Here is a 113,320-nt window from a genome sequence, read left to right on the forward strand (position 1 = left end):
GTGCGCGGAATCGTCTCGGTCTCTTTGGGTTTGGTCGCCAAGTCGATCAACCACTACGGCACCGAGGAGCAGAAACGCACCTGGCTGCCGCGCCTGACCTCGGGTGGCGCGCTCGGTTGCTTCGGCCTCACCGAACCCGGGACCGGTTCCGATGCGGCGCAATTGCGCACCCGTGCGGTCCGCGACGGCGACGACTGGGTGTTGTCCGGGACCAAGATGTTCATCACCAACGGCACCTGGGCCGATGTCGCCCTCATTTTTGCCCGCACCGGCGGCGAAGGGCGTCGCGGCATCACCGCATTCCTGGTCCCGACCGACTCCCCCGGCTTCACCGCCCGCACCATCCACGGCAAGCTGGGATTGCGCGGTCAGGCCACCGCCGAACTCGTACTCGACGGTGTCCGGGTCCCCGACAGCGCCCGATTGCACGATGAGGGCAAGGGTTTCACCGTCGCTATGGCGGCGCTCGCCAAGGGCAGGATGTCGGTGGCCGCCGGTTGTGTCGGCATCGCGCAGGCCTGCTTGGACGCCGCCGTCGGATATGCCACCGAGCGCGAACAATTCGGCAAACCGATCGCCGGGCATCAGCTGGTTCAGGAACTGCTCGCCGATATCGCCCTCGATGTCGACGCGGCCCGGCTGCTGGTGTGGCGAGTCGCCGATCTGATCGACCGGGGTGCCGAATTCGCCGTCGAGTCGTCGAAGGCCAAATTGTTCGCGAGCGAGGCCGCGGTGCGGGCCGCCGATCGGGCGCTGCAGGTCTTCGGCGGTTATGGCTATATCGACGAATTCCCGGTCGGCAAATATCTGCGCGACGCCAAGGTGATGACCCTGTACGAAGGCACGAGCCAGATCCAGAAGCTACTGATCGGTCGTGCGCTGACCGGAGTCAGCGCATTCGGATGACCGCCGAATCAAGCTACCGAGCCAGTTCCACGGTCGGACGCGCAGCGAAGGGCTGGCTGTGCACCTCGGCCTTCGAGTTCAGCGTCGTGGTACCACCCCGCTCGATCACCGTCTTGGCAAGATAGCGGGCATGGAACGAGTACTTGGAATCGGTGGATACTTCGTTCGGGCAGCCGACCCGACGGCTCTGAGCGCATGGTATCGCGATTGCCTGGGCTTGGGCGTCGACGAGAATGGCCTGTGGCATCAGGGGGCCGGGCCGACGGTGTTCGCGACGTTCGAGTCCGAGACCGACTACTTCGGGTCCCGCGCTCAGCAAACCATGCTCAACTTCCGGGTCCGCGATCTGGATGCGATGCTCACGCAATTGCGCGCCAAGGGAGCGAATGTGGCCGACGAGACGCAGGACATGGCGGGTGTCGGTCGATTCGGCTGGGTCACCGATCCGGAGGGCAATCGGATCGAACTATGGCAGCCCGCCTGATCCGATCGCTGTGCTATCCGGAGAACTCGTCGGCGAGGGTGTTCCAGAACATGAGTTCGTAGTTCTGGAAGAGTCTGGCGTACAAGTGGGCGTCGTTCGGACTCGAGCGCCCGCCGTCGATTCCGGCCTGGATTGCGGCGTGGGCCCGCTGCTCGGCTTCGGGGGTGTCGGCGGCGAAGAAGTCGAAGAATGCGCAGGCGGGGTCGTCGAACTCGTAGTGCGCGCGCATGCCTTCGGCGACGGCCCGGCAGTAGCGGCCGAATGCGGCGACATTCGCGTAGATACCGGCCGCGGCCGCGGAAGGCTCGGCGTTCAGCGCCAACCAGGCGACATAGGCCGGGTAGGCCTGGCAACCCGCTCTGGGTAGCTCCATGCCCTGGTCGGGCCCTGCCGCCGCGACGAGGGCGTCCAACAGCGCGAGTGCCTGCCGCTCGCCGGGAGGGAGGCCGTCGAGAAACGCTCTGACATGTGGTTCGTCCGTCTTCGCAGCCAGGGTGTGGAAGCTGCGCCAGTCGCTGCTGACGATGCGCTGTTCCTCGGCGGCGATCGCGGCGAAGACCGCGCGTGGTGCTTTGCCCACCGAGATGAGCGGAACCATGCGGTTGTCGTCGTCGTGCGGGGCCAGTTCGGCTTGGATCCCGTCGAGCAGGTCACGAGCGGTAAGGGTCATCGGAACCTCCCTGTGGGAATGCTTCCATTCAAGCGCTGTTCGCCCGCGCGCGACAGAGGTTCAGTCGCCGTGCTCGGCATCCCAGTGTCGGCGAGCGTCGGCGATGCGGCGCCAACACCGCCCTGCGCGACGCCGACCTCCTCCGCCGCACCCTCACCCAGACCTCCGCTCTCCTCGACGCAGTCGACAACTACGAACGCCAAATGCTCGATTACGGCACCGAAGCCGTGCGCTTCAGTTTCGCCGCCCTCCCCGCCTACACCTCTCAGACGAAACAGCCCTGACCGGCTCGTTGTCCTACCCGGCGGCCTTGTACTTGCGCAGGTATTCGCCGGTGAGGGAGGTGGGGTGGGTCAGTAATTCGGCGGGGGTTCCGGTGAAGACGATTTCGCCGCCGTCCTTGCCGCCATCGGGGCCGAGATCGATCACCCAGTCGGAGTGTGCCACCACGTCCAGGTTGTGTTCGATCACCACCACCGTGTTGCCGCGGTCGACCAAGCCGTCCATCAGGGCGAGCAGGGTGTCCACGTCCGACATGTGCAAACCGGTGGTGGGTTCGTCGAGGACGTAGACGGTGCCGGTGTTCTGGAGTTGGGTCGCCAGTTTGATGCGTTGGCGTTCGCCACCGGACAGGGTGCTCATGGCTTGGCCGAGGCTGAGATAGTCCAGGCCCACTTCGTTCATCGTGCGCAGCTTTGTGGACAGTGCCTTTTCGGTGAAGAAACCGAGGGCTTCTTCGGCCGACATCGCCAGCACATCGGCAATCGACTTGTCGCGCAAGGTCAATTCCAGCACCTCGTCGGAGAACCGCCGTCCGTCACAGGCATCGCAGTGGGTAGTCACCGGGTCCATGTATGCGACTTCGGTGATGATCACGCCGCGACCCTCGCACTGCTTACAGGCTCCGGTCGAGTTGAAACTGAACAGGCCCGGCGACTCCCCCGTCGCCTTGGCGAACAGCTTCCTGATCGGATCCATCAGCCCCAGGTACGTTGCGGGCGTTGACCGCGACGATGCCCCGATCGCCGACTGGTCGACGAAGATCGCGTCCGGATGCTCCCGGACGAACACGTCGCGGATGAGGCTGCTCTTACCGGAACCGGCGACGCCGGTGATCGAGGTGAGAATGCCGGTCGGCACCGCGACGGTCACATCTTTGAGGTTGTGCACATTCGCATGCTCGATCAGCAACGCTCCGTTCGGCTGACGGAAGGTTTCCTGCACCGTGAACGGCCTGCGTAGTCCCGCACCCGTCGGCGTATCCGCGGTCCGCAGTTCGGCGAAGCTGCCCTCGAATACCACCTGCCCGCCGTGCAGACCGGCGCGCGGCCCGACATCGACGATATGGTCGGCGATCTGGATGACGTCCGGATCGTGCTCGACCACCAGCACGGTATTGCCTTTGTCTCGCAATGCCTTCAGCAGGTTGTTCAACCGGCCGACATCACGCGGATGCAATCCGACGCTCGGTTCGTCGAAAACATAGGTCATCCCGATCAGCGTGCTCGACAGATGTTTGATCATCTTGAGCCGCTGCCCCTCACCGCCGGACAGCGTCGAGGTCGGCCGATCCAGGCTCAGATAACCCAGTCCGATATCGATCACCCGCTGCAGCGCGGTCCGGATCGCGGCGGCCAGTCCGAGCGCGGCCGGATCGCTGATCTCATCGAGCACCGCTATCAGATCGGTGATTTGCAGTCCGGACCAGTCGGCGATATTGCGGCCACCGATCTTCGTGGCCAATGCCGCTTCGTTCAGCCGAGCACCACGACAGGTAGCGCAGACACCCTCGGTGAGGAATTTCTGCATCAGTTCGCGCGTCTTCTCGCTGAGCGTGGAGGTGTCGCGTTGCAACCGGGTGCGAGTGAATTTCGCCGCCAGCCCTTCGTAATTCGCCTTCCAGGTGCCCTTGGCGAAGGTCAGTTCCACCTTGCCGCCGGTGCCGTAGAGCAGGTCGGTGAACTCGTCCTCGGTGTAGTCGGCCAGTTTCTTGTCCGGATCGAAGCGCCCGGATTTGCCGTACATCTGCCACTCGCCGCTGTCCACCGCGTAACCGGGCAACAGAATCGCGCCTTCGTTCAGCGATTTGCTCCGGTCGACCAACCGATCCGGATCGGCCCGCACCGTGACTCCGAGTCCATCGCAGTCCGGGCACATACCCTGCGGCACGTTGAACGAGTAGTTGTAGACGAATCCGGCTGAGGGCGAACCGAATCGGGCGAACATCGCCCGCACCATCGAGTAGATATCGGTCATCGTCCCGACGGTCGAGCGCGGCCCGCCGCCGACAGGCTGCTGGTCGATGATGACCGGAGCCGTCAGGTTCTCGATCGCCTCGGCGTGCGGCCGCTCGTAACGCGGCAGGAAGTTGAGAATGAACGCGGGGAATGTCGCATACAGCTGACGCTGCGACTCGACGGCGATCGTGTCGAAGACGATCGACGATTTGCCCGACCCGGAGACGCCGGTAAAGACGGTGATCTTGTTCTTGGGGATTTCCAACGACACATTGCGCAGATTGTGCTCACGGGCACCGAGCACACGGATGACATCCGTGGCGACGACGGAATCGGCAAAAGGCATGTCGCCCACCATGCCATGCACCACCGACAAAATGCCCGGCAGAATGTGATGCAGATCACATTAATGTGAATTGCACATAGCGTGCCGTATGTGCCGTGACCAGCGCTTTCTTCGGTTTCCGCCGTGAAGGTCCAATATCTCGGCGGATTCCGTTGACGCTCTTGAATTTCGCCCTTCGTCTCATCTCATGAGCCGAGGAAAAGGCGTTCGCACGGGAGACACGGATAGCGACCTGTGTCGCCGAGGTCGATGGTGACAGCGTCGGCGTAGTGCCGCCTATGGTGCTCACGCGTGAATATCAGCGCGGCGGTAAGGCACGCGGCGTAGTCGAGGCGCATACCGTGCAGGAACACGCTGAGATGTACATCCGGTTCATCGGGACGAGGCGAAACATCCTTGGGTTCATGGTGTTTCGGACTCACGACTCCTCGATGTCGCGAACATCTGTGGGCTGAATGGTGATTGCGTCGGCGTGGTCGAGATCGGCATCCGAGACTCCAAGAACCCGACCGGTCCCGCACTGGTGTTCACTCCGCCCGAAGTGGGACGCCTTCACCGCAGGCGTGAACAACGGCGAGTTCGATCGGGCAAAGGTTGCGGCAGTGGAGCGGCTCCCAGAATTCAAGCTTTAGCTGGGGGCCGCTTTGCGTATCCGACGGGCCATTCGTTCCCAACCGGTCGATGCCCGCCTGCCGCCTACTTGTTGAGGAAAATGCCTGCGATATCGGCTTTTTTGATCGGGGTGTCCTGATTGACCTGTGCACCGCAGAGCAGGTCCACCTGAAGCATCGTGGCATCGACCGCCGTGCCCGCGGGCTCGTGATCATCGTTGGTCTGCTGCTTGATGAATTTGGTGATCGTCGTGCGCTTGGTGTCCTGATCCTGTTTGACGTAATCGCGGCAGGTGGTGTCACCGCCCTGATTCAGCGCCCGCTCGATTTCGGTGCAGCCGGCCAGCAGTGCCGCGATCGCCGCGACCCCGAGTCCGGTCCGTAAGAGCGTGGCGTTCATAGAGAATCCTCCTGGGCGATTCGACGGGCGACCATGCCCGCCACGACGCGTACAGCCTAGTACCCCAGCCGGACTGAGTGATCAGGTGAGTTGGTGGGATCGTCGCTGATAGTGGCTGGTGCGTGCGCGGGGTTAGTGTCGGCGTCGCCAGGTCGGCCAGTGTCCAGCAGTTCTTGGTCGGCAGCCTCGGACACCATCGCACCCAGTATCAGAGCCGCGGTAGAAATACGACATGATCACGCGGTGCTGTTTCGCGTCCACCATGTCGACCAGCGGCATCACCGATCACGAAGTCCGGCTGACGTACTGATCAACGCATCAGCGCGGGTCAACCCGGCGGCCGGCCTCTCCCGGGCGGATCGGTTGTGGCGTTTCAGGATTGGTCGACGCTTCGAGCATGGGAACGAGGAATTGGCGCGCGATCATGGCGAGTTGCTCGTCGTCGTCGAGGTCGACAACCTGGCTCGGGATCGCAAGGAACGAGGCGCAGATGCGGACCATCAACTCTGCGACAAGGTCGGTGCGTAGGTTCGCCGAGATGGTGCCGGCACGCTGCTCCTGGCGGAGTTGGTTGGCGACGAATTCTCGGACCATGGCCACCGCTCGTCCGTCGTCGCCGATCAGTGAGCTGACGAAGTGGTCGGGTTCGGTGGTGATCAGCGCGCCGATGAGGGGGTTGCCGCGCAGGGCGCGCAGGGAACTCACGAAACCGAGCACGACGCGATCGGCTGGGTTGGTGGCGGCGGCGATGTCGACCAGGAACGTGTCGAAGTAGCGACGGAATTCGTGCAGGATGACGTGTTCGACCAGAACTTCCTTGGTGGCGAACCGGCGGTAGACGGTGATGCGTGACACCCCCGCCTCCCGGGCGATGTCCTCCATGGTCGACCGCTGGGTACCCCACCGCCGGAACTGCTCGTTTGCCGCGTCGAGAATGCGGGCGCGGATGCGGTCGGTGTCGTCATCCTGTGCGATGGCCTGCAGGTAGGCCCGTTCGATCAGTGATTTCCCGGCCTCGGATGGGTTCGCGGGCAGCGCGGATTCCACAGCATCCTCCTGAAGTATCTCATTCCGCGTCATTCGGCCGACTGCGCCGCCATCGCGCTCCTGCCTGGTGATTGCGTGGCATGTCCCTCCATCGTCGATGGTACGCAGGTATGTTAGCTGTTTCATTGCATCGAATTCGGCCAGACGGGTACGGGCCGGCTGCTCCGCGGCAGCTCACCAGTGTCGATGCAGACCACTGCCGCAGTGGCGCTGATCGCCTCGAACGTCACGGAGGAGGTCGCCTCGCCGCTCGCGGTGATCACGACCCTTCCGTATGCGCGTGGCTGGGCGTCGAAGTGGCGGTCGACGCCCAGGGTCCTGGACCACATCTCGGACCCCTTATGTCTGCTGGCGTTCGTATCGAAGAGTTCGAATCCCGCATGGGCGCAACGCCATTCGATCCGCCTTCCGGGGCAGGTGCTGCGCCGAGCCGGTCGTGGCTCGCTGGGCGGCGTCGACCGCCGGTTGTGCGGCGGTCCCGGCGACGACGAGTCCGGCCGAGATACGACGGATCCGTACGAGGTTCGGGTTGTTCTTCATCGGTTCGCTCGTTCGCGGGTGTCCCCGCGGCAGGCGGGGTACCCGTTCTCAGCGGTTGGTCAGGGGGATTTCGATGCTCAGCGGCATCCGCAGTTCGGCCACGTACCACATGGTGAACTGACGCAGGAACTCGTCGAACATCCAGTACGGGGCGTCGACCACGGGGGCCACCGACAGCACACCTTCTCGGACGGCGACGAAGGGCCCCCACGCGACTTCCAGCAGCGGGCTCCAGACCGGTTCCCTGGGGATGGCGAGCCAGTCGGCAATCTTGTCGCCCAAGATGAATCGGGTGAACGCGCCCAGGATGCCCCGGCTGAGCAGGGTCAAATCCAGATCGGCGCCGAGATTGAGCAGCTCGTTCGCCAGGGCGTTGCCCTCGGCGGTGGGCGCGAGGATAGGGTCGAGCTGCTGTCCGGCCTGTGCGTTGGCCTGTTCCCAAGTCGAGGGGATGTATTCGTCGCGGATGCCGAGCAGGTGCGCGGCCAGCTGCCAACTGTGCAGGTAGCCTTCGGATTCGGCGGCCGGGATGGCCAATTTCCATGCGGTGAGGGTCCGCATGATGGTGGTGGCCAGGCTGTGCCAGGTGACCATCAGGTCGTCCTGGCTGATCGGGGTGACACCGGTGGGCCAGTATGGTGACCGCGGCAGCAGGTGCCGCACGGACGCGTGGATGATCCTGGTCTTCACGCAGGTCACGACCATCTCGCCGCCGTCTCCGTAGGCGTTGACCGCGCCGATGTCGTACCCGAATTTCGCGGTCTTGGCGATGCGTTCCTTCAAATGCGACCCGCCGCGTGAGTAGTACACCGCGAGCGCCTCGTGCGGGATGACCGTGGACATCATGCCGCTGGCGAAGGCGTAGAGCACACCTAGATACGTTCCACGCTTCTTGTAGAACTGGAAGGAACTGGCCAGCTTGCCCTGGTCGGTCCACGAAGGCAGCTGCCGAGCGTATTCGATGAAGTCGGCCAGTCCTGGCGGCAGACCCGCCGGCAGGGGCTGGTCGTTGTAGATCCAGGTCGCCAGCAGCCTGTTGACCTCGGGGACATCGGCGTGGTCGATGACATCCGCCAGCACCGAATCCGCTTCGGGGTCCCACACTTTCATCGGATCGTCGCCGCCGCCGCTGCCGACCACCGAATCGGCGGGCGACCACTTCCATGGCTCCGCCCTCGCGGTACGGGCGGTCAGCGCCATCGCGCCGACCACGCCCAACAACCCGCCACCTGTTCGCATCGCGTCGCGTCGGCTGAGACGGTGTGCATCCATGCTAGGTCCTCTTCATTGAGCCTGATATAAAGATACACCGGATGTTCCCGTGTATCTTCGATGACACCACACCGTGATCGCCATCACAACCAATTCGCAAGGATTTCCGATGACCAGTTCGCCACCGACGCGCGAGTGCGCTAGCAACCGTTGCGGCGCAACATGTTTCGCTCCCTCTCGATCCTTGGTCGCCAAATCCCTAGAAAGGCCCTGACTATGAATCTCTATGTCGTGATCCAGAACCTCCTCAACCGCCTGGACCTAGGATCTGCCGGAAGCAGCGCGCCCGTCGCCCTCTCTGCCCTTGCGAGTTTCATCGGCGCCCAGGCAGTCCTTTGAAAGACGGTTCTCTGCCCGCGCACACCGCCCTCCGATCCGGGCGATCAACTCCTCGAACTCCCACCGCCGGCGATCAGGCGCTGCACTGTGACCCGCAGCCATCACCAATTCGGTTGTGTTCCAACCAAATACCGGATGATCACGCAGTGGCTGAACTTGCGTCCCCCGGCTGACCAGCAGCTGCACCGATCAGAAATTCCGGCTGGAGCACCAGGGCAACGGGACGGTTACGGTCGGAACGTGCACAGCGGCACATTCATCTCCGCGGGCGTGAGTGAACCGTGGTGGCCGATCAGCGTGGATTCCAGCGGTTCGGCGCCGGTGCGCACGATGCCGCGCAGACCACGGGCCGCGACCACGAGATCGCCGATGCGCTCGACGATATGCGGTGCCACCGTGGGGCCGAACCAGGCGCGGTCGATCGCCTCGGCACGGGAGATGACATCGAAGTCGGCGCCGAGGTATTCCTGCCAGGTCGCCGTCACATCGGCGGTCGCGCCGTCGACGGTGAAGACATGGCGGGCGCGGGGCTCGCCGCCGAGTAGGCGTACACCCTCGCGCAGTATCTCGGTCTTGTCGAAGTCGACGCGGTCGGCGAGTTCCACCATGCCGTGGTCGGCGGTCACGACGAGCGCGGCATCGGGTGGCAGATGTTCGGCGATGGTGACGGCCAGCCGGTCGACGTGCGCGAGCTCCAAAAGCCAAGCGTCCGAGGATGGTCCGCGCACGTGACCGGTCGTGTCGAGGTTGCCGTGGTAGGCGTAGACCAGCGAGCGCGGGCCCGCGCGCAATGCGGTCGCGACGCCGTCGACGAAATCGCCGACGGAAACATAGGGGCGGAATTCGCAGCCGCGCAGCACCGCCCTGGTCAGCCCGGAACCCGCCTGCAGTCGCGGCGCGACCTGGGCCACCGCGATCCCGTCGGCCGCCGCGCGCTCGAAAACCGTGGCGGTGGGCTGGAATTGCTCCGGCACCAGATCCCGCAGCAGGTCGACCTTCGGTCCCGCGCCGTGCAGCCGCCAGGTCAGCGCATTCACCAGCCGGTCGTAGCCGGGCACGTGTATCAGGTATCCGGTGAACCCGTGTTCGCCGGGTGGGACACCGACGCCGAGTGAGCTCAGACTGACCGTCGTCGTGCTCGGGAAGCCGGCCGTCAGCGTGCGCTGCGCCAGCGCCGACAGGAACGGCGCCGCATCGGAATTCGCGGCGAGCGCATCCGCGCCCAGACCGTCGATCAGCAGCACACAGATCCGGTCGGCGGCGAGATCGAGGCCGAGCCGGTCGCCCTCGCCGGGCACGCCGAACCCGGCGAGGAGGGAGGGGAACAGATCAGCCAGGGACCCCGTGCCGTAATGGGGCGTGATGAACACGAACTCAGGCTACTCAGGCTTGGCCGGTCTCGAATCGACTGATCTTGCCGTCGCGGACGATGAAGCGCCACGCGGTGCGCATCGAACCCCAGCGGGAATTCGTGTAGTCGGCAACCAGTTCGGTGCCATTGTCGCCGACCGATTCGACATTCATGCGCCCATTGCTGCCGAAGATCTCGGAGTCGGTCCACTGGACGAGATTGCGCTCCACACCGTCATCGGACATGGTCGCGTCGTCGGTGAGAATGGCGTAGAAGCGGTCCTGATCGCTGTCGTTGAGCGCGGTGACGAATTCCTGGACCGTTGGATCGAGCTGCTGTGTCATCGGAACATCCCTCTCGAAGTGCGGGCGCATCGAACAGCAAATGTTTCGGCTTCACTCTAGTGTCGGGTGCGCTCGCGCGGGTGTCACGCGCGGGGGCCGACCAGCGCGGTGAGGGTGCGCATGATGTCCTCGACCAGTGTGGGTGCGGTGGTGCCGAGTTGGATGCTGCGCTTTTCGAGCTGACCGTCCAACCACAGCGAGGCCATGCCATGCGCCAGGCTCCACCACATGACGGCCAGGGTGTCGGCCTTGTCGGCGGGCAGCAATCCGGCGGCGACGGCTTCGGTAATGGTGTCGGCGAGGACATCGAAGGCCGCGTCGCCCGCCGCTCCCGCGTCCGGATGCTTTTCGGGTTGCGAGAGTTCCGGGCGGAACATGAGACGGAAGTAGCCGGGATTTTCCTGGGAGAACCGCACATAGGTTTCGGCCAGCGCGGTCAACGCTTGTAGCGGTGTCTCGGCGGCGGCGCGCGCGGCGGCCAAGTCGCTGCCGAGCTGCCGGAATCCCTGGGTCGACAGCGCGGCGAGCAGGGCCGAGCGATCAGCGAAATGGTGGTACGGCGCGCCGGTGCTCACGCCCGCCTCGCGGGCCACCCGCCGCAGGCTGACCGCGGCGAGGCCCTCGGTCTCGATCAGCCGCAGGCAGGCGGCGAGGAGCGTGTCGCGCAGCGCGCCGTGGTGGTAACTGGTCCGCGTCACCAATCGAGCGTATTCGACGCCTGCTGGACAGCCTAACTATGCAGTGCTTAGATGATCTGAGCGGCGCTCAGATGGGCTGGCCGCATTCCCTCCTTCGAAGCGGGTAAGCATATGAACTCACGGGTACTCGTCACCGGCGCAACAGGATTCGTCGCCGGACACGTCATCGCCGAACTGATCGAGCACGGATATGCCGTGCGCGGCACGGTTCGCGACCTCGGAAAAGCGGATAAACGCGCACATCTGGTGGCACTTGCGGATCGTCTCGGCGGCGAGTTGGAGTTCGTCGCGGCCGATCTCGACGACGATGCGGGGTGGGCGGCGGCCGTTTCGGGCTGCACCTCCGTCCTACACGTGGCATCACCGTTTCCGGCGACCCCACCGGACGACGAACGGGAACTGATCGATACCGCGGTCGACGGGACATTGCGAGTCTTGCGGGCGTGTGCCGACGGCGGCATTCAGCGGGTCGTGCTCACCTCCTCGGTCGCCGCGATCACCTATGGTCACGAAACCGATGCGGTGCGCACCGAGGCCGATTGGTCGGTGGTCGAACGCAGTGCGGCCTATCAGAAGAGCAAGACCCTGGCCGAACGGGCGGCATGGGATTTCGCCGCGAAGTCGGATCTCGAGCTGGTGGTGGTGAATCCAGGAATGGTGTTGGGGCCGTTGCAATCCGCGGCGACGAGCACATCGCACGAACCGGTGCGCCGCCTGCTCGCTCGTGATGCGCCCGGTTCACCGCGCGTGGGATGGGCAGTGGTGGATGTGCGGGATCTCGCGGTGGCGCATCGACTGGCGCTGGAGGCTCCCGGAGCGGTCGGAAATCGGTATATCTGCGCGGGTGAACATGTCTGGATGGCGGATATGGGGCGAACGTTGGCCGAGGAGTTCGGGCCGCGTGGATACCGGGTACCGACACGGGTGATCCCGAATATTCTCGTGCGGACGATTGCCTTGTTCGACAAGGGGATTCGATTGACGGTGCCGACGTTGGGCCGTACCGAGCAGATCAGCTCCGAGAAGGCGCGGCGTGAGCTCGGATGGTCGATGCGGCCGGTGCGGGAAACGGTTCTGGATACCGCGGAGAGTTTGATCGAATTCGGCGTCGTGCCTCGGGCCGACGGTGCGTCGTCGCGTCGGGCAGCGTCGAATGCGTAGGGCGGGGCCATGCTGATCGCGACACTCATCATCGGCACCATCGGGTTGGTGCGACGCTGGTTGGGCAGGCGGACACCGGAGACGAAATCCGATGCGCCGCCGCAATGGCGAAATGTGGTGCGACGGATCATCGGGTCGGCCAGGTTGCGGCGACCGGGTCCGATTATGGCGGCGGTGGTGACCTTGGCCGGGATGATTTGGGTGGGATGATTTGGGTGGGACTGGCGCTCGCGCCGTGCTGATCGGTTCGGCCTGGTAGACAGGGCACGTCAGTCCGCGACATTGTGCGCGGCCAGCCAGTCGGCCGCCCGTTTCCGGGAAGCCCGGCTCAGCCACGCGTCCTGGATGACCTCGGCCAACTCTTGCTTACCGAGTTCACCGATGCGGCTGCCGCGCACCAGGACCGAAAGATGCCCGTCGAAATGCGGGGTGGTGAAGAACGGTGAATCCGGATCCTGTACCAGCGCGAGTTTGTCCGACTCCGAGGGCACCCAGATGACGATCACATCGGCATAGCGCTCACCGGTGTCCGGGTCGAAAGCGTCGGGGCGCGGATTGCGGAAGAAGACGAAGGATTTGCCGCCGACCTGGTACACAGCATTGCCGTGCGGACCGTCCACCCGATTGACAAACGGCATGCCGGTGGCCAGTTCGTGCACGTCGGCCACCTTGGCTCGACGCGGAACTCTCGCCATATCAGCAGCGTAGACCGCGATCGCACATCGGAGTCGAGTCGTCAATGGAGGACGGTCGGTTTGCCGTCGAACCCTCGACTCGAGCTAATGCGTACGCCATCATGAGGTAGCGAATGTGAGCTCACACTGACGATGGGGTTGACGAGGTGGCACAATTCCGCACCCTCACCCAACAACGGGCCGCGCTGGAAAAAGAATGGGCGCGTTGGGCGACGGCTCCGAGTAGCACTCTCGGCATACCCGCGGGGTCGACCTCGCTACGCAATGAGGTCTTCCAATCCTGGCAGCGGTCGCTGACGACCGTCGACCCGAGTTGTACCGAGGCGCCCGGCCTGGACAACATCCGCGATCGCTGGACCGAATCGCCACTGCGCCAACCGATTACCGAGCTGGCCGGTGATCTGCGCGACCTCTCCGAGGACGCCGGCTATCTCGCGGTCGTCACCGATGCCGCGGGCACCATCCTGTGGTCGTGCGGCGATCGCGCGCTGCGCCGCCAAGCCGAGGCGGTCAACTTCGCGCCGGGCGGCTGCTGGGACGAAAGCCATATGGGCACCAACGGTTTGTCGCTCGCCCTGCACAGCGACCGCCCGACCACCGTGTTCTCCGCCGAACATCTGGTCGCCGCGCTGCACAGCTGGGTCTGCTATTCCGCGCCGATCCACGCACCCGACGGCCGCAAGATCGGTGTGCTCGATCTGTCCAGTTCCTGGGAGCGTTCGCATCCGATGGTGCTGACCTCGGTCCGCGCGCTGGTCACCGCGGTCGAAACGGTGTTGCGGGCGGCCGCACCGACACCGGCGCGCGGTGTGCGGCTCGAATGTCTGGGCGGCGCACGGCTGGTCCGCGACGGCAGGCCGGTGCCATTGCCGCCGCGCCACTTGGAAATCCTGGCGCTGCTCGCGCTGGAGCCCGACGGGTTCACCCCCGAACAACTACAGGCCGCCGTCTACGGCGACCGTCCGGTGTCCTCGAGCACGCTCAAGGCCGATGTCTCACATCTGCGACGTACCACCGGCGGTGAGATCAGCAACCGCCGGTACATGCTCACCGGCCCGGTCTCCTGCGATGCGGTCGATCTGCTCGCCGCCATCCAGGCCGGCGACACCACCTCGGCGGTCTGGCTCTACCGCGGACCGCTGCTGCCCGGTTCGGACACCCCAGGTGTGCTGCAGTGGCGTAACCATCTCGATGTCGGGGTGCGCACCGCGGTACTGGCCAGCGACCGCGCCGATCACGCCGTGGCCTTCGGTGAGCGCGCCCCCGACGATATCGAGGTCCACGAACACGCGCTGCGGTTACTGCCCGCCGACGATGTGCGCCGGTCCGTAGTCGTCGCTCGGTTGTATACCGCGCTGCGCTCCTGAGTCACCCCTGTCACAACGGCACCAACCTCGCACCAACCTTCTCCGGACATAGTGGCCCGGCAGGCAAGATTCGCGAGGAGCGCCCACAGATGATCTACGCCGAACCGGGGTCCGCCACCGGCATCGTGACCAGGCTGGAGTTGGGCGGTGAGAGCCCCAATATCTTTCTGCCCGATGTCATTGCCGCCGACGACGGATTCCTGGACAAGACCGTCGAGGGCTTCGTGATGTTCGCGCTCGACCAGGGTGAGGTGCGCACCTGTCCCTCGCCCGCACTGATCCCTTCATCGATCTACGACGAATTCCTGGCCCGCAGCATCGAGCGGACCCGAGCCATCAGGGGCGGCAATCCGCTCGACGACACCACCATGATCGGAGCCCAAGCCAGTAACGACCAATTCGAAGAGGCGACCATGATCGCCGACGACACCCTCTACGGCCCCGGCGCCGGGGTATGGACCAGCGATATCACCACGGCGTACCGGATGGGCCGAGCAATCAAGGCAGGGCGAGTATGGACCAACTGTTTCCACGCGTACCCCGCACCCGCCGCCTTCGGCCGGTACAAGAAGTCCGGCATCGGCCGGGACAACCACAAAATGATGCTCGAGCACTACCAGCAGGCCAAGAATCTGCTGGTCAGCTATTCACCGACAAAACTCGGATTTTCTGATGCACGGCAGAGTAGCCCGCGTCGCGATCACCGAGCGGGCGCGAGAAGTGTTGCGCCGGTTGATAGAACAGCACGGACCGGTGCAGTTCCACCAATCCGGCGGCTGCTGCGACGGCAGTTCACCGATGTGTTTCGGGGTGCGCGAATTCCGGGTCGGCGGCGCGGATGTGCTGCTCGGCCGGCTGCCGTGGCATACCGAATTCTGGATCAGCGGCGACCAATTCGAACGGTGGAAGCACACCCACCTCACCGTGGATGTGGTGACCGGGCGCGGCAGCGGATTCTCCCTGGAGGCGCCCGAGGGCGTGCGGTTCGTCATCAGATCGCGTCTGCTGACCGATGAGGAGACGGCAGCGTTGGCGGCGGGACCGCCGCCGCGGACGGGAGCCGATCGGATGAGTTGACTGCCGAAAAAGCAGTCGCCGGTGCCTGATTCACGCCCGCGGGTGCGTCCGCGGGCGGCCAACGGGTGATCGGCCAGGGGGTCCGCAGCCCTGGGCCGACACCACGAAGCCCCGCCGTCCCGCTGCAGACCGGGACGGCGGGGTCGGTGTCTTACCGGCCGGGCAGGAAACGGAAACCGCGGGTGAGCGTCATCAGCAGGCGCTGCCATTTGTCCTTCGAAATCACCGGCGGTGCATCGAGATTCATGAAGCGCGTGACCACTACGGTCTGCGGTTCGGTGAACTTCAGCAGCCCGTCCGGGCCGTGCCTGCGCCCGACACCGGAGATGCCCATACCGCCCATCGGTGCGGCGGTGGTGCCCCAGGCCGGGGCGTAACCCTCGTCGACGCAGACGGTGCCCGCGTGCAGCCGCTCGGCGATCCGCTCCCCCGCGTCCTTGCTCGCCGCCCAGACGCTCGCGTTCAGGCCGTATTCGGTGTCGTTGGCCAGCCCGATCGCCTCCTCGACGCTGTCGACCGGGTAGATCGAGACCAGCGGGCCGAAGGTTTCGTTGCGACCGCATTCCATCTCGTCGGTGACATCGGCGAGCACGGTGGGTTCGAAGAACAGTGGTCCCAGATCCGGGCGCGCCTTGCCGCCCACGAGCACCTGAGCGCCCTTGGAGGTCGCGTCGGCGACATGCTTGGAGACGGTCTCCAATTGCGCCTCGGAGATCAAGCTGCCGATATCGGCCGAATAGTCATAGGCCGCACCCAGTTTCGCGGCCCGCACGGCGGCGACGAACTTTTCGGTGAACTCCGCGGCGACCGCCTTCTCCACATACAGCCGTTCGATCGAAATACACAGCTGACCCGCATTGGAGAAGCAGGCGCGCACCGCGGCCTTGGCCGCCTTGTCGAGTTTCGCGCCGCGGGTGACGATCATCGGATTCTTGCCGCCGAGTTCGGCGGAGAAGCCGATGAGTCTGCGCCCGCACTGTTCGGCCAGGGTGCGCCCGGTCGCGGAGGAGCCGGTGAACATCAGGTAGTCGCAGTTGTCCACGATCGCGGTACCGACCACAGTGCCCGGTCCGGGAACGACGGCGAGCAGGTCGCGGGGCAGTCCGGCCTGGTAGAGCAGCTCGGCGCTGGCCAACGCGGAGAACGGGGTCTGGCTGTCGGGTTTGACGATCACCGCATTGCCCGCGAGCAGCGCAGGGATCGAATCGCCGATGGACAGCAGCATCGGATAGTTCCACGGCGCGACCACACCGACGACGCCCTTGGGGTGGTGGCGCACGGTCGCCCGGTTGAGTACCGGGAAGGCGCCCGGTACGCGGCGCGCGTCGAGCAGATCGGGTGCGACCCTGGCGAAATAGCGGGCCGCGAACATCAGGCCCATGATCTCTTCTTGGGCGGCCCAGCGCGCTTTGCCGGTTTCGGCCTGGATCACGTCCATCAGGAATTCGCGCTGTTCGACGACCAATTCGCGGTATCGCTCGAGTACCGCGGCACGGTCCTCGGCCGAGCGCGCGGCCCATCGGACCTGCGCGGCCTTGGCCTTGTCGAGTGCGGCGGCCACATCATCGGCGGTGCCCACGGGTACGCTGCCGAGTGCGGTGCCGGTGAAGGTTTCGGCGATGGTTTTGCGCGCACGGGGCTGACCCTTTCGAGCGACCCGCAAGCGATCGCTAGCGGCCGGATCAGCGATCGCGGCGAGCGCACTCAGGCGGTCGAAGACTTCGGCATTCGGCGCGGGCATCGGTGCCTCCTACTTGTGAGTAACCCCGGGATACACACAACATACGCCGCCTGCGGTAGCCATAGCAGCCACTACCTGGGCTCGGCGGATGACAATGCCTTTTCGGCCGAAACTGTCACGTTCGCGAGAGCTGATTTGTCTCATGGGCACCTGAACCCAATCGAGGAGGAATCATGAATATCGCGCTGTGGATCGGACAGATCGTGCTGGCCGTCGTGTTCACCGCATCCGGGATCGCGAAGGCCACGCAATCCAAGGACAAGTTGGTCGAGATGGGCCAGACGGGCGTCGCGGTGTTCCCGAAGCCGGTCGTGCGCCTGACCGCCTACGCCGAATTGCTCGGTGTCATCGGCATTATCGTGCCGTGGTTGACCGGGATCGCACCGGTGCTCACCCCATTGGCGGCGGTCGGTTTCGCCGTGGTGATGATCGGTGCGATCAGCTCGCACATCCGGCTGCGCGAACCGCGCAATATCGCGATCACCACGACGATCCTGATCATTGCCGTACTGGTCGCGATCGGCCGCTTCGCGGGGCTGTGACCGCGGTTCGGTACACCAGCAACCCGGCTGACGCTGGTTCAGCATCTCATCTGACGTGCCGGCGCAAGTGCCACGGTTCTGTCAACTCGAGTCCCGTTCAGCGGGACATGAGCAACGAAATGGTCACAACTGGTTTAGGTTATGGCGATGTTCAGAGCGAGGCTCGGGGTCCGAACGCGGATTCTGGCGATCGCGCTCGTGCCGAGCCTGACTCTGCTCGTGGTCGGCGTGGGCGCGGCGGGATATCTGGTTACCGAGGGAAATAAAGCCGAGGACTGGGCGTCGCAGAATCAGCAGGCGATACCCTCGACCCGCGAATTGCTCGAGGCGGTCCAGGGCGAACGTCAGCTTGCGGTGGCCGCGCTGACCGGCGACGATACGGCCGCCCCCGCGCTCGGTGTGGCGCGGATGCGCCTCGACGGCGCACTGAAGGGCCTCATCGATGCCTCCGCCGGACTACGGGCGGTGGACGATTCGAAGATCGGCGACAATGCCGCGAACTTCATAACACTGTCGACATCGATGAGCCAGGTCCGCGCGCTCACCGATGCCAGGACGCTGCCCGTCGCCGACGCCTACAACTTCTACAACCGACTGCTCGACGTCATCACCTTCGGTACCGAGCTCGCCGAAGAGTCCGCGCCGGATGCCGCGATCGGTGTGCATATCGCCGACGGTATGCGGATCTTCCTGGTGGCCGAAGCGATGTCGCGCAGCACCGCACTCGCGGGCATGATCGCCAATGCGAACGGGCCGACCCCCATTCCGGTGGAGGAGTTCCTGCGCCAGATCGGCTTCTACCACGCCGAGGCCGCCAATCTGGCCGGCGAACTGGATCCCAAGCAGCAGGAGAGCCTGCACACGCTGATGGCGAGCCAGGCCTGGCAGCAGCTCAGCGCCATGGAAAACGCGCTGGCCCAACGCACTACGACGACGAGCACCACCTCCAGCTCGTCGAGTTCATCCAGCTCGTCGAGCAGCAGCACCAAACAGGCGACGCCGCCCGCACTGCCCTTGAGCACGCAGGAGTGGCACAGCGCGGCCGCCGAGGTGAACCGCGGGCTGATCGATGTGTGGATCACGCAGAACAAGCACTCACAGAAGTTGGCCGAGGACAAGGCCGCCGATGCCACCGCGCGATCCGCGTGGGCCGGTGGCGGTGTCGTCGCGGTCAGCCTGCTGGCGTTCTTGATCGCGATCGTGCTGGCCAACCGAGTCATCAACCGGCTCGAGCGGCTTCGCGGTGAGACCCTCGCGCTGGCCGACGAGCGGCTGCCCGAGCTGATGCGCCGGCTCGGCGAGGGTGAGCTCATCGATCCGGAGGCCGAATCCGCGGAACTGGATTACGGTGACGATGAGATCGGCCAGGTGGCCAAGGCATTCCAGCACGCGCATGCCGCGGCCGTGGCGGGCGCGGTGACCGAGGCCCGCACCCGTGAGGGTGTGAAGGCGGTCTTCTTGAATATCGCGCACCGCAGCCAGATCGTGGTGCACCGGCAACTGGAAATCCTCGACCAGGCCGAGGACCGCCAGGAAGATCCAGTCCTGCTGGAGACCCTGTTCCGGCTCGACCACCTCGCCACCCGCGAGCGCCGCAATGCCGAGAATCTGATCATTCTCGGCGGCGGTCAGCCGGGGCGGCAGTGGCGCAATCCGGTGCCGCTGATCGATCTGGTGCGCAGTGCGGTCGGCGAAACCCTGGACTATGCCAGGGTGCGCGTGTCGCGACTGCCCGAGACCCATGTGCTCGGCGCGGTCGTGGCCGACCTGACCCACCTGCTCGCCGAACTGGTGGACAATGCGACCTCCTTCTCGCCGCCGCAGTCGCGAGTGGAAGTAGGCGGCAATGTGGTCGGCAAGGGCGTGGTCGCCGAGATCAGCGATCAGGGCATGGGCATGACCGAGTCCGAGATCGCCCGGGTCAACGAGATGTTGCGCAATCCACCGGATTTCGGTGTCGCGGCATTGTCCTCGGACTCCCGACTGGGACTGTTCGTGGTCGCGCAGCTGGCCGCACGGCACGGGGTTTCGGTTCGGCTCTCGGAGTCCGATTACGGCGGCATCCGCGCTATCGTGCTCATCCCGTCGGCTCTGCTGGCCAATGAAGCACACACTCTGACAACGGATTCCGAACCGCTGGCGTCGGCGCGCCGGCGACGGCACCCGGTTCCGTTCGTCGATTCCTCCCACCATGGTGGCGCGGAAAACGAATCCGCGGTGCTCACCGCGCCGCCGGTGGCACCACCTGCCATCGAGGCACCGGCGCCGCGGCCCTCGTTCGAGGCGGCGCAGCCGACGACCGCGGATACCAGGCCCGTGCTGCCGCGCCGGAACCGACAGGCCAGCATCGCACCGCAATTGGCCCAGCCGACCACGGCCGAGCCCGAAGCGGAGCAGCCGCTGGAGCGGGAGCGCTCGGCGGAGCAGGCCCGAAACCTCATGTCCGCCATCGAAAACGGGACCAGGCAAGGCCGCCGAGCCGTCCTCGATGCCGTGCTGCCCGAGGTGGCGGCCGCCGAGCAATTCGGCACCTATCAGGGACCGAGCGGTAAACACTCCGATGAACAGGAAGGCAACGGTGACTTCTTCCATCCCCGGTGATCTCAACTGGCTCCTCGACGATCTCGTCGATCGACTGGCCGGCGTGCGGTATGCGGTGGTGCTGTCCACCGACGGCCTGCTCCTCGGCCGCTCGACGACGATGAGCCGCGAGGACGCCGAACATTTCGCCGCGATGTCCTCCACCCTCTACGGCTTGGCCCGCAGCGCAGGCAGCCGCTTCGACGGCGGTGGGGTCCGCCAGGCCGTAATCGAACTCGACCGAGCGGTGTTGTTCGTCACCTCCGCGGGCGCCAACGCCTGCCTGGCGCTACAGGCGGCCGAATCAGCCAATCTCGGGATGGTGGCCTACGAAATGAACGTCACCGTCCAACGTGTCGGGACCTACCTATCCACCCCAGCGCGTTTGCCATGACACACGGCGGTGGGCAATGGTTCGACGACGAGGCCGGTCCGCTGGTTCGGCCTTATGCGGTCACCCGCGGGCGGGTGATGGGGGCAGGCCATGACCTGGACATGCTCACTGTGGTCGTCATGGCCGATCCACCGCCCACCCTGCGGCGGACAGATCCGGAATACGCGGATATCGTACGTCTGTGCCGCGCACCGCAGTCGGTCGCCGAGGTGGCGGCGTATCTGAAACTTCCCTTGGCGGTGACCAAGATTCTCGTCGGCGATCTGATCGGCGAGGGCCACTTGATCTTCCGGGCGCCGGTGCAGCCGGACGTGGGTCCCGGCGATCTCAACATATTGCGAGCGGTACTGGATGGCATCCGAAAGCTTTGATCCGACCCGGTCGGCTGCGACACCGCAGCTGGCGTCTTCGGTCAAAATTCTCATCGCCGGTGGATTCGGCGTGGGCAAAACAACCCTGGTGTCCTCGATCAGCGAGGTCGCACCACTGCGCACCGAAGAGCTGATCACCGAAGTCAGCACCGGTGTCGACGACCTATCCGGCGTCGAACGAAAAACCAGCACGACAGTCGCGCTGGACTTCGGGCGGATCACTATCGACCCCAACCTGGTGCTCTACCTATTCGGCACACCCGGCCAAGACCGATTCTGGTTCCTCTGGGACGAACTCTCACGCGGCGCACTCGGCGCCGTCGTCATCGCCGACACCCGACGACTCGGCAATTCCTTCGCCGCCGTGGACTTCTTCGAACGACGCGGACTCGCATTCCTGGTCGCGGTGAATTGCTTCGACGGGGCACCGGCCTACACCGTCGACGAAGTACGCGACGCGCTCGACCTCGACGACCACATCCCGGTCATGTTGTGCGACGCCCGCGACCGCACCTCCTGCAAAGGCATACTGCTCAACCTGGTACAGCACCTCATCGAACGAGCCGGGCGGGCTCCGGTCGCCACCTGATCGCCGCTACCGTTCCTGCCGGGTGCTGATGCGGTGCCCCCGGGTGATGCCGTCGACCTTCCAGTCGTCGAGGCAGCCGACGAGTCGGCGTTCGGTGTGTTCACCGAGCGCCGCTTCGCGGGGTGACGAGCCAAGTGCCCGCACGCTCCACCGGCCCCACCACGATCCGGACACCATTCACGGTGCTCGCGCATTCCTTCCAGGGGTCGGCGCCGGATCCTCATCGGGTCGATATCGCGGGTCTCGACGTCGAAACGGACTGCGGCACGGGTTTTCTCGGCATCGCGGTCGGTATGGAACTTCATGCTCGAAGCCAACGCCATGACTCGGCGACCGCGTCACAGTGAGCACGGTTGAGTGGACCCGGTTCGGGACCGGTGCGGGCTACCTTGGAAAGTTGGTGCCGCATTCAGGCTTGATGCAACCATGAGACGAAGAGCAGCGCGCCACCGATGGCCAGCAGCAGCGATACCGGAATCGGCCACCAGGGACCGCGCCGACCGAGCAACCGGCGAGTCAGGCGCACCTGCACCGCACCGAGCCCGGCCAGCGCCAGTCCCCATACGGGTAGGAGCCCGACCCCGAGCAGTGCGTGTACTGCCCAGGCCCCGGCCAGCGTCGGACCGCCCCACGAGTGCTCGAGATCGTTGTCCGCGATGAGCGGATAGAAGATTCCGCGCACCGCCGCGATTGTTGCCAGGAAGGCGAGAAACCAGGTCAGCAGGCCAACCACGCCGGCCAGCACCGAATGCGCGACCGCACGCACCGCCAGGGAATCTCGCGGCGCGATGAAAATGCCCAGCAACCGGCGCGGTACCCGAAACCGGCTCGCTATGGGGCCCAGACCGATCACCGGCGCAACCAACGCGTATGCGGCCCAACGCAGCAGTGAGCGAACCGTGGTCATGCCATCGACCGTATCCCGCGCGGCGGATGCGCGGGCACCTCAGGCCAATCGGCCCGCATCGACCAGGTCGTCGAACAGCAGTTGATCGACCGGCGGCACCAGCGCGCGATCCGCATAGGAGAACCAGGCAACCTCTTCGATCTCACTGCTTGCCGCGAGGATGCCGCGGTAGTCGGCGGTGTAGCAGCTCATCCGGACGACCACATCGCTGGCGGGTCCGTGCAGTGCGGCCTCGTAGGTGCCGACGTGGGCGACGGTTTCCGGAAGCAGCACGACGGTCAGTTCCTCTTCGATCTCACGCAGCAGCGTCTGCAGATCCGACTCCGCGCCTTCGCGTTTGCCGCCCGGAATATAGAAAATGTCCCTGCCCTTCGGACGCGCGCACAGGATGCGGCCGTCTTCGATGCGTACCCACGCGACCGTGTCGATCAGCTTCCGCACTCGCCCATCCGCCACCGCCGCAGCCTAATGGACGTATTGATCAGTGGGCGTGCAGGAGGTCGGCGGGCAGGATGGAGCGCCCGCCCACCGCGCCGGGCCCGTCGACGGGGCGCAGGTCCCGCCCGCATACCCGCTCGCCGCATTCGGCGCAGACCGTTCACAGCATGAGCTCATCTGTAGGCATATAGGCGGGCAGTCGCCAGGGTCTGCTGCTCGCCGAAGGCTTCGAAGGTGCTGATCGGTTGGAAACCAAGGCGGGCAGCGAGTTTCAGTGATTTCGGGGGTGGACAGTGTTGACGATGGGCTCATCCGGCCATTCTGGCTGAATCCTCGCCTCCCCCTGTGGTGACCATGACCAGAGTGGTCGCTCTACGCCACGCGGACGGTGAATCCGGTGTGGCCCATGGCTGCGGCGACGTGGTCTGCGGCGGCTTCGAGGTCGCGAGTCGGGGGCAATGTGCCGTCGAAGGTTGTGACCGACAGATCGTCGGCGATGCTCTCCCAGGTGCCCGCGATGCGGCCGTCGATGACCAGGACGGGAGAGATCCAGCCCGCTGCCCTACTCACCCGCGCGCGATGTTCGGTGCGGAGCAGTTCGGTGTCGCCGGTGCCCGGTCCGAGAACGTATTGGTCGAAGGCGCCCAGCAGGTGTACCGAAGTGCCGTTCGGTTGCGTGGCGGCAAGTTCGTCGGCGTGTTCGGTGAGTATGTAGGCGCGCCGGCCCGCGATATCGACCTCGGTGAGTGCGTCCCCGAGTTCGGAGAACCACCGGCGCACCGTCGTCTTCTTCAGGCTGTTGCGGCTGAGCCAGGCGTCGAACGTTTCCGGGGTCGCCGGGCCGTACGCGCCGAGGTAGCCGGTAATGGCCAAGGGCGCGGCGGCATCGGGTTCGGGTAGGCCGCGCCAACCGTTGATCAGATGGGCCGGGCTGGTGAAGGTGACCCGATTACCTTGTGCCGGACCATGACACAGTGCCCCCTGCCAGGCCAGCGGCTTGAGCAGCGCACCCCAGCCGGAGCGCAATTCCTCGCCGAGCCGATGGAATGCGGGTTCGGCGACCAGCGCTTCGACCAGTTCGTCCCGGCTGAGCACCACGCCGTCGAGCACCTGCGCCACCGCATCGGCCAGCGCCGCGACCTCCGCAGGCGACGCTCCGAAGGTGCGCTGCCAGGCGGGCTTTTCCCAGGTCCGGGCGGAGCCGATCATGGACAGGATTGCGGCCGCCATATCGGGGGCGAGCGCGTGCAATGTTCCACGCATGGCCCAGGTCTTCATCAGCGTGCCCGCCGCCAACTCCGGTAGTAGCGCACCAGGATCGGGATTACTGCGCCGCAGCGCCACCGCGAGATCCGCGGCCGCGGTCACCTGAGCCTGCACACCGCACAGCCGCTCGACGACCTGGGCGACCCCGACATCGTCGGGTGACGCGACGAATTGTCTGCGCAGCCGCCAAGTGAAAACCTGATCCCAGGTGACGTGCACCTATGCCCCTCCTCAGTTCAACCGACCGGACCCAACCCCTTACCGGGTCCGGTGCAGTACCGGATTCATCCCAGCACTGTGCTGCAGAACAGTACTCCGACCGCGATCTCGAGAAGACCCACTACGGTCGCCGCCATCACGGCCAGCAATGCGGTCCGGTTCGTCGCGCGACGCACCGCGCCGACCGGTGCGACCAAGCGCTCGGCCCGATCCAGTACGGCGGTGGCCGCGGCGCTCAACGCGCCGACCGGAAGCGGTTCGGTCGCGCCGACGATCGCGAGCAGGCCCCCGAGCAGCGGCTCCCGGCCGTGCGTGCGCGCCGCAGTATCGTCGGCGCACATCTCGAGTAGTCGGCCGATTTCGTGCACACCGTCGGTCACCAGACGCATCCCGGGCAGCGTGATCGCGATGCCGCGCAGGAATCGGAGCAGTCCGGCATGCCGCTCGCTCAGATGTGCGTGCTCATGGGCGAGCACCGCGGCGAGCTGCTTCTCGGTCAGCGCGTCGACGGCCGCGCTGGTGACGACGATGGTGTCGGGCCGTCCGGCCACGCAATAGGCTTGGCGCTCCGGCGAATCCAGCACGACCGCACCGACGCCGGGAACGCGACGACCGACCATGCGAACCGCGCGTCCGTGTGCGATGGTTTTGCGTCGCATATACAGCATCGCCCGTGCGGCGTGTGCCAGGATGCCGAGGAGCGCGACGGCGACCAGCGCCGCGCAGGTCAGGGTGCCCATTTGGACTAGCAGGCCACCGTGCAGGCGCAACGGTCGGGCCAGCGCGTTACAGCAGTCGCGCAGCATATCGGATGGATGCCGGTAGGTGGCGAATTCGACGACCAGTATGGCGGCCGTGATGACCCACGCACCCAGTGCGCCCGCGATGGCGACCAGCCAGGCGAGTACCCCGAGCCGGGGCGCGACGCCGCGCCGGGTCAGTCTGCGCAGCACGGTCGGGCCGAAGGTGGCCACCAAGCTGCCGTAGATCGTCAGGCTGACGGCTACGTTCACGGCGCCTCTGGGGTTTTGCGCGAGGTCAGCCGGCGCAGCGCGGCACGCAGTCCGGCCGACTCCTCCTCACTGATCCGATCAACGAAATGGCTGAGCACCAGATCCGAGCGCCCACCAGAGCCGAGCGCTTCGAGCATGAGCCGCGCGCTGTGTTCCTCGCGGGTCAGCGTCGGCCAATATCGATATGCCTTGCCCGCGCGTTCGCGCGCCAACCAGCCCTTGCGGTGCAGATTGTCCATGGTCGACATGACCGTGGTGTAGGCAATACCGCGCTCGGCGGCCAGTTCGTCGAAGATTTCGCGGACCGTTGTGGTCTCCGCGTCCCGATCCCAAATGCGGTCCATGATCACCGCCTCCAAATCCCCGAATCCGCGCACGATGTCGTCTCCTCATCGACTATTGGACATCTCTGACGTCTCAGGGTAGCTGGCTCGGCCGATTGCTACGTAGTCATACCGTAGATTCTCGCGATAGCGACAAGCTCTGCTCAAAGCTGAACACCTTGTGCGGGTCGTATCGGACCCTCACCCGACGTAGCCATTCGCAGTTGGCGCCGTAGTACTCGCGCCAATCCAAGGCGGCGGCATTGCACACATCGACGTGGGCGCCGTCGACGTCGGAGCCGATGTCACCGTGATCGAACTCGCGGCGAAACAGGCTTGACGCGCTACGGTGCTGCCACGCCCGCGCCGAGATCAGGCGAGGTCGAACCGATCGTTTTCGACCACCTTCACCCACGCGGCGACGAAGTCGTTCACGAACCTCTCCGCCGCGTCCTGCTGCGCATAAACCTCGGCTATCGCGCGCAACACCGAGTGCGAGCCGAAGATCAGGTCGTTCGCGGTAGCCGTCCACTTGGGCCGACCGGAGGACCGGTCGAGACCTTCGTAGACGTTCTCCGCGGACTCGGACGCCTTCCATTCCGTCCGCATGTCGAGCAGGTTGACGAAGAAGTCATTCGTCAACCGGCCCGGCCGCTCGGTGAGCACACCGTGCTTGCTGTCGCTGTAATTGGCGCCCAGGGCGCGCAGGCCGCCGACCAGTACTGTCATCTCCGGAGCGGTCACGTCGAGCATGTACGCGCGGTCGAGCAGCAGACGCTCCAGCCGGGCCTTCTCGCCGGACCGCACGTAGTTGCGGAACCCGTCCGCTCGCGGTTCGAGCACCGCGAACGATTCCACATCGGTGTTCTCCTGCGTGGCGTCGGTCCGGCCGGGGGTGAACGGCACCGCGATGTCGTGGCCGGCGTCCTTGGCCGCCTTCTCGACCGCCGCTGACCCGGCGAGGATGATCAGGTCGGCCAGCGAGACCTTCTTGCCGCCGGCGGCCGAACCGTTGAACTCCTGCTGGACCTGCTCGAGCACCGGAAGTACCTTCGCCAACTCGGCGGGTTCGTTGACCTCCCAATCCTTTTGGGGCTCGAGCCGAATCCGGGCGCCATTGGCGCCGCCGCGCTTGTCGGTGCTGCGGAAGTTCGCCGCCGCCGCCCACGCAGTCTTTACCAGCTGCGCGACCGAGAGGCCGGAATCGAGGATGTTGCGCTTCAGCGCCGCGATGTCCTGGTCATCGATCAGTTCATGGTCTACGGCCGGAACCGGATCCTGCCAGAGCTGTGGCTCGGGAACCCATGGCCCGAGGTAGCGGCTGACCGGCCCCATGTCACGGTGCAGCAGCTTGTACCACGCCTTGGCGAACGCCTCGGTCAGTTCCTCCGGGTGATCCAGCCAGCGGCGGGTGATCTCCCGATAGATCGGATCTTCCCGCAGCGACAGGTCCGTAGTCAGCATGGTCGGGGTTCGGGCGGGCCCGCCGAACGGATCCGGAATGGCACCCTCGCCCGCACCGCCCTTCGGCTTGTACTGCCACGCCCCGGCCGGGCTTTTTGTCAGCTCCCACTCGTAGCCGTACAGGTTCTGCAGGAAGCCGTTGCCCCACTTGGTCGGAGTTGCGGTCCAGACAACCTCGAGACCGCTGGTGATGGCGTCTTTACCTTTGCCGGAACCGTACGCACTCTTCCAGCCCAGGCCCTGCTGTTCGAGCGGGGCCGCTTCGGGTTCGGGGCCGACCAGGTCGGCATCGCCCGCACCATGGGTCTTGCCGAAACTGTGGCCGCCGACGATCAGCGCGGCGGTCTCCTCGTCGTTCATCGCCATCCGACCGAATGTTTCTCGGATGTCCCGCGCGGCGGCCACCGGATCCGGGCGGCCGTTGGGCCCTTCCGGATTCACATAGATCAGACCCATCTGGACAGCCCCGAAAGGTTTCGCCAGATCTCGGTCACCGCTGTAGCGCTCGTCGCCGAGCCAGGTGTCCTCCGGGCCCCAGTACACCTCTTCCGGCTCCCAGATATCAGGGCGGCCGAAGCCGAAGCCGAAGGTCTGGAATCCCATCGATTCGAGAGCGACATTCCCGGCGAACACCAACAGGTCGGCCCAGGAGATCTTGTTGCCGTACTTCTGCTTGACCGGCCACAGCAGCCGACGCGCCTTGTCCAGACTGGCGTTGTCCGGCCAGCTGTTCAGCGGCGCGAAGCGCTGTGCGCCCTGGCCGCCGCCGCCGCGCCCGTCGGCTATCCGGTACGTGCCCGCCGCGTGCCAGCTCATCCGGATGAACAGGCCACCGTAGTTGCCGTAGTCCGCGGGCCACCAGTCCTGCGAGTCGGTCATGACCGCGGCGACATCAGCCTTCAGCGCGTCGACATCGAGCTTCTCGAACTCTTCGGCGTAATCGAAATCCTCGCCCAGCGGGTTGGACTTGGACGAATGTGCGTGCAGCATCGAGACATCGATCTGCTCGGGCCACCAGTCCTTGTTGGTGCGAGGGCGATGGTCGGTCTTCGGAGTCGGGGACGGGATGGCCGGGTTTTCGCTCTCGCTTACGCTTCGAGTTCCGGTCTCAGGAGTGGCTGGGTGGCTGTCTGATGTCATGACATTCCTTCCTGAATAGGTAAGCGGCTGCGTGATCAATCGGCGTGGGATGCGGCGCAATCGGGACACATGCCCCAATAGATGACCTCGGCCTCGTCGATGGCGAAGCCGCGGTCGTCGGACGCGCTCAAGCACGGGGCCGCACCGACCGCGCAGTCGACATCGGCGATCGATCCGCACACCCGACATACGACGTGATGGTGATTGTCACCGACCCGTGTTTCGTACCGCGCGACCGAGCCGGACGGCTGAATGCATCGAAGCAGGCCCGCGGCGGTGAGCACGCGCAACGAGTCGTACACCGCCTGGTGCGACACCGCTGACAGGCGAGATCGCACGGCGCGGATGATCGAATCCGTGTCGGCGTGTGGATGGTCGTGCACCGCACTCAATACCGCGATACGCGGAGCGGTCACGCGAAGCGAAACTCCCCGCAGCATCTGCTGGAATTCCGTGGCCGTGGACACGCCCAGAGTCTCGTCCGCTTTCTGGAACGAGTCAAGCATCGCCGCGCCGTCGGGAGTGGCAGCAACCTTGACGCACTACCGGGCAATCTATGCGAACATATGTTCGTGTCCGACTCCGCCCACCCGACACTTGCGTCGCGTTCTCGACGGCCGCGGATCGAGGCGCGGGCCGAGGCGTCGATCCTGCACGCGGACCTCGACTCGTTCTATGCCTCGGTGGAACAGCGCGATAATCCGCGGCTGCGGGGGCGGCCGGTGATCGTCGGGGGCGGCGTTGTGCTGGCGGCGAGCTATGAGGCGAAGGCGTTCGGGGTGCGTACCCCGATGAATGGTGGTGCGGCGCTGCGGCTTTGCCCGCAGGCGATCGTGGTACCGCCGCGCATGTCGGCCTACGCCGAAGCGAGCAAGGCGGTCTTCGAGGTCTTCCACAACACGACGCCGGTAGTCGAGGGCATTTCGATCGATGAGGCGTTCCTCGATGTGGGTGGGCTGCGGCGGATCGCGGGCGAGCCGGTCGCGATCGGGCGGCGGTTGCGGGAAGCGGTGCGCGAGCAGGTCGGGCTGCCGATTTCGGTCGGTATCGCGCGGACGAAATTCCTGGCGAAGGTGGCCAGCGCGGTCGGCAAACCCGATGGTTTGCGCCTGGTGCCGCCGGAACTCGAACTCGATTTCCTGCATCCGCTGCCGATCGAACGACTATGGGGCGTCGGCGAGGTCACCTCCCGCACCCTGCGCGAACACGGCATCACCCGGATCGGACAGCTCGCCGAACTCGGTGAATCACCGTTGCGTGCCATCCTCGGACCCGCGGCGGCCCGGCACCTGTACGCACTGTCCTGGGCGCGCGACCCGCGTCGCGTCGAAACCGGCGTGCGCCGCCGCTCCATCGGCGCGCAACGCGCACTCGGTCGACGGCACCGAGCACCCGACGAGATCGAGGCCTACCTGCACGGCCTCACCGATCGCCTCGGCCGCCGATTGCGCGCAGCCGACCGGGTGACCCGAACCGTGGTGCTGCGCATGCGTTTCGACGATTTCACCCGCGCCACCCGCTCGCACACCCTGCCCGAGGCCACCGATCGCACCGAAACCATCCTCCACGCCGCGCGCGCCTTGCTCAGCACCGCGATGCCCATGATCCAGGAGCGCGGCCTCACCCTCATCGGTCTGGCACTGACCAACCTCGACAACGCCGATGCCGTCCAACTCACCCTGCCGTTGGAACCCCGCGCCACCAATACTCTCGATGCAACCCTCGACGATCTGCGCCGCCGCTTCGGTTCGGCCGCCGTCACCCGCGCCGCCCTCATCGGTCGCGGCGAGGGCCTCTCGGTTCCGCTGCTGCCGGACTGATGCGCTCGAACGCACCGTGCACCCTCCGTGCAGGCCGGTTCAGCGGGGGTGAATATCGAACTTTCGGAAACCACGGATGAGCAGGCCATAGCCGTTTTCCGTGCGCCCGAGGAGATTTCGATGCCATACGCAGTACTCGGCCTGATCACATCGGCCCTGTGGGTCTACTGCCTGGTCGACATCATCACCTGCACCGATGCGGGCATCCGGAAACTGCCGAAGCTGGCATGGCTCATCGTCATCCTGGTGCCGACCGTGGGCGCACTGTTGTCGCTATTCGCGGGCCGCCCACTGTATGAAGGCGGCCCGCGTTCCACCACCCGCTACGCCGAATACGATCGGCCCGGCCGCTACCTCCCGCAGAATCCGGACGATGACGAAGCTTTCCTGCGCGGCCTGCGTGAACGCGCCGAATCCCAGCGCCGTGAGGCCCGCCGCCAAGAGGAAGAGCGCCAGCGCGCCCTGGACCAGCGCTGCGAACAAGGCGATCTGTAGATGTTCTCTCAGCCGTCGAGTTCAGCAAACGGAATGCTCACGGCGAAGGGGCTTTCCAGGATGACGATCTCCTGATGGGTCTCGGCCAATCGGTACACACGCGCGGCCCAGTCGAGCCGGTATTCCTGAATCATCTTCACATAGAGGTTGGCGTCAAGATGGACGACGAGATAGACAGGAATGCCTTCGTAGGCATATTCGGCGAGCTTGTCGACAGTGTCGGTGTACACCGACCCAGGGGAAACGACTTCGACAACCAGGAGGGCGTCGCCGGTCGTCACCTTCGTCCCACGCTCGACGCAGCGGCACACAGTTACATAGGGACGACGAAATGAGAAGCCCTGCTGGCGATTTCGCCGCCTGGCGAAGTGCAGGTCGATGTCCGTCGACACTCTGGCGCACGGATCCGCGGGTTTGGCGCCTTCGAGTTTGTTCGCCAAACGACGCGCAACATCACTGTGCTCGGCCGAGCCGCTCTGACACCGGATTATATTGCCGTCGATCACCTCGATCAGCTTGCGCAGATCATCGGGCAGTTGGTCGTACTCCGCCTCCGAGATCTCTAATGCCCTGGGGTCGTCGGCCCACACCGGAAGTACGGTCACAGGTTGCCTCACTCGCGAACGGGTCATCAGGTCACCGGTCATGCTACGCGGCAGGACCGAGGCAACCATCGATGTAGCTCAGAGGCGTTCGATGATGGTGGCGTTGGCGAGGCCGCCTGCTTCGCACATGGTCATCAGACCGTAGTGACCTTCGGACTGCTCGAGGTGGTTGACCAGGGTGGCGAGGATGCGGGTGCCGGAGGCCCCAAGGGGGTGACCGAGGGCGATGGCCCCGCCGCGGGGGTTGAGTTTGCCGGGGTCGGCGTCGAGGTCGTGCTGCCAGACCAGGGGGACGGGGGCGAAGGCTTCGTTCACTTCGTAGGCATCGATGTCATCGATGGTCAGCCCGACGCGCGCGAGGACCTTGCGGGTCGCGGGGATGACGGCGGTGAGCATGAGCAGCGGGTCGTCGCCGGTGACCGCGAAGGAGTGGAAGCGGGCGCGCGGGCGCAGACCGAGAGCGTTCGCCCTTTCCTCGCTCATGATCAGGGCGGCCGATGCGCCATCGGTGAGCGGAGATGAATTGCCCGGGGTGATGGACCATTCGATTTCCGGGAAGCGCGCCTCGAGCTCCTTGTCGGCGAAGGCGGGGCGAAGTCCGGCCAGACCTTCGGCGGTGGTGCTCGGGCGGATGGTCTCATCGGCGGTGAGCGTGCCCGCGGCGACGAGTTCATTGTCGAACCCGCCTGCCGCGGCGGTTTCAGCGGCCAACCGGTGCGAGCGCGCAGCGAAGGCATCGAGCGTCTCGCGGTCCAGTTTCCAGCGCTGGGTGATGATTTCGGCCGAAACGCCCTGTCCGATAAGACCTTCCGGGAAGCGGCGGGCCAGCGGACCGCGGTTGGCGTCCTTACCCTGGGCGTTGGAGAACATCGGAACCCGGCTCATCGACTCCACACCGCAGGCGATCGCGACGTCGTAGGCCTTGGCGATCACTCCCTGCGCCGCGAAATGCGCGGCCTGCTGGCTGGATCCACACTGCCGGTCGACAGTGGTTGCGGGCACGGACTCCGGGAACCCGGCGGCCAGCACGGCGGTGCGCGAAATATTGAACGCCTGCTCACCACTCTGGGTGACGCAACCGCCGATCACATCATCGACCAGTGCCGGATCCAGGTCATTGCGCTCGATCAGCGTCCGCAGCACATCGGCCAGCAGTGTCGCCGGGTGCACATCCGACAGCCCACCACCGGCTTTCCCTTTCCCGGACGGTGTGCGAACAACGTCGACGATGACCGCGGATGTCATGACGGCTCCCTACTGTTTCTTCGATCGTTCGCGCGAACGACGATTAACTTATGACACTGTACGCCGCCCCGCTTCACCTCCGCGACCCCCGGTGGGCGCACCCGCGAACCGCTACACCGATCAGCGAGAACGCTTGGGGCGCTTGTCCATCAACCGCAGGATCAGCGGGGTGAAGATGAGTTGCATGGCCAGATCCATCTTCCCGCCGGGGACGACGATGCAGTTGGGGCGGGACATGAAGGAGTCGTGCAGCATGGACAGCAGGTAGGGGAAGTCGATGACCTTCGGGTCGGCGAAGCGGATGACGACGAAACTTTCGTCCGCGGTGGGGATGGTGCGGGCGATGAAGGGGTTCGAGGTGTCCACCGTAGGGACGCGCTGGAAGTTGACGTAGGTGTGGGAGAACTGGGGGCAGATGTATTTCACGTAGTCGGGCATGCGACGCAGGATCGTATCGATGACGGCCTCACTGGAATAGCCGCGTTCGGTCTTGTCCCGGATCACCTTCTGGATCCATTCGAGGTTGACGATCGGCACGACCCCGACCAGCAGATCGGCGTACTGCGCGACATTCACCGAATCGGTGACGGCGGCGCCGTGTAATCCCTCGTAGAACAGCAGATCGCTGCCCGGCGTCAGATCCTCCCATGGCGTGAAGGTACCTGCGGGTTGCCCATAGGGTTTGGCTTCCAGCTCGTCGTGCAGGTATTTCCGCACCGATCCGACGCCGGTCTCACCGTAGTCACGGAACAGCGTCTCCAGCTCTTTCAATAGATTCGCGTCCTCACCGAAATGGGAGAAGGTGCGATTGTGGCTCTGCTCCGCCTCGGCCATCGCGAGCTTCATCTCGTTGCGGTCGTAGCGATGGAACGAATCCCCCTCCACGATCGCCGCATTGATGCCTTCGCGGCGGAATACCTCCTGAAAGGTCCGCGTGACACTGGTCGTGCCCGCACCGGATGAGCCGGTAATGGCGACGACGGGATGTTTGACCGACATGACATCTCCTCGATTGTCAGCGCCCGGCCGGACGGAACAGCGACCGCGACCCGAACAGTGAACTGTCGAAGCTGGGCCCTTCCTCGGGCTCGCTGTGATAGCGCTCGATCCGCGCGACCTCATTGCGCGAACCGAAGATCAGCGGCACCTGCTGGTGCACCTGCTCGGGCATAGCCTCCAGCACTCGATCACCGCCGGTGGTCGCCCAGCCCCCTGCCTGTTCGACGATGTAGGCGATCGGATTCGCGCCGTACAGCAACGACACCCGCCCCGGCCGCCGGGTGTCGTATGGATAGAGGTAGACCCCGCCGCGAGTGAGGATGTGGAAGGTGTCGGCGACCAATGACGCGACCCAGCGCATATTGAAGTCCCGACCCCGTGGCCCGTCCACACCGTCGAGACATTCGTGGACATACCGCCGCACCGGCCGTTCCCAGAACCGCTCATTGGCGGCATTGATCGCGAATCCCGAAGTATCCTCCGGGATTCGCATCCGCGGGTGGGTCAATACGAAAGCACCGATCTCCCGATCCAGGGTGAATCCGTCGACGCCACTGCCGGTGGTGAGCACCAGCATGGTCGCCGGCCCGTACAGCGTGAATCCCGCGCAGACCTGACGCACCCCCGGCTGCAAGAAGTCCGCCGTAGTCGGCGCACTGTTCTCCGGTGCCCGCAGCACACTGAAAATCGTTCCGACGGGCAGATTTACATCGATATTCGAGGATCCGTCCAACGGATCGAAGGCGAGCAGATATTTGCCGCGCCGGTGCACGTCGGGCACCGGATGGATATCGGTCATCTGCTCCGACAACAGCGCCGACAGATGCCCCGTCCATTGGGTCTCGGCCACCATGATGTCATTGGCGATGGCGTCGAGTTTGCGGTGCACCGACGGCGGCAGGTTATCGGGTTCGGAGGCGCCCAGCGAGCCGACGATGGCACCCCTGGTCACCTGGTTGGCGATGATTTTGGTCGCGGTCGCGACGACATTCACCAGAGCGGAGAATTCACCGGACGATCCGGGATGCCGGTGCTCCTCCTCGATCGTGTATCGGGTGAGGGTCTTCAGTCCTTCTGGCATGAGTTCTCGATCTCGTCACGCGGGCGACCTCGCGGTCGGCCCATCCGGCTGCTGTCCTGTCCCGAAGACACTGCTGCCGTAGATATCTCGGTCGGTCAGTGTGATCAGGTCGGTCTTGGTGAGCGGTCGCCGCAGCTCGACCAGCCGTTCGGCCTGCCGTAACCGGCAGCGGTCCAGGGCATTGCGCACGCTGCGCGCGTTGGAGAATCGGGGACGGCTCATTCGCAGCGTGAGATATTCACCGAAGGCGGCGTATCCGGTGTCGTCGAGCCGGAAGTTGTCCCGTGCCACCATGAGTTCGGCGATGCGCACCAACTCGTCGTGGGTGTAGTCGCTGAATTCCAGGTGATGGGCCACCCGCGAGGACAGTCCCGGATTCGCCGAGAAGAACTTGTCCATCCGATCCGGATAGCCCGCGAAGATCACCACCAGGCTGGTGCGCTCGCTCTCCATCTCCTGCAGCAGGATTTCGATGACTTCCTGTCCGTAATCGCGTTCGTTCTCCGGGCGGAACAGGTAGTAGGCCTCGTCGATGAACAGCACTCCCCCGGCCGCCTTGGCCAGGGCCTCCTTGGTTTTGGGTGCGGTGTGTCCGATGAACTGGCCGACCAGATCGTCACGAGTTACCGTGTGCACCTTGGGTTTACGGACATAGCCCAGCGCATGCAGCATCTCGGCCATCCGCAGGGCGACGGTGGTTTTGCCGGTGCCGGGGCCGCCGGTGAAACTCATATGCATGGTCGGCCGAGACGCTTGCAGGCCGAAGCGCTGCCTGGCCCGATCGATCAGCAGCAGCGCCGCGATCTCACGCACCCGCCGCTTCACATTCGCCAAACCGACGAGTTCGGCATCGAGCCTGGTCAATACGTCCGCGACGTCATTGCCCGCGATATCGCTGGACAGATCCAGCACCGCATCCTCAGCCAGCAGCTCCGCCGGCGGTGCGTCCGCCGGCACCGCCCTACTGTCGTCCACACCGGGCCGGTGCAATCGGAAACCGTTTGCCGCGCTCGACCTTTCAGCCGCCATACCGGCTACCCGGCCTTTCGTCGGTGGCATACGAGCGCAGACCGTAGGTCTGGCGCCGGTCCGGTCCCTCGGTGCGGGTCAACACGAATCCGGGCTCGTCGACGGGACGCTGGACCAGAAAACTCAACGCGGTGGTCTGCCTGCCGTAGCGGGCGTCATAGGCGAGAACCCGAATGTAGTGTCGCGGGAAGGTATCGCGGCATGCGTCGATCTCGGCGAGCACACCGTCGGGTTCATCGAGATCGAACAGCGGCAGCCCCCACATCTCCCAGTAGGCGTTGCGGGGGTGCGGATCATCGGTGTATTCGATGGACACCGGCCAGTTGTTGAGCAGGGCGTAACGCACCTGAGCCGCGATCTCGGCGTCGGTGAGTTCGGGCAGATACGAGAAGGTTCCGTGGCGCAGATACATGTGCCGAAGTCCTGTCGTTCAGTGGCTGGCCGTCGGCACGGCATCCGGCGCGTCGGTGGAGGTGTAGTCGAAGGTGATATCGCCCCAGGTCGAGAGCGCGACATCGAGCGGGCGGCAGATCTCGGCGGCCTTGCGTAGCACATCCGGACCTTCCTTCAGCAAATCGCGACCCTCGTTGCGGGCCTTCACCACCGCCTCCAACGCCACCCGATTCGCCTCCGCCCCCGCGGCGATGCCGAGCGGATGGCCGATGGTGCCGCCGCCGAATTGCAAAACCACGTCATCGCCGAAAAGGTCGAGCAACTGGTGCATCTGGCCGGCGTGGATGCCGCCGGAGGCGACCGGCATGACACCCCCGAGGCTGGCCCAATACTGGTCGAAGAAGATGCCGTTGCCCGGGTTGGTGGGAATGTGGTTCTCCCGCAGCGTGTCGTAGAAGCCCCTGGTGGTCGCCGGATCGCCCTCGAGCTTGCCGACCACGGTGCCCGCGTGCAGGTGATCGACGCCGATCAGCCGGCACCATTTGGCCAATACCCGGAAGCTCACGCCGTGCGTCTTCTGCCGCGTATAGGTGGAGTGCCCGGCCCGATGCAGGTGCAGCAGCACGCCGTTACGCCGCGCCCAGTGCGACATCGACTGCATGGCGGTGAATCCCACCGTCAGGTCCATCATGATCACGACGCTGCCCAGCTGCTTGGCGAACTCGGCGCGCTCGTACATATCCTCCATGGTCGCCGCGGTGACATTGAGGTAGTGGCCTTTGATCTCACCGGTTTCGGCCGTGGCACGGTTGACACCCTCCATGGCGAACAGATACCTGTCGCGCCAACGCATGAACGGCTGGGAGTTGATGTTCTCGTCGTCCTTGGTGAAATCCAGGCCACCCTTGCACGCCTCGTAGATCACCCGACCGTAATTTCGCGCGGACAGGCCGAGTTTCGGCTTCACCGTCGCACCGAGCAGCGGCCTGCCGTATTTGTTCAGGTACTCGCGCTCCATCACGGTGCCGTGCGGCGGGCCCTGGAAGGTTTTGACATAGGCCACCGGAATCCGCATATCCTCCAGGCGCAGTGCCAGCAGCGGCTTGAAGCCGAAGACATTGCCGATGATCGAGGAGGTGAGGTTGGTGATCGACCCCTCTTCGAAGAGGTCGAGATCGTAGGCGATATAGGCGAAGTACTCGCCGGGGCGGCCGGGAACCTCATCGATGCGGTAGCACTTGGCCTGATAGCGGTCGTGCGCGGTGAGTCGGTCGGTCCATACGACAGTCCATGTGGCAGTGGATGATTCGCCCGCCACGGCGGCCGCGGCTTCGATCGGGTCCACGCCCTTCTGCGGGGTCACCCGGAAGACGGCGAGGACATCGGTATCCTTGGGTACATAATCCGGGGCGTAGTAACCCATCGAGGCGTAGGAGTGGACACCCGGATCCCAGCGGTTGGGTTCGGTTTCGTCGGTCATCATTGCTCCGCTCGGTTCTTGCGGGTGATCCGCGCTCGGGAACTGTTGCGCGAGGCACCCGCGCCCGGATATCGAGCAGGACACCTCGGCTCGGGTGGTGTGCGGGATGCTGCGCCTGAGACGTGGGGTGGACGCCTACTGAGTTCAAGGATGACGGCGTTGCCGATGACAAACAATTTGATTGTTCCTCGGAATACTCAACGGATTCATTGAGTTTGATACCGTCGAATTGTGGGCATGGTGAGTGCGGCAAGGATGGAAACATTCCTGGCCGTGGCTCGCCACGGCAGCATTCGCCGCGCCGCAGCCCAGCTGCACATCACCGAGGCCGCCGTCTCCGCGGCGGTCGCGCACATCGAAAAGCAGCTCGGGGCAAAGCTCATCGCGAAGGCCGGGCGCGGTATCGCGCTCACCGAGGCCGGGCGCATCTACTCCGACTACTGCCGCACCATCCTCGGCCTGATGAAGGAGGCCAATGCCGCGGTGCGCCGGGCCGAAACCGGCAAGCTGCGGATCGGTGTGGTCGCCACCGCGGGTGAGTATGTGCTGCTGGGGCCGCTGGCGTCATTCCGGAACCGTTATCCGGATATCGAACTGAGCCTATCGGTGCATCCGCGCGATGTGCTGTTCCTCGAATTGCACCACCACGAAACGGATCTCGTCATCGCGGGCCGCCCACCACGCGACACCGGGCTGGTGATCCGAGCCCGTCGCCCCAGTCAGCTCGTGGTCGTCGGGAGGCCCGATTGTCCCGATCCGCTGCGCAGCACCTGGCTGCTACGCGGTCGCGGCTCCGGAACCCGGGACGCCACTCTCAGCCTCATCGACCGCCTCGAAATCTCCCCGCCCACCCTCACCCTGGGCAGCCACGGTGCGGTACTGGCCGCCGCCCGCGAAGGTTTGGGCGTGACCCTCATCCACACCGATGCCCTGGCCCAAGACCTGGAATCAGGTCTGCTGCAAGTACTTCCGGTCGACGGCACGCCCATGGATCGTCCGTGGCACGCCGTCACCACTCGCACCCCCACCCCCACAACCCGCCTCTTCCTCGCCCACATCCTCGATCCGGCCGAAGTGGGCGCTCACGCCTTCCACCCCGGCTAGCACACCCCCGGGCGGTGGAGCCCGGGGGTACGACACCCGGACTCCACCCGACTGGCGATCGAAATGATCGCGCAGGTTGTCGGCGATGAATCCGCCATTGGGTTGATTGTGGACCGAACAGCCGCTCAGCAGCACGTTTCGCTGTTACGAACCCGTGAAATATCACGTTCCACGTGACCCGATTCCCGCCCGAATTCTATCGGATGGCATCGCCACGCCAGCGGTGCACCCTGCCCCGACAGGGGGCACGACAACTACGGGCGGAGCTGACCCCACAGCTGCACTGCGAAGCACATGCAGGGTTTCGCGCGGTTTCAGAACTGGCTGTGCTGGGAGTCGAAAGTGAGGATGCGGCCCCCGAGCAGGATCTGGGCACCGGCGGCCAGGGTGGTCAGTTGGTTCGGCACGGCGCGGAGCCATTCCTGCTGGCCTGGCATGCGAATGTAGGTGCCGTTGGCCGAGCCCTGGTCGACAACGGCGACATCCCATTCGACCAGCCGAACCTCCATATGCGCCCGCGACATCGCGCCCGAGCTGTCCGGCAACCGGATCGGCCGCGCACCGCGCCGCGCCGCCTCGGCAAGTTCGGGTTCCCGCCCGAGGACGATGTCGTTGTCGAGTACGAACGACGTCCCGTCATCGAGCATGAGCAACCCCAGCGGTGGCCGCACTCCTTCGGTCAACACGCAGGTCAGCTGATCCATCCGAATCCCACACACCGCGCAGAACGACACCCGCGGATCGTTCAAATGCTGCCGCGAACACATGAACCCCCGAACAACGGCCCTACCACTGCCCTGCCCAGATGCCATCCCGTTTTCCAGTGGTGCAACGGGCTCCGGTACACCGATCTCGGATCTCTTCTGGAGCCCGACTCGCCGCCGCTCCCCGGCAGCCGAAACCGCCCCCCTCGGCGGTAGATTTCCCACGCCCATCGCGGACGCACGCTCCCAGGGTGCCGCCTTCCCCGCCGATCCGCCCCCGATGGGCGGCTGCACCGCACCACTCTCCGGCTGCGGCGCGACCTCACCTTCGGACCGATTCGCTACCGGACCGACCAGGTCAACCGGCGGCCCCGGGAGTTCGCCCCGTTCCGCATCCTCGACCCGGACCGCCGACACCACTCTCACTGCTTCCGTCCATGACGCGTCCTGCGGCGACCCGACCCCGACTCCGCCGATGTCTGATCCCGCGGGCCGGGTGCCGGCGGGCTGCAGCGCGGCCGATACGCGAGGAGCTGACGCGTGCGCACCGAACCACAGCACTGCCCCGGACCCGGGCACCGTTCCCTCGCCGAGTCGGGCGATACCGCGGCTCGGTAACGCAGACGCTGTCGCCGCGTCCTCGTCCACGAACAGCCCGATCCCGATAGCGGGTGCCGGAATCACCACACGGTCGACCGTGAATCCCGCATCCCTGCCATGCAGTACTTCCGCGCGCCCCGAGGTCTCCAGCACCGCCGTCACACCGCCGTGCAGAAATAACGCCACTCCCGCCGTGCTCGGTGTGATCACCCCGAATTCGACTTGGTCCTCCTCGTCCAGACCCATCAACCAGTTAGTGGCAAGTCGTGCGAATCTGCGTCCGGTGCGTGGTTGCTCCTGCGCGCTTGCCTCGCGCACCAGCTCGAGTAGGGCGGCCAGCGTTTGTGCCGCAGGCGATTCGGCTTCGGCCCCAGCATCCGATTCGGCCCCAGCATCCGACCGGTGTGCAACGACCAGTACGACGCCGCCACTGTTCGTGATCAGATGCGTGCCGCCAGACAGCACCTCGAGCTGCGGACTCATAAGAACCGCCCACCCTGGAACCGCCAGCGATGGAATACCACGCGCATCGGCCCGTTCACGACGAGCCAGAACACGATCCACGTCACGATGAACTGGATGAGGAATGCTGTCAGTGACGGATGCAGTGCGCGCGGCAGCACAATGGTCGTATGGTCTACGAGGACCCACATCAGCGCCGCCTCGTTGATCACGGTCCAGAAGCCGAACAGCGTGGGCCAGTCCTTCTCCCACCGGAATTGCTGCAGAAAATGGTAGAGCAATTCCCACAATACGCCGACGAGCACGGTCGCCAGCAGCACCGACAACGTCACCCGATAGGCATTGCCGAGTGACAGCGATCCGGTCGGCAAGACCGGCGTAATGATCACCGCGACCAGCAAGCCGATAACGCCGAGCACGAGTATGCGGGTCTGAATCCGCCCGTTCAAGGTAAGCAGCATCGATCAGATCTTCTTGTTCGTCGCCCACAACCACCATTGCCGAGTCGACCGCAGCGGCCCCATCCGCCGGCAGAAACCCAGCGCCGCAAGATCGTCCGCGATCTCCTGCGCCGCGATCTGCAATCCCAGGAAAGTGTCCACTCCCGGAAACGGTCCACCCAGCGTCGCACTACCTGATGCATAGATGCGTCCGCTGCCACTTCGCGTGCCGATCAACTCGAAGGTGGTCGCCACATCCATGCGCCCCACCGGATTACGACCGGCACCGGCATGATCCAGCAGATCCGCCAGCAACCGATGTTCGCGCACATCGGCCTCCAGCCCAGTGCAGTCGATTATGTAATCGGCCGAGATGTCGAAGGGCTGGGTAGGCGGCGGAAACGGCAGCGCCGCAGTGGGATCCGGCACGATCGTCGTGATCACCCCGCCCTGCCCCCGCACGGGCCGCAGATCGCGCGCACTGCCCGCCATAACCTGGTACCACCCCTCCTTACGCCCGCGCCGCAGCTGCTCCTGCCAATTCGAGCGCACCGGGGTGTTGGTCCCGCCCATCTCCTGGTAGGCCTGCGCGCGTTGCTCCCCTTGCAGCGTGCGCATTTTCGCCTTGAGCTGGCCGCCCCATACCGACTTCGGATAGTTGAATCCCTGATACGACCATCCGTCGCCGCCCGTGCGTCGACTGAAAATATTCGGTCCGTGCGCGGCGGCCACATAGTGCCGAAACAAATGCAGGATCTGGGTATTCAGCCGCAGTTTGTCCCGGTCATCGATGAGCCGTTGCAGCACCCGACTGGCCACGATCCCGCTGCCGCGGATCATCACCTTCCCCGCCCTGCGCTGTAGTGCCTGATAGACGTGCTCATGCGGTTCATACGCATTGACCACGCGCGTCGGATCCCGGTACCGCTCCCGATATTCCTGCAGATCCGGCAATAACTTCAGCCCCGGATAACCCACACCCACATGGACGTATGTACTGCGAAAGGCGATCCGCTTGGTCGGGGCCGCACCGGCGGGCGGAGTCAGGACGCTGAAATACCCACCGCCATAGCGTTTGCGCACCATGCGCACATGCCCTCTGTGCAACGAACCCGCATATCCGATCCGATGGAACTCCCGGTCCATCGCGACGAACGCCTGCCCCGCCCTGGGCGTGTAGTAATTGCTGAAGATCGGCTCGGTGAACACATTCCACAGCGGTCGGATCGTTTTCTCCGCCAGCGCCTCGCGCACCGCATAGGACGGAAAGCCCCAGATATTGTCCGGCATCGAAGCCGAGTCGCTGCGCAATCGCTCCCGGCGCGGAATCTGCGACACCCGCGTCAGATACTCATAGGACGACCACGGCACCTCCTGCGGCCCGAGCACCGCCATCGCTGCCGCCGCAACGCCGTAGATCCGCAAGGTGTCGTAGGTGACGAAGGAACCGATCCCGCTGCCGATGGTCACGAACGGAACATCCACCACCGGAATGCCCGCCCGGCCCACCATCTCGTCGGTCCACACGTCGGTTTCGACGAGTTCGCGCGTGATATCTCCCCGCATTTTCGGGATGCTACCGGCCGAAACTTAGCAACCGCTTTCGATTACCTTGCCCCCGCACGCATTCCACGCCGCCGACCGGCGACAACGCGACGCGCGCTGAGCAATCTGCGCCAACCTGCCACGCCGCACCCCCGCCCCGACGTACCATCCCTGCGTGGCCGACGCGATTCGTTCCACCCCACTGCGGGTCCTGGTCTACAGCAACGACGCCGATACTCGGCGCCAAGTAATGCTGGCACTGGGCAGACACCCGCACCCCGAGCTGCCGGCTTTCGAATACCTCGAGGTGGCGACCGCGCCCGTGGTCATCGAGCAGATGGATGCGGGCGGTATCGATCTGGCCATCCTGGACGGGGAATCCGCCCCGGCGGGTGGGCTCGGTATTGCCAAACAGCTCAAAGACGAGATCGACCAGTGCCCACCGGTTCTGGTGCTCACCGGTCGCCCCGACGATGCCTGGCTCGCGAACTGGTCGCGCGCCGAGGCCGCCGTGGCCCATCCGATCGATCCGATCCGGCTCACCGAGGCCGTCGTCGCGGTTTTACACAACCGACCGGCAGCCTGACCTCATCTTCCCCATCCGTCACATCGTGCCCGCGCCCCGAGGACGCGGGCACTTCGCTGTCACGTGACAGCGCAATCACTTAGCGATCCGACGGGTCGGATTACCCCCGATTCAGTCATATATAGCAGTCCCGTTTTCGATCAAAGACCCCAATCGAATAAACGGTCGAACCGTCGCGTCAGTTGTAGGCTGTGCCGTAGCTCACATGGGCGCGGGCCTCGATATGACGGACCCGCGCGGTGCGAGCAGGCCATGAGGCGAGTCTGACCGAGGCGGACAACGACGTCAGCCCGCCTCGGAAGCTGCCGTCATGATTCCGACGCCGACCATCACATCCCCGGGCCGCTGTCGGGGGACATGACGCCCAACCGCCAGCTACAGCTCGCAAGGAGGGGAAGTGCAGTCGTGAATATCGAGATGCCCACTCTGGTCCTCGGCGCGGTCGCCGCCGCGTTCGCGGTGTTCTCCGTCATTCTCTCGGCCCTGGTCGGCCCCAAGCGCTACAACCGGGCCAAACAGGAGGCCTACGAGTGCGGCATCGAACCGACACCGCACGCCGTCGCGGGTGGGCCGGGAAACATTACCGGACAACGATTTCCGGTGAAGTACTACCTCACCGCGATGCTGTTCATCATCTTCGATATCGAGATCGTGTTCCTCTACCCGTGGGCTGTCCACTTCGATGCGCTCGGTCTCTTCGGTCTCGCCGCGATGGCGCTGTTCATCTTCAACGTCTCGGTGGCCTACGCCTACGAATGGCGCCGCGGCGGTCTCAGCTGGGACTGATCGCCCATACGCATTGGTCCACAAGGCATTTCGCCGCGTCGGGCCGTACGCACAGTGGAAGTGAGAGTTAGTCGAACATGGGTCTCGAGGAAAAACTGCCCAGCGGCTTTCTGCTGAGCACGGTAGAAGATTTCGCCGGATATCTGCGCAAGGGCTCGCTGTGGCCGGCCACCTTCGGGCTGGCCTGCTGCGCCATCGAGATGATGGCCACCGGCGCAGGACGTTTCGATATCGCCCGCTTCGGAATGGAGGCGTTCCGCGCCTCACCGCGGCAGGCCGATCTGATGATCGTCGCGGGCCGGGTCAGCCAGAAGATGGCACCGGTACTGCGTCAGGTATACGACCAGATGACCGAACCGAAATGGGTGCTGGCCATGGGCGTTTGCGCGTCCTCGGGCGGCATGTTCAACAACTACGCCATCGTGCAGGGCGTGGACCATGTGGTGCCGGTCGATATCTATCTGCCCGGCTGTCCGCCGCGGCCGGAGATGCTGTTGAACGCAATCCTGACGCTGCACGCGAAGATTCAGCAGATGCCACTGGGCGTCAACCGCGAGGAGGCCATCCGTGCCGCCGAAGCGGCGGCGCTGGCGGCCACGCCGACCATCCGGATGGAGGGTCTGCTGCGATGACATTCGACTCCCCCGAAAATACCGAATCCACGACGCCGCAGGAGTTCGTCGACGCCGCGGCCACCGCGGGCCCGGAAGGCACACCGCCGGAAGCGGATTCGCCGTCGGCCGAGGTGATCGGCGTGCGTCACGGCATGTTCGGTGTCACCGGCTCCGGCGACACCTCCGGTTACGGCCGCCTGGTCCGTCCGGTGATACTGCCCGGTAGCACCCCAGCCCCGTACGGCGACTACTTCGACGAGGTCGTCGCCGAATTGCAGGCCGCGCTCGGCGCGGTCCGCGCGAGCTGGGAGACCGTCATCGAGAAGGTGATCGTCTTCCGCGGTGAACTCACCCTGCACGTGCGGCGCGAACACCTGGTGACGGTCGCCAAGGTGTTACGCGACTACGCCGCATTGCGTTTCGAGCTCTGCCTCGGCGTGAACGGCGTGCACTACCCGGACGACGCGGGCCGCGAATTGCACGCGGTCTATCACCTCATGTCCATCACCCACAATCGGCGCCTGCGCGTCGAGATCTCCGCACCGGACGCCGACCCGCATATTCCGTCGCTGTTCAGCGTGTATCCGACCACCGACTGGCATGAGCGGGAAACCTACGACTTCTTCGGCATCCACTTCGACGGCCACCCCTCGCTGACGCGCATCACCATGCCCGACGACTGGCGTGGCCACCCACAGCGCAAGGACTACCCGCTCGGCGGGATCCCGGTCGAGTACAAGGGCGCGCGTATCCCGCCGCCCGACGAGCGGAGGGCGTACAAGTAATGAACGACATCGACACCCGGCCCGGCGTCCACAACGACACCGGGCCCGAACCCGCTGTGGTCACGGTGGCAGGCCAGGACTGGGACGCGGTCACCGAAACCCTCGACGGCGCGGGCGAGGAACGCATCGTCGTCAATATGGGTCCGCAGCATCCGTCCACGCACGGGGTGCTGCGGCTGATCCTGGAAATCGAGGGCGAGACGGTCACCGAGGCCCGCTGCGGCATCGGCTATCTGCACACCGGCATCGAGAAGAATCTCGAATTCCGGAACTGGGCGCAGGGCACCACCTTCGTCACCCGGATGGACTATCTGTCGCCGTTCTTCAACGAGACGGCATACTGTCTCGGCGTCGAGCGATTGCTCGATATCGAGGACCAGATTCCCGAGCGCGCCACCATCGTGCGCGTCATGCTCATGGAGCTCAATCGGATCTCCTCCCATCTGGTCGCGCTGGCGACCGGTGGTATGGAGTTGGGCGCTCTCACCCCGATGTTGTTCGGCTTCCGGGAACGCGAGCTGATTCTGGATGTCTTCGAGACCATCACCGGGCTGCGCATGAATCACGCGTACATCCGCCCCGGCGGTCTGGCCCAGGATCTGCCCGACGACGGCGTCACCAAGGTCCGTGAGCTGCTGAAGCTGTTGCCCAAGCGGCTGCGCGATATGGATCATCTGCTCACCCAGAATCCGATCTGGAAGGCACGCACCCAGAACATCGGCTACCTGGATCTCGCGGGCTGCATGGCCCTCGGCATCACCGGTCCGGTGCTGCGTTCGACCGGTCTGCCACACGATCTGCGCAAGGCAGCGCCGTATTGCGGCTACGAGAACTACGAATTCGATGTGCCCACGACCACCGGCTGTGACTGCTATGGCCGCTACTGGATTCGGGTCGCGGAGATGAAGCAGTCACTCGAGATCGTCGAGCAGTGCCTGGACAAATTGCGGCCGGGTCCGGTGATGGTGGACGACAAGAAGCTCGCCTGGCCCGCGGATCTGCAGCTGGGTCCGGACGGGCTCGGTAACTCCCCCAAGCACATCGGCCGCATCATGGGCACGTCCATGGAGGGGCTCATCCACCACTTCAAACTCGTCACCGAGGGCATTCGGGTTCCGGCGGGACAGGTGTATGTCGCGGTGGAGTCGCCGCGCGGCGAACTCGGTGTGCATATGGTCAGCGACGGCGGCACCCGCCCCTATCGGGTGCACTATCGCGACCCCTCGTTCACGAATCTGCAAGCGGTGGCGGCGATGTGCGAGGGCGGGATGGTCGCCGATGTGATCGCCTCCGTCGCCAGCATCGACCCGGTGATGGGCGGAGTTGACCGATGACCGAGATCCTGTTGAAGCTGTCCACCCGGCCGCAACCTTTCTTGCCGTTCGTGCGCGAGCGATTGGAGGTCGATGCCAAGGAGATCATCGCCCGCTATCCAGAGCCGCGCTCGGCGCTGCTACCGCTGCTGCATCTGGTGCAGTCCGAGGAGGGCTGCGTCACCGGAACCGGCATCGAATTCTGCGCCGAACAGCTGGGGCTGACCGGTGCGGAGGTCACCGCCGTGGCGACCTTCTATTCGATGTATCGGCGCACCCCCACCGGCGACTATCACGTCGGTGTCTGTACCAACACGCTGTGCGCGGTGATGGGTGGCGATGCCATTCTCGAAACCCTGCAGCGCCGGCTCGGCATCGGGCACGGCGAGACCTCGGCGGACGGGTCCGTCACCCTCGAGCACATCGAATGCAATGCGGCCTGCGATTTCGCGCCGGTGGTGATGGTCAATTGGGAGTTCTTCGACAACCAGACACCGGAATCGGCTGCCGCACTGGTGGATTCGCTGCGCCGCGGCGAGCAGGTGACACCGACACGCGGTGCGCCGCTGTGCACGTTCAAGCAGACCGCGCGCATCCTCGCGGGCTTCCCGGACGAGCGCCCCGGGGTGCTCGACGGTGCGGCGGGCGAGGCGACGCTGGCCGGTCTGCGGGTTGCACACGAACAGAATATGCGAGCGCCGGAACCGAAGCCGGGCGAGGAGTGAACATGACATTGACTCCCGTACTCACCCGGTATTGGGACGACCCGCAGTCGTGGACCATCGAGCACTACCGCGGCCACGACGGCTATCAGGCCATCCGCAAGGCCTTGCGGATGGAACCCGATGAGGTCATTCAGACCATCAAGGACGCCGGTCTGCGCGGCCGCGGCGGCGCGGGCTTCCCGACGGGGATGAAATGGAGCTTCATCCCGCAGGGCACAGGCCCGGACGGTGTCACCAAACCGCACTATCTCGTGGTCAATGCCGACGAGTCGGAGCCGGGCACCTGCAAGGACATTCCGCTCATGCTGGCCACTCCGCACACCCTCATCGAGGGCGTCATCATCGCGGCGTATGCGATTCGGGCGGCACACGCGTTCATCTATGTGCGCGGTGAGGTCGTGCCAGTGCTGCGACGGCTGCAGGCCGCGGTCGCGCAGGCATACGCCGCCGGATTCCTCGGAAAGAACATTCTCGGCTCCGGCTACGACCTGGAACTCATCGTGCACGCCGGTGCCGGTGCCTACATCTGCGGTGAGGAAACCGCGCTGCTGGATTCGCTGGAAGGGCGGCGCGGCCAGCCGCGACTGCGGCCACCGTTCCCGGCCGTCGCGGGTCTGTATGCCTGCCCGACGGTGGTCAACAATGTGGAATCCATTGCGAGCGTGCCGCCCATCATCCTGAACGGTACGGCCTGGTTCCGGTCCATGGGCAGTGAGAAGTCCCCGGGCTTCACGCTGTACTCGCTGTCGGGGCACGTGGCCCGGCCGGGGCAATACGAAGCGCCACTGGGCATTTCGCTGCGCGAACTGCTCGACTATGCCGGTGGTGTGCGCTCCGGACATCAGGTGAAGTTCTGGACGCCGGGCGGTTCGTCGACGCCGCTGTTCACCGACGAGCATCTCGACGTGCCACTGGACTACGAGGGCGTGGCCGGGGCGGGATCCATGTTGGGCACCAAGGCATTACAGATCTTCGACGACACCACCTGTGTGGTGCGTGCGGTGCTGCGCTGGACCGAGTTCTACGCCCACGAATCCTGTGGCAAGTGCACGCCCTGTCGCGAGGGCACCTACTGGCTCGTCCAACTGCTGAAGCGAATCGAGGCGGGCCGCGGCACCGAATCGGATCTGGAGAAGCTCCTCGATATCAGCGACACCATCAACGGCAAATCGTTCTGCGCACTCGGCGACGGTGCGGCCAGCCCGATCATCTCCTCGCTGAAGTACTTCCGCGAGGAATACGTCGACCATCTGCGGCTCGACGGCTGCCCGTTCGATCCCGCGCGATCCACCGCCTGGGCCGAAGGAGTAACCAAATGAGTACAGCATCGCGCAGCGATTCCGTGGGAGGTGGTGGCCGGGTGACGGGTGGGCCCGCCACCGTGAATACCGATACCAGCGGACTCGTTCCCGCTGACCTGGTCACCGTCACCATCGATGACACCCAGGTGAGTGTGCCCGCGGGCACCCTGCTCATCCGGGCCGCCGAACTCATCGGCATCCAGATCCCGCGCTTCTGCGATCATCCGCTACTGGACCCGGTCGGCGCGTGCCGTCAGTGTCTGGTCGAGGTAGAGGGGCAGCGCAAGCCGGTCGCTTCCTGCACCATGGCCGTCGCCGACGGCATGATCGTGCGCACTCAGCTGACCTCACCTCCGACCGCCAAGGCCCAGCAGGGAGTGATGGAGCTGCTGCTCATCAATCACCCCCTCGACTGTCCGGTCTGCGATAAGGGCGGTGAATGCCCGCTGCAGAACCAGGCGATGTCCAGTGGCCGCCCCGAAACCCGGTTCGACGGCGTGAAACGCATCTACCCCAAGCCGATTCCGCTGTCCACGGCGGTGCTGCTGGACCGGGAACGCTGTGTGCTGTGTGCCCGCTGCACCCGCTTCTCGCAGCAGGTCGCCGGAGATCCGTTCATCGAACTCATGGATCGCGGTGCGCTCGAACAGGTCGGCACCGCACAGGCCGAACCGTTCGACTCCTACTTCTCCGGCAATACCGTGCAGATCTGCCCGGTGGGTGCGCTCACCGGCACCAGCTACCGGTTCCGGGCCCGCCCCTTCGATCTGGTGTCCAGCCCGAGTGTCTGCGAGCACTGTGCATCGGGCTGCGCACAGCGCACCGACCATCGGCGCGGAAAAGTGTTGCGCCGCTTGGCGGGTGACGATCCGCAGGTCAACGAGGAGTGGAACTGCGACAAGGGGCGGTGGGCGTTCACCTACGCGACCGAGCGTGACCGGCTCACCACACCACTGGTGCGCGGCTGGGACGGCAACCTCGCCCCCGCGTCCTGGTCCGAGGCATTGGCCGCCGCAGCCGAGGGTCTGGCGTCGGCCTTCGGCAGTGCGGGCGTACTGATCGGCGGTCGCGTCACCGAGGAAGACGCCTACGCCTACGCCAAATTCGCCCGAGTTGCCTTGGGCACCAATGACATCGACTTCCGCGCCCGCGTGCATTCGGCCGAAGAGGCGGACTTCCTCGCCGCCCGTATCGCCGGACAGGGTGTCACTGTCGACTACGACGCCCTGGAGAACGCGCCGGTCGTACTGCTGGCCGGACTCGAGCCGGAAGAGGAGTCGCCGATCATCTACCTGCGGCTGCGGAAGGCGGCACGCAAGCGCGGTCTGCCGATCTTCTCGCTCGCCGCTTACTCCTCGCGCGGGCTGGACCGGATGTCGGGCACGCTGTTGCAAGCCGTGCCCGGGGCCGAACCTCATCTGCTCGATGCCATGCGTACCGGCGAGACCGACGCCGCCGCTTCGGCGACGGCCGCACAGCTGTTGCGTGAGCCGGGTGCGGTGGTGCTGGTCGGTGAGCGGATGGCCGGAATCCCCGGCGCATTGTCCGCTGCGGTCCGGCTCGCTGAAGAAACCGGTGCCGCCTTGGCCTGGGTGCCGCGGCGCGCCGGTGAACGCGGTGCGGTCGAGGCGGGTGCGCTGCCCGGCCTGCTGCCCGGTGGCCGACCGGTCGTGGATCCCCGTGCGCGCCAAGAGGTTCGCACCATCTGGAACGTCGCGGAATTGCCGGTCACCGCAGGCCGCGATACGGCAGCCATTCTGGAGGCCGCGCCGACCCTGGGCGCACTGGTCATCGGCGGCGTCGAGATCGCCGACATGCCGGACCCCAAGGCGGCGCTCGAGGCCATCGACGCCGCTCGCTTCGTGGTCAGCCTGGAGCTGCGGCACAGCGCGATCACCGAACGCGCCGATGTCGTCTTCCCGGTGGCCTCGGCAATGCAGAAATCCGGCACCTTCCGCACTTGGGAGGGCAGGCCGCGGCAATTCGATGCGGCACTCGGCGATTCGATGGTGCGCCGCGAACCCGCACCCCTGTCGGATCAGCGGGTGCTGCAGGCCATCGCGACCGAGATGGCGGTGGCGCTCGGCCTCCCCGATACCGAATCCGCACGCGCCGAACTCGCCGAACTCGGCGCCTGGGACGGTCCGCCGGTGCCCGCGCCCGCGCATCGGCCGCATCCGGTGACCCAACCCAATCCCGGCACCGCCATCCTGTCCGGCTGGCGCATGCTGCTGGATCAGGGGCGCATGCAGGACGGCGAGCCGAATCTGGCGGGTGTCGCGCGGCCGCCGGTGGTGCGGCTGTCCCCCGGCACCGCTGCCGAAATCGGTGCCGCCGATGACGATCCGATCATCGTCGCCACCGATCGCGGCACCATCACGCTGCCACTGCTGATCACCGATCTGCCCGATCGGGTCGTGTGGCTGCCGCTGAACTCGCCGGGCTGCTCGGTCAACGAACAGCTCGCCACCCAGCCGGGCGGTGTGGTGCAGCTGCACCGCGCCGACGAGAGGATGAAGGAACACCGCCATGAGTGATCTCTCTGTGTTCACTGCGGCGTCCACTTGGCCCTCCGTGGTTACGCAAGCCGCCTCCTCCGGGCCTGACGCTATCGCCGGTTTCGGCCACGACCCGCTGTGGCTCGTCATCGGGAAATCCCTGGCGATCTTCGCTTTCCTGCTGCTCACGCCGATGATGGCGGTGTATCTGGAGCGCAAGATCGTAGCCTGGATGCAGATGCGTATCGGACCGAACCGGGTCGGCCCCAAGGGCACGCTGCAGGCCCTGGCCGACGGCGTGAAGATGGCGCTGAAGGAAGATATCGTCCCGGCCATCGTCGACAAGCCGATTTTCATTCTGGCGCCGGTCATTTCGGTGGTGCCCGCGTTCATGGCGTTCGCGGTCATCCCGATCGGGCCGGAAGTTTCGATCCTCGGCCACCGGACCGCACTGCAGCTCACCGATCTGCCGGTGGCGGTGCTCTACATCCTGGCCATCACCTCGATCGGCGTGTACGGCATCGTGCTCGCGGGGTGGTCGTCGGGTTCGACATATCCGCTGCTGGGCGGGTTGCGCTCGACCGCGCAGGTGATCTCGTACGAGATCGCGATGGCGCTGTGCTTCGCGACGGTGTTCCTGCTCGGCGGCACCATGGCCACCTCTGGGATCGTGAAGGCGCAGGAGGGCACCTGGTACGTCTTCCTGCTGCTGCCCTCGTTCCTGATCTACTGCGTGTCGATGGTCGGTGAGACCAACCGTGCGCCGTTCGACCTGCCCGAGGCCGAGGGCGAGCTGGTCGGCGGCTTCCACACCGAATACTCCTCGCTCAAATTCGCCATGTTCATGATGGCCGAATACATCAATATGGCAACGGTTTCCGCGCTCGCCACCACGCTGTTCCTCGGTGGCTGGCACGCACCGTTCCCGATCAACCTGTGGGACGGCGCGAATTCCGGTTGGTGGCCGGCGTTGTGGTTCATCGCCAAGATGTGGACGTTCCTGTTCGTGTTCATCTGGTTGCGCGGCACGCTGCCCCGTCTGCGCTACGACCAGTTCATGAATCTCGGCTGGAAGCTGCTGATTCCGACCTCGCTGCTGTGGGTGATGCTGGTCGCCACCGCCCGGGTGTTGCAGAACGAGGGCTACAGGATTCAGACGCCGCTGCTGGTGATCAGCGGAATCATCATTTCCGGACTGATCGTGCTGATGTTCCTTCGGGCCGGTCGCAAACAGAGCGCGCCGCCAGCGGTCGAGCAACCCGCCTCGACCGAATCGGGCAGCGCGGTCTTCCTCGGCTTCCCGACGCCACCGCTGCCGGATCCATCGACGCGGCGTCCGGAACCCGAGGCAGGACTGCTGGAACCGTTGACCGGCTTCGCCGTCACCTTCCTGACCATGTTCAAGAAGCCCAATACCGAGTCCTATCCGGAACAGAAGGTGCCAACCGCGCCCCGCTATCACGGCCGCCATCAGCTCAATCGGCATCCGGATGGTCTCGAGAAGTGCATCGGCTGCGAGTTGTGCGCGTGGGCCTGCCCCGCGGACGCGATCTACGTCGAGGGCGCGGACAACACCGAGACCGAACGCTTTTCGCCGGGCGAGCGCTACGGACAGGTCTACCAGATCAACTATCTGCGCTGCATCGGCTGCGGATTGTGCATCGAAGCATGCCCGACCAGGGCGCTGACCATGACCAACGAGTACGAGATGGCCGATGACAATCGCGCCGATCTGATCTACGAGAAGGACCGGCTGCTCGCCCCCTTGCAGCCCGGTATGACCGCACCGCCGCACGCGATGTATCCCGGTGCGACGGAAGGCGATTACTACCGCGGCAATGTCCCCGGCGGGGAAAGTGGTTCGGATCCCAGGGAGCCCGCCGCCGCGGGTGCGGAAGGAGGCACGCGGTGACCGAATTCATTGTGGCCGCCCAAACATTGGCGGCAGAGCCACTGACCCATACCTCCACCGGCGAGGCCGTCCAATTCTGGATTCTCGGCCCGCTCGCCGTGATCGGCGCGTTCGGCATGGTTTTCGCGGGCAAGGCCGTGCATTCGGCGATCTGCCTGGCCGCCACCATGATCGTGCTCGCGACCTTCTATATGGCGCAGGACGCGCTGTTCCTCGGCGTCGTGCAGATCGTCGTCTACACCGGCGCGGTCATGATGCTGTTCCTGTTCGTGCTCATGCTGGTCGGCGTCGACTCCCCCGAATCGCTGGGGGAAACACTGCGCGGGCAGCGGCTCGCGGCGGCCGCGGTCGGTCTCGGCTTCGGGCTGCTGCTGATCAGCGGTATCGCCAACGGCATCCGCAACTCCGGAATCACTTATCCGGCAAAGGGATTCGCATATCAAGACGTGATCGGCCGACTCTCCGAACTGATCTTCGTCCGCTATGTGTGGGCCTTCGAACTCACCGGCGCACTGCTCATCACCGCCACCATCGGCGCGATGATCCTGGCGCACCGGGAGAGTTTCGGACCGCGTTCGGATCAGCGGGAACTCTCACGCCGCCGCTTCCGCAGCGCCTACGACCCGGCCCGGCCCTCCGATCGCGCCACCCCGCTGCCGACGCCCGGTGTATACGCCAGGCACAACGCGGTCGATATTCCGGCGCGGCTGCCGGACGGATCCTTCGAGGAGCTGTCGGTCAGCACCATCCTGCGGCATCGCCGCACCAGGGCGCTCACCGAGGCGGCGGTCATCTCGGTCGGCACAACCCCGACCTTCGCCTCGGACGTCGAGGAGCCCGAAACCCCCGCCCGCGAGGCAGACGAGGAAGGCAAGCGGTGAATCCTGAGAACTACCTGTTCCTGTCCGCCCTGCTGTTCACCATCGGCGCGGCCGGTGTGCTGCTGCGGCGCAACGCCATTGTGGTGTTCATGTGCATCGAGCTGATGCTCAATGCGGTCAATCTCGCCTTCGTCACCTTCGCCAGGCTGCATTCGAATCTGGACGGTCAGGTGTTCGCGTTCTTCACCATGGTGGTGGCCGCGGCCGAAGTCGTCGTCGGACTGGCCATCATCATGACCATCTTCCGCACCCGCCGTTCGACCTCGGTCGACGACGCCAACCTGCTGAAGTTCTGACGTGGATACCGCAACGCTCTGGGTGCTGCCCGCACTACCGCTGGCCGGTGCCGTCGTGCTGCTGCTGATCGGGCGCTTCAGCGATAAGTGGGGGCATCTGCTCGGCTGTGCCACCGCGCTGGCCTCGTTCGGCTTCGCCGTCGTCGCGTTCTTCCACATGCTCGACCGCGACGATGCCGCCCGCGCAATCCACAAGGACTTTTTCAGCTGGGTGCCGGTCGACGGGTTGCAGGTGGATTTCAGCCTCCAATTGGACCAGCTGTCGGTGTGTTTCGCGCTGCTGATCACCGGCGTCGGATCGCTGATCCACATCTACTCCGTCGGCTACATGAACCACGATCCGGGACGGCGGCGGTTCTTCGCCTACCTGAATCTGTTCCTGGCGGCCATGCTGCTGCTGGTGCTGGCAGACAACTACCTGGTGCTGTATCTGGGCTGGGAAGGCGTCGGTCTGGCCTCCTACCTGTTGATCGGTTTCTGGTACCACAAGCCGACCGCGGCGACCGCGGCCAAGAAGGCGTTCGTGGTCAACCGGGTCGGTGATATGGGGTTGGCGATCGCCATGTTCACCATGTTCGCGACCTTCGGCTCGATCGACTTCGGCTCGGTGTTCGCGACCGCGCCGCAGGCGGGCGAGGGGACGCTCACCGCGATCGGGTTGTTGCTGCTGCTGGCCGCGTGCGGGAAATCCGCGCAGGTGCCGCTGCAGTCCTGGCTCGGTGACGCGATGGAGGGTCCGACACCGGTCTCCGCGCTGATCCACGCGGCCACCATGGTGACGGCGGGTGTGTATCTGATCGCGCGCTCCGGGCCCATCTTCGATCTCGCGCCCGATGCGCGGCTCGGTGTGGTGCTGGTCGGCGCGGTGACACTGCTGTTCGGTGCCATCGTCGGTTGCGCGAAGGACGACATCAAGAAGGCACTCGCGGCGTCCACCATGAGCCAGATCGGTTATATGGTGCTCGCCGCAGGCCTCGGCCCGGCCGGATACGCGATCGCCATCATGCATCTGCTCACCCACGGCTTCTTCAAGGCCGGGCTGTTCCTCGGCGCCGGATCGGTCATGCACGCGATGGACGACGAGACCGACATGCGCCGCTACGGCGGACTGCGCAAACTCCTGCCGGTCACCTACGTCACCTTCGGGCTCGGCTATCTGGCGATCATCGGAGTCCCGCCGTTCGCCGGATTCTTCTCCAAGGATCGAATCATCGAGGCGGCGTTCAACCAGGGCGGCGCAAGCGGTGTGGCACTGGGTGCGGTCACGCTGTTCGGTGCCGGGCTGACCGCGTTCTACATGACGCGGGTGATGATGCTGACGTTCTTCGGCGAGCCTCGCTGGCCTGAACACTTACGCGGCTCCGCCGCGGGGGCTGACACCCATCCGCACGAGGCACCCGCGGTGATGACCGGCCCGATGATTCTGCTCGCGATCGGTTCGGTGGCCGCGGGTGGTCTGTTCGTCTTCGGGTCGTCGCTGCAGAACTGGCTCGAACCTGTGGTCGGAGCGCATCACGGCGAGGAGGTCGTGCCCGCGGGCGTGGTGACCGTGCTGGCGCTGCTCGTGGTCGCCGTCGGAATCGGCTTGGCCTACAACCAGTTCGCACAGCGTGAGGTTCCCGAGACCGCACCGGAAGCGGTGTCGGCGTTGACGATCGCGGCTCGCAAGGATCTCTACGGCGACGCGGTCAACGAGGGCGTATTCATGCGTCCAGGCGCCTATCTGACCCGGTCGCTGGTCTTCCTCGACAATCGCGGCATCGACGGCATCGTCAACGGCACCGCCGCACTGATCGGCGGGCTGTCCGGGCGAATCCGGAAAGTGCAGTCCGGCTTCGTCCGGTCATATGCCCTGTCCATGTTCACCGGCGCGGCACTGGTTGCCGCCGCCCTGCTGGCAGTGAGGCTCTGGTGAGTGACTTTCCCTGGTTGACCACGCTGTGGTTATTGCCGGTTGTCGGCGCGGTGGTGGTGCTGCTGTTGCCCGCATCGCAGCGCACCCTGGCGCGCGGGCTGGCATTCGTTGTCGCATCGGCGGTGCTGGTGCTCGGCATCATATTGGCCGTGCGCTTCGAACCCGGTGGGGCGCAATATCAGTTCGTCGAATCGCACGAGTGGATTCCGGCCTTCGGCGCGGGCTACACCCTCGGGTTGGACGGGATCGCGCTGGTGCTGGTGCTGCTCACCGCGGCGCTGGTGCCGCTGCTGATCCTGGCCGGCTGGAACGATGAGCGCGAGGTCGGCAGCGGGCGGCGAGTGTCGCACACCTATGTCGCGTTGACGTTGCTCGTCGAGGCGATGGTGCTGATTTCCTTTGTCTCGCTCGACATTCTGCTGTTCTACGTGTTCTTCGAGGCGATGCTCGTCCCGATGTACTTCCTCATCGGCGGATTCGGGCCGCGCAGCGCCGATCTGGCCCATCGCCAGCAGCGCTCCCGGGCGGCGGTGAAATTCCTGCTGTACAACCTGTTCGGCGGTCTGATCATGTTGGCCGCGGTGATCGGGTTGTACGTGCTCACCGCGCGACAGGGGCTCGGATCCGGTTCGTCGGGCACCTTCGATTTCCGCACCGTGGTGGCGGCGGCCAATGCCGGACAGCTCGGCGCCGGCCCGGCGGTGCTGAATGCGCTGTTCCTCGGATTCATGTTCGCCTTCGCGGTGAAGGCGCCGCTGTGGCCGTTGCACACCTGGCTGCCCGATGCGGCGGTGGCGGCGACGCCGTCGAGTGCGGTGTTGATGATGGCGGTGGTCGACAAGGTCGGCACCTTCGGCATGTTGCGCTACTGCCTGCTGCTGTTCCCGGATGCCTCGGGAACCTTTGCGCCCCTGGTGATCACGCTCGCGGTAATCGGCATCATCTACGGCGCGTTGCTGGCCATCGGACAGACCGATGTGATGCGGCTGATCGCCTACACCTCGATCTCGCACTTCGGATTCATCATTCTGGGCATCTTCGCGATGACCAGTCAGGGGCAGACCGGGGCCACGTTGTACATGGTCAATCACGGGATCTCGACCGCGGCGCTGTTCCTGATCGCGGGATTCCTGGTGTCGCGCAGGGGAACTCGGACCATCGCCGCCTACGGCGGGGTGCAGAAGGTGGCGCCGGTGCTGGCGGGTACCTTCTTCATCGCCGGTCTGGCCACGCTGTCGCTGCCGGGACTGGCACCGTTCATCAGCGAATTCCTGGTGCTGCTCGGCACATTCAGCCGATATGGATTCGCGGCGGTGATCGCGACCGGTGCGCTGGTGTTGGCCGCGCTGTATGTGCTGTGGATGTACCAGCGGATGATGACCGGACCGGTCAAGGAGGGTAACGAGCGCCTCTATGACCTGGTGCCGCGCGAGTTGGCGGTGGTGGTGCCGTTGATCGCGGCGCTGCTGTTCCTCGGTATCTACCCGAAACCGGTGCTGGACTTCATCAATCCCGCGGTGGGTCAGACGCTGACCACCATCGGCGTCCATGATCCCGCGCCGAAGACGCCCGCGATCCCCGCAGCGGGGGCCGATCACGGAGGTGCCCACAAATGAGTAGTCTGCTCGCGGCGAGTATGCCCGCACCGAGCATCGAATACGCCAAATTGTCGCCGATGCTGATCGTGTTCGGGGTGGCGGTGGTCGGGGTGCTCGTCGAGGCGTTCGCGCCGCGCCGCCACAGGTATGCCATCCAGGTGCCGCTCGGGCTGGCCGGGTTGGTGGCGGCGCTGGTCGCGGTGGTGCGGTTGTCCGGGACCGAGGCGACCGTGATGGTCGGCGCGGTGGCGATCGACGGTGTCACGCTGTTCTTGCAGGGCACGATTCTGGTCGTGTCGATTCTGGCGCTGCTGTTCATGGCCGAACGCGGTTCCGAGCCGCGACCGCAGGTGCGTTCCGGTCCCGGGACGTGGAGTGTTGCCGCGGCCGCCGTCGGCGGCGGCGTGGACGCGTTCACTCCGCAGGCCTCCGCGGTACCCGGCAGCGCGGGTGAAATGGCCGCAGTCCGTGCGGGTATCGCGACGACCGAAGTGTTCCCGCTGACCATGCTCGCGATCGGTGGGCTGCTGCTGTTCCCGGCGTCGAACGATCTGCTGACCATGTTCGTGGCGTTGGAAGTGTTGTCGCTGCCGCTGTATCTGCTCTGTGGGCTGGCTCGGCGCAAGCGCTTGCTCTCGCAGGAAGCCGCGCTGAAATACTTTCTGCTCGGAGCGTTTTCGTCCGCGTTCTTCCTCTATGGCGTTGCGCTGCTGTACGGGCAGGCAGGCACGGTCGAGCTCGGTGGGATCGCCGACGCGATAACCCAGCATCCGCAGAACACCACCCTGGCGTTGCTCGGTGTGGCAATGCTGGCGGTGGGGCTGCTGTTCAAGATCGGCGCGGTGCCGTTCCAGTCCTGGGTGCCAGACGTGTATCAGGGTGCACCCAGTTCGGTTACCGGGTTCATGGCCGCGGCCACGAAAATCGCCGCAGTCGGCGCGCTGCTGCGGGTGCTGCAGATCGCCGTGCCCGGTCTGCGGGACGACTGGCGTCCGGTGCTCGCCGCCATCGCCATCGCGACCATGGTGATCGGCGCGGTCATGGCGATCACCCAGACCGACGTCAAACGCATGCTCGCCTACTCCTCGGTCGCGCATGCCGGATTCATCCTGACCGGTCTCGTTGCGGCGAACGAGGCCGGTACCTCGGCGATCCTGTTCTATCTGTTGGCGTACGGCCTCGGCACGCTCGGTGCGTTCGCGGTCGTCAGCTTGGTCCGCGATGCCGACGGTGACGAGGCCACCGCCATGTCCCAGTGGTCGGGCCTCGGCCGCCGCTCCCCCTGGCTGGCAACGGTTTTCGCCCTGTTTCTGCTGTCCTTCGCGGGGCTGCCCCTGACCGGCGGCTTCGTCGCCAAGTTCGCGGTCTTCCAAGCCGCCGCCTCCGGCAGCGCCGGCTACCTGGTGATCGTCGGCGTCATCTCCAGCGCCATCGCCGCCTTCTTCTACATCCGCGTCATCGTCCTGATGTTCTTCACCGACCCGCCCACCGATGCCCCGACCGTCGCGGCACCATTCCTCACCACCACAGTCGTCGCATTCACCGCGGGCGCCACCGTACTGCTCGGCATCATCCCGCAAATGCTGCTCGACTTGTCCGACCGCGCATCAACTTTCGTCCGCTGAGCCCGTCACGACATCGCCGCACCCTACTCGGGTGCGGCGATGTCGTGTTTCACGATGTGCCCGAGTCGCGCGTGGCAGCGTAGAGGAACATGTCGCGTCGGGTGCCGCCGATCTCCTCGTAGCTGTGCAGCAGACCTTCGCGCAGGTATCCGCCGGATTCCGCGACGCGGATCGAGCCGGTGTTCCATGGCTCGATATAGAGCTCGATGCGGTGCAAAGTGCGGATGGTCCAGGCAAAATTTGTCAGGGCTTGTATTGCGGCCCCACCGACCGATTCGCGCCCCGATCGGATCCGTCTCGAACAGCTACCTCCGGCGTATTGACATCACACCAGGTCGGCGACCTCCAGGTAGAGCTGTCGCTCGATGGCGATGTCGACGAGGAAACCTTGCCGGCCGCCTGCGGTGTCGGTCGCATGGAACGCCGCCACCGCCGTCTCGCCGATCCGCAGTCGCTGGCCGGCGAAATCGCGCTGTCCCAGGATGATCGGCTGCGCCTGGTCGAACACTAGCTCGGTGACATCCACGGATAGCGGGGCGCCGAGCAGGTCGGTGACGGTGCCGGGGATGAGCCGGGCGGAGACGATTTGGTCGAAGCTCGGCCGCCGCACGATGCGGTGCGCCACATACATTTTGCCCTCCCTGCCGAAGCACAGATGGGTCAGCAGTTCCGCAGTCCGCAGGGGGTGCGGATCGAGCTGGGTGAAGGACACGATGTTGCGCACGGTGGCCATGACGTCACGTGCGATCACGATGCCGCCGCGCTCGAGATGACCGCGAACAAGGTTGCCCCGGAACGTGGTTCGCGGATGAGCGGTGCGCGGATCCAGGTCGGCGAGTGCGAGGTCCGCCGGTTCGAAGGCGTGGCCGCCGCGGAATCCGGTGCGTCGATCGGCGCCGAGCGCCCGACTGCCGTGCTGGTCCAACTCGATATCGAGCAGCACCTGAAAGTCGAACGGCGAGAAGAACATCGGCCGATGCGAGAAATAGCAGTCGGTGCCGGTCCCGAAGACCACCATCCCGTGTGTCCCGACCGTCGGCGCCGACCGATATGGACCCGCATATCTGGCGGTATATCTCGCCGTCCTGGTGAACATCCCGCTCATGAGGACGCTCCTTTCTTCTCCCTCCCCTAGCCTGGCCCGAGTAGATCCCCGTGCCACGAGTGTCCGGCTACTCGAATCCCCGACCCCCGCTACTCGGCCTCCCCGATCCGATATGCCCGCTTTATGCTCCACGATCCTCCGATCGCGCCGCCTCGGCAATCGGTCATGACCTGGACATACGGGTCGCCGGTAGCTGCCCTGGCGAAAGGCGGCGCAAACCGGCCCAGCACCGAGGCACGCGGCGGCCGTGAGGCTGCGGATCTGCCCGGCGCTGCGGCTGCGACGTCAGTTGTAGGACTTGGTGACGCTGTCGATCAGGTGTTCGAGGGTGTCGATCGTGGGTGTGTCGATCACATCGATCACGTCGGCGGGCACCGGGACGTAGTTGTCGGCGGCGACCTTGGCGAATTGGCTGGCGTCGCTGGTGCGGAAACCGTGTTCGGCGGCGAGGCGCTGCAGGTCCGGGTCGGTGGCCAGCAGGCGGCCGATACGATCGCCGGGCGCGGTGAGCGGCACCAGGGTGTGCTGGGAGACCACGGTCGGGGACGGGTAGGCCAGCACCATGCCGGGTTTGATCTGGCCGCGGACGGTCGCCTCGACGAACTGTGCCTCGTAGATCCAGACCATGGGCGTCGGGCCCATACCCGTCGCAAGGTACTCGCGGAACGGGCCGTCGGTGGAGTTCTCGGTGTAGCCCTGGCGCACGAACAATCGCGACACCGTGGGCAGCACGGCCTGCTCGGCGGCCGGGCCCTGCACGATGGTGTTGTCATTGGCGACGTGGCTCGCGATGGCCAGGTACATGGCGGCCGAGTTGGAGGTCCGTGGGTCCGTCGTGGAGACCAGGATGTTCTTGTGCACCGGGTAGACGGTGTTGTCGCGGAGTTTGTCCCATTCGACATCGGTGCGCACGAGTTCGAGGTACCTGGCCATATCGAAGGTCGGGACCGCCCCCGGACGCACCACACCCGCCGCGGTCAGCAGATCGGCGATGGGCTGGAAGGTCGCGATCGCCATGGGTGAGGAGAACGGCGTGTACTTTGTGCTGATATTGCGTGCCCGCTGAATCCGTTCCGCCGCAGGCGCACTCGACGGAAACGCGAAGTCGTACTTCCCGAGATCGATGGAGGTCGCGATCTGCCGCGATCCGGCCGGATCGACCTCAGCTCGGACACCCTTGCGGGCCAAGGCTTCCACAACACGCGGGTCTTCGAAGAAGGCCATCTTCTCCGAGCCGACGACACCGTGCACCGTGGTCAGCGCTGCTGTCGCGCCGGCCGCCGCGGGCTGGTCGGGCTGTCGCACCGCGAAGCCGACCACCAGCGCGAGGACGACGACCACAACCGCCGCCGCGAGTGCCATGAGCCGCTTGTCGGCGACCAGCTTGCCGCGGGACGCAACGATCCGGCTCATCCCCCGCGCCGGATCGGGCTGGCGACTCGGGTTCGGTTGCGCGACAATGCTTTCGGACTCGGCCTCTGGTGTCGATGCCGCCAGTTCACGGCGCGCGATCCGCTCGATGAGAATCGGGACGAATTCCCGCACCGGATGGCCTTCGAACCGCTGCCGCGCGGTGCCCACCACGCTCTGCACCTGATCGGCCGGGTAGTCGTCGACCAAGCGGTCGGTCAACCGCTGAATTGCCTGCTCTTCGCGGACAGTAACGACACCCACCACAGTCTCCTCGGCGTCACATCGATCTCCGGTCGCGACAGCACCCAGCCCTGCCGCGCCGCCGAACGCTACCGAAATTTTCGGTCGGCATTACACCGGTGAACCCCCCAATGCTGGCGGGTGAGTCCCATTTCGACTGTGTCCCTGCGCATCTGCCGTGACCGCTATCCGCAGCGTCTGCCCAGGTCAGGGCAGAAACAGCGGCCCGGCCGCCATCTCGTCGACGGTTCGGGTCGCCCAGGGCCGGTCCCGAATTCGCGTTGAGAGTTCAACGTGCCATTCACCTTTCGTCACCCGGTGTTGTCCGCAAGTTTCCACCCCACCCGCGCACCACCGCGAACCGACAAGTCACTTCGCACACCGCGCCCCGACACACACCATCGGAGGGAAAGCTCGATGCGTCGCGCGGTGCGTCCTTGTGCGCGAGGCCCGGACAGTGTGCGACAACCGGTCGGTCGGCGCGCGGCGCGATAGTTACTGCGCGTCGACGCGACGCGGCCGCGGGTTCACGGTGCGATCATGGCCTGGATGTCGGGCAGGTTGCCGATCCGCTGCGTCACGGGGCGGCCCGGGGCGTCGACTTGAGGGGAACCGGTTGCGCGGAGTCGGGCCCGTACCTCCGACGGTGTCTTGCGGCCGGCGGCCGCGGCGGCCAAGCCTTGGTAACTGGCGATAGAGCCGACGACGATCGGGGATGCGCTGGAGGTTCCGCTGAAAGTGTCTGTGTACCAGTAGTCTTCGTCGGCGCCGCCCTGCAGGTCGCCGTATCCGGTGGTGGTGACTTCGAGGCCCCAGCCTTGGGCGTCCACGCGGGATCCGTAGTTGGAGAAGGCGAGTCGCGAGCGTGCGGGTCCGTGATCGCGGCCGTGGAATCCGGGTGGCGGGGCGCCCGCACCGACCAGGATGGCGCCGGAGTCGGCGGCGGCGCCGCGGAACGGGTTGCGCCATGAGGTCGGGAAGTCGGCGGGTCGGGTGTCGTAGAGGGCGCTGTCGAGGTCTTCCGAACCGTTGCCCGCCGCGCCCACCACGATGACCCCACGTCCGATCGCGTATCGGATGGCCGCCCAGTCGTCGGGCCACCATTCGATCGCGATGTATCCGGCCTGGTCTTCACGGTTCTGGAAGTTGTTGCGGGGTCCGGGCCGGTGCAGTTCGAGCAGGATGATGTCGCCCGCGGTCAGCGCGTCGGCCGCGGTGCGGATGGCGGCCGCGGAGCCCGCGTCGAATACCGAGACCGCGCGGATGGCGGCATCGGCGGCAATGCCGGTGATGCCGAAGGTGTTCACATCACCGCTGATCTCCCCGGCCACCGCGGTGCCGTGATTGCGCCAGCCCGCATCCGCCGACGGGGCACCGCCGATCACACCGCCCTGGTTCGCCAGCAGGTCTTCGTGGCTGAACCGCCAGGCGCCCTCCACGTCGACAATGCGCACGCCCGCGCCGCGACCGCCTGGTCGGGTCCAGGCCCAGCGTGCGTTCACACCTTGTGGCGCGGCGTCCAGATAACCCTGTCGGGCTTGGAAATCCGGTGTCACGGGTGGCGCGTCCTCGAGCCGACGTGCCACGATATCGCCCAGCACGACCGGTGGTGCGATCGGCGGTTCCGCGGGCGGTTTGACGTAGGCCGCCTCGACCGCGTCGTCGGCGCGCAGTCGGTCCGCGATCGCCTCGAGTTCATCGCTGACCCCGCGCACGGCAAAGTAGTTCAGGTATTCCGCGCCCACATCCTCTCGAGCGGTGCCCGCGATCCGCTGCGGCAGCCGATTGGGCGGCCCGAAGATGCGCACCGGCGCACCACCTTCCGGCAGCAACTCGACCAGCCTCGATTGTGCCGCGAGACTCTCACGCACCGCATGGGGATCGATGCCCGCTCGGGCACCGTGGGTGACGACGATCAGTTCCGAACCGCTATCGGTGCGTGCCATGATCGATAGTTAACCCGCCCCATGATCATCGCGCCAGGGCGATCGCGCGCCAACTCGGATGTGCGCCAGTTCAGTTCGGCGCGGCCGGGATACGCCTGGCCGCCCCGACCGGGTCGACCTCACCGCGTCCGCGCGCGACCGTGAGAATCTCCAGCATGCCGATCACGATCGCGCAGCCACCTGCCGCCATGCCGAGTACGTCCAGCGAATCGAACGGCAGGGCGATCATGGTGAATCCGACCATCATGGTCAGCAATCCGAACATCTCTTGCCAGCCACCCTCGGGCAACTCGTCGGCCCAGACCGCAACGGTCGCCTGTGCGATTCCGCGCACGGCCCAGCCGAGGCCGATCCACACTGCGAGCAACAGGATCGAATTCGCGCTGTGGAAGGCCATCACAGCCAATGCCAAAGAGGTGACGCCGCTGAAGAATACGAACATCCGCAGTGCTGCCCCGAACCGGGCGCCTATCGCGATGATCAGCTGTATCGCACCGCTCACTAGTAGGTATAGGCCGAACAACAACTCTGCCATGCGCTCGGTCTTGTCCGGCCACACGGCTATCAGGACTCCGAGAACCACCGAGCCGATGCCGGCGACCAATACCGCCGGCCGCGCCCCGTCGGCAAGCGAACCCCCAAGACCCGCACTCTCGTTTTCGGGCATAGCTCCATAGTATGGGCCCTGGACGCGGATAACCGGGTGTTTGCTTTCGGGTCGCGGTATTTCTACGCCGACTGAGCGTGTCGTGGTGCATCGTGCCGGTGTACCAGCGCTGCGATACCGCAGGCGAGCACCCACCGTTGCGGCTACGAGCATCAGCGGCGCGTGTCGAGCGAGCGGGTTCTCGCGCAACAGGTCTCGCAGCAGCAGCCAGCCATCACCACGAATCCTCGCGGAGCGCCGCGACCAGCGCGGCTTCGACCATCGGCCGCCATGCTCGACGGTTCCGCTCGACGAGCCAACCGCCGAACCCGAGCAGCGCACAGCCGAATCCCATGAGCGAGGTGCCGATCGCAGTACCGAAATCCGCCGTCGGCGCGTCGACTGTTTCGGCGCGGATCTCGTTCCAGCGCACCGCAACGACTTGATCGCGCCAAATCTCCAGTTCGACAGCCGATCCAGGTGTCGCTGCGGCGAGGATCGTATTGTCGGAGGGAACTCGGGGTGTCGCTCGATGCCGGTGTCGACCTCGAGTCGGTAGGTCGTCGACCGCGTCACTCCCCGATAGACGATGGCATCGGTGACGCGGGCTGGGTTCAGCGCGTGGTCTTCGCGCTCGTAGGCCGACCGGTCGCCCGCTGTCCGCGTCGCGTCCACGACTCCGATGGTGGTGGCCGCGAGCGCGATCAGCCCGAATGCGAGCAGTAGCGTGGACATATCGCCGTCCAGGACCACCACCGCCGCTCGTGTGCGGTCATGCGCTGATCGCCTGGACCGCCCCGCCGTCTCGATATCACGGCCGAGTCGGCAACCAGGCGGTAAGCAGTTCGAGCTTGCTGGGCGACATGATCGTGCGGTGAATAACAGCCACGGGGAACCCTATCCTTCAACGGCGAGTGCAGGTTTCACGCGGCTTGGAGTGTTGGCGCACCGGAGGCAGACCCAGGACTCAAGAACTCAGAACTCAGCATGGTTCCGAATGTCGAGAATGTGGCGCCCACTCCGTCCCAGGGACAGCAGCGGCCACGATGGGCTGACCGAGAAGACGGCCGACCGAGAAGACGACAATGAGAGGGATAACCATGCAACCGAACGAGATCACCGAAGTTCTGAACCGACCGATCAGCCGAGAACTGTTGGCTCGCGACCTGACCCGTTTGGCCTACGTCGCCAAGGACGGCACACCCCGCAATGTCCCGATCGCGTTCACCTGGAATGGTTCGCAGATCGTCATGTGCACGTCGAAGAACGCCCCGAAGCTCCCGGCCCTGCGCGAGAATCCGATGGTTGCCATGACGATCGATACCGAAGTGCACCCGCCCAAGATCTTGCTCATCCGCGGCCGGGCCGAGTTGGACCTCGTCGATGGCATCCCGGACGAGTATCTCCAGATGAACGGCACCTACGAGATGACGCCCGAGCAACGGGTTCATTGGGAGGCGGAGGTGCGTTCGCTCTACGACGGCATGGTCCGGATTGTGGTGACCCCGACGTGGGCGAAGCTGATCGACTTCGAGACGACTCTGCCGAGCGCGGTCGAGGAGCTGGTGCAGCAGCGGGACGAGCGTCAGCGCGCCTGAGCGCAGTTTTCGGAGTCCGCCAGAAAATTTCGCGGTGGGATGTCGAGAATGCGCCCGCCGCTACGTCCCCGAAGTGAACCCGGCCAGAATGGGCCGTACCGTACCAAGGAGAACACGATGGCCAAATACCTGCTGCTCAAGCACTACCGAGGTGCACCGGCGCCGGCCAACGACGTGCCGATGGACCAGTGGACGCCGGAGGAGCTTTCGGCCCATGTGCAGTACATGCAGGACTTCGCCGCGCGGCTCGAGGCCACCGGCGAGTTCGTCGACAGTCAGGCGCTTGCCCCGGAGGGCACGTTCGTCCGCTTCGACGGTGAGGGCCGACCGCCGGTCACCGACGGCCCGTTCGCGGAGACCAAGGACCTGATCGCCGGTTGGATGGTGATCGATGTCGAGACCTACGAGCGGGCGCTCGAGCTGGCCGGCGAATTGTCCGCGGCGCCGGGGGCGGGTGGGAAGCCGATCCACGAGTGGCTCGAGTTGCGCCCGTTCCTGACCGCGCCGGCGACCATCACGGAGTGACTGACGGTGGATGAGGTCCTGCTGCGATCCCTCACCCCCACGGTGATCGGGCTTCTCGTCCGTCGCGGAGCCGACTTCGCGGCGGCCGAGGATGCCGTGCAGGACGCCCTGATCGAAGCGGTGCGGGTGTGGCCGGATGATCCACCGCGGGACCCCAAGGGCTGGTTGGTCACCGTGGGCTGGCGCAAGTTCCTCGACGCCGCCCGTGCCGATACCTCCAGGCAGCGGCGTGAGGTGCTCGTCGAGGCCGAGCCCGTGCCCGGCCCGGGCGAAGCGGTGGACGACACGTTGCAGCTGTACTTGCTGTGCGCACACCCATCGTTGACACCGGCTTCGGCCGTCGCGCTCACGCTACGCGCGGTCGGCGGCCTGACCACACGTCAGATCGCGCAGGCCTACCTCGTGCCGGAGGCGACCATGGCCCAGCGGATCAGCAGGGCCAAGCGGACCGTCTCGGGCGTCCGATTCAACCAGCCCGGTGATGTCGCCACGGTGCTGCGCGTGCTCTATCTGGTCTTCAACGAAGGCTATTCCGGTGATGTCGATCTCGCCGGCGAAGCGATCCGGCTGACTCGCCAGCTGGCGGCCAAGACCCACCACGAGGAGGTCGCGGGCCTGCTCGCGCTGATGCTGCTGCACCACGCACGGCGCCCGGCACGGATCGGCCCCGACGGCAGGCTCGTACCTCTTGCCGAGCAGGACCGCAGTCTGTGGAACACCCGACTGATCGCCGAGGGCGTCGAGGTGCTCCAGGCAGCCCTCACGCGCGACCGTCTCGGCGAGTTCCAGGCCCAAGCCGCCATCGCCGCGCTGCACGCCGATGCCCCGACGGCCGAGGAAACCGACTGGGTGCAGATCGTCGAGTGGTACGACGAACTGGTGCGCCTCACCGACAGCCCGGTGGCCCGCCTCAACCGGGCCGTCGCGGTCGGTGAGGCTGACGGCCCGCGGGCCGGCTTGGCCGCCTTGGCCGAGCTCGATCCCGCCCTGCCTCGCTACGCCGCCGTCGCGGCGTACCTGCACGAACGTGACGGTGACCCGGTAACCGCGGCACGGCTCTACAGCGAAGCTGCCCGCTCGGCGTCCAGCCTGCCCGAACGCGACCACCTCACGCGACAGGCCGCACGACTCAACGCGCAGTTGCACAGTTGAGACCTGTCGATCCGAATCGGTACCCGGACAAGGCCCTGACGACGGGGTGCCCGTTTGATCGCTCCTATCCGGGAGCGCCGTCGGCCGCCGATCCGGTTCGGCTCTGGCGGGATTCGGCGACCATATGGTCGAGCTGGCGTTCGGCGCGTTCGGCGCGGGCCAGGGTTTGGGCGCGGGCGTCGTCCAGCGTGGCCAACCGTTCCGCGGCTTCGCGCCGTGCCCGATCGAGTGCGGCCGCCGATTCGGCACGCACCGCAGCGACCTCCGCACTTGCCGTGCGGCGCACCTCGACGAGTTCACTGCGCGTGCGATCCAGTTCCTCGCGCAGTCGGTTCAGTTCCGTGCGCACCTCCGCGACAGCCTGATTGCGTTCGGCCACGGCCTGTTCGGCGCGTTCGATGGCGCGCTCGGCATCGGCCGCCCGCTGTACTGCCAGATCGCGTTCGGCACCGGCCGCGGTGATCTGCTGGGCGGACTCGCGGCGGATCTGTTCGATTTCGGTCGTCGCCTTCCGGCGCGCCAGTTCCACATCCTCGGTGGCCTGCTGCCGCGCGCGTTCCACATCGTCGGCCGCTTCGCGACGGATGGTGCGGATTTCGGCATCGGCTTCGCTGCGTGCCGCGAAGACATCCTCGGCGGCCTGTTTGGTGACCCGTTCGACCTCGCGCAATGCATCCGACCGCGCCGTATCCGCTTCGGCCACCAGCGATTCCGCGTGTTCGGCTGCGCCGGCCGCATCGTCGGCGGCCGATTCCGCGGCCGCGCGCGCTTCCTCCGCTTGGCGGCGCGCCTGATCCGCGGCCACCGTGGCGACCTCGGCCTCGGCCATGCGCCGTGCCGCATCGGCCTGCACGGCCTGCACCTGCGCCTCGGCGATCGCCGGATCGGCAAGCGTGGACAGCTCGGCCACCGCCGCATTGAGCGTGTTCCCCAATTGATCTGCCAGTCCACGGAACTGGGTGAGCAGTTCATCGGCGCGCAACCGAGCCACCGTCACCGGACCCTGTTGCGTCACAGTGACGGCAGCCGCCGGTGTCTGCGATTCCTGTTGCTGCCGTTGCCGTTCTCGCCAAGCGCGCCACCGGGTGTGCTCCGGGTGATCACAGTATTCCGAGGGCCGCCCTGGCCCGCCCCCGCGCGTAATCGGTCGAGCACATCCAGGGTAGCTGCAAACGTTGGACACCGCGGAATCGTAGCGTTTGTTTCGTGTGCTGCCAACGTATTCACACGAAACTAAATCCATGTTTCTCCAAGTGCTTCGACCGCCAACCCATTGGATCTGACCCCCGATAAGTGAACATTATCGGGGGTCAGGCATCGCTGAGGCCTGGCAATCCGTCAGCCAGAGTTCCGTTTTCGTTTGGTTTGCACACACGAAACGAATTACCAACGGAACCAATGAAAACTGGGTACCTCGGCTACCTACTCGACCTCGGCGGAACACACCGGCCGCTGCGTGATCCCGACGCCCCGCCGACGAGTGAGCCCCGGTCGGTGCCCAGGGCAATGCCGCTGGTGACCGGGCACCGGACCACGCGATCAAACCCTTCCGGATGCCCGATCGATACGATCGCAACCGTGGAGCTGATCGGTAGAGTGGAGAAGCGCGTAATCAAGGTCGTAGCCTCCGACCCGGCTTGGCCGCAGAGATTCGCCGGTGAACGCACGCTGATCGTCGCGGCGCTTGGCGTCAAGGCAGTGCTCGTCGACGATGTCGGTTCGACCTCGATCCCGGAGGCGGTGCGGAATTCGAGCGGGTTAGCGGCCGAGCATCGATGTGAACTGTTCGGGGACGCGCGCACCCTTGACTTGCGCCACGGCCGCCTCGATGCGTTCCACGTCGACGATCGTCAATTCGACGTCGAGCGCTCCCAGGTTCTCTTCCAAACGATGTAGTTTGGTGGTGCCGGGGATCGGCACGAACCACGGCTTCTGCGCCAGCACCCAGGCGAGAGCGATCTGAGCCGGCGTAGCGCCCTTGTCGTCGGCAATCTGCCGCAGCAAGTCGATCAGTGCCTGATTGGCCTGTCGTGCTTCAGGATTGAAGCGCGGCAGCATGCGGCGGAGGTCGTCGTCGGCCAGCGATGTCGTGGAGTCGATGGTGCCGGTCAGATAGCCCTTGCCCAGCGGGCTGTATGGCACAAGACCAATGCCCAGCTTCTTCAAGGTCGGAATCACCTCGCCTTCGAGGTCTCGCGTCCAGAGCGAATATTCACTCTGCAGCGCCGTCACAGGCTGCACGCCGTGGGCGCGGCTGATCGTCGTCGCGCCGGCCTCCGACAATCCGAAGTGCTTGACCTTACCTTCGGAAATCAGCTCCTTGACCGTGCCCGCTACCTCTTCGATGGGCACGTCGGGATCGACGCGGTGCTGGTAGAAAAGGTCAATATAATCTGTTCGAAGGCGCCGAAGCGAGGCCTCGGTAACTCGGCGGATCTGCTCGGGTCGGCTATCGACCCCCGACGCCGGGGTCGGTCCGTTCTCTCCGTGCTTGATACCGAACTTGGTGGCGATCACCACCTGGTCGCGCACCGGCGCCAGCGCCTGACCGACCAGCTCTTCATTGGTGAAAGGGCCATAGACTTCGGCAGTGTCAAAGAAAGTCACGCCGCGGTCAACTGCCGCCCGCAGCAGCTTCGTCATCTCGGCTGAGTCCGGGGTCGCACCGTAGAAGAAGCTCATGCCCATGCAGCCGAGCCCCAGGGCTGAAACTTCGAGTTGCTGTCCAAGTTTGCGCTTTTGCACTAGACATGCTCCTTCAGAAAAGATCGTCTGGCCCATTGCTTTCCCTGCGTTCAGCCGGGAACCGACCACAGGTTAAGCAGGCCTTGCGGCCGGCAGGGAGCCCCTCGTGATACAGGTACTGAGAGAACCACCCTTGCCTAATGGACCTGACACTCTGCGCATGTGGCGTTCTTAGTGCTGGGGTACCCGCAGTGCCTCCCTTAAGACTGCGGGACGGGCTTACGGTGAGGGGATGGCCACGATGGATCTACGAACCGATATCCGGGAGTTTCTCAGCTCGCGTCGCGCCCGCATCGCACCCGAGCAAGCGGGCCTGCCCGCCTACGGCGGCAACCGTCGGGTCAAAGGCCTGCGTCGCGAGGAGGTAGCGCTGCTGGCGGGGGTATCAGTCGACTACTACGTGCGCATGGAGCGCGGCAGCCTCACCGGCGCCTCTGACGGGGTGCTCGACGCGTTGGCCTCTGCCTTGCAACTTGACCAGGCCGAGCGCGACCACCTGTTCCACCTCGCGCGCCAATCCGGGGCGCCCAGCGGTCCACGCCGCCGACGACCCGCCGTGACGGTGCGTCCGGCGCTTCAGCAGGTGCTCGACGCCATCACCGATGCGCCGGCTTGGATTTGCAACGGCCGTTATGACGTGCTGGCCATGAATCACCTTGCCCGCGCGCTGTATTCACCGGTGCTGGCCGACACGCGACGGCCGGCGAACACCGCGCTGTTCGTGTATCTGAATCCCGAAGCGGCAAAAACGTTCTTCGTCGACTATGACCGAATCGCCCGCGATGTGGCCGCGAAGCTACGCATGGAAGCCGGCCACAATCCGCACGACGAGGAGCTGATCGCCCTCGTCGGTGAATTATCAACACGCAGTGAACTATTTCGACAGCGGTGGGCATCGCAGGACGTTCAGCTCCACCGGTCCGGACGCAAGCGTGTGCACCATCCGGTAGTGGGCCAGCTCGACCTGGACGTCGAGTCGATGGAACTGCCCGCCGAACCCGGCCTGCACCTCAACGTCTACACCGCACCCGCGGGCACGCCGACCGCTGACAATTTAGCGCTCCTGGCGTCGTGGGCGGCCACCCAACAGACGCTGGCGACCGAGCTCGAAGCACACAACGGATAGTCCATCCCCTTCAGCTGTACTAGTCAGCGGACCATGACGTGGGACAACAATCTGCCACACCCAAGGAATACGAGACCGTCTACCACGCTCGACTCCGGACATCTCAGGCGGCATCCAAGCGACGAACTCTGAACACTCCCACCGCAAACCGGCTCTCGATCAGCGACCCCGCCGCCTCGCGGCCAGGTCGCTGTCGGCCTGATACCGCCACAACCCGTCGTCGGATACCCGCGTGTACTTCACCAGGCTGCGCACCGAGGTGTGCCCCGACAAACTTCATCAACACCGGAGTCGGCGCGCCCTCCTCGGCAGCGTGGGTGAGCCGGGAATGACGCAACTGATGCAGCGTGTAGGGGGCGGTACGGGCAGCTGAGCAAGGCGCAGACGATCGAGCGGGCGCCGGAGCCACGGCAGACCGCTCTGTTGATGGCGGTGGTGCGCCAGCTGGAGGCGCAGGCGATTGATGACGCGCTGGACCTGTTCGCGGTGCTCATGGCGACTCGGCTGGTCAGCACCGCACGGCGGGCGTCGGATCGGGACCGGTTGATGCTGCCGCAGTTGGAGAAGCGGGCGCGCACCCTGGCGAAGGCGTCGAAGATCCTGACCGAGGAGCTGGACCTGGTCGCGGAGGCAGGGACCGACCGGGACGTGGGCGCACTGTGGGCCGCGGTGGAGATGCCGTGTCGCGTACGGCGGTCGCGGCGGCGGTCGCGACTGTGGAGGCTCTGGTGCCGGAGGACGACGGGTCGGCCGAGGCGGCGATGCGGGAGAAGCTGGCCCTGCGTTACAACACGGTGCGCCCGGTCCTTTCCCTGCTGGGCGAGTCGGATACGCTCGGCGCGGCCCCGGCCGGGCGGCGGGTGCTCGCCGCGGTGCGCCGGTTGCCCGCGCTGTCACGGCGGCGGGTGAAGGACCGGCCGCTGCTGCCCCGTGAGGTCGAGACGGGTCGTTGTACTTCGAGAAGACCGTCGCCAGTCGGTCGGCTACATGCTGTCGCGTACGGACTGACCCCAGGACGCTCCGTCTGTGTGGGTGCCTGCGAAGTCGGGGTCTTCGTAGATGTGTAGCCTCTTGATCTTTTCGCCCTGGAACTCGAACACGTTGCAGAAGAGTCCGAAGGTTGAGGATCCGTCGGGGAACTTCACACCGGATGTCGTCTCTCCCCTGACGGCCCCTTCCACGACGACGTAGTCGCCGGACGTGAGGACGTTGAAGTGGGCGATGTCGTGCTCGATGTCGGCGATGCCGCGCGCGAAGCCTTGGGCGAAGGCCCCGATCTGCGCCAGGCCCTTGGCGGTTCCGAACTTCGGGAAGAACATCTGCGCGTCGTCCGTGAAGAGTTCGAGGAGTGCCGGATCGGCGGCATCGACCAGGCGGAAGTATTGGAGGGCTGTTGCTTCGCGCTGGGCGTGGAGGTTGTTTTCGTTCATGGTTCGTTCCGCTTTCCGTGTTGCCGATGCTCGTGGTTTGCATGGAGCACCGTTTCAACCTGATTCGTTTGAGGAGTCGCGTCGGCCCGCCGAGGAGTGCGCGGCTCAGCACCACCTGGTCTGACGACTGGGAGGCCTGTACGCGACCGGGAGAGAGCCGCCGACAGCTGCGGCCGTGTCTCGGCTGACCCTCTGCGCACATGCCCGGCTGCCCCGGGCCGCAGGGGCCCCTGAAGTCTCTCCGCTCAGCCGGCGTTGAACGCCTCGGCGACGGCCAGCGTGTCCTCGTACACATGCAGGCGAGCGATCCGGCCGTCCTCGATCGACAGGTGCAGGGCCACCGGTGTGGTGAACTCCTTGCCGGTGGGTGCGGCGGTGTGCGTGAAGACCGCCAGCAGTACCACGTCACCACCGTCGACGATGAAGCGCTCCAGCACGACCTTGCTCTGGCCGGGCGCAAAGTGCGACCACATCGTGGTGAAGTACGGCGCGACCTCCTCCCGGCGGGTACGGCGCCCGGTCCAGGGCAGCGCGGTGCTGTCGGGGACATACCAGTCGATCTCCTCGGAGAACAGTTCCTGGATGCCGTCGCCGTCCTGCCGGCCGAGGCGCTCCAGGAACTTCTCGGCCACGGCCCGTGAGGTCTGAGTGTCTGTTGTCATCGTCCTTGTCCTTGTCCTCTATCTCTTCATTGACATAACCATTTTGGTTACATCGGTGGGCGTGGAACGCGACTCCCCTCGGTTAGAGGAAGTGCGCGGTCCGAGGTCAGGCGGCTTTCAAGACGTCCCGCAGTACGTCCTCCAGCGTGGTCTTGGCCAGCTCCCTGCACAGGGCGGCCTCCACGTCGTCGTACACGGCGGTCATCGCCGGCACGATGCCGTGCCCCACGACGCACTCGGGGTCCGGTGTCGCGCGATGCAGGGCGAAGACCGGTCCCGGCTCGATCGCCTGGTAGACGTCGAGCAGGGTGATCGCCGCCAGGTCCCGCGCGAGCGTCCAGCCCGCCCCCGCACCTCGCCGTGAATCGGCCAGGCCAGCCTTGCGCAGCTCACCCAGCAGGCGGCGGATCACCACGGGGTTGGTGTTGACGCTCGTCGCGATCTGCTCGGAGGTGGCGACCTCGTGGCCACGCCGCTGATACAACCCGATCCACATCAGGGCGTGCGCCGCGATGGCCAGCCTGCTGTTGGCACTCATGTCGGACTCCACCTCCCGTGCCCCTCGATTCTAATCGTAACTGTACTTGTTACAACCGCATGCGGCAAGTCCTGCACGGCTGGCTGGACCCGCCTCATCAAGGAGCACGCCACCCACAGGCCCCAAGATCACCCGGCGGCGGTTTCTGGCGTATCTGGGTCATGCCCGGAGGCAGGGGCAAGGAGGACCCAGCTGCGCCGGGGTCATCCGCGCCGCCCGCGACCTGCTGCCCGACCCCGGCCGCTCGATCACCTCGATCGCCAAGCTGCTGGGCGTCTCCCCACGCACCCTCTACAACCACATCCCCGACCTGCGCGAGCTACGCGCCGACACAGTGCCCCGTCAGCTCGAAGCACCCGCGAAGTAGGCAGACCCAAGCAAGATCAATCTAAGCGGCACTTTCTGTGCCTCAACTACTCACACCCGTAGCCGCCAAGACGTTGCGGGGAGCTGGATTCGAGCCGGTCTTCGACACCGAGGCGCGACCGGGTCGCACAGGCCACCGGGCCGAGCTGGTGATGCCGTGCTGTATTGCCTTGTGCTGCACCTATCTTGGCGATGGTCGCGGCTTACGAGTTCTCCACGTCCGGCATCGTTGCACCGGCCGACAGCAGTCGCTGCGCCAGCACGCGACAGCGCCTACCGAGCTCTGGCGGGTCGAGTACCTCGAAGTCGTGCCCCAGTAGAAGTATGTGCATGAGCACGGCGTCGAGGTTTTCGGCGCCACCGAGTACCTCGCAGCGCTCGTTTCCTCGCGGTCGTACGACGGCCGCCGACGCTGGAATCTGCGCACGCACGATGTCGCCCGAGGCGTGCACGAGGAAGCGCGCCTGGTGCGGGTAAACCCGGCTCGCCACACTCTCCTGCACATATGTCGCTGCGTCGGGCGCCGGGCGCGGGCGGAAGCGCCAGGTCCGGGCCGACACTTCGGTCATCTTGTCGACGCGGAAGCTGCGCCAGTCATCGCGATCGAGGTCGTAGGCGAGCAGATACCAGCGCCGGTCGGAGGCGACCAGACGGTAGGGCTCGACCTGCCGCCGCCGCACCTCGTTTCCGGACGGGTAGTCGAAGCCGGCCTCGACCTCGTCGCGGCAGGCTCTGGCCAGCATCATGAGCACCTCGGGGTCGACCGGCGTGCGGCCGCCGCCGAAGGATTCGACCGAACCGGAGAGCGCGCGCACCTCATGCCGCAACCGGGCGGGCAGCACCCGATCGAGCTTGGTCAGCGCCCGCAGTGCTGCGTCGCCTGCGCTGGCGATCGCGCCACCCGCGCCGACGAGTAGCGAGACAGCGGTGACGATCGCCTCCTGGTCGTCGAGCAGTAGCGGCGGCAGGTCCTGCCCCGCGCCGAGCTGGTAGCCGCCGCCGATACCCTGGCTGGCATGCACCGGATAGCCGAGCGTGCGCAGGCGCTCGACATCGCGCCGGACCGTGCGCGGGGTGACCCCGAGCCGCTCGGCGAGTTCGGGACCGGTCCAGACCTGGCGTTGCTGCAGCAGCCCGAGCAGGGTGAGCACCCGCTCCGTCGTACCCCGCTCCACGTCCATGCCGCCCAACTGTCAGACATAGCGGACCGATTCTGTCCGCTAGCCGTGTCAGGGTAACTCCATGGATGCAGACGAACTCGACTGGAACCGGACACTGCGCGAGCAGTGGGAGTTCCATTGGAACCATCAGATCCGAGCCCGGCTCGACGGCCTCACCGACGACGAGTACTTCTGGTCGCCGGTGCCGGACGCCTGGAGCGTGCGGCCACGCGGCAGCTCGACCGCGCCCGTGCAGGTCGGTGCCGGGGACTTCACGATCGACTACGCCTTCCCTCAGCCGGTCCCCGCGGCGTTCACCACGGTCGCCTGGCGACTCGGTCATGTCATCGTCGGCGTGCTGGCGGCGCGTAACGCCGCACATTTCGGCGCGCCGGCGGTGTCGTACGAGACCTGGGAGTACGCGCCCAGTGCGGCCACTGCGCTCGATCAACTCGAGGCCCAGCTCGACGTCTGGCTGGCCGGGGTGCGCGGCCTCGGCCAGGCCGGGCTCCGGGTCCCGGTCGGCGCGAAGGAGCCCTTCCCCGAGTTGCCGATGGCCGATCTGGTGCTGCACATCCACCGCGAGCTGATCCACCACCTGTCCGAGGTCTGCCTGCTGCGCGACCTCTACCTGCACATGAAATCCGCAACGAACGGAGCAACCCGATGAGCCGGCACATCCAGATCACCTTCGACGCCCACGACCCGAGGACACTGTCCACCTTCTGGCGCGAGGTACTGGGCTACGTCCACCCCGGCCCGCCCGGAGTCGACCTGCCCGCCGATGCCGACCCGCTTGCCGCATGGGAGGAGTTCCTGGCTCGTATCGGTGTACCGCCGGAACAGCGCAATACGAGATCGGCCATCGAGGACCCGCACGGGCACGGCCCACGACTGTTCTTCCAGCAGGTGCCGGAGGACAAAGTCGCCAAGAACCGCGTCCACCTCGACGTCCGTGCGGCTCCCGGACTGCAGGGCGAGGGACGGATGGCGGCGCTGCAGGCCGAGTGCGACCGGCTGGTCGCGCTGGGAGCGACACGGGTACATCGCTACGAGCCCGGTCCCCCGATGAGCGCCGGCCACATCGTGATGACCGACCCCGAGGGCAACGAGTTCTGTCTGGACTGACCCAGCTCGACTGTGGGCGCTACTCGAACCTCGAGCCCGCTCCTATGCCGCACGATGAGGGCGCGGAGTTGGAACGCTACATGATCGACCACTTGCCGTTCGACCGTCGATAGCAATGGCTGACGAACATTCGGGCGCGGCGCAGCGCGATATCGAGTTCCGTTGTCTTCCACGCTTTTTCGATCCACACCCCGCCGTATGTGTGCCGAATGCTATTGAGAGTCAATCGGATTCAAACCCGATGGTGCGCACTGATGGGTTCGACCTGTGTTCGTGGCTGCGGGCGGGTTTGGGCGACGAGTGAGGTGGAGCAGGGGCTGGAGCGCTCGCCGAAGACTGCGAGCCACCCCGCAGATGACCTATCGAGGGAAAGTGAGTACGCCGAGTGCATATCGAACCTGAAATACGCACGGCTGCAGGAGTTGTGCGTGGCAGGTGGGAGAATACCCTCGCAGTCTTCCGCGGCATCCCCTATGCCGAGCCACCGGTCGGCTCACGTCGGTTCGGCGCTCCCGTTGCGGTACTGCGGTGGGATGGCATCCGTGACGCGCTCGAATTCGGTCCACCGGTTCCCCAAGTGGCCCATACGGGTTCGGTGATGTCATCGCTGGCCGGCAGCGTCGATGATGGTTCGGCCGAATGTTTGTCGCTCAACGTCTGGTCCCCTGACCTCGGTGCCGCGGGATTGCCGGTGATGGCGTGGATCCAGGGAGGCGCCTTCCTGGAGAATAACTCCGCCAATCCGCACTGCGACGGTGCGACACTGGCCCGGTCCGGTGTGGTGCTGGTCAGCATGAACTATCGCGTCGGCGCCGACGGCTTCGCTCATATCGCCGAAGCTCCGGACAACCGAGGCATTCTCGACCAGATCGCCGCGCTGCGTTGGGTCCAGGAAAATATCGCCGCGTTCGGTGGCGATCCGGACAACGTCACCGTCTTCGGCCAGTCCGCCGGTGCTGCGTGCATTGCTGCTCTGCTCGTTATGCCGATGGCGGCTGGGTTGTTTCGCCGTGCGATAAGTCAGAGCATGCCGGGCACGTACTTCTCCGAAAGGCTCGCCGCCGCGATCTCCACGACGATCGCCGCGCAACTCGGCGTGCGGGCCACCGTCGGTGAGCTGGCCCGTTTCACACCGCGCGCACTCACCGACGCGACGGAGGTGGTGATCCAGAAGATGCCGGAATTCGTCGAATCGTGGGGTCCCATGGCGCTCACACCCACACCGTTCTCACCTGTCGTCGACGGCACCCTGATCCCGGATGCGCCATGGCGTGCACTCGCCCACGGCACGGCGCACGATATCGACCTGCTCATCGGCCACACCCGCGACGAATACCGGCTGTACACCTCCCGGCCAGGCGGCGAGCCGACCGATGCGCAAATGACCGCAGCCTTCGACCATCTCGCACCTGCCACGGACACCGACCGCATCTACCGCACCGCCTACCCGGACGCCACACCCGAGCAACGCTACGAACTCCTCAACACCGATTGGCTGTTTCGGATGCCCAGCCTGCACTTGGCCGATGCCGCGCACGCCGGAGGCGGACGGGTGCGGCTCTACGAACTGTGCTGGAGCTTCAACCGGGAACAGGGGGCCTCACACTGCCTCGACTTTCTCCTCATATTCGGCACCCTCGGTAGCGGCGAGGTACGCGCGCACCGATCCGCACACCCGAACGCCGCGAACGAGATCACCCACGTTTCCCACCGCATGCGCACCGACTGGGTGACCTTCGCGACCACGGGCGAACCAGGCTGGGCACCCTACGATCCGCACACCCGAACCACCCGCGTCTACAACGCCGAGGCGACGACCCGGCCCTACCCCGAGGAACCCTCGCGTCGCATCTGGTCCACGCACCAGTTCGACACCCTGGACCTACTGCATACCGACTAACAGGTGTCATGTCGTTCGGCCGACAGCACGAACCGCCGGAATCCGGCACGACAGATCAGACGGACGCCGCCCTCGAACATGCTGGGGGCGAACCGATTCGAGTCGACATGGATTGCGGCAAGCTGGTGCGGCGCCCGGAGCAGGACTGAAGAGAAAGGCAAGGAGGTAATACACTCCTCATCCCTTTCAACATATATCGCACCCCGGGTCTTGCGGCAAGACCCCGGTTGTGCTGCAGAATCTCCAGCCGAAGCCAGTACCTGCGGAAATAAGGGCAGTGCGGGGTGTGGTCTCGCGGTATGTCGAAAGAGGGGTTCCATGATTGATGTGATCATTGCCGGTGGCGGACCGACCGGCGTGATGCTGGCCAGTGAGCTGCGCATGCGCGGCGTGGACGCGCTGGTACTGGAGAAGGACGCGGAGCCGACCAAGGTGGTGCGTGCGCTCGGCGTACACGCGCGCACCGTCGAATTGCTGGATCAGCGCGGTCTGCTGGATCAGGTGCTCGCGCTCGGGAAGCAGTACCCGCTCGGCGGTTTCTTCGCGGGCATCAGGAAACCTCAGCCGGAAGGGTTGGACACCACGTATCGGTTCGTGCTGTCCATCCCGCAGACCGTCACCGAGCGCCTGCTCATCGAGCGTGCCACCGAACTCGGCGTCGAAATTCGCCGCAGCTGTGAGGTGGCCGGGCTGAGCCAGGACGATGACGGGGTGAGCGTCGAGCTGGCCGACGGCACGCAATTGCGTGCGCGCTACCTCGTCGGCTGCGACGGCGGTCGCAGTACGGTGCGCAAACTGCTCGGCGTCGGTTTCCCCGGCGAGCCCAGCCGTAACGAGACACTGCTGGGCGAGGTGGAGCTGACCGCGCCGCCGGAAGAGATAGCCGCTGTAGTGGACGAAGTCCGCAAAACCCAGTTGCGCTTCGGCGCCGTGCCCCTCGGAGACGGGGTGTATCGTATCGGCGCACCCGCTGCGGGCCTGGCCGAAAACCCCAGGGTCCCACCGACTCTGGACGAACTCAAGCATCAGTTCCGCGAGCTCGCCGGCACCGACTTCGGCGCGCACTCCGCGCGCTGGCTCTCGCGTTTCGGCGACGCGACCCGCTTGGCCGAGCGCTACCGGGTCGGCCGGGTGCTGCTGGCCGGCGATGCGGCGCACATCCACCCGCCGATGGGTGGGCAAGGTCTCAATCTCGGTATCCAGGACGCATTCAATCTCGGCTGGAAACTGGCCGCCGAGGTCGGCGGCTGGGCGCCGGAGGGGTTACTGGACAGCTACGAGACCGAACGGCGTCCGGTGGCCGCCGACGTGCTCGAGAACACCCGGGCGCAGGCGGAGCTGATCTCGCTCGAGCCGGGTGCCCAGGCAGTGCGCCGACTGGTGGCGAAATTGATGGACTTCGAGGAGGTGAACCGGTATCTGCTGGAGCAGATCATTGCGATCGGGGTCCGCTACGACTTCGGCGAGGGGCATGAACTGCTCGGTCGGCGACTGCGGGATGTGAAGCTGAATCGGGGTCGCCTCTACGAGCTGATGCGCAGCGGCCGCGGACTGCTGCTCGACCAGACCGGCCGGCTCTCGGTGGCAGGCTGGGCGGATCGGATCGACCACGTCGTCGATGTCAGCGAGGAACTGGAGGTACCCGCGGTGCTGCTGCGCCCGGATGGGCATGTGGCCTGGGTCGGTGACGATCAGCAGGATCTGATCGGCGTGCTACCGAAGTGGTTCGGCGCTGCCGTCAGCTGAGCGAACAGTTGTGGCCGAACGAATTCCTCGGCGATTTCGGCTGCCACTTCGATGCTGGTCAGACCGCCGCCCACGATCAGCACGGTCTCCCCCGGCCGCAACTGGTTCAGGCGTGCCCGCAGTCGCAGCGCCGCCTGCTTCCCGGCCATGTCGTAGGCGTGCTCGGGGACGTCGTCGTCGGCGATGGTGCTGCCCCGGGCGTGCACCTTGGTCAACCACGCCTCGAGCGTCTCGACATCGTCGCGGTCGGCGGCCTGCCACCGCAGAAACGTCTCCTGCACCCGCGTCTTCGGCATCACCGGCCGACCCCAGCAGCCGGTAGGCGATCGCCTACCGGCTGCTGATGCTCTCGAACAGATCGATCTCATCCGTACCCAGCGACATCCGCCCATCGTCGGGCATGTGCGCAGGCCGCGTCCATTCGCCCTGTGATCGGGCGGATTTTCCGGCCCCGTCAGGAAACACTTGCGCAGATAGGGAATGGTGAGACGGTGCCGAACATCAGTCTGGATCGGGTCAGTGCGAGCCACGGCGAAATCTTGATACTCACCGACACCTCCGCGAGGTTTCCGGGAGGTCGGTGCGCCGCGGTGGTCGGGCCGAGCGGGACCGGCAAAACCACGCTGCTGCGGCTGCTCAACCGGCTCGACGAACCGAGTAGCGGCACGATCCTGCTCGATGACGTCCCGATCACCGGGGTCGCCGCGCCGGACCTGCGCCGCCGCGTCGGGTTGGTGCCACAGCGACCGACACTGCTCACCGATATCGTCGCCGATGAGATCCGGGTCGGCCGTGGCGATCTCGCATCCGATCGCATCGACGCGCTGCTCGCTCGGGTGGGCTTACCGGACTTCCGTGAGCGGCGCTGTCTCGAACTGTCCGGCGGTCAAGCGCAGCGGGTGTGCCTGGCGCGGGCGCTGGCCGTAGAACCCGAGGTGTTGTTGCTGGACGAACCGACCTCCGCGCTGGACGCCGACTCCGCCGCTGCGGTGGCAACTCTCATTCGCGAGCACACCGGCTCCGGCGGCGGTGTCATCCTGGTCAGCCACGACACCGCCTTCGTGACCGAGGTGGCCCACGACACCTGGACACTGCAACACGGGCACCTGTCTCCCAGCGATGAACGGAAACCCCAGTGACAGAACAGCTTTCCGTACCCGGATGGCCGGGTGTGGCGACCTCGCTGGTGCTCGTCGCACTGGCCGCCGCGATCGCCTACCGTCAGCGATTGCATCTGACCCGCGAGCTGCTCATCGCCGCAACCCGCGCCGGAGCCCAGTTGGTCGCGGTCGGCGCCATTTTGCTTATCCTGTTCCGGCACACCGGATTACCGGGTGCGCTCGCCTGGGTGGTCTTGATGGTGCTGATCGCCGGGCAGGTAGCGGGACGTCGTGGCCGAGGTGTGCCGCGTGCGCGCCGAGCTGCGACCATCGGGGTCGGCACCGGGTCGGCCATCACCCTGGGCGCTCTCATTCTGCTCGGTGTGATCTCCACGCAAGCTCGCGTGGTCGTCCCGGTCGGCGGCATGATCGTCTCGGCCGCCATGCAGGCCACCGGCATCGCACTGCGTCGACTGCACGAGGACGCGCGCAATGCGCGCCCCGCCATCGAAGCCCGCCTGTGCCTGGGTCTTTCGGCGCGCGAGGCTTTCCTGCCGCACCGCCGGTCCGCACTGCGCACCGCAATGATCCCTACGATCGACGCGACGAAGGTCGTCGGGCTGATCAGCCTGCCCGGCGCCATGACCGGCCTCATCCTCGCCGGTGTCGATCCGCTCACCGCTATTCGCTACCAGATCGTGGTCATGTACATGCTGCTCGCGGCCACCGCTCTGGCCGCGCTCACCGCGGCACGGGTCGCCGAGTCCTATCTGTTCGACGATGCCCAGCGACTGGTGCCACTTCCCGACTGAACACTATTGCGACCACACCGGAATCGCCGAGTCGCCGCGGCGGCTCGGAATCGCCGGAGAGCGCATAGTGTTGGTCGTCGAAGCCGGGCCGGGCCGGGTGGATGGGAGCGAGCGGGTGGGCGATGCGGTAGTCGCGGTGCCGGAGTCGGTGCGCACGGAGTTGCGGCGCGGCATACGCAGCGTTCTGGTCGATACCGTGGCGCTGCGGTTGGTGCGGGAACGGTTCGACGATGAGCAGGCCGGGGCGTTGCGGCGCTATCTGGAGGCCTCGCAATCGGCGAATACGTTGCGGGCGTATCGAACCGATTGGATCGCATGGGCCGGATGGTGTGCGGCCGAGGGGCGCCAGGCTTTGCCGGCGGATCCACTCGACGTCGCGGTATACCTGGCGGCGGCAGCGGATGCGTTGCGTCACGGTGACGATGGTTCGCAGCGGTGGGCGTTCAGTGCGGCCACGCTCGAGCGCAAGTCGGCGGCCATCGCGGCGGTGCACGCCGCCAACGGATTACCGTCGCCCACGCGCTCCGATGTCGTTCGACTGACGTTGCGCGGTATCCGCCGAACCCGCCGCACGCAGCCGAAACGTAAACGCCCCGTGCTCTTGCATACCCTCGAACAACTGCTCGCAGGGCTGCCGGAGCCCGGCTGGCCCACCGAGCCCGCGCGCCGCCGCGACGCGCTGGCGCTGCTCGTCGGATTCGCGGGGGCATTGCGCCGCAGCGAACTCGCCGGATTGCGGATCGCCGATGTGCGAGTCGATCTCGACCACGGCACCGGTGAACCGCTGCTGCTCGCGCAACTTCCGACCACCAAAACCGACCCCACCGGCATCGCGGAACTGCGCGTCGCACTCCCCCGCGGCCGGCGCCCGCACACCTGCCCGGTCTGCGCCTTCGCCGATTGGATCCAGTTGCTCGAGGTGCATCGCGAGCACGGCGATGTCCGTGCCTGGCTCGCCGAAACGACATCCCCATCTCCGGACATCCACCGCTGCCACGGTTATCAGGGCACCGCGCTCGCCGAAAACGACACCCTCCCACTGTTTCCCACCATTACCCGCCACGGCGGCATCGGCACCGACGCGATGTCCGGCCGCGCCATCGCCGAACTGGTCAAACGCTACGCCGCACGCGCAGGACTCGACCCCGACCTCTTCTCCGGACACTCACTGCGCGCCGGATTCGCCACCCAAGCCGCCCTCGGCGGTGCCAGCGACCGCGAGATCATGCGCCAGGGCCGCTGGTCCAACCCGCGCACCGTGCACAACTACATTCGCACCGCAAACCCCTTGGAAGACAACGCCGTCACCAAACTCGGTCTCTAGTCCTGCAACTGCCCCGGCTCGCCCTCATCCGCCGGTTCGGTGAGTTCGAAGGACACATGTGCCACAGAATATTTCGGTCTCGCGGTAGAGCAGATGCGACGCGAGAGCCGCCGGTCACGGTCCTGCCCGACATCCAGCGTGTGGCCGTTTCGAACCGCGCACCCGAGGGATGCTCGGCAGGGGTGAGTTCACCGTGGTTCTCGGCGGGCGCGGCGCCGTCGTTGCAGGCCGGGGTGGATTCCGGCCGGGAGGTCCGCGTGTGCGGCGATGCGATGAAGCAGCGGCAGTAGCAGGTTTCGCTCGGTCTCGTCGAGGGGTGCGAGGATTTCCGATTCCAGTGCGTCGGCCTCGGATTGGATCGACTCGAGCACCTCGCGTGCGTGATCGGTGAGGTGGACCGCGTGCGGCCGCATCCGGTTTCCGTCGAACTCGGATGTTCCAAGCGGCCGGTGAGGCGGCCGAGGCAGTTTTCGTCAACGTCGGGGACTGGGACAGCGGCACCGCCCTACGTAACGCCCTCGGCACTCCGGAATGGCGTGAGTTGACTCTGCGGATCCAGGACGGTCTCGACCTCACCGCACGACCGATGATCTTCCATCTCACCCTGGAGTTGGGACCCGGCGACGTGCTGTCGCAGTGACCGCCGATCGGTAACTCGAAGATTCAACGCCAGCCGGCTCGCACGAGAGCGCAGCCGGCCCGGGCATCACCCCCTCGGCAAGGCCGGATGCCTTGCCGGACAACAGCTCACCGTCTGAACGTCCCAGGAGACCAACGATGTCGCGCAAGAACCTCAACACCGTCCTGGCCACCGCCACTGTCCTGTTCACCTTCTACCTCGCGTTGTCCTTCATCCTGACCCCCGCGACGTCGGCCCCGGGCTTCGGCCTGCCGACCTGGCCCGCTGGCGACGGCGGCGGCTTCCTCATCGTGAAAGGGTGCCGCGAACTCGCGATGGGCCTGGGCTCGGGCTCGGGCTGATAACCGGCCAGCGCCGCGCCCTGGGCTGGGTCCTGCTGATGACGGCCGTCGCCCCGTTCGGCGACATGGTCAACGTCCAGGCCCATCACTGGTCCACGGCCACCGCATTCGGCGTCCACGGCCTGACCTCCGCACTGATCGCGGTCACGGGCCTGCTGATCCTCCGCGAGACCAGCAAGGCGCCAACGGCCCAGAAGGGTGCCGCCCCAGCGGTCGCCCATGCCGGTGGCCAGGCGAGTCGTACTCCGGAGCTCAAACGCAACCTGATCCTGTAATGCCGATTAGCGGATCTCGACCACCACTTTGCCGAAGGCGCGTCCCGCACCGACGTGGTCCAGCGCGTTCGCGGTCTCGTCGAGGGAGAATCTGCGGTCGATGTGGATACCGATCCGTCCCGCGACACACGAGTCCGCGAGGGGTGTGAAGTGCGCGGGCCCCTCCTTCACCGCGAGGACCCCGAGGCTGCGGCCGGTCACTATTCCGGTGACCACGCCGACTGTCGTCATCCGCAGCAACGCGCGTGTGGTGCCCCCGACGCACCGGTACCGGCCGCCCCGCGCGACCGATCTGCGATAGGCGAAGACCGACCGGTGGGCAACGAGGTCGAGTACCCGGTCGTACGGTCCGGTCCGGGTGAAGTCCTCGGCGCGATAGTCGATGACCTCGTCGGCACCGAGCATGCGCATGAACGCCAGTTTGGCGGCGTTGTCCACCCCGGTCACATGCGCCCCGGCACTCTTGGCCAACTGGATCGCAAACGCTCCGGAACCGCCACCCGCTCCGTTGATCAACACCGACATACCGGTCGCGATGCCGGCCGTGCCCTGTAGTGCGATCGCCCCCGCCTGCGGCAGGGTTGACGCCTCGGCAAAACTCAGCGACGCCGGTTTGTGGGCCAGCGCCGATTCAGGAACGACGGCATATTCCGCGAACCCGCCTTTGAGCATGAGATTGTCGCCGTAGACCTCGTCACCTGGCGCGAACAGAGTGACCTCGGGCCCGACGGCTTCGACCCGCCCGGCGATATCGGATCCGAGAATCGGGCGTCTGGGTGCCCGGAGCCCGCCGATGCGCGAATACAGCGGCGTCCCCAGCAGTGTCTCCCAGTCGGAGAGGTTGATCGACGTCGCGTGCACCTGGACGAGCACCTGCTTCGGCCCCGGGGAAGGCACTGGGACCTCCGCGATCGACAGCACCTCTGGGCCGCCGTAGCGGTCGTACACGACGGCCTTCATGCGATTCCGGTACGAAGGATCGAGCGATAACGTGACACGCGGCAAAGTCTAGTCGGCGGGGCCGCCCCCGCGACCTGCGAACGGCGCGTTGGCATTCCGCGCGACTCGCCGAACCCTATCCCGCACACCAGCGATGCGGCGAGCGGGACAGCGGGTCCGATGACGAGGTCCTGGCCCATATCTCTCCGGCGCACAGCGCCAACATCGACTTCTTCGGCGCGATCGAGGGCGAGCTCGCCCAGCTCGGCCCGACCGGCTACCGGCCGCTGCGGGTGCGAAACACCCTGTTCTGACCTCATCTCAGCGCTCCGAATGCCTCACATCGACATCCTGTAATGCCGAGTTCAGTACGCCGTTCGATTCCGCTGCGGCCTTGCCCCACGGACTGTCAGGCTGTGGCTCGGGCAGCTTGAACTGCTGCTGGCACTTGTCGCAGATACAGGCGAAATCCTTCTGCTTCAGCCTCGAATCCCAGCGAGGTGCAGAGCCGGTGTGCGCCGTCGGTGGCGTGCAGGGATTCGCCCTTGTTGAGTTGGCGGGGGATCTTGCGCCGATAGTCCGGATCGGCGGCATCATGACGGGGCTTCGCCCACGTGCGTTCCCGTATTTCTCTGGGTTTGTGCGGTTCAGAGGCTGATGCCGGAGGTGCTGGTCGTCGCGACAGATGTGGTGCGAGTCGGCGTGGCGGTCATTCTTCAGCGGATTGCGCGCAGTATGCGGATTGCGCGCAGTGCGCGGGGCGGTTCGCCTTCGAATTTTGCGGATCCGTCGAGGTAGCGGGTGACGAGGGCGGGGGCGGAGTGGTCTTCGAGGTCGGTGAAGCCGAGGGCGCGCAGGTGTGCGGCGATGTCGTCGGGCGCGAAGTAGCTGAACACGGGCTCGCCGACGCCGGCCAGCCGATCGGCACGTGCCTGCTGGTGCGCACGGTCCTCGTCGCTGCGCGCGGGCTGCAGATAATCGAAGACCACCTCGACCGGCTGGGCCTGACCAGCGATGTATTCGAGAGTGGCGTGGGCGGCGTTCGGAGTCAGATAGAAGACGACGCCGAGCCACACGAATACGGCCGGGTCGGTCCGTTTGAATCCGGTGGATTCCAATCCTGCTGCCAGCGTCTGGGTTTCGAAATCGACCGGCACGAAAGTCAACGTCTCAGGGCGGTCGATTCCGGCGGTAGTGAGGCGTTCGCGTTTCCACGCCTGGGTGGCGGGGTGGTCGACCTCGAAGACACGCACGTCCGGGCGCGGATTGCGATAGGCGAAGGTGTCCAGGCCCGCGCCGAGGATCACAACCTGCCGCACACCAGCGGCGACGGCCGCGGCCACGGCGTCCTCGGCGAAGCGCGCGCGTGCGGCGAAGAACAGGCGGCGGGACCGATCGCTGGCCCCGGCACCGAGGTGATTGGTTGTGGACGTGCCCAATTCGGCCAGTTCCTCTGCGGTGACGCCGAGCAGACGTGCCGCCAGGGGGTCGGTGAAGATCTGTGGTCGGTCAGCGATCTGGTGATAGGCGCGGGCGTACGCGGTGATGAGAGCTGTCCGGCTGGGTCCGTCATTCTCCATATCCAAGAACCTAGTCACGAATGTGGCGCGTGCTCCATGAACTCACTCACGCTCACTCCGCAAAGGAGCACGCGAACACGATCGGGTAACACTGATTACGGCCCGGCACCGATCTCGCCACACGTCGCCATGACCAGCGGCCGGCCGAACAGTCCGCGGCCGGAGCAGAGCACGGTAGCCATGGTGGCTTCTATCCCATGGCCGGGCTGCTACGCCACCAATCATTGAGGATGACTGAATCACCGAGGCTTCGTGGGGGCGCGCCGACTAGGCTGACATGGTGACACCTTTCGCTGTCGGTCGGACGATTGTGGTGCGGGACATGATCTTTGGACGGGCATTCACCGAGTGGCCGCAGCGAGTGGTGGCCGATCGCGGCGATGAATTGCGGGTGTTGTTGACGCCCGGGACGCACGGCGCGGGTCCGCAGCTGTGGATCAGGTCGATGCGGGAGGACGATCGGGGCGCGCGGGGGCGCTTGCTGGAGGCATATGCGCGCCGGGAGTGGGAGATGGGGACGTGGGTGTGGCAGCACACCACGCGGCTGGCCATCATGTACGCCGATCGCTATTTCGCGATTGCCCCGATGTGGAATGAGCAAGGCGAATTCCTGTGGTGGTACGTCAATTTCCAGTTGCCGTTCACCCGGACCGCCGACGGCGTCGATACCAGTGATCTGCATCTGGATCTCATTGTCGAACCGGATCTGCGCTATCGATGGAAGGACGAGGACGAATACGCACTCGCCATTCGGCTGGGGCTGGTGCCCGAGCAGTGGCAGCGCGCGATCGAGGGCGCGTGTGAAGAGGCCTTGGATATGGTGGCACACCGTGCCGGGCCCTTCGGCGAGGATTGGCGCGCGATTCCTGGGTAGCAGCTGTCAGTCCTGTATGCGCCGCCACGGGCGTTCGGATTCGAGGGCGAAGGCGATTTCGAGCAGCGTGCGTTCGTCGCCGTGGGCGGCGCAGAATTGCATGCCGATCGGGAGGCCTTCGGTGCAGGCGCCCATGGGCAGCGAGATCGCGGGTGTGCCTGCCACATTGTTCAGCGGGGTGAAGGCGACCCAGGAGATCAGGCGCGCGAACAGTTCGTCGAAGGGGACGGTCGGATTCAGGTGGCCGAGTCGCGGAGTGGTGTGGACCAGGACCGGCGAGAGGATCAGTTCGTGGTCGCGGAACATGCCCGCGTAGGCGCGACGCACTTGTGAAAGGCGGTACAGGATTGCCGGTGTGCGTGCCATGGACTTGCGATACAGCGCGCCGAGTCCGTGCGTGAACGCATCCAGATCGCCCGGCTGGAACCGCGGATCGATCGCGAATTTCCCGCCCGCCTCGATCAGGAACGCCAAAAGTCCCCAGTAGGTGGTGAAGTCGTCGACGAAGCGTCGCGAGACCGGCAATGCGATCGGAAGTACCTCATGCCCCATCTTCTCCAGCAGCGCGACCGTGTCGTCGAGCACGGCCCGGGTCTGCGGGCAGGTTTCGGTGCCTGTGATGGAATCGGCGATTACCCCGATCCGCAGCCGTCGCCGCGCCGGCCCCTCGACCAGACCTACCGGCGGCAACTTCGGATTGCGCCAATGACGTTCGGCCGCAGCGAAATACGTCGCGGTATCGCGCACCGAACGGGTGAGCACACCTTCGGAAACCAGATTGATCGGCATAGACCGCGCCTGCGGACCATCGATATGCCGCCCTCGGCTCGGCTTCAACCCGACCAGACCGCAACACGCGGCCGGAATTCGAATCGACCCGCCACCGTCATTGCCGTGCGCGATCGGCACCACACCCGCGGCCACCAGCGCGGCCGCACCACCGGATGACCCACCCGGCGAATAGTCCGTATGCCAGGGATTGCGCGTCGGTTCGGCCGCGGCGAATTCGGTGCTCGCATTCAAACCGAACTCCGGTAGCCGACTCTTGCCCAGCACCGACATCCCGGTGCTCAGAAACTGTTTCGCATACGGCCCATCCTCGGCGGCAGGCCGCCCGACGAATGCCGCAGTGCCGTGATTGGTCGGCAGACCGCGCACATCGGTGTTGTCCTTGACATACGTCGGCACACCGAACAGCGGCGCATCCGGATCACCCGCCGACAGCGCGGATTCCGCCGAGACCACAAGGGCAGCTCGCATTCCATTTCGTAGCCCGGCCAGAACTCGACCGCCAGATCCCAGGCCGGTTTGCGATCCATACCGGTGACCTCGCTGACGGTCACCTCGAACCGCTCGCCTTTGAGCCCGACAATGGCGGTGTCGGCCGCCCGCAGGTTTGCCGACCACACCGGATGCTTGGGGCTGCCCCAGTTGGAGCCCACCAGCAGCAAGTCGTCTCCGCGCGGCACGTACAGCAGCGATGTGGTGCGCGGGATACCGGTTTTGCGGCCCGCGACGGTCAGCTCGATCGACGGCAAACCCGCCAAATCGAGCACACCCCGCCGACCACCGCTGACCCGCCGCACAAACCGTTCCAGCCGCATCACTATCGGCGCCGTGCGCATGACCCAGCGTTTCTGCGCGATCCGGCGAGCTACCGCGGGCAACGGATTCGACACCATAGTTCGAAATCCTGACAGAAATCCGATATCGGACCACAGCTGGGACTGCCCGTTGAGACCAGCCTCACCCGCGCCATCACGAAATGCCCTCGATCGTGGCCGGTGGCCGAACAACGGCCACATCCGGTAACTCACCCTGGTAGGGCTCGATCTCGACCAGCGCCAATTGTCCAGCGCAACTCTGACTCAGGGTCGATGCGGGACGGTCCGCGGTGAGCACATTCGGGTTGCCGTGCCGACAGAAGGTGGGATCGGCCGGATCCGGGTCGAACCACGCGCCCGTCGACAGCTGCGCGACCTGCGGCCGGACCGCGTCGTCGACGACCAGCCCAATGCGTCAGATGCGCGGCCATCACTCCACGGTAGCCCTGCCCACCGACAGGTTCACTTTGTTATGAATGCCGCGCTGGTTCGCGGCTTTTGCCCGCCCGGCAATCTCAGACGCAGATGCTGAAGCTGAAGAAAGGACCCAGCGGGACGTTGAAGCAGAAAGCGACCGAACCGAACGCAGGAGTAACCGGTTCCGCCGATGCCGCAGGAGCGGCGAGAGCGCCAACAGATAGGGTGATGGCGATCGCGGCGATCGCCGAGGCAATTCTGGTGGTCATTACAACGTTTCCTGACTGATCGACGATGATGATTGCCCCCGACCAGAAATCGTTACGTCTACGATCATCCACTGATCCCCAATCGGGCACAAGACTGCGCGTCGACTCGTCAATCGAATCGGGTCGGCGGTGCACCGCCGACCCGATCCGGCCGGGTCAGCAGACTCGTCACCGAGATGACCGCGGCGGGTCTGGTCGCGCGCGAATCCAATCCCGACGACGGCCGATCCGCATTCGTCGCCATCACCGATGCCGGCCGGGAGCGTCTGCGCGCGGCCGCGCCCGGCTATCTCGCGGGCATCGAGCGATGCTTCGCCGACAAGCTCGATCCGGACGAATTGCACACGCTCGCCGCAACTCTCGGCAAAATCCTCGGCCCGACCGACCTCGCCATCACGCCCGGCGGACTTCATAACACGCATGTCTACATCGACTGCCAGTCGGCACGAATCAAACACTTCGGCAGTCAATGCAATCCGCGTCACATCCGCACACAACTCGGCATCACTTCTGAAACACTAACACTTCACACCGGCCTGTACCTTTGATTACAGGCACATCGAGCGTGCACCCCCAGAAAGGATGCAGCCCCTTGGCGATCGGCGCGGCACAGCAAGCAGCACATCAATTTTCCTGCAGGCAAGGAGCGCGCTGATGTTCACGCGCTGGGGAAAACTCGTCTACCGGCTGCGCTTCGCCGTCCTCGCGGTCGTGGTGGGCGCACTCCTTGCACTCGGTGCATACGGCTTCGGACTCGAGGACCACCTCAGCTCCGGTGGTATGGACGATCCCACTTCCGAATCCGCACAGGCCGCACGCCTCGCCGACGCCGCATTCGGACGCAATCACGACTTCGACGTCGTCGTGCTCTACACCGCACCGGACGGCAAGACCGTCGACGATCCGGAATTCAGCCAACCGATCATCGACAATCTGAACAGCCTGCCGCACAAGTACCCGAACGAGATCACCGGCGTCAACGCGTCCTACTGGCGCGTCGACGGCGCGAAGATCAGCGGCGCAAAGGCAGCCACCGAAGACAAGAAGCGCGCCGTGGCCGCGATCGCCATCGCGGGCGACAACGACACCGACTCCGTGCGCAACTTCCGGAAAGTCAAGGACGCCTTCACAATCCCCGGCATCGACGTGCAGGTCAGCGGCCTGCAGGCGGTGGCGGGCACACTCAACGACACGATGGCCGACGACGTGCACCGCATGGAAGTCCTGGCCATCCCCGCCGTCGCGGTGCTGCTGTTCTTCATCTTCGGTGGCCTCGTCGCGGCCGCCCTGCCGCTGCTCGTCGGTGGACTCACCGTGATCGGCGCCTCCGGCATCATCATGTTCCTGACCCGCTTCACCGAGGTCAATTCCTTTGTCTCCTCGGTCCTCTCGATGATCGGCCTCGGCCTGGCCATCGACTACGGCCTGTTCATCGTGAGCCGATTCCGCGAGGAACTCGCCGCGGGCTACGACACTCGCGCCGCAGTGCGACGCACCGTCGTCACCGCCGGACGCACCGTCGTGTTCTCGGCGACCATGATCATCGCGAGCCTCGGCAGCATGCTGCTGTTCCCCCAGGGCTTCCTCAAATCAATGGCCTACGGCGCCATCGCGACCGTCCTGCTGGCCGCCTTCACCGCCATCACCATCCTGCCCGCGAGCCTGGCCGTCCTCGGTCCGCGCGTGGATATGTTGGGGTTCAACCGGTTCCGAAGAACCAAGACCGCCGAACAAATCGAGGGCGGTTTCTGGGGCAAGACCACACGCTGGGTGATGCAGCGACCGCTCACCGTCGCAATCCCGCTGGTCATCGTGCTCTTCCTGCTGATCATCCCGGTCAAGAACCTCATCTTCGGCGGCTTCAGCGAGCGATATCTGCCACCCGACAACCCGACTCGCGTCGCACAGGAACAGATCGACACCTTCTTCCCACAGCGCCGATCCGATCCCATCGAACTCGTCTTCGTTGCCGACAACAGCACGCCGGTCGGCGAGGCCTGGCGCGCGGCCGGGCACGCCCCCGGGTTGGCCAGTCAGTTCGAGATGCCATCCAAATCCTCGACCCAAGACAACGTGTACCGCTCCAAGGCGACACTGGTGAACCCGAACGAAGGCGGGGAAACCATCGAATACCTCCGCAAGATGGAACTCCCCGACGGCGTCAGCATGTACGTCGGCGGCATTCCGGCCATGCAGAAGGACAGCATCGACGCACTGCTCTACCGCATCCCGGTCATGATCGTCCTGGTCCTGTTCGTGACCACGCTGCTGATGTTCCTCACCTTCGGCTCGCTGGTGCTGCCGATCAAGGCCGCACTGATGAGCGCGCTCGGCCTCGGCTCCACTCTCGGCATCCTGACCTGGATCTTCGTCGACGGCCACGCCGCCGAACTATTGAACTTCACCCCGCAACCGATCCAGTCGAATGTGCTCGTGCTGATCATCGCGATAATCTACGGCCTGTCCACCGATTACGAAGTCTTCCTGCTCTCCCGCATGGTCGAGGCCAGGGCCAAAGGGGCGAGTACCAGCGACGCGGTGCACACCGGCACAGCCCACACCGGCCGAATCATCACCGCCGCGGCGCTGATCCTGCTCGTGGTGACCGGTGCGTTCGCCTTCTCCGATCTGGTGATGATGCAGTACATCGCCTACGGCATGATCGCCGCACTATTCATTGATGCGACCGTGCTGCGCATGCTGCTGGTACCCGCAGTCATGAAACTGCTCGGCGACGACTGCTGGTGGGCGCCGGCCTGGATGAAGCGCCTCCAGGAGAAAATTGGGCTCGGAGAACATATTCTGGACGATGAACGCCCGGGCACCGAGGATATGCACGAGCCGATCGAGACCACACCGATCACGCCGCGGCTCCCCACCGTCACCGCCGGACGGTCGAACGGTTCGTAGTCACCCCACCAAAGGGAACGCCACACGCCGCCTCGGGAGGTACGCTCACCGCCGGAAAGCCCGCGGACCCGATCGCCGAACCGGCGACCTGGTCAACCACCGGCCAACTGGACCGAAGGACGACCGCGATGTGCAGCTACCGTCTCGATGCAGAATACGCCGATCCGACACCTTTGAAAGTGCGGATCGATACCCACGAGCGCTATTCCGAGCGTCCCGACGACCCCACCGCGAATGTGCTGACCGCGCTGGAACTCACCGGAGCCGAACATCTAGCCGATATCGGCTGTGGCGACGCCCGGTTCCTCGCCCACCTCGCCGAGACCGGTCACCGGGGTCCGCTGGTCGGTATCGACACCTCTCCCGCAATGGTCGCCGCCGCCAATGCAGTACCCGGGGTCCGCGGCGTATTCGGCAGTGCCGACCGGATCCCGTTCGACGACAACAGCTTCGATGCGCTCACCGCACGACATATGCTGTACCACCTCGCGAATCCGCTGGCCGGGCTCAGGGAGTTCCAGCGCACGACCAAACCCGGCGGGACGATTGCCGTGGTCGTCAACCATGCCGGAACCTACCCATACACCACCGAACTCGTGGCCGCGCATGCCGCGACCTACGGCCTCGGCGTGGGCGAGGCGATGACCGTCGACTCCGAAACCTTGCCGGAGTTGATGTCCGAGGTTTTCGGCGAGGTGCGGATCCAGCGATCCGACAATGCACTCGTCTTCGATACTCCGGATCCGCTGGTGCGCTTCGCCGAGGCGTTGTTCACGTTCTACGGCGTCACGCCGAACCACCCACGACGGCAGGCGATTCTGAACGATCTGCGCGAGGACGTCGAGGATTGGTTCACCCACCATCCGGGGCAGACATGGCGCGATCCCAAGGGGTACATCGTCGCCACGGCCGTCGTCGATCACCAGGGCAGCGCACCTTCGGCATCGACGTAGCTTCCGGTGGGCCCATCCGGGCCGAGCTGCGCCATGCGTACGATGATCTCGGCACCTTGCTCCAACGTCTGGGTGCCGGTATTCCCGTTGAGATCGGTCTTCGTGAAACCGGGCTCCACCGCATTGATCCGGATACCCGGGAAGGCCTTCGCGTACTGCAACGGTGAGCATGTTGACCACCGTCTTCGACGCCGGATATGCGACGCCCCGGGTAGGCGTATGCCGGGGTGCCCGGGGTCGAGACCCTGGTCAGCGACGCAAGACCGCTGCTGCCATTCACCACGACCGGCGCCGCCGAGCGCTGCAGCAGCGGCAGGAAGGCGTGCAGCACGCGTAACGTGCCGAAAACGTTGGTGTCGAAGGTCTTTCGCATCACAACCGCGCGGTGAGCATTACCGACCGTGGCCTCCGAGCAGGCACCGGTGTCAGAGGTGGATGCGATGATCGGACGATGCACGTTAGCCCCATCGAAGAGTCCTGGCGACGGATCGACTCATGGCTCACCGCGCATGCGCCGCGTACCTTCTCATCTTTGCGCCCACCCGCCTCGCAGGAGGCCATCAGCGCCGCAGCTACCGAGTTGGGGGTGGAGTTTCCCGCGGATCTGGTCGCGTATCTGCGACACCACGACGGAGTCTCGCCCGGGGAGCGGGGCTTCGTCTCCCCTGAGGAGGGGGGTTTCAGCTTCCCCGGTTTTGAGCCCTACACCCTCGCCCAGATCCTCTCCTCGGGCCGGAGCCACCAGGAGTCGTGGGCCAGGCACGAAGGGGACCCACTGATGGAAGGCTTCTGGCACCACGATTTCGTACGCTTCGCCCGCAATTTCAGTGCGGACGGGCTGGTCGTGGACTGCCGTCGCGGCGAGTCGTTCGGCGCGGTGGGCCACGAGCAGGAGGCCGAGGGCGTCAGCTTCGGGAACTGGGAAAGCCTCGCAGCCTTCCTGGAGCAGATCGCCGACTCTCTCGAGGGCGGAACCGCCATAACAGTGGGGCTATCGTATGTGCCTGTCGTCGACGACGGGATGCTGCTGTGGGAGTACGCTCCCGAACGGCGAGCCGAGCCTCGGTCCCTGTTCGACCTCGCGCTCGCCGGACCGGTCATCGCCGCGCCAGGCCGGACGACTTCCCACGCCACGCTGAACAAGACCTGGCCCAGCGGTTACGACAATTTCTGCCTGACCTTCGCGCAGGACTTGGACGAGACCGAACTCCTGCGCCGGTTCGGCGCGTTGCCCGAGACCCGGTGCCCACGGTGGAGAGAGGAGGCAGCAATTCCAGAACAGCGGCAGGACCCTCGCGTGCTGCTGCCGGTGGTCCGCGTGGGAACCCACGGCGGTTGGGCGTTCGGCATCGAGGAAGGTCTTCAGCTTTTCGAGGGCACACGCGAGGAGGTGCTGCGCCGTGTGTCCCGTGGCACCCGCGCGGTGTCCGTAAGCTATTGGGACGACGGCACAACCTCGGTGTCCTTCTTCGACAAAGGCGAACTGGTGACGAGGTACGACACCCGACCGCCTGTCCCCCACGGCGCGCGCGACCCGTTCAAGGTCTTCCCCGGTCTGCCGACGCCCGTTCCGGAACCCACACCCGAGCAGCGGCGGGAACGGCTGCTGGCGGTGTGTGACGCGGTGGTTCGCCGCTGTGGCATCCCCCCACTGCCACCGCCCGGCCTGGAGGGGGAACTCGACAGCGCTCGGATCCTTCCCCTGCTCCCGGACAACAACTTCGGGCTCCCGGAGAACAACTTCAAGACACCCGTGCCTGACCGGTTTGCCTCCCTCGTCGACGCCGCGACGCCCGAGCGCCTGCGCCGCGTACTCGCCACACAGATGTCGTCGCTGGCCACCGAGACCGGACTCGACACCTATGACGAGGTCACTGCCGCACTGTCCCTGCTGAGCGAGGAGGATCACCCCGGCGTTACCGACGATTCCGCCCTTGACCTGCGGCTGCGCCGCGTGCACGCCGAGGCCCAGGTGATATACACCGACTGGAAAGACCGATCCCTCTGGCAGGACCGCGCCATGGCGGCCCGCGCCCTGGCCGACGCGCTGAACCTGTCGGCCCGGGAAGCCCTGGGCTTGGTCGTGGGGCTGCGTCAGGACCCTCATTGGCGGCAGGAGTTTCGCAAGCAGTTGACCGACGACTGATTTCCGCATGATCCTTGGTCCAGTCGGGCAGGGACTGCGATGATCTTTCGTCGGAGGGTAGCGCGCTGCGGGCTGTGCCGAGGATCGGGCCTGTGAGCTTACCGGCGGCGCGCAACAGCAGGTAATGCGCGATCGTCCGCCTCCCTCTACCGAGCACTCGCAGAAGCCGAACACACCGCCACCGACGACGGCCTGCCGATGCGGCCCAAACCAGCCCGCATCCTGCGACCAACTCACCCGAGGAAGCCGAGCTCCGCGACCGTCTCCAGGCTCAGGTTATCGAGCAGTACGAAGCCCAGTAGCCAGCCGGAACCCTCAGCGCCGTACCCGTCCCTGACCAGGGACTACGCCACATTCGTTGCTTTTCGGCGAAAGCTACCGAGACCCAAGTCAACGACCTTCCTGGTAGCGCAACGTAGCCCGGTCGCTCCTCTCTTCTTGGCGAACTGTTGTCGCTGGGTGCGAGTGTTGTTTTGTAGGTGATCTGTGGTGGGTTTCGAGTAATGAGATTACATAAGTAAATGCGCATATCTACCTACCTGAATGTAATGTTGTATTGCGGTCGCCCTCAACTCCTTCACCATGGCCCCGGTCTTCGCATATAGGACGCCACATGAACCGATTCACCTGTGGCTCAATTTCTTTCCCACTGCCCTGACCTGCGCGGCCCGACACCCGCTCCCCCAGTCGGGGTTCACCAGGGCAAATGTTGCGGTTGAGGCCGGTGCTCAATATTGAGCAACCGATAACCGCATCCTCCCGATAGAAGACGACCGACCAGTTACCCTCGTCGCGTGGTCCCGCCCGACTCGGCCTGCGCCGGAGGTCCACGAGCGCCCGTCACCCGCCCAGGAAGCAGGAGTTCGATGCGATCGCTGCGTAGCCGCCATATCTTGATCACGCTGGTAGCCGGCACCGCCGCCGTAATAGCCGGTGGTCCAACGCCCGCGATGGCACAGCCCGCGCCACCTGCGCAGGTCCAGCCGCTGGGCTCGGACTTTCTCTGGGGCGTGGCCGCATCGGGATATCAGTCCGAAGGGTATGCGCCGGATAGCAATTGGTCCCGGTACGTGGCCGCGGGCAAGACGGACGACGCCTATCTGGAGTCCGTCGACTTCTACCATCGCTACCGATCCGATATCGATCTGGCCGCGCAACTCGGCGTCAAGGTCTATCGGATCGGTATCGAGTGGGCGCGCGTCCAGCCGCGGCCGGGCGAATGGGATGAGGCCGGACTTCGCTTCTACGACAATGTGATCGCCGCGATCACGGCTGCTGGGATGCGTCCGATGCTCACCATCGATCACTGGGTGTATCCGGGTTGGGAGGTCGACCGCGGCGGCTGGTCGAATCCGAATATCGTCGAGGACTGGCTAGCCAACGCACGCACCGTCGTCGACCGATATGCCGCGGCCGCCCCGCTGTGGGTCACCTTCAACGAACCCGCGGCCTACATCATGAACGAGACCTCGCACGGCGGCCTCTCCCCCGCCGCCATTCCGATGATGCAAGACCGAATCGCCCAGGCGCACAATGCCGTCTACGACTACATCCACGCCGTGCAGCCGGGCGCGATGGTCACCAGCAATGTCGCCTACATTCCGGCCGGTGAGGATGCGGTCAACGGCTCGTTCATCAATGCGGTCGCCGCGAAACTCGATTACATCGGCATCGACTACTACTACGGCGCGTCCCCCGATACGGTTACCGAGCTGAACTTCAGCCAGTTGTGGAACAACCCCTTGGAGCCCGAGGGCATTTACTATGCCCTGCAACACTATTCACGCAAGTTCCCAGACCGCCCGCTGTACATCGTCGAGAACGGCATGCCCACCGAAAACGGCATGCCCCGAGCCGACGGCTACACCCGCGCCGACGACCTCCGCGACACCGTCTACTGGCTGCAGCGCGCCAAGGCCGACGGCATGTACCTCATCGGCTACAACTACTGGAGCCTCACCGACAACTACGAATGGGGTTCCTACACACCGCGTTTCGGCCTCTACACAGTCGACGTCCGCACCGACCCCACCCTCACCCGCAAGCCCACCGCCGCAGTACCCGCGTACACCGCCATCACACACCAGGGCGGCGTCACCCCCGACTACCGCCCGACCCGCGGCCCTAAACCCTGCTCCTTCGTCGACGCCGCGGCCAGCTGCGCCGACCCGGTCACCGTCCCCCGCTAGCTGGATCAAGGGTCGGCACCCGTGGGTGCCGACCCCGACCATGTCGGGATCCGGTGAACTGATCACTCGAGATCGAGCGCGACTGCTCGCCGTCGACGCCGACCGGGATGTCGCCCTCGGAGCAGTTCAGTACGTGAATCGCACGGTCGACCGCTTGGGCACCCGAACGGGGTTGATCGGCGGCAGTCATGGTTCCTCCTGATATTTCTACCGATCGGGATGTGGCAGGAACTATCTTCGGATGATCCAGGGCGCGGCAATGGTTCTGCGCCAACTGCGCCGATTCCTCGCGCAAGAATGTCGGCGCCGTCAAAATCCCGCTGATTCGAAGGGTTTTGCGATCTCGACGACGCACACAGAATTGAATTCCCCGCGCTGACCCCGCATTCCGCGACGCCTTCCACGTCGACCCCGAATCGACCCCACTGCCTCCCGGCATCCTCATCGCACAGGACCAGATCGGCCGCTACCGCGAGAAATCGGAACTGCTGGGGCGCAGCGAAACCGGACGGGCCGGGGCAAAGGCCGAACCGCGGGCAGTCTGCTCGCCATCGGCCACCGACTCCCCCATGGCGCACCGCCGCCCCGCCTGCGGCACTAACCGCGGTAGCCGAGTTGTTCGAGGAGACCGTCGAGTTGGAGTTCGAATAGCTCGGCACGGTCGGTGAAAGTGTCTGTGCCGTATTGATCGAAGACGTCGAAGGTTACGGCGCCGAACAGGCCGACCCACATGGTGATGCCGCGGGCGACGAGCCAGTCCGGGAGGTCGTGGTCGAATGCGGCCCTGATATCCGCGAAATTGGCTGCGAGCGCGGAGGATAACGGGCGCTCCTCGACCGGAGCGGTGAGCATGTCTGCGCGGTACGCGCGGGCGAAGAGAGTTTGCATGATCGCGATGATCCGCGTGCCGGGCACAGTAGTCTGCTCGGCGGGGGCGTCGTAGCCCGGCACCGGAGTGCCGAATAAGAGTCCGTAGCGGGCCGGTTCGGCCAGCGCCCAGTCGCGGACGGTACGACCGACGATGCGCAGGCCCTCGATCGGATCGTCGGGGGCATCGGCCAGCGCCGCATCGACCGCGTCGCCGAGTGCGTTGTAGCCGTCGATCACAAGCAGGGTCAGCAGTTCATCGCGGCTGCGCACATAGCGGTATACCGCCGACGACACCACACCGAGATCGCGGGCAACCGCGCGCAGCGAGAGGGCCGCCGCGCCATCGGTGGCCAGATGTTCGCGGCCGATCCGGACGATATCGTTCATGGTCTGGGCCCTGGCCCGGGCACGTGGTGTCGTCGCCATACCGATCACCATGCGCGCTCTAGAGAGCGATGTCAACTAATGCGAGCACTGCTCTTGACTTTGGGTGGTACCGACTGCATGCTTGTGCACAACAGAGAGCACCGCTCGCCAAAGTAGACTAGGACGCACCATGTCGGAGCTGCACATCGTCACCGGAGCCGGGCCCACCGGAACCACCATTGCCGAGCAATTGGCCGCGGCGGGCAAACAGGTCCGGGTGCTGACTCGTTCCGGGAGCGGTCCCGATCATCCACTCGTCGAGCGACGCAAGGTCGATGTGACACTGCCCGAACAGCTTTCGGGCGAATTCGATGGCGCGACGGCCGTTTACCACTGCCTGGGCGGCTCGGAATATACCGCGAAGGCTTGGCGCGCGGAGCTGCCGCCGGCTGAGCGCACCGTACTCGACGAGGCCGAAAACGCCGGCGTGGTCGCGGTTTTCGCGGAAAATATCTACTCCTACGGCAAGGTGGACGGTCCCATCACCGAAGACCTGCCCCGCGATGCCGATTTCGGCAAGCCCAGCGTCCGCACCCAGCTGGTGCGCGCTCGCGAGGCACACGCCGCCGCGACGGTAAGCGTCGCCGCCGCGGACTTCCTGGGCCCATATGTGCGGGCGTCGCTGGCCGGGGAGCAGGTCTTCGTCCCGATTCTCACCGGTAAGCGGGTGCAGGCATTCGGCAAGCTGAACCTGCCACACTCCTACACCTATATGCCCGACCTCGCCGCCGCCATGATCCGCGCGGCCGCCGACGAATCGGTCTGGAATTCCTTCCTGCACGCCCCGACCGCGCCGCCGATCACCCAGCAGCAACTCTTCGACGCGATCGCCGCCGCCGCCGGCCTCGCAGCCCCCAAGGTGTTCGCGGCACCGGTCGCCCTGCTGCGCATGATGGGACTCACCAATGAGACGATGCGCGAGCTCGCCGAGATGAGTTACCAGGTCACGCGGCCGTTCGTCCTGGATTCGTCGGCCAGCGAGCAGCGCCTCGGTCTGCATCCGACGCCGATCGACGAGGCCATCGCGGCCACCGTCGCCTGGTGGCAGACCCAGCGCTGAGTCTTTGCTACTCGGGTCTTTGCTACTCGGCGGTAGTGTTACCGGTGTCACTGGCGACACGGATCGAGGAGCACCACAATGGACCAGCGAGAAACGGATTTCGACGTACTCGTGGTCGGTTCGGGATTCGGCGGCAGCGTCACCGCGCTGCGGCTGATCGAGAAGGGCTACCGGGTCGGTGTGCTCGAGGCCGGTCGACGCTACACCGATGACGAGCTGCCCGAAACCAGCTGGGACCTGCGCAAATTCCTGTGGGCGCCCAAGCTGGGCTGCTACGGCATCCAGCGCATCCACCCGCTGCGCAATGTGTTGATCCTCGGCGGTGCGGGTGTCGGCGGTGGTTCGCTCAACTACGCCAATACCCTCTACATGCCGCCGGAGCCGTTCTTTCAGGACCAGCAGTGGCGCGATATCACCGACTGGCGCGCCGAACTGACCCCGTACTACGAGCGCGCGAAGAAGATGCTCGGCGTGGTACAGAACCCGCATCTGACACCGGCGGACGAGGTGTTCAAAAAGGTCGCCGACGATATGGGCTGCGGCGAAACCTTCGTCCAGACCCCGGTCGGCGTCTTCTTCGGCGAGCCGGGAAAGACCGTGGCGGATCCGTACTTCGGAGGTGTCGGACCGGACCGCACCGGCTGCCTCGAATGCGGTGAATGCATGACCGGCTGCCGCCACGGCGCGAAGAACACCCTGGTGAAGAATTACCTATACCTCGCGGAAAAGTCTGGCGCGCAGGTGATTCCGATGACGACCGTGACCTCTTTCCGGCCGCTGCCCGACGGCACCTGGGATATCTCGACCGAACGCACCGGCGCATGGTTCCGCAAGCGCCCGCACACCTACACCGCGGGCCAGGTCGTGCTCGCCGCAGGCACGCTCGGTACCCAGAAGTTGTTGCACGCCATGCGGGATCGGGGTGTGCTCCCCGAGTTGTCCGACCGAATCGGCCAACTCACACGCACCAACTCCGAATCCATTGTGGGCGCTGCGATCCGCAAGGTGAATCCGGATGTCGATTTCACCCGTGGCGTCGCGATCACCTCATCGATCCACCCGACCCACGACACCCATATCGAGCCGGTGCGCTACGGCAAGGGCTCGAATGCGATGGGACTGCTGCAGACCCTGATGGTCGACGGCGGCGGCCGGATACCGCGCTGGCTGCGCTTCCTCGGTCTGGTCGCGCGAAACCCGTTCACGCTCATCAGTTTCCTGAGCGTGCAGAACTGGAGCGAGCGCACCATCATCTCGCTGGTGATGCAGCACCTCGACAATTCGATCACCACCTACACCAAGCGCACCCTGTTCGGCCGCAAGCTCACCAGCAAACAGGGTCACGGCGAACCCAATCCGACCTGGATTCCGGCGGGCAACGAGGTGACCCGCAAGGTCGCGGAGGAAATCGGCGGCGTCGCGGGCGGCAGCTGGGGCGAAGTCTTCAATATCCCGCTCACCGCCCACTTCCTCGGCGGCGCACCTATCGGCGCGGACCGCGACACCGGCGTAATCGACGCCTTCCACCGAGTTTTCGGCTACCCGACGCTCAGCGTCGTCGATGGCGCCGCCGTCTCCGCCAACCTAGGCGTCAACCCGTCGTTGACCATCACCGCCCAAGCCGAACGCTGCGCCGCCTACTGGCCCAACAAGGGCGAAGTGGACCTGCGTCCCGCGCAGGGCGTTGCCTACCAACGGATTCAGCCCATCGCGCCCGATAACCCCGTCGTCCCTGCCGACGCCCCGGCCGCCCTGGTCCTGCCGGTAGTCGAAATCCGCACCCCTAATTCCGCCGCAGGCTGAGGGCTGCGTTCCATCTGCCCCCGGTGTCGGTCCCTATTTCCCGTGGAACTACCTGAACTCGAAGCTGGCCGAATACTGCGAGGACTGACCGAGACCCGCAAGGGGGCTACTTTAGGGCAAATGCTCGCGTTCTGCGCGACCGCACATCTCGTCATGGTCGACCACCAGGTGCAGGGAAGTAGGTCTGGTGCGCATTGAATCGAAGGTGCTCGTTTAGGGTGTGAGGGCGGCTCGGTCGCATAGTCAGTAATGCGTGAACAGCGGTACGTTCCGTGGATGGTTCCACCGAATCGAAAGGCGCTGCATGACAAAGGACTTGACGCAACTCGAACTGCTGACGGAACTGGAACCGGTTGTCGGTGCCAACATCGACCGGCATCTGGCCACAGTCAAGGACTGGTATCCGCACGATTATGTGCCCTGGGACGAGGGTCGCAACTTTGCAGCAATGGGAGGGCAGGATTGGGATCCCGCGCAGTCACGGCTCTCGGAAGTCGCCAAAGTCGCGATGATCACGAATCTGCTCACCGAAGACAATTTGCCTTCCTACCACCGCGTGATCTCCGACAACTTCACCAACGACGGGGCGTGGGGTACCTGGGTCGGCCGCTGGACCGCCGAGGAAAACCGCCACGCCATCGCCATGCGCGACTACCTCCTATGCACCCGCGCTGTCGATCCCGTCGCCCTGGAGAACGACCGGATGGTGCATTTGACGCGCGGCGTGCACGCGCCGGAGAACTTCGCCGGTGTGCTCGATCAAGTCGCATACGTGACCTTCCAGGAGCTGGCTACCCGAATCAGTCACCGCACCACTGCACGAGTCTGCGACGACCCGATCGCCGATCGGATGTTGCAACGCATCGCCACCGACGAGAATCTGCACATGATGTTCTATCGCAACATCACCGGCGCCGCATTCGACATCGCTCCGGACCAGACGATCGAGGCGGTGACCAAGATCACCAAAACGTTTTCCATGCCGGGCACCGGAATGCCGAACTGGCGTCGCAATGGCGTGCTGATGGTCAAGCACGGAATCTACGACCTGCGTCAGCACTTGGACGAGGTCGTATTGCCAGTCCTGCGGATCTGGAAAGTCTTCAACCGCACGGACTTCACCGCACGCGGCGAACGCAGCCGCGAAGAACTCGGCGAGTACCTCGAGAAACTCACTCGCGACGTCATGAAGTTCGAAGAACAGCGCGAGCGCATCCTCGCCCGCGAGGCCGCACGCGTCGGGTAATGACCCCCTGGACGTCACAGTCGCGGATGAACATTCACGCGACTGTGACATCCAGCGCCCGACACTCTGCCGGGGGTCTACCTCGATTGATCCCGTCAGTTACGGACGATCAGGACCGCGCCCGCAACTACCAGGGCCAGCACGATGGCGGCAATGCCGAAGACGAGGCGGTGGTTGCGCAGAGCCGGAATCATAAGGTCGACGGCGTAGCGACCCGGACCGGTGAGGGCGAGCGAGGCGGCGGCCAGGGTGAGCAGCAGTTCGTATTCGATGCCCTTCGGGGCGAAGAAGCCACCGCCCCATTTGACGGCGATCGCATTGAGCAGGGTTCCGACCAGTGCGGCGGCGGCGAGCGGGGTGAGCAGGCCGACGGCAAGGGCGAGTCCGCCGAGGGTTTCACTCAGGCCGGCGACCACGGCCATCGCCTTGCCCGACGGGTAGCCGCTCATCGTGAAGAATGCGCCGGTGCCATCGAGGCCGCCACCGTTGAACCAGCCGAACAGTTTCTGCGCGCCGTGTGCGGCCATGGTGAGTCCGACGGCCAACCGCAGGACGAGTAGACCGAGATCGTAAGTGTGTGTGGGCGTTGCGGTTTCGGTGTTCGCGGCGGGGGCGGTGATGGTCGCGGCCATGGGATGCCTTTCGATGTGGGGTGGATCAGCCGAGCTGGATGGAGCGCCGGGCCATGCCCAGCCAGAAGCCGTCGATGACGGTGCGCTGGTTGGTGAAATCGTCGGCGCCCGCACCGAGGGCGACGAACAGCGGTGCGAAATGGTCGGTGCGCGGATGCGCGAGATGTGCTGCGGGGGCCTTGTTTTCGAAGTCGAGCAGGGCGTCGAGATCGTGGGCGGCGAGGGTTTCGCGGCCCCAGTCGTCGAATTCGGCGGTGAAGTCGTAGACGTGCTCGTCATCAGCGGTGGTGGCGCGCAGGTTGTGGGTGAAGAAGCCGCTGCCGACGATCAGCACGCCCTCGTCGCGCAGCGGCGCGAGCCGACGGCCCAATTCCATCAGGCGCTGCGGGTCCAGCGTCGGCATGGACAGCTGCAACACCGGCACATCGGCGTCGGGATACATCTCCTTCAGCGGCACATAGGCCCCGTGGTCCAGCCCACGATCCGGCACATCGACGACACCGCCGCCGAGCAGCTTGCGCACCTCGACCGCCAGTTCCGGCGCGCCCGGTGCGGCATATTGCACGTGGTAGTAGCGCTCCGGAAAGCCGCCGAAGTCATAGACCAGCGGCACCGTCCTGGTGGCGCCGAGCGCGATCGGCGCGGCCTCCCAGTGCGCGGACACCATCAAAATCGCTGCGGGAAGCGGTAATTCGCGCGACCATGCGGCCAGCTCGCCGGGCCACCGCGGGTGATCGGCCAGCGGCGGGGCGCCGTGCGAGAGGTAGAGCACCGGCATCTGTCCGGCCATCACCGTCCTCCATCCAACTTGTTCAAATTTGAACGCGAACCGACTGTAGCCTATTGTTCAAATTTGAACAACCCCGGTAGGATGGCACTCGTGGCTGACGCGAAATGGCTGAACGAGCGGGAGATGCGCACTTGGCAGGGCTTCCTGGCAGCGGGGGCGCTCGTCGGCCGACAGGTCGAACAGCACCTCAAACACGACGGGCTCTCGCACACCCAGTACGAGGTCCTGGTCCGCCTCGCCGCGGCACCCGAGGGCCAACTGCGCATGACCGAATTGGCCGATGCACTGTACGCCTCGAAAAGCGGTCTGAACTACCAGGTCACCCAAATGGAGAAGGCCGGTCTGGTACGCCGTACAGCGTGCCCCACCGATGTCCGCGGCGTCGTCGCCAACCTCACCGCAGCCGGCCGCGACCGACTCGAGCAGGTCGCCCCCGGTCACGTGGAAACGGTGCGCCGTGTCCTCATCGATGTGCTGACCCCTGAACAGCAGGAGGCCATGGCCACCGGCCTCGGCGAGGTTGCGCGCCGACTCGACTGACCGGCACCGGCCGGGACGACGCGCGATCTCCTGGTGCCGCATCAGCGTTCGAGACGTCCGGCGCCCTGGAGCATGGGCGGCGGCAGCGTCGTTCCGGGGCAGTGACGTGGCGCCGACGGCGGACGCATCCGAGGCTGCTGTGATATCGCTGATCGCACTTCTGTCAGGCGGAAGCGCGGGACTGCGCAGGCAAATCCGTGGCTTGCTCGAATGACTCGGCATGCGGGTACGACCAAAGGACGACAGCGGCCGCGACTTCGGAGTGATGTCACCGGGATTGGGAACGCCGCACAATCAGGGCCGTAAGAAATCTGTTGGGAAACTCTAAGCCCGAACAGATTTGATGCCCAGGTACGGATGTGACGCTGATGGTCGCAGATTTGAGCCGAGAACGGAGAAGACAGTGCCGACAACGTTTCCGAGTTCCGTCACCGAGGCCACATCGGATACGGTGCAGGACTGCCGCCGGCGTGGTTGGACGGTCGCGGAAACGACCAATGGTGTCTGTCTGATCACCGACGCGCAGATTTCGGCCATCGAACTCACGGGGGCACTGGCCGCCACTGTGCGTCGGTACCTCCGGGCCAACAACTTGTCCGGTCCGGTGATCGAAATCCCAGGTCCGCAGCGCCGCGAGATCCACCTCGTCGTCGGCGCGGCCAAGGCGGCCATGGCGATCGGCACACTGCGCGATATGGGCGTCACCGTACACACCGACGGCGCGAGCATCCCGCTCCCGCCGACCCGTCTGTCGGCCGGTTCGGCCTGCTGGGGGATTTCGCCGAGTGAGGCCCGCTGGGTTCCGCCGGTGGTCGCGATCGCCGCCGCAGTCCGGGCCGCCGAGTCCGGCCGTAAGCGGCATGTCGCCGATCTGGCGAGCTGATACGCGTCAGATGGAGGTCGGGCCCGATCGACGGGTCGTCGGCATCGCATCTGCGCTGTCGGTAACTGGTTCGCGGACAACGACTTTCCGCTGGATGCGGCGCAGCCAAGCCGGAGCCCACCAGCACTCGTCACCGAGCAGCTTCATGGTCGCGGGAACCAGCAGCATGCGCAGCACGGTGGCATCGATGAACAGCGCGGTGACCATGCCGAGCGCGATGTACTTCGCACCTCCGATCAGCAATCGGCGCTGTTCGGCCCGAACGTAAACCGGGATCGCGGAACCGCTCGGCCAGAATTGGGGTGATCTCGTCAGTCGCCGCCGAACCACCTGGTATCCACCACAAATGCGGCGCGAACCGCAATCGACTCGGCGCAGTGTGCCCGAGGCCGTCTGACCATCCCCTCCGCGGTCAGACGGCGGCAACTGACGCGCGAGGACATCGACAGTCGAGATGTTGTTACCATTTGGATGATAGACGCATCCGAATGTGCGTGACAACGCCGAACAGGGCACGATCGCCGCGCCAACAGCTACATCTCGGCCATTCGTAGCGCCGCGCGCGAATATCGAACCGTTACGCTGCGCGGCGCCGCAGGAAGCAAGGGAACAGCGAAGGGACCGATGGTTCGTCTGACGAGGGCACAGCAGCAGGACGCCACCCGCAGAAAGGTGTTGGCCGCGGCCAAGTCCGAGTTCGCGCAGCGCGGATTCCGCGGCGCGACGGTCGACGGCATCGCCGAGCGCGCGGATATGACCCGGGGTGCGGTCTACTCCAATTTTCCGGGCAAGCGGGCGCTGTATCTCTCGGTGCTCGCACACGAAGCCGAACAGGCTACCGCGCCCCCATGCGGCGCGAAGGCAACCACACCGGCCGCCGCGCTCGGCGCGTTCGCCAGCACCTGGCTCGAACAACTGCCGCAGTCGAGCCAGTACGAATACGGCGAGGACGAGCAATTCACCTCCCCCGCGCTCAGCGTCGATTTCGTACCCGACGTCCTGATGAGCGAACAGATCCGGCGACCGTTCGCACAGCTGCTCGCGCTCGACGCGCTGCTGCTGGCCGTATCGCTGCGGGCAATCAGCCAGCCGACGTCCGCGCCGCTGGAAAGTTTCATCGCCAGCGCCGAATCCGTGCTGACGATCCTGTACGGGACGACCCAGCTGTCCTACGTCGCGCCCGAATTCACCGATCCGGCACGGGCCATCGCGCTGTGCGAACAGGTCGCACTACTCGGCGGCGTGAAAACGCCGAGCCCGCCGTCCCCGACCGACGCGCGCGTCACTCGGGTCGACGAGCCTTGGGAGCCGCCGAGCTGCATCGATCGCGTACGCGCCGACTCGGCCCGGCTGGACGGCGACGGCCTGATCGCCGTCGTCGGCATGCACCGGATCGCCACCATCGAAGCGGCGCTGTCGATCTGGCCCGAGCACACCGATATCACGCTGGCACTGCTGAGCGATCGCCCCGCTGAACTCGCACCGTTGGCGCGGCTGGCGATCGCGGATATCTGCCGGTCATTGCGCTATGCGTTTCCGATCGCGGCGCTACCTCGGCTACAGGTGGTCGTCGATGATGCCGGAACACTAGCGACCGCATGCGGATTCGACCGGGTCGACGACAATTCCGAGTTCGCGGTGCTCGTCGAGAACGGCCGCATCACGGCGCGGGCCGAGGGGCGGGGCGCGGGCAAGGCCGCGGCAACCGAATACGCCAGTTCATCGGCTCCGGACCGAGCGTAAGTCTTCCAGGGTGCCGAGCGTTTTCGCCAGCGCCTGACAGGCACCCGCGCCCGTCGCCCGCGCCACCACCCGTTCGCCGTCGACGACGACCGCACTCTCGGTGTCGTCATCGACGGTATCGACGCCGCACGACCGTGCGAGTTTGCCGGATTCGTCGAGAACCACCTGCATGCCGGGAACCGCGGGGCACGGAAATGCGGCGCGCAGCGACCGGCTGATGTCGCTGACCGCGAGTCGAGCCAGCTGTGCCACCTCCGTCCCGTCCGCGGTGGCCATCGCGACCGTGGTGCGACCTCCCCTGGGCTGGTCACGCAGGATATCCGCGACGGCACCGAGCTTGTTCATCCCGAGTACGGCAACCACGTTCGCGCCCGAGAGATCCGCAGCCACCGTGTGGACCAGGTCGCGGCACGGTGGTGGCGTCCACGGTTCGTCGACGCCGGTCACCGCGACGGTGTCCGCCATAGCCCGGGTGGTGTCGTCGATCCGATGGTGCACCATCTGCTCGCATGTGGCGATCACTTTCGCTCCGTCCACGAATTCCGGTGCGACGAAAGATAATTGGGTCGCACCGTAGAGCAGGGTGATCACCGATTCGGCGATACCGAGCCAACGGCCGGGCAGCACGGACTCACCACCGCCGTCCAGGCCCGCCAGCGCCAGGCCGAGGAGGATGGCGTCCAGTTTGATCAGCTGCACGAACGAGCCGCGTAGACATTCGTCGACGACGAGTTCGGGAATGAGGTCGTGCGCCAGCATCGGTGACTGCAGCTGCGAGACCCCGGCGACCGGATTTGCCGAACCGGGCAGCCGGTCGACCCAGGTGCGGGCGAATCGGCCGACCGCCGCTACCGGTGTGCGCGCTGGGCGAGCATCCAGCAGTTCCGGCGCCCCCTCGGCCTCCGCGGCCAGCACCGCCAGGTACAACGCCCGCTTACCAGTGAAGTTGGAGTACACCGCGCCGCGAGTGAGATCCGCGCGCTCGGCGATGTCATCCACCGTCGCGCCCCGAAAACCGCGTTCGGCGAATTCCGCCTTGGCCGCCGCTAGGACCCGGTCGCGATTGCGTTGCTGCAATGCGGCTCTGCTCTGACGACTCATCGGTTCTCCACCAACCGTTCTGTTCGTTTACAGATGCGCATACCATCCAAATGTTGATACCATCTCAATGCTACGTGCGACTGAGTACGAGCGAGGCGGGCATCGAAGGACGGGTAGTGGGCATCACCAGGTACGAATCTGGGTCGCGAACCGCGGCCACGGTGCTCGACGAGGCCAAGCGTCTGGTCGAGCCCGCATACCGCTGCTCCCTGGACCGCATTGCCCCACCGATCCGAATGATCGTCGGCTACCACGCCGGCTGGCTGGACGCCACGGGAAGGCCCAGCAAACAGGTCGGCAAATCGATTCTCCCGGCGCTGGTACTCGCATCCGCCAAGGCCGTGGCATACGCGGAGCCACCGCAGGGTGTCACCGAGGCCGTCGCGGTCGAGCTCGTGCACGATTTCTCATTGCTGCACGACGACCTGACCGACGGCGACGAGCAGCGACGCAGCCGCCGATCGGCCTGGTCGGTCTATGGCGAACGCGGCGCCCAGCTGGCCGGAGATGCGTTACTGGCCATGGCGATCAACGAGATGGTCGGCCGCCCCGGCATCACGCTGCTGTCGAAAGCCCTCGACGCGCTGTGCAACGAAAAATTCGCGGATATCGAGCCCGAACAACGCGAGACCGTCGACGAATCCCTCGCGATGATCGAGTCGAAGACCGCGGCACTGTTGTCCTGCGCCTGCGAAATGGGCGCGATCGCCGGTGGCGCCGACCAGGAACAAGCCAGAGCGCTGGCCGAATTCGGGCACCATCTCGGCATCGCATTCCAATTGATCGATGACATGCTCGGCATCTGGGGCAATCCGAGCGTGACCGGTAAGCCGCTGTACCCCGACCTCGCCAACCGGAAGAAATCCCCGCCGATCGCGCGCGCACTGGATTCGACCGGACCCACCGCGGATGTGCTGCGCGAGTTGTATCGAGATGTCGGCCGAGATACCGAAACGCTGCACCGGATCGCCTGCCTGATCGAACTCACCGGAGCGCGCGAGTGGGCGGAACGGGAAGCCCGCCGGGAGCTCGATGCCGCGTTGGACTGCCTCACCGGCGTATCCGCCGACGATGCCACCGAGGATCTTCGACTACTCGCCGCGATGATGACGAGCAGGTCCGCATGAAGAACCCGATCGAGTCGATCCCGCTAGCTCCGAACACGGTCCCGATTCTCGGCCACGGCATCCGTTTTCTCACCGACCCGATCGGATTTCTGTCCTCACTCCCCAGCCACGGCCGCCTCAGCCGAGTCCAATTGGGCCCGCTGCCGGTCGTGGTGGTCTGCGATCCCCAGTTGGCCCGGGTGGTGCTGCTCGACGACCGCACCTTCGATCGCGGCGGACCACTCTACGATCGCTCCCGCGAGGTCGCGGGCGATGGCATCGGAACCTGCCCGCACAGCAGGCACCGTCGGCAGCGCCGCCTGAGCCAACCCGCCTTCCAACCGGGACGTATGCCCGGATACTCCGAGGCCATGGTCGACTCGATCGAAGACGTGATCGGCTCCTGGCAGGACGGACAGCAAATCCAGCTAGGCGCGGAAATGTCGAAACTCACTGTCCGGGTGGCAGTTCGGACAATGTTCTCCTCGTCGTTCCCGGAGACCTCGGTGCAGCAGGTCGCCGACGATTTCGCGACCATCGCCGGGAGCATATTCCGGCGAATGGTGTTGCCGCCTGCCGTCAATCGACTGCCCACACCGGCCAACCGGCGCTATTACCAGGCTCGGAACCGGCTGCGGGCGGTGGCCGCCGAACTCATCGAACAGCGGCGGGCCGACAATCGCGACCACGGTGATCTGCTGTCCTCCCTCATGCGTGCCCGCGATCCGGACTCCACCGGCGCGCAGGTCGCGATGAGCGACGAGGAACTGATCAACCAGGTCTTCACTTTTCTGTTCGCCGGTGCGGAAACCACCGCGAGCACATTGACCTGGGCGCTGTATCTGCTCGGACGAAATCCGGAGCTACGAAGGCAGGTTCAGCAGGAGGTCGATACTGTGCTGAGCGATCGAACCGCTCGCTACCAGGACTTGGCGAATCTTCCGGTCGTCAATCGGGTGGTGACCGAAACCCTACGGTTGTATCCGGCCGGATGGTTGCTCACGAGGGTGGTTTCTGCGGACACCACCCTCGACGGCGTCCCACTTCCGGCGGGCACGACCGTCGCGGTCAGTCCGCACGTCATTCATCGGCGCGATGAAATCTATGAGCGGGCAGGCGAATTCGTGCCCGATCGGTGGATCGGCGCGGAGCCGGACCGAACGCTGTTCATATCCTTCGGCGCCGGTGCGCGACGCTGCATCGGTGACCAGTTCGGACTGGTCGAGGCTAGTTTGGCATTGGCGACGATCGCGGCACGCTGGCGCATCGATCCGCTATCGAGTCGGCCCGTGCCCGTATCGCTCGCGCACCTGCCCGCGCCGACGAAGCTCGGTATGCGGGTGTGGCGTCGAGATCCGGTGGCCGTCAATGCATCCACATCGGAGCTGGGTAGATAGATATGACCGCACCCCCCGAATCGGTCGTGCGCCGCACGGTCGGCGTGCTGACCAGCGGCCTACTGCGTGAGTTCCACATCTGCTGGTCGTTCAGCGCAGGCGACCTCACCGCAACCGTTGTACCCGCGACGACCTTCGCGGTCGCCGCATGGGCGAGCACCCATGCAGGTGTCACCGCACTACCGCTGGTGTTGGCCGAATGTCTCGTCTATTTCTGGCTTTACATCTACACGTTCAACCTGTCCAACCAGCTGACCGGCATCGAGGAGGATCGCCACAACAAGCCGCACCGGCCGCTTGTGGTCGGACTCCTCACCCCGCAGGGCGCCAAGTGGCGGCTGGTCTGGGTCACTGCCGCCTTCCTCGCAGTGGGTGCGATGCTGCAGGTCCTGGAATGGACGGTGCTCTGGATCGTGGCGTGGGTCTTCCACAATCACTTCGGCGGTGCCCGCGCACTGTGGGGTAAGAATGCCGCCATGGTCGCGGGAACGATCGCCCAACTCGCGGCCGCCTGGCAAATCGTGACTCCGCTGACCCCGGCGGCCTGGACCTGGA

General features: G+C 65.5%; 110 protein-coding genes and 4 pseudogenes (2 of these 114 cut by a window edge). 61 read left to right on the plus strand and 53 right to left on the minus strand.

Annotated elements, in window-relative coordinates; genetic code table 11:
* On the plus strand, positions 1-906 hold the 3' portion of the coding sequence (locus ACQPXH_RS16365) for an acyl-CoA dehydrogenase family protein (RefSeq protein WP_433603169.1). 246 nt of this gene lie to the left of the window's left edge; the window shows 906 of its 1,152 coding nt (coding positions 247-1,152); its start codon lies beyond the left edge, outside the window; its stop codon occupies positions 904-906.
* Positions 907-1,036: 130 nt separating this feature from the next.
* On the plus strand, positions 1,037-1,390 hold the full coding sequence (locus tag ACQPXH_RS16370) for a VOC family protein (protein WP_433603170.1): 354 nt from the start codon (positions 1,037-1,039) through the stop codon (positions 1,388-1,390).
* A 13-nt stretch (positions 1,391-1,403) separates the two neighbouring features.
* Here the strand turns inward: ACQPXH_RS16370 and ACQPXH_RS16375 are convergent, their stop codons facing one another.
* A complete protein-coding gene (locus ACQPXH_RS16375; protein WP_433603171.1) occupies positions 1,404-2,060 on the minus strand; it encodes a hypothetical protein in 657 nt (218 codons plus the stop codon).
* Positions 2,061-2,357: 297 nt separating this feature from the next.
* On the minus strand, positions 2,358-4,643 hold the full coding sequence (locus ACQPXH_RS16380) for an ATP-binding cassette domain-containing protein (RefSeq protein WP_433603172.1): 2,286 nt from the start codon (positions 4,641-4,643) through the stop codon (positions 2,358-2,360).
* A gap of 472 nt (positions 4,644-5,115) precedes the next feature.
* On the opposite strand from ACQPXH_RS16380, the gene ACQPXH_RS16385 reads away from it, so the two are divergent.
* Positions 5,116-5,394, plus strand: a complete 279-nt coding sequence (locus ACQPXH_RS16385; protein ID WP_433603173.1) for a DUF397 domain-containing protein — start codon at positions 5,116-5,118, stop codon at positions 5,392-5,394.
* Here the strand turns inward: ACQPXH_RS16385 and ACQPXH_RS16390 are convergent.
* The 6 genes from ACQPXH_RS16390 to ACQPXH_RS16415 form a co-directional block, all read right to left on the minus strand.
* Positions 5,340-5,654, minus strand: coding sequence for a hypothetical protein (locus ACQPXH_RS16390; protein WP_433603174.1), 315 nt, complete (start codon positions 5,652-5,654; stop codon positions 5,340-5,342). The genes ACQPXH_RS16385 and ACQPXH_RS16390 overlap by 55 nt on opposite strands.
* A gap of 318 nt (positions 5,655-5,972) precedes the next feature.
* Complete coding sequence (locus tag ACQPXH_RS16395) at positions 5,973-6,701, minus strand: TetR/AcrR family transcriptional regulator (RefSeq protein WP_433603175.1); 729 nt, start codon at positions 6,699-6,701, stop codon at positions 5,973-5,975.
* 588 nt (positions 6,702-7,289) lie between these two features.
* A complete protein-coding gene (locus ACQPXH_RS16400) occupies positions 7,290-8,513 on the minus strand; it encodes an oxygenase MpaB family protein (protein ID WP_433603176.1) in 1,224 nt (407 codons plus the stop codon).
* Between the two features lie 566 nt (positions 8,514-9,079).
* Positions 9,080-10,222, minus strand: coding sequence for an alkaline phosphatase family protein (locus ACQPXH_RS16405; RefSeq protein ID WP_433603177.1), 1,143 nt, complete (start codon positions 10,220-10,222; stop codon positions 9,080-9,082).
* A gap of 13 nt (positions 10,223-10,235) precedes the next feature.
* Positions 10,236-10,547 (minus strand): nuclear transport factor 2 family protein, encoded by a 312-nt coding sequence (locus ACQPXH_RS16410; RefSeq protein ID WP_433603178.1) that lies wholly within the window; start codon positions 10,545-10,547, stop codon positions 10,236-10,238.
* An 83-nt stretch (positions 10,548-10,630) separates the two neighbouring features.
* On the minus strand, positions 10,631-11,245 hold the full coding sequence (locus tag ACQPXH_RS16415; protein WP_433603179.1) for a TetR/AcrR family transcriptional regulator: 615 nt from the start codon (positions 11,243-11,245) through the stop codon (positions 10,631-10,633).
* A 111-nt stretch (positions 11,246-11,356) separates the two neighbouring features.
* On the opposite strand from ACQPXH_RS16415, the gene ACQPXH_RS16420 reads away from it, so the two are divergent.
* Together ACQPXH_RS16420 and ACQPXH_RS16425 are read left to right on the plus strand one after the other, a co-directional pair.
* Positions 11,357-12,406 (plus strand): NAD-dependent epimerase/dehydratase family protein, encoded by a 1,050-nt coding sequence (locus ACQPXH_RS16420; RefSeq protein ID WP_433603180.1) that lies wholly within the window; start codon positions 11,357-11,359, stop codon positions 12,404-12,406.
* Positions 12,407-12,415: 9 nt separating this feature from the next.
* Positions 12,416-12,616 carry a hypothetical protein gene (locus ACQPXH_RS16425; protein WP_433603181.1) on the plus strand — a complete coding sequence of 67 codons (201 nt, stop codon included), beginning with the start codon at positions 12,416-12,418 and terminating at the stop codon, positions 12,614-12,616.
* Positions 12,617-12,675: 59 nt separating this feature from the next.
* Here ACQPXH_RS16425 and ACQPXH_RS16430 read toward each other — a convergent pair whose 3' ends face one another.
* Complete coding sequence (locus ACQPXH_RS16430; RefSeq protein WP_433603182.1) at positions 12,676-13,101, minus strand: MmcQ/YjbR family DNA-binding protein; 426 nt, start codon at positions 13,099-13,101, stop codon at positions 12,676-12,678.
* Between the two features lie 146 nt (positions 13,102-13,247).
* Between ACQPXH_RS16430 and ACQPXH_RS16435 the strand changes: the two genes are divergently transcribed.
* From ACQPXH_RS16435 to ACQPXH_RS16445, 3 genes and pseudogenes are all read left to right on the plus strand, one after another.
* Positions 13,248-14,468: a transcriptional regulator gene (locus ACQPXH_RS16435; protein ID WP_433603183.1), complete on the plus strand. Its 1,221-nt coding sequence runs from the start codon at positions 13,248-13,250 to the stop codon at positions 14,466-14,468.
* Between the two features lie 122 nt (positions 14,469-14,590).
* Positions 14,591-15,139: pseudogene (locus ACQPXH_RS16440) on the plus strand (aldehyde dehydrogenase family protein); the annotation flags it as partial.
* Between the two features lies 1 nt (position 15,140).
* Positions 15,141-15,545, plus strand: coding sequence for a DUF779 domain-containing protein (locus ACQPXH_RS16445; protein ID WP_433603184.1), 405 nt, complete (start codon positions 15,141-15,143; stop codon positions 15,543-15,545).
* A gap of 151 nt (positions 15,546-15,696) precedes the next feature.
* On the opposite strand, the gene ACQPXH_RS16450 is transcribed toward ACQPXH_RS16445, so the two are convergent.
* Positions 15,697-17,286: a succinic semialdehyde dehydrogenase gene (locus ACQPXH_RS16450; protein ID WP_433603185.1), complete on the minus strand. Its 1,590-nt coding sequence runs from the start codon at positions 17,284-17,286 to the stop codon at positions 15,697-15,699.
* A gap of 173 nt (positions 17,287-17,459) precedes the next feature.
* On the opposite strand from ACQPXH_RS16450, the gene ACQPXH_RS16455 reads away from it, so the two are divergent.
* From ACQPXH_RS16455 to ACQPXH_RS16475, 5 genes are all read left to right on the plus strand, one after another.
* Entirely contained in the window at positions 17,460-17,828 is a 369-nt protein-coding gene (locus tag ACQPXH_RS16455; protein ID WP_433603186.1) for a DoxX family protein, read from the plus strand.
* A 147-nt stretch (positions 17,829-17,975) separates the two neighbouring features.
* Entirely contained in the window at positions 17,976-20,429 is a 2,454-nt protein-coding gene (locus tag ACQPXH_RS16460) for a sensor histidine kinase (protein WP_433603187.1), read from the plus strand.
* Positions 20,407-20,802: a roadblock/LC7 domain-containing protein gene (locus tag ACQPXH_RS16465; RefSeq protein ID WP_433603188.1), complete on the plus strand. Its 396-nt coding sequence runs from the start codon at positions 20,407-20,409 to the stop codon at positions 20,800-20,802. The genes ACQPXH_RS16460 and ACQPXH_RS16465 overlap by 23 nt, the downstream gene beginning before the upstream one ends.
* On the plus strand, positions 20,799-21,173 hold the full coding sequence (locus ACQPXH_RS16470; protein ID WP_433603189.1) for a DUF742 domain-containing protein: 375 nt from the start codon (positions 20,799-20,801) through the stop codon (positions 21,171-21,173). Before ACQPXH_RS16465 ends, ACQPXH_RS16470 begins: the two co-directional genes overlap by 4 nt.
* Positions 21,154-21,762 carry a GTP-binding protein gene (locus tag ACQPXH_RS16475; RefSeq protein WP_433603190.1) on the plus strand — a complete coding sequence of 203 codons (609 nt, stop codon included), beginning with the start codon at positions 21,154-21,156 and terminating at the stop codon, positions 21,760-21,762. The genes ACQPXH_RS16470 and ACQPXH_RS16475 overlap by 20 nt, the downstream gene beginning before the upstream one ends.
* A gap of 409 nt (positions 21,763-22,171) precedes the next feature.
* Here the strand turns inward: ACQPXH_RS16475 and ACQPXH_RS16480 are convergent, their stop codons facing one another.
* The 8 genes from ACQPXH_RS16480 to ACQPXH_RS16515 form a co-directional block, all read right to left on the minus strand.
* Positions 22,172-22,669, minus strand: a complete 498-nt coding sequence (locus ACQPXH_RS16480) for a sensor domain-containing protein (protein ID WP_433603191.1) — start codon at positions 22,667-22,669, stop codon at positions 22,172-22,174.
* Between the two features lie 39 nt (positions 22,670-22,708).
* The gene (locus ACQPXH_RS16485) at positions 22,709-23,125 is read right to left on the minus strand and encodes an NUDIX hydrolase (RefSeq protein WP_433603192.1); all 417 of its coding nucleotides are present in this window, start codon (positions 23,123-23,125) and stop codon (positions 22,709-22,711) included.
* A 354-nt stretch (positions 23,126-23,479) separates the two neighbouring features.
* Positions 23,480-24,592 carry a winged helix DNA-binding domain-containing protein gene (locus tag ACQPXH_RS16490; protein WP_433603193.1) on the minus strand — a complete coding sequence of 371 codons (1,113 nt, stop codon included), beginning with the start codon at positions 24,590-24,592 and terminating at the stop codon, positions 23,480-23,482.
* 65 nt (positions 24,593-24,657) lie between these two features.
* Positions 24,658-25,605 (minus strand): M56 family metallopeptidase, encoded by a 948-nt coding sequence (locus tag ACQPXH_RS16495; protein WP_433603194.1) that lies wholly within the window; start codon positions 25,603-25,605, stop codon positions 24,658-24,660.
* Positions 25,602-25,982 carry a BlaI/MecI/CopY family transcriptional regulator gene (locus tag ACQPXH_RS16500; RefSeq protein ID WP_040690485.1) on the minus strand — a complete coding sequence of 127 codons (381 nt, stop codon included), beginning with the start codon at positions 25,980-25,982 and terminating at the stop codon, positions 25,602-25,604. Before ACQPXH_RS16500 ends, ACQPXH_RS16495 begins: the two co-directional genes overlap by 4 nt.
* Positions 25,983-26,055: 73 nt before the next feature.
* Positions 26,056-26,343: a BBE domain-containing protein gene (locus ACQPXH_RS16505; protein WP_433603195.1), complete on the minus strand. Its 288-nt coding sequence runs from the start codon at positions 26,341-26,343 to the stop codon at positions 26,056-26,058.
* A complete protein-coding gene (katG, locus tag ACQPXH_RS16510) occupies positions 26,301-28,532 on the minus strand; it encodes a catalase/peroxidase HPI (RefSeq protein WP_433603196.1) in 2,232 nt (743 codons plus the stop codon). The genes ACQPXH_RS16505 and katG overlap by 43 nt, the downstream gene beginning before the upstream one ends.
* A 35-nt stretch (positions 28,533-28,567) precedes the next feature.
* A complete protein-coding gene (locus ACQPXH_RS16515) occupies positions 28,568-28,972 on the minus strand; it encodes a Fur family transcriptional regulator (protein ID WP_433603484.1) in 405 nt (134 codons plus the stop codon).
* Positions 28,973-29,098: 126 nt separating this feature from the next.
* Here ACQPXH_RS16515 and dinB point away from each other — a divergent pair, with 126 nt between their 5' ends.
* Both dinB and ACQPXH_RS16525 read left to right on the plus strand, forming a co-directional pair.
* Complete coding sequence (dinB, locus tag ACQPXH_RS16520; protein ID WP_433603197.1) at positions 29,099-30,352, plus strand: DNA polymerase IV; 1,254 nt, start codon at positions 29,099-29,101, stop codon at positions 30,350-30,352.
* A 120-nt stretch (positions 30,353-30,472) separates the two neighbouring features.
* Entirely contained in the window at positions 30,473-30,847 is a 375-nt protein-coding gene (locus ACQPXH_RS16525) for a PLD nuclease N-terminal domain-containing protein (protein WP_433603198.1), read from the plus strand.
* A gap of 8 nt (positions 30,848-30,855) precedes the next feature.
* On the opposite strand, the gene ACQPXH_RS16530 is transcribed toward ACQPXH_RS16525, so the two are convergent.
* The 7 genes from ACQPXH_RS16530 to ACQPXH_RS16560 all read right to left on the minus strand — a co-directional run bounded on the left by ACQPXH_RS16530 (position 30,856) and on the right by ACQPXH_RS16560 (position 37,679).
* On the minus strand, positions 30,856-31,452 hold the full coding sequence (locus ACQPXH_RS16530; protein ID WP_433603199.1) for a Uma2 family endonuclease: 597 nt from the start codon (positions 31,450-31,452) through the stop codon (positions 30,856-30,858).
* A gap of 78 nt (positions 31,453-31,530) precedes the next feature.
* Positions 31,531-32,697, minus strand: coding sequence for a thiolase family protein (locus ACQPXH_RS16535; RefSeq protein WP_433603200.1), 1,167 nt, complete (start codon positions 32,695-32,697; stop codon positions 31,531-31,533).
* 120 nt (positions 32,698-32,817) lie between these two features.
* Positions 32,818-33,696, minus strand: a complete 879-nt coding sequence (locus ACQPXH_RS16540) for a phosphoribulokinase (RefSeq protein WP_433527080.1) — start codon at positions 33,694-33,696, stop codon at positions 32,818-32,820.
* 16 nt (positions 33,697-33,712) lie between these two features.
* Complete coding sequence (locus tag ACQPXH_RS16545; RefSeq protein WP_433603201.1) at positions 33,713-34,777, minus strand: class 1 fructose-bisphosphatase; 1,065 nt, start codon at positions 34,775-34,777, stop codon at positions 33,713-33,715.
* Between the two features lie 15 nt (positions 34,778-34,792).
* Entirely contained in the window at positions 34,793-35,734 is a 942-nt protein-coding gene (locus tag ACQPXH_RS16550) for an AAA family ATPase (protein WP_433603202.1), read from the minus strand.
* Between the two features lie 61 nt (positions 35,735-35,795).
* Positions 35,796-36,218 carry a ribulose bisphosphate carboxylase small subunit gene (locus ACQPXH_RS16555; RefSeq protein WP_433603203.1) on the minus strand — a complete coding sequence of 141 codons (423 nt, stop codon included), beginning with the start codon at positions 36,216-36,218 and terminating at the stop codon, positions 35,796-35,798.
* 18 nt (positions 36,219-36,236) lie between these two features.
* Positions 36,237-37,679 carry a form I ribulose bisphosphate carboxylase large subunit gene (locus ACQPXH_RS16560; RefSeq protein ID WP_433603204.1) on the minus strand — a complete coding sequence of 481 codons (1,443 nt, stop codon included), beginning with the start codon at positions 37,677-37,679 and terminating at the stop codon, positions 36,237-36,239.
* A 237-nt stretch (positions 37,680-37,916) separates the two neighbouring features.
* Between ACQPXH_RS16560 and ACQPXH_RS16565 the strand changes: the two genes are divergently transcribed.
* A complete protein-coding gene (locus tag ACQPXH_RS16565) occupies positions 37,917-38,783 on the plus strand; it encodes a LysR family transcriptional regulator (RefSeq protein ID WP_433603205.1) in 867 nt (288 codons plus the stop codon).
* A 314-nt stretch (positions 38,784-39,097) separates the two neighbouring features.
* Here the strand turns inward: ACQPXH_RS16565 and ACQPXH_RS16570 are convergent, their stop codons facing one another.
* Genes ACQPXH_RS16570 through ACQPXH_RS16580 form a run of 3 tightly spaced genes read right to left on the minus strand, consistent with a single transcriptional unit; the run spans position 39,098 to position 42,555 of the window.
* On the minus strand, positions 39,098-40,570 hold the full coding sequence (locus ACQPXH_RS16570) for a hypothetical protein (RefSeq protein WP_433603206.1): 1,473 nt from the start codon (positions 40,568-40,570) through the stop codon (positions 39,098-39,100).
* Positions 40,567-41,010, minus strand: a complete 444-nt coding sequence (locus tag ACQPXH_RS16575; protein WP_433603207.1) for a hypothetical protein — start codon at positions 41,008-41,010, stop codon at positions 40,567-40,569. The genes ACQPXH_RS16570 and ACQPXH_RS16575 overlap by 4 nt, the downstream gene beginning before the upstream one ends.
* Positions 41,011-41,013: 3 nt before the next feature.
* Positions 41,014-42,555, minus strand: a complete 1,542-nt coding sequence (locus tag ACQPXH_RS16580) for a hypothetical protein (protein WP_433603208.1) — start codon at positions 42,553-42,555, stop codon at positions 41,014-41,016.
* A gap of 154 nt (positions 42,556-42,709) precedes the next feature.
* Here ACQPXH_RS16580 and ACQPXH_RS16585 point away from each other — a divergent pair, with 154 nt between their 5' ends.
* The 14 genes from ACQPXH_RS16585 to nuoN all read left to right on the plus strand — a co-directional run bounded on the left by ACQPXH_RS16585 (position 42,710) and on the right by nuoN (position 59,369).
* Positions 42,710-43,120 (plus strand): Rv3143 family two-component system response regulator, encoded by a 411-nt coding sequence (locus ACQPXH_RS16585; RefSeq protein WP_433603209.1) that lies wholly within the window; start codon positions 42,710-42,712, stop codon positions 43,118-43,120.
* 417 nt (positions 43,121-43,537) lie between these two features.
* Entirely contained in the window at positions 43,538-43,906 is a 369-nt protein-coding gene (locus tag ACQPXH_RS16590) for an NADH-quinone oxidoreductase subunit A (protein WP_433603210.1), read from the plus strand.
* Between the two features lie 77 nt (positions 43,907-43,983).
* The gene (locus tag ACQPXH_RS16595; RefSeq protein ID WP_433603211.1) at positions 43,984-44,538 is read left to right on the plus strand and encodes a NuoB/complex I 20 kDa subunit family protein; all 555 of its coding nucleotides are present in this window, start codon (positions 43,984-43,986) and stop codon (positions 44,536-44,538) included.
* On the plus strand, positions 44,535-45,305 hold the full coding sequence (locus tag ACQPXH_RS16600; protein ID WP_433603213.1) for an NADH-quinone oxidoreductase subunit C: 771 nt from the start codon (positions 44,535-44,537) through the stop codon (positions 45,303-45,305). The genes ACQPXH_RS16595 and ACQPXH_RS16600 overlap by 4 nt, the downstream gene beginning before the upstream one ends.
* Complete coding sequence (locus ACQPXH_RS16605; RefSeq protein WP_433603214.1) at positions 45,305-46,639, plus strand: NADH-quinone oxidoreductase subunit D; 1,335 nt, start codon at positions 45,305-45,307, stop codon at positions 46,637-46,639. Before ACQPXH_RS16600 ends, ACQPXH_RS16605 begins: the two co-directional genes overlap by 1 nt.
* Entirely contained in the window at positions 46,636-47,343 is a 708-nt protein-coding gene (nuoE, locus tag ACQPXH_RS16610) for an NADH-quinone oxidoreductase subunit NuoE (RefSeq protein ID WP_433603215.1), read from the plus strand. Before ACQPXH_RS16605 ends, nuoE begins: the two co-directional genes overlap by 4 nt.
* A gap of 2 nt (positions 47,344-47,345) precedes the next feature.
* Positions 47,346-48,662, plus strand: a complete 1,317-nt coding sequence (gene nuoF, locus ACQPXH_RS16615) for an NADH-quinone oxidoreductase subunit NuoF (RefSeq protein ID WP_433603216.1) — start codon at positions 47,346-47,348, stop codon at positions 48,660-48,662.
* A complete protein-coding gene (locus ACQPXH_RS16620; protein ID WP_433603217.1) occupies positions 48,659-51,181 on the plus strand; it encodes an NADH-quinone oxidoreductase subunit G in 2,523 nt (840 codons plus the stop codon). The genes nuoF and ACQPXH_RS16620 overlap by 4 nt, the downstream gene beginning before the upstream one ends.
* Positions 51,174-53,054, plus strand: coding sequence for an NADH-quinone oxidoreductase subunit NuoH (gene nuoH, locus ACQPXH_RS16625; protein ID WP_433603218.1), 1,881 nt, complete (start codon positions 51,174-51,176; stop codon positions 53,052-53,054). Before ACQPXH_RS16620 ends, nuoH begins: the two co-directional genes overlap by 8 nt.
* A complete protein-coding gene (locus tag ACQPXH_RS16630; RefSeq protein WP_433603219.1) occupies positions 53,051-53,935 on the plus strand; it encodes an NADH-quinone oxidoreductase subunit J in 885 nt (294 codons plus the stop codon). The genes nuoH and ACQPXH_RS16630 overlap by 4 nt, the downstream gene beginning before the upstream one ends.
* Complete coding sequence (nuoK, locus tag ACQPXH_RS16635; RefSeq protein ID WP_062982135.1) at positions 53,932-54,231, plus strand: NADH-quinone oxidoreductase subunit NuoK; 300 nt, start codon at positions 53,932-53,934, stop codon at positions 54,229-54,231. Before ACQPXH_RS16630 ends, nuoK begins: the two co-directional genes overlap by 4 nt.
* Position 54,232: 1 nt before the next feature.
* Positions 54,233-56,146 (plus strand): NADH-quinone oxidoreductase subunit L, encoded by a 1,914-nt coding sequence (gene nuoL / locus ACQPXH_RS16640; protein ID WP_433603220.1) that lies wholly within the window; start codon positions 54,233-54,235, stop codon positions 56,144-56,146.
* Entirely contained in the window at positions 56,143-57,762 is a 1,620-nt protein-coding gene (locus tag ACQPXH_RS16645) for an NADH-quinone oxidoreductase subunit M (protein ID WP_433603221.1), read from the plus strand. The genes nuoL and ACQPXH_RS16645 overlap by 4 nt, the downstream gene beginning before the upstream one ends.
* Positions 57,759-59,369, plus strand: coding sequence for an NADH-quinone oxidoreductase subunit NuoN (gene nuoN, locus ACQPXH_RS16650; RefSeq protein WP_433603222.1), 1,611 nt, complete (start codon positions 57,759-57,761; stop codon positions 59,367-59,369). The genes ACQPXH_RS16645 and nuoN overlap by 4 nt, the downstream gene beginning before the upstream one ends.
* Positions 59,370-59,418: 49 nt before the next feature.
* Here nuoN and ACQPXH_RS16655 read toward each other — a convergent pair whose 3' ends face one another.
* The 6 genes from ACQPXH_RS16655 to ACQPXH_RS16680 form a co-directional block, all read right to left on the minus strand.
* Positions 59,419-59,586 carry a GNAT family N-acetyltransferase gene (locus ACQPXH_RS16655; RefSeq protein ID WP_433603223.1) on the minus strand — a complete coding sequence of 56 codons (168 nt, stop codon included), beginning with the start codon at positions 59,584-59,586 and terminating at the stop codon, positions 59,419-59,421.
* Positions 59,587-59,694: 108 nt separating this feature from the next.
* On the minus strand, positions 59,695-60,474 hold the full coding sequence (locus ACQPXH_RS16660; protein ID WP_433603224.1) for a hypothetical protein: 780 nt from the start codon (positions 60,472-60,474) through the stop codon (positions 59,695-59,697).
* 285 nt (positions 60,475-60,759) lie between these two features.
* Entirely contained in the window at positions 60,760-62,148 is a 1,389-nt protein-coding gene (locus ACQPXH_RS16665; RefSeq protein ID WP_433603225.1) for a three-helix bundle dimerization domain-containing protein, read from the minus strand.
* A 506-nt stretch (positions 62,149-62,654) separates the two neighbouring features.
* Positions 62,655-64,073, minus strand: coding sequence for a S8 family serine peptidase (locus ACQPXH_RS16670; RefSeq protein ID WP_433603226.1), 1,419 nt, complete (start codon positions 64,071-64,073; stop codon positions 62,655-62,657).
* A gap of 70 nt (positions 64,074-64,143) precedes the next feature.
* Positions 64,144-64,740 carry an HdeD family acid-resistance protein gene (locus tag ACQPXH_RS16675; RefSeq protein WP_433603227.1) on the minus strand — a complete coding sequence of 199 codons (597 nt, stop codon included), beginning with the start codon at positions 64,738-64,740 and terminating at the stop codon, positions 64,144-64,146.
* 214 nt (positions 64,741-64,954) lie between these two features.
* Entirely contained in the window at positions 64,955-65,152 is a 198-nt protein-coding gene (locus ACQPXH_RS16680) for a hypothetical protein (protein WP_433603228.1), read from the minus strand.
* A gap of 667 nt (positions 65,153-65,819) precedes the next feature.
* On the opposite strand from ACQPXH_RS16680, the gene ACQPXH_RS16685 reads away from it, so the two are divergent.
* From ACQPXH_RS16685 to ACQPXH_RS16695, 3 genes are all read left to right on the plus strand, one after another.
* A complete protein-coding gene (locus ACQPXH_RS16685; RefSeq protein ID WP_433603230.1) occupies positions 65,820-66,317 on the plus strand; it encodes a pyridoxamine 5'-phosphate oxidase family protein in 498 nt (165 codons plus the stop codon).
* 117 nt (positions 66,318-66,434) lie between these two features.
* Complete coding sequence (locus tag ACQPXH_RS16690; RefSeq protein WP_433603231.1) at positions 66,435-66,842, plus strand: YciI family protein; 408 nt, start codon at positions 66,435-66,437, stop codon at positions 66,840-66,842.
* A gap of 6 nt (positions 66,843-66,848) precedes the next feature.
* Positions 66,849-67,994, plus strand: a complete 1,146-nt coding sequence (locus ACQPXH_RS16695) for an RNA polymerase sigma factor (protein WP_433603232.1) — start codon at positions 66,849-66,851, stop codon at positions 67,992-67,994.
* 64 nt (positions 67,995-68,058) lie between these two features.
* Here ACQPXH_RS16695 and ACQPXH_RS16700 read toward each other — a convergent pair whose 3' ends face one another.
* A complete protein-coding gene (locus tag ACQPXH_RS16700) occupies positions 68,059-69,009 on the minus strand; it encodes a hypothetical protein (RefSeq protein ID WP_433603233.1) in 951 nt (316 codons plus the stop codon).
* A 491-nt stretch (positions 69,010-69,500) separates the two neighbouring features.
* Here ACQPXH_RS16700 and ACQPXH_RS16705 point away from each other — a divergent pair.
* Positions 69,501-69,719 (plus strand): annotated as a pseudogene (locus tag ACQPXH_RS16705) (hypothetical protein); the annotation flags it as partial.
* A 33-nt stretch (positions 69,720-69,752) separates the two neighbouring features.
* On the opposite strand, the gene ACQPXH_RS16710 reads toward ACQPXH_RS16705, so the two are convergent.
* Positions 69,753-70,739 carry an aldo/keto reductase gene (locus ACQPXH_RS16710; protein ID WP_433603234.1) on the minus strand — a complete coding sequence of 329 codons (987 nt, stop codon included), beginning with the start codon at positions 70,737-70,739 and terminating at the stop codon, positions 69,753-69,755.
* A 232-nt stretch (positions 70,740-70,971) separates the two neighbouring features.
* Between ACQPXH_RS16710 and ACQPXH_RS16715 the strand changes: the two genes are divergently transcribed.
* Positions 70,972-71,865 carry a helix-turn-helix transcriptional regulator gene (locus tag ACQPXH_RS16715; protein WP_433603235.1) on the plus strand — a complete coding sequence of 298 codons (894 nt, stop codon included), beginning with the start codon at positions 70,972-70,974 and terminating at the stop codon, positions 71,863-71,865.
* A 983-nt stretch (positions 71,866-72,848) separates the two neighbouring features.
* Here ACQPXH_RS16715 and ACQPXH_RS16720 read toward each other — a convergent pair.
* The 4 genes from ACQPXH_RS16720 to ACQPXH_RS16735 form a co-directional block, all read right to left on the minus strand.
* A complete protein-coding gene (locus ACQPXH_RS16720; protein ID WP_433603236.1) occupies positions 72,849-73,295 on the minus strand; it encodes a nuclear transport factor 2 family protein in 447 nt (148 codons plus the stop codon).
* Positions 73,296-73,540: 245 nt separating this feature from the next.
* Positions 73,541-73,957: a nuclear transport factor 2 family protein gene (locus tag ACQPXH_RS16725; protein ID WP_433603237.1), complete on the minus strand. Its 417-nt coding sequence runs from the start codon at positions 73,955-73,957 to the stop codon at positions 73,541-73,543.
* Positions 73,958-74,063: 106 nt separating this feature from the next.
* A complete protein-coding gene (locus ACQPXH_RS16730; RefSeq protein WP_433603238.1) occupies positions 74,064-74,495 on the minus strand; it encodes an Rrf2 family transcriptional regulator in 432 nt (143 codons plus the stop codon).
* A 569-nt stretch (positions 74,496-75,064) separates the two neighbouring features.
* Positions 75,065-76,042 (minus strand): helix-turn-helix transcriptional regulator, encoded by a 978-nt coding sequence (locus ACQPXH_RS16735; protein WP_433603239.1) that lies wholly within the window; start codon positions 76,040-76,042, stop codon positions 75,065-75,067.
* 61 nt (positions 76,043-76,103) lie between these two features.
* On the opposite strand from ACQPXH_RS16735, the gene ACQPXH_RS16740 reads away from it, so the two are divergent.
* From ACQPXH_RS16740 to rox, 4 genes are all read left to right on the plus strand, one after another.
* Positions 76,104-76,691, plus strand: a complete 588-nt coding sequence (locus ACQPXH_RS16740; protein ID WP_433603240.1) for a DinB family protein — start codon at positions 76,104-76,106, stop codon at positions 76,689-76,691.
* Positions 76,688-77,149, plus strand: coding sequence for a VOC family protein (locus ACQPXH_RS16745; RefSeq protein ID WP_433603241.1), 462 nt, complete (start codon positions 76,688-76,690; stop codon positions 77,147-77,149). The genes ACQPXH_RS16740 and ACQPXH_RS16745 overlap by 4 nt, the downstream gene beginning before the upstream one ends.
* A 385-nt stretch (positions 77,150-77,534) precedes the next feature.
* A complete protein-coding gene (locus tag ACQPXH_RS16750) occupies positions 77,535-79,049 on the plus strand; it encodes a carboxylesterase/lipase family protein (RefSeq protein ID WP_433603242.1) in 1,515 nt (504 codons plus the stop codon).
* A 318-nt stretch (positions 79,050-79,367) separates the two neighbouring features.
* Positions 79,368-80,795 (plus strand): rifampin monooxygenase, encoded by a 1,428-nt coding sequence (rox, locus tag ACQPXH_RS16755; RefSeq protein WP_433603243.1) that lies wholly within the window; start codon positions 79,368-79,370, stop codon positions 80,793-80,795.
* Here the strand turns inward: rox and ACQPXH_RS16760 are convergent.
* Positions 80,741-81,094: a hypothetical protein gene (locus ACQPXH_RS16760; RefSeq protein ID WP_433603244.1), complete on the minus strand. Its 354-nt coding sequence runs from the start codon at positions 81,092-81,094 to the stop codon at positions 80,741-80,743. The genes rox and ACQPXH_RS16760 overlap by 55 nt on opposite strands.
* Positions 81,095-81,286: 192 nt before the next feature.
* Between ACQPXH_RS16760 and ACQPXH_RS16765 the strand changes: the two genes are divergently transcribed.
* From ACQPXH_RS16765 to ACQPXH_RS16775, 3 genes are read left to right on the plus strand one after another with little or no spacing between them, the layout of a single operon-like run.
* Positions 81,287-81,934 carry an ABC transporter ATP-binding protein gene (locus tag ACQPXH_RS16765; RefSeq protein WP_433603245.1) on the plus strand — a complete coding sequence of 216 codons (648 nt, stop codon included), beginning with the start codon at positions 81,287-81,289 and terminating at the stop codon, positions 81,932-81,934.
* Positions 81,931-82,707, plus strand: coding sequence for an ABC transporter permease (locus ACQPXH_RS16770; protein WP_433603246.1), 777 nt, complete (start codon positions 81,931-81,933; stop codon positions 82,705-82,707). The genes ACQPXH_RS16765 and ACQPXH_RS16770 overlap by 4 nt, the downstream gene beginning before the upstream one ends.
* On the plus strand, positions 82,676-84,031 hold the full coding sequence (locus tag ACQPXH_RS16775) for a site-specific integrase (protein ID WP_433603247.1): 1,356 nt from the start codon (positions 82,676-82,678) through the stop codon (positions 84,029-84,031). The genes ACQPXH_RS16770 and ACQPXH_RS16775 overlap by 32 nt, the downstream gene beginning before the upstream one ends.
* 188 nt (positions 84,032-84,219) lie before the next feature.
* Here the strand turns inward: ACQPXH_RS16775 and ACQPXH_RS16780 are convergent, their stop codons facing one another.
* Positions 84,220-84,444: a hypothetical protein gene (locus ACQPXH_RS16780; RefSeq protein WP_433603248.1), complete on the minus strand. Its 225-nt coding sequence runs from the start codon at positions 84,442-84,444 to the stop codon at positions 84,220-84,222.
* A gap of 20 nt (positions 84,445-84,464) precedes the next feature.
* On the opposite strand from ACQPXH_RS16780, the gene ACQPXH_RS16785 reads away from it, so the two are divergent.
* From ACQPXH_RS16785 to ACQPXH_RS16795, 3 genes are all read left to right on the plus strand, one after another.
* A complete protein-coding gene (locus ACQPXH_RS16785; protein WP_433603249.1) occupies positions 84,465-84,671 on the plus strand; it encodes a hypothetical protein in 207 nt (68 codons plus the stop codon).
* Positions 84,672-84,808: 137 nt separating this feature from the next.
* Positions 84,809-85,012, plus strand: a complete 204-nt coding sequence (locus ACQPXH_RS16790) for a DUF4267 domain-containing protein (RefSeq protein WP_433603250.1) — start codon at positions 84,809-84,811, stop codon at positions 85,010-85,012.
* Complete coding sequence (locus ACQPXH_RS16795) at positions 84,970-85,287, plus strand: DUF4267 domain-containing protein (RefSeq protein ID WP_433603251.1); 318 nt, start codon at positions 84,970-84,972, stop codon at positions 85,285-85,287. Before ACQPXH_RS16790 ends, ACQPXH_RS16795 begins: the two co-directional genes overlap by 43 nt.
* A 6-nt stretch (positions 85,288-85,293) precedes the next feature.
* Here the strand turns inward: ACQPXH_RS16795 and ACQPXH_RS16800 are convergent, their stop codons facing one another.
* Complete coding sequence (locus ACQPXH_RS16800; protein WP_433603252.1) at positions 85,294-86,247, minus strand: NAD(P)-dependent alcohol dehydrogenase; 954 nt, start codon at positions 86,245-86,247, stop codon at positions 85,294-85,296.
* Positions 86,248-86,942: 695 nt separating this feature from the next.
* Positions 86,943-87,806, minus strand: a complete 864-nt coding sequence (locus ACQPXH_RS16805; protein WP_433603253.1) for a class I SAM-dependent methyltransferase — start codon at positions 87,804-87,806, stop codon at positions 86,943-86,945.
* 277 nt (positions 87,807-88,083) lie between these two features.
* On the opposite strand from ACQPXH_RS16805, the gene ACQPXH_RS16810 reads away from it, so the two are divergent.
* Positions 88,084-88,680, plus strand: a complete 597-nt coding sequence (locus tag ACQPXH_RS16810; RefSeq protein ID WP_433603254.1) for a DUF402 domain-containing protein — start codon at positions 88,084-88,086, stop codon at positions 88,678-88,680.
* Positions 88,681-88,686: 6 nt separating this feature from the next.
* Here the strand turns inward: ACQPXH_RS16810 and ACQPXH_RS16815 are convergent, their stop codons facing one another.
* The 3 genes and pseudogenes from ACQPXH_RS16815 to ACQPXH_RS16825 form a co-directional block, all read right to left on the minus strand.
* Positions 88,687-89,940, minus strand: coding sequence for an amidase (locus ACQPXH_RS16815; RefSeq protein ID WP_433603255.1), 1,254 nt, complete (start codon positions 89,938-89,940; stop codon positions 88,687-88,689).
* A gap of 65 nt (positions 89,941-90,005) precedes the next feature.
* A pseudogene (locus ACQPXH_RS16820) lies at positions 90,006-90,485 on the minus strand (nitroreductase family deazaflavin-dependent oxidoreductase); the annotation flags it as partial.
* Between the two features lie 314 nt (positions 90,486-90,799).
* Positions 90,800-90,970, minus strand: coding sequence for a hypothetical protein (locus ACQPXH_RS16825; protein ID WP_433603257.1), 171 nt, complete (start codon positions 90,968-90,970; stop codon positions 90,800-90,802).
* A gap of 32 nt (positions 90,971-91,002) precedes the next feature.
* On the opposite strand from ACQPXH_RS16825, the gene ACQPXH_RS16830 reads away from it, so the two are divergent.
* From ACQPXH_RS16830 to ACQPXH_RS16840, 3 genes are all read left to right on the plus strand, one after another.
* Positions 91,003-91,518, plus strand: a complete 516-nt coding sequence (locus ACQPXH_RS16830; RefSeq protein WP_433603258.1) for a MarR family winged helix-turn-helix transcriptional regulator — start codon at positions 91,003-91,005, stop codon at positions 91,516-91,518.
* A 106-nt stretch (positions 91,519-91,624) separates the two neighbouring features.
* On the plus strand, positions 91,625-93,880 hold the full coding sequence (locus ACQPXH_RS16835) for an MMPL family transporter (RefSeq protein WP_433603259.1): 2,256 nt from the start codon (positions 91,625-91,627) through the stop codon (positions 93,878-93,880).
* Positions 93,881-94,008: 128 nt separating this feature from the next.
* Positions 94,009-94,833, plus strand: coding sequence for a class I SAM-dependent methyltransferase (locus ACQPXH_RS16840; RefSeq protein WP_433603260.1), 825 nt, complete (start codon positions 94,009-94,011; stop codon positions 94,831-94,833).
* Here ACQPXH_RS16840 and ACQPXH_RS16845 read toward each other — a convergent pair.
* On the minus strand, positions 94,800-94,994 hold the full coding sequence (locus ACQPXH_RS16845) for a hypothetical protein (RefSeq protein ID WP_433603261.1): 195 nt from the start codon (positions 94,992-94,994) through the stop codon (positions 94,800-94,802). The two genes, ACQPXH_RS16840 and ACQPXH_RS16845, sit on opposite strands and share 34 nt — an antisense overlap.
* A 290-nt stretch (positions 94,995-95,284) precedes the next feature.
* On the opposite strand from ACQPXH_RS16845, the gene ACQPXH_RS16850 reads away from it, so the two are divergent.
* The 3 genes from ACQPXH_RS16850 (at position 95,285) to ACQPXH_RS16860 (ending at position 99,370) form a co-directional block, all read left to right on the plus strand.
* Entirely contained in the window at positions 95,285-96,979 is a 1,695-nt protein-coding gene (locus ACQPXH_RS16850; protein WP_433603262.1) for an SMI1/KNR4 family protein, read from the plus strand.
* Between the two features lie 866 nt (positions 96,980-97,845).
* Positions 97,846-99,168, plus strand: a complete 1,323-nt coding sequence (locus tag ACQPXH_RS16855) for a family 1 glycosylhydrolase (RefSeq protein ID WP_433597483.1) — start codon at positions 97,846-97,848, stop codon at positions 99,166-99,168.
* Positions 99,169-99,193: 25 nt separating this feature from the next.
* Positions 99,194-99,370, plus strand: coding sequence for a hypothetical protein (locus ACQPXH_RS16860; RefSeq protein WP_433597484.1), 177 nt, complete (start codon positions 99,194-99,196; stop codon positions 99,368-99,370).
* A gap of 395 nt (positions 99,371-99,765) precedes the next feature.
* Here ACQPXH_RS16860 and ACQPXH_RS16865 read toward each other — a convergent pair whose 3' ends face one another.
* Positions 99,766-100,464: a TetR/AcrR family transcriptional regulator gene (locus ACQPXH_RS16865; RefSeq protein ID WP_433597485.1), complete on the minus strand. Its 699-nt coding sequence runs from the start codon at positions 100,462-100,464 to the stop codon at positions 99,766-99,768.
* Positions 100,465-100,594: 130 nt separating this feature from the next.
* Between ACQPXH_RS16865 and ACQPXH_RS16870 the strand changes: the two genes are divergently transcribed.
* From ACQPXH_RS16870 to ACQPXH_RS16880, 3 genes are all read left to right on the plus strand, one after another.
* Positions 100,595-101,524 carry an NAD-dependent epimerase/dehydratase family protein gene (locus ACQPXH_RS16870; RefSeq protein WP_433597486.1) on the plus strand — a complete coding sequence of 310 codons (930 nt, stop codon included), beginning with the start codon at positions 100,595-100,597 and terminating at the stop codon, positions 101,522-101,524.
* A 78-nt stretch (positions 101,525-101,602) separates the two neighbouring features.
* Positions 101,603-103,327: a GMC oxidoreductase gene (locus ACQPXH_RS16875; protein ID WP_433597487.1), complete on the plus strand. Its 1,725-nt coding sequence runs from the start codon at positions 101,603-101,605 to the stop codon at positions 103,325-103,327.
* 304 nt (positions 103,328-103,631) lie between these two features.
* Positions 103,632-104,573, plus strand: a complete 942-nt coding sequence (locus tag ACQPXH_RS16880) for an acyl-ACP desaturase (RefSeq protein WP_433597488.1) — start codon at positions 103,632-103,634, stop codon at positions 104,571-104,573.
* Positions 104,574-104,668: 95 nt separating this feature from the next.
* Here ACQPXH_RS16880 and ACQPXH_RS16885 read toward each other — a convergent pair whose 3' ends face one another.
* Together ACQPXH_RS16885 and ACQPXH_RS16890 are read right to left on the minus strand one after the other, a co-directional pair.
* The gene (locus tag ACQPXH_RS16885; RefSeq protein ID WP_433597489.1) at positions 104,669-105,205 is read right to left on the minus strand and encodes a DoxX family protein; all 537 of its coding nucleotides are present in this window, start codon (positions 105,203-105,205) and stop codon (positions 104,669-104,671) included.
* A gap of 25 nt (positions 105,206-105,230) precedes the next feature.
* Positions 105,231-105,995 carry a dioxygenase family protein gene (locus ACQPXH_RS16890; protein ID WP_433597490.1) on the minus strand — a complete coding sequence of 255 codons (765 nt, stop codon included), beginning with the start codon at positions 105,993-105,995 and terminating at the stop codon, positions 105,231-105,233.
* A gap of 90 nt (positions 105,996-106,085) precedes the next feature.
* Here ACQPXH_RS16890 and ACQPXH_RS16895 point away from each other — a divergent pair, with 90 nt between their 5' ends.
* Positions 106,086-106,535, plus strand: coding sequence for a MarR family winged helix-turn-helix transcriptional regulator (locus tag ACQPXH_RS16895; protein WP_433597491.1), 450 nt, complete (start codon positions 106,086-106,088; stop codon positions 106,533-106,535).
* A gap of 403 nt (positions 106,536-106,938) precedes the next feature.
* Complete coding sequence (locus ACQPXH_RS16900) at positions 106,939-107,418, plus strand: hypothetical protein (RefSeq protein ID WP_433597492.1); 480 nt, start codon at positions 106,939-106,941, stop codon at positions 107,416-107,418.
* Positions 107,419-107,457: 39 nt separating this feature from the next.
* Here the strand turns inward: ACQPXH_RS16900 and ACQPXH_RS16905 are convergent.
* Positions 107,458-107,643: pseudogene (locus tag ACQPXH_RS16905) on the minus strand (hypothetical protein); the annotation flags it as partial.
* 399 nt (positions 107,644-108,042) lie between these two features.
* Between ACQPXH_RS16905 and ACQPXH_RS16910 the strand changes: the two are divergent.
* Positions 108,043-109,161 (plus strand): TetR/AcrR family transcriptional regulator, encoded by a 1,119-nt coding sequence (locus tag ACQPXH_RS16910; protein WP_433597493.1) that lies wholly within the window; start codon positions 108,043-108,045, stop codon positions 109,159-109,161.
* On the opposite strand, the gene ACQPXH_RS16915 is transcribed toward ACQPXH_RS16910, so the two are convergent.
* Positions 109,138-110,262, minus strand: coding sequence for a TetR/AcrR family transcriptional regulator (locus tag ACQPXH_RS16915; protein ID WP_433597494.1), 1,125 nt, complete (start codon positions 110,260-110,262; stop codon positions 109,138-109,140). The two genes, ACQPXH_RS16910 and ACQPXH_RS16915, sit on opposite strands and share 24 nt — an antisense overlap.
* Positions 110,263-110,336: 74 nt before the next feature.
* Between ACQPXH_RS16915 and ACQPXH_RS16920 the strand changes: the two genes are divergently transcribed.
* The 3 genes in view from ACQPXH_RS16920 to ACQPXH_RS16930 are tightly spaced (at most 2 nt apart) and all read left to right on the plus strand, a layout consistent with a single transcriptional unit that may run on beyond the window.
* A complete protein-coding gene (locus ACQPXH_RS16920) occupies positions 110,337-111,389 on the plus strand; it encodes a polyprenyl synthetase family protein (RefSeq protein WP_433597495.1) in 1,053 nt (350 codons plus the stop codon).
* Complete coding sequence (locus tag ACQPXH_RS16925) at positions 111,386-112,765, plus strand: cytochrome P450 (RefSeq protein WP_433597496.1); 1,380 nt, start codon at positions 111,386-111,388, stop codon at positions 112,763-112,765. Before ACQPXH_RS16920 ends, ACQPXH_RS16925 begins: the two co-directional genes overlap by 4 nt.
* 2 nt (positions 112,766-112,767) lie before the next feature.
* On the plus strand, positions 112,768-113,320 hold the 5' portion of the coding sequence (locus tag ACQPXH_RS16930) for a UbiA family prenyltransferase (protein WP_433597497.1). 356 nt of this gene lie beyond the right edge of the window; only the first 553 of its 909 coding nucleotides appear in the window; the start codon lies at positions 112,768-112,770; the stop codon falls past the right edge of the window.

Source organism: Nocardia sp. CA-135953, assembly GCF_050955735.1.
GTDB lineage: Bacteria > Actinomycetota > Actinomycetes > Mycobacteriales > Mycobacteriaceae > Nocardia.

Excerpts from the sequence above, each read along its gene's own strand:
- ACQPXH_RS16370 (WP_433603170.1), top strand. The coding sequence starts at position 1,037 with ATGGAACGAGTACTTGGAATCGGTGGATACTTCGTTCGGGCAGCCGAC.
- ACQPXH_RS16375 (WP_433603171.1), bottom strand. The coding sequence starts at position 2,060 with ATGACCCTTACCGCTCGTGACCTGCTCGACGGGATCCAAGCCGAACTG.
- ACQPXH_RS16380 (WP_433603172.1), bottom strand. The coding sequence starts at position 4,643 with ATGCCTTTTGCCGATTCCGTCGTCGCCACGGATGTCATCCGTGTGCTC.
- ACQPXH_RS16390 (WP_433603174.1), bottom strand. The coding sequence starts at position 5,654 with ATGAACGCCACGCTCTTACGGACCGGACTCGGGGTCGCGGCGATCGCG.
- ACQPXH_RS16400 (WP_433603176.1), bottom strand. The coding sequence starts at position 8,513 with ATGGATGCACACCGTCTCAGCCGACGCGACGCGATGCGAACAGGTGGC.
- ACQPXH_RS16410 (WP_433603178.1), bottom strand. The coding sequence starts at position 10,547 with ATGACACAGCAGCTCGATCCAACGGTCCAGGAATTCGTCACCGCGCTC.
- ACQPXH_RS16420 (WP_433603180.1), top strand. The coding sequence starts at position 11,357 with ATGAACTCACGGGTACTCGTCACCGGCGCAACAGGATTCGTCGCCGGA.
- ACQPXH_RS16425 (WP_433603181.1), top strand. The coding sequence starts at position 12,416 with ATGCTGATCGCGACACTCATCATCGGCACCATCGGGTTGGTGCGACGC.
- ACQPXH_RS16430 (WP_433603182.1), bottom strand. The coding sequence starts at position 13,101 with ATGGCGAGAGTTCCGCGTCGAGCCAAGGTGGCCGACGTGCACGAACTG.
- ACQPXH_RS16445 (WP_433603184.1), top strand. The coding sequence starts at position 15,141 with ATGCACGGCAGAGTAGCCCGCGTCGCGATCACCGAGCGGGCGCGAGAA.
- ACQPXH_RS16450 (WP_433603185.1), bottom strand. The coding sequence starts at position 17,286 with ATGCCCGCGCCGAATGCCGAAGTCTTCGACCGCCTGAGTGCGCTCGCC.
- ACQPXH_RS16455 (WP_433603186.1), top strand. The coding sequence starts at position 17,460 with ATGAATATCGCGCTGTGGATCGGACAGATCGTGCTGGCCGTCGTGTTC.
- ACQPXH_RS16460 (WP_433603187.1), top strand. The coding sequence starts at position 17,976 with ATGTTCAGAGCGAGGCTCGGGGTCCGAACGCGGATTCTGGCGATCGCG.
- ACQPXH_RS16470 (WP_433603189.1), top strand. The coding sequence starts at position 20,799 with ATGACACACGGCGGTGGGCAATGGTTCGACGACGAGGCCGGTCCGCTG.
- ACQPXH_RS16475 (WP_433603190.1), top strand. The coding sequence starts at position 21,154 with ATGGCATCCGAAAGCTTTGATCCGACCCGGTCGGCTGCGACACCGCAG.
- ACQPXH_RS16480 (WP_433603191.1), bottom strand. The coding sequence starts at position 22,669 with ATGACCACGGTTCGCTCACTGCTGCGTTGGGCCGCATACGCGTTGGTT.
- katG (WP_433603196.1), bottom strand. The coding sequence starts at position 28,532 with ATGACATCAGACAGCCACCCAGCCACTCCTGAGACCGGAACTCGAAGC.
- ACQPXH_RS16515 (WP_433603484.1), bottom strand. The coding sequence starts at position 28,972 with ATGCTGCGGGGAGTTTCGCTTCGCGTGACCGCTCCGCGTATCGCGGTA.
- dinB (WP_433603197.1), top strand. The coding sequence starts at position 29,099 with ATGTTCGTGTCCGACTCCGCCCACCCGACACTTGCGTCGCGTTCTCGA.
- ACQPXH_RS16525 (WP_433603198.1), top strand. The coding sequence starts at position 30,473 with ATGCCATACGCAGTACTCGGCCTGATCACATCGGCCCTGTGGGTCTAC.
- ACQPXH_RS16535 (WP_433603200.1), bottom strand. The coding sequence starts at position 32,697 with ATGACATCCGCGGTCATCGTCGACGTTGTTCGCACACCGTCCGGGAAA.
- ACQPXH_RS16540 (WP_433527080.1), bottom strand. The coding sequence starts at position 33,696 with ATGTCGGTCAAACATCCCGTCGTCGCCATTACCGGCTCATCCGGTGCG.
- ACQPXH_RS16545 (WP_433603201.1), bottom strand. The coding sequence starts at position 34,777 with ATGCCAGAAGGACTGAAGACCCTCACCCGATACACGATCGAGGAGGAG.
- ACQPXH_RS16555 (WP_433603203.1), bottom strand. The coding sequence starts at position 36,218 with ATGTATCTGCGCCACGGAACCTTCTCGTATCTGCCCGAACTCACCGAC.
- ACQPXH_RS16560 (WP_433603204.1), bottom strand. The coding sequence starts at position 37,679 with ATGACCGACGAAACCGAACCCAACCGCTGGGATCCGGGTGTCCACTCC.
- ACQPXH_RS16565 (WP_433603205.1), top strand. The coding sequence starts at position 37,917 with ATGGTGAGTGCGGCAAGGATGGAAACATTCCTGGCCGTGGCTCGCCAC.
- ACQPXH_RS16570 (WP_433603206.1), bottom strand. The coding sequence starts at position 40,570 with ATGAGTCCGCAGCTCGAGGTGCTGTCTGGCGGCACGCATCTGATCACG.
- ACQPXH_RS16575 (WP_433603207.1), bottom strand. The coding sequence starts at position 41,010 with ATGCTGCTTACCTTGAACGGGCGGATTCAGACCCGCATACTCGTGCTC.
- ACQPXH_RS16580 (WP_433603208.1), bottom strand. The coding sequence starts at position 42,555 with ATGCGGGGAGATATCACGCGCGAACTCGTCGAAACCGACGTGTGGACC.
- ACQPXH_RS16590 (WP_433603210.1), top strand. The coding sequence starts at position 43,538 with ATGCCCACTCTGGTCCTCGGCGCGGTCGCCGCCGCGTTCGCGGTGTTC.
- ACQPXH_RS16595 (WP_433603211.1), top strand. The coding sequence starts at position 43,984 with ATGGGTCTCGAGGAAAAACTGCCCAGCGGCTTTCTGCTGAGCACGGTA.
- ACQPXH_RS16600 (WP_433603213.1), top strand. The coding sequence starts at position 44,535 with ATGACATTCGACTCCCCCGAAAATACCGAATCCACGACGCCGCAGGAG.
- ACQPXH_RS16605 (WP_433603214.1), top strand. The coding sequence starts at position 45,305 with ATGAACGACATCGACACCCGGCCCGGCGTCCACAACGACACCGGGCCC.
- nuoE (WP_433603215.1), top strand. The coding sequence starts at position 46,636 with ATGACCGAGATCCTGTTGAAGCTGTCCACCCGGCCGCAACCTTTCTTG.
- nuoF (WP_433603216.1), top strand. The coding sequence starts at position 47,346 with ATGACATTGACTCCCGTACTCACCCGGTATTGGGACGACCCGCAGTCG.
- ACQPXH_RS16620 (WP_433603217.1), top strand. The coding sequence starts at position 48,659 with ATGAGTACAGCATCGCGCAGCGATTCCGTGGGAGGTGGTGGCCGGGTG.
- nuoH (WP_433603218.1), top strand. The coding sequence starts at position 51,174 with ATGAGTGATCTCTCTGTGTTCACTGCGGCGTCCACTTGGCCCTCCGTG.
- nuoN (WP_433603222.1), top strand. The coding sequence starts at position 57,759 with ATGAGTAGTCTGCTCGCGGCGAGTATGCCCGCACCGAGCATCGAATAC.
- ACQPXH_RS16660 (WP_433603224.1), bottom strand. The coding sequence starts at position 60,474 with ATGAGCGGGATGTTCACCAGGACGGCGAGATATACCGCCAGATATGCG.
- ACQPXH_RS16670 (WP_433603226.1), bottom strand. The coding sequence starts at position 64,073 with ATGGCACGCACCGATAGCGGTTCGGAACTGATCGTCGTCACCCACGGT.
- ACQPXH_RS16675 (WP_433603227.1), bottom strand. The coding sequence starts at position 64,740 with ATGCCCGAAAACGAGAGTGCGGGTCTTGGGGGTTCGCTTGCCGACGGG.
- ACQPXH_RS16685 (WP_433603230.1), top strand. The coding sequence starts at position 65,820 with ATGCAACCGAACGAGATCACCGAAGTTCTGAACCGACCGATCAGCCGA.
- ACQPXH_RS16690 (WP_433603231.1), top strand. The coding sequence starts at position 66,435 with ATGGCCAAATACCTGCTGCTCAAGCACTACCGAGGTGCACCGGCGCCG.
- ACQPXH_RS16715 (WP_433603235.1), top strand. The coding sequence starts at position 70,972 with ATGGCCACGATGGATCTACGAACCGATATCCGGGAGTTTCTCAGCTCG.
- ACQPXH_RS16720 (WP_433603236.1), bottom strand. The coding sequence starts at position 73,295 with ATGAACGAAAACAACCTCCACGCCCAGCGCGAAGCAACAGCCCTCCAA.
- ACQPXH_RS16725 (WP_433603237.1), bottom strand. The coding sequence starts at position 73,957 with ATGACAACAGACACTCAGACCTCACGGGCCGTGGCCGAGAAGTTCCTG.
- ACQPXH_RS16730 (WP_433603238.1), bottom strand. The coding sequence starts at position 74,495 with ATGAGTGCCAACAGCAGGCTGGCCATCGCGGCGCACGCCCTGATGTGG.
- ACQPXH_RS16735 (WP_433603239.1), bottom strand. The coding sequence starts at position 76,042 with ATGGACGTGGAGCGGGGTACGACGGAGCGGGTGCTCACCCTGCTCGGG.
- ACQPXH_RS16740 (WP_433603240.1), top strand. The coding sequence starts at position 76,104 with ATGGATGCAGACGAACTCGACTGGAACCGGACACTGCGCGAGCAGTGG.
- ACQPXH_RS16745 (WP_433603241.1), top strand. The coding sequence starts at position 76,688 with ATGAGCCGGCACATCCAGATCACCTTCGACGCCCACGACCCGAGGACA.
- rox (WP_433603243.1), top strand. The coding sequence starts at position 79,368 with ATGATTGATGTGATCATTGCCGGTGGCGGACCGACCGGCGTGATGCTG.
- ACQPXH_RS16775 (WP_433603247.1), top strand. The coding sequence starts at position 82,676 with ATGCCCAGCGACTGGTGCCACTTCCCGACTGAACACTATTGCGACCAC.
- ACQPXH_RS16780 (WP_433603248.1), bottom strand. The coding sequence starts at position 84,444 with ATGCGGCCGCACGCGGTCCACCTCACCGATCACGCACGCGAGGTGCTC.
- ACQPXH_RS16785 (WP_433603249.1), top strand. The coding sequence starts at position 84,465 with ATGTTCCAAGCGGCCGGTGAGGCGGCCGAGGCAGTTTTCGTCAACGTC.
- ACQPXH_RS16790 (WP_433603250.1), top strand. The coding sequence starts at position 84,809 with ATGTCGCGCAAGAACCTCAACACCGTCCTGGCCACCGCCACTGTCCTG.
- ACQPXH_RS16800 (WP_433603252.1), bottom strand. The coding sequence starts at position 86,247 with ATGAAGGCCGTCGTGTACGACCGCTACGGCGGCCCAGAGGTGCTGTCG.
- ACQPXH_RS16805 (WP_433603253.1), bottom strand. The coding sequence starts at position 87,806 with ATGGAGAATGACGGACCCAGCCGGACAGCTCTCATCACCGCGTACGCC.
- ACQPXH_RS16810 (WP_433603254.1), top strand. The coding sequence starts at position 88,084 with ATGGTGACACCTTTCGCTGTCGGTCGGACGATTGTGGTGCGGGACATG.
- ACQPXH_RS16815 (WP_433603255.1), bottom strand. The coding sequence starts at position 89,940 with ATGCGAGCTGCCCTTGTGGTCTCGGCGGAATCCGCGCTGTCGGCGGGT.
- ACQPXH_RS16825 (WP_433603257.1), bottom strand. The coding sequence starts at position 90,970 with ATGACCACCAGAATTGCCTCGGCGATCGCCGCGATCGCCATCACCCTA.
- ACQPXH_RS16835 (WP_433603259.1), top strand. The coding sequence starts at position 91,625 with ATGTTCACGCGCTGGGGAAAACTCGTCTACCGGCTGCGCTTCGCCGTC.
- ACQPXH_RS16840 (WP_433603260.1), top strand. The coding sequence starts at position 94,009 with ATGTGCAGCTACCGTCTCGATGCAGAATACGCCGATCCGACACCTTTG.
- ACQPXH_RS16850 (WP_433603262.1), top strand. The coding sequence starts at position 95,285 with ATGCACGTTAGCCCCATCGAAGAGTCCTGGCGACGGATCGACTCATGG.
- ACQPXH_RS16855 (WP_433597483.1), top strand. The coding sequence starts at position 97,846 with ATGCGATCGCTGCGTAGCCGCCATATCTTGATCACGCTGGTAGCCGGC.
- ACQPXH_RS16865 (WP_433597485.1), bottom strand. The coding sequence starts at position 100,464 with ATGGCGACGACACCACGTGCCCGGGCCAGGGCCCAGACCATGAACGAT.
- ACQPXH_RS16870 (WP_433597486.1), top strand. The coding sequence starts at position 100,595 with ATGTCGGAGCTGCACATCGTCACCGGAGCCGGGCCCACCGGAACCACC.
- ACQPXH_RS16875 (WP_433597487.1), top strand. The coding sequence starts at position 101,603 with ATGGACCAGCGAGAAACGGATTTCGACGTACTCGTGGTCGGTTCGGGA.
- ACQPXH_RS16880 (WP_433597488.1), top strand. The coding sequence starts at position 103,632 with ATGACAAAGGACTTGACGCAACTCGAACTGCTGACGGAACTGGAACCG.
- ACQPXH_RS16885 (WP_433597489.1), bottom strand. The coding sequence starts at position 105,205 with ATGGCCGCGACCATCACCGCCCCCGCCGCGAACACCGAAACCGCAACG.
- ACQPXH_RS16890 (WP_433597490.1), bottom strand. The coding sequence starts at position 105,995 with ATGGCCGGACAGATGCCGGTGCTCTACCTCTCGCACGGCGCCCCGCCG.
- ACQPXH_RS16910 (WP_433597493.1), top strand. The coding sequence starts at position 108,043 with ATGGTTCGTCTGACGAGGGCACAGCAGCAGGACGCCACCCGCAGAAAG.
- ACQPXH_RS16915 (WP_433597494.1), bottom strand. The coding sequence starts at position 110,262 with ATGAGTCGTCAGAGCAGAGCCGCATTGCAGCAACGCAATCGCGACCGG.
- ACQPXH_RS16925 (WP_433597496.1), top strand. The coding sequence starts at position 111,386 with ATGAAGAACCCGATCGAGTCGATCCCGCTAGCTCCGAACACGGTCCCG.